This is a genomic window from Mycoplana sp. BE70 (genome assembly GCF_031455855.1).
GTDB lineage: Bacteria > Pseudomonadota > Alphaproteobacteria > Rhizobiales > Rhizobiaceae > Mycoplana.
In genome coordinates, this window is the sequence record NZ_JAVDTM010000015.1 from 1 (window position 1) to 112,334 (window position 112,334).

Annotated in this window: 109 protein-coding genes, 7 pseudogenes and 1 riboswitch (1 of these 117 running past the window's edge); of the genes and pseudogenes, 67 read left to right on the forward strand and 49 right to left on the reverse strand. The window is 60.3% G+C overall.

Going from position 1 to position 112,334, the window contains the following annotated elements; all coding sequences use genetic code 11:
- Together J2Y48_RS22285 and J2Y48_RS22290 are read right to left on the reverse strand one after the other, a co-directional pair.
- Window positions 1-184: hypothetical protein (locus J2Y48_RS22285; protein ID WP_310422780.1), on the reverse strand; the 184-nt coding region annotated here is incomplete at its 3' end.
- A gap of 218 nt (window positions 185-402) precedes the next feature.
- Window positions 403-798, reverse strand: a complete 396-nt coding sequence (locus tag J2Y48_RS22290) for a PRC-barrel domain-containing protein (RefSeq protein WP_310422783.1) — start codon at window positions 796-798, stop codon at window positions 403-405.
- 481 nt (window positions 799-1,279) lie between these two features.
- On the opposite strand from J2Y48_RS22290, the pseudogene J2Y48_RS22295 reads away from it, so the two are divergent.
- From J2Y48_RS22295 to J2Y48_RS25425, 3 genes and pseudogenes are all read left to right on the forward strand, one after another.
- A pseudogene (locus tag J2Y48_RS22295) lies at window positions 1,280-1,414 on the forward strand (DUF2934 domain-containing protein); the annotation flags it as partial.
- A gap of 1,583 nt (window positions 1,415-2,997) precedes the next feature.
- Window positions 2,998-3,264, forward strand: a complete 267-nt coding sequence (locus J2Y48_RS22305) for a DUF982 domain-containing protein (RefSeq protein WP_310422786.1) — start codon at window positions 2,998-3,000, stop codon at window positions 3,262-3,264.
- Between the two features lie 125 nt (window positions 3,265-3,389).
- A complete protein-coding gene (locus J2Y48_RS25425; protein ID WP_405030280.1) occupies window positions 3,390-3,536 on the forward strand; it encodes a DUF982 domain-containing protein in 147 nt (48 codons plus the stop codon).
- 188 nt (window positions 3,537-3,724) lie between these two features.
- Here J2Y48_RS25425 and J2Y48_RS22310 read toward each other — a convergent pair whose 3' ends face one another.
- From J2Y48_RS22310 to J2Y48_RS25435, 3 genes are all read right to left on the reverse strand, one after another.
- The gene (locus J2Y48_RS22310; RefSeq protein WP_405030281.1) at window positions 3,725-5,191 is read right to left on the reverse strand and encodes a sensor histidine kinase; all 1,467 of its coding nucleotides are present in this window, start codon (window positions 5,189-5,191) and stop codon (window positions 3,725-3,727) included.
- 141 nt (window positions 5,192-5,332) lie between these two features.
- Window positions 5,333-5,596, reverse strand: coding sequence for a DUF982 domain-containing protein (locus J2Y48_RS25430; RefSeq protein ID WP_405030283.1), 264 nt, complete (start codon window positions 5,594-5,596; stop codon window positions 5,333-5,335).
- A 539-nt stretch (window positions 5,597-6,135) separates the two neighbouring features.
- Entirely contained in the window at window positions 6,136-6,603 is a 468-nt protein-coding gene (locus tag J2Y48_RS25435; protein WP_405030284.1) for a DUF982 domain-containing protein, read from the reverse strand.
- 425 nt (window positions 6,604-7,028) lie between these two features.
- Between J2Y48_RS25435 and J2Y48_RS25440 the strand changes: the two genes are divergently transcribed.
- Entirely contained in the window at window positions 7,029-7,493 is a 465-nt protein-coding gene (locus tag J2Y48_RS25440) for a DUF1515 family protein (protein ID WP_405030285.1), read from the forward strand.
- Window positions 7,494-7,670: 177 nt separating this feature from the next.
- On the opposite strand, the gene J2Y48_RS22315 is transcribed toward J2Y48_RS25440, so the two are convergent.
- From J2Y48_RS22315 to J2Y48_RS22325, 3 genes are all read right to left on the reverse strand, one after another.
- Window positions 7,671-10,238, reverse strand: coding sequence for an FG-GAP-like repeat-containing protein (locus J2Y48_RS22315; RefSeq protein ID WP_310422792.1), 2,568 nt, complete (start codon window positions 10,236-10,238; stop codon window positions 7,671-7,673).
- Between the two features lie 217 nt (window positions 10,239-10,455).
- Window positions 10,456-11,523 (reverse strand): TIGR03032 family protein, encoded by a 1,068-nt coding sequence (locus J2Y48_RS22320; RefSeq protein ID WP_310422795.1) that lies wholly within the window; start codon window positions 11,521-11,523, stop codon window positions 10,456-10,458.
- A gap of 38 nt (window positions 11,524-11,561) precedes the next feature.
- The gene (locus tag J2Y48_RS22325; protein WP_310422798.1) at window positions 11,562-12,299 is read right to left on the reverse strand and encodes an outer membrane beta-barrel protein; all 738 of its coding nucleotides are present in this window, start codon (window positions 12,297-12,299) and stop codon (window positions 11,562-11,564) included.
- A 299-nt stretch (window positions 12,300-12,598) separates the two neighbouring features.
- On the opposite strand from J2Y48_RS22325, the gene J2Y48_RS22330 reads away from it, so the two are divergent.
- Entirely contained in the window at window positions 12,599-12,757 is a 159-nt protein-coding gene (locus tag J2Y48_RS22330; protein WP_310422801.1) for a hypothetical protein, read from the forward strand.
- Window positions 12,758-13,367: 610 nt separating this feature from the next.
- Complete coding sequence (locus J2Y48_RS22335) at window positions 13,368-13,577, forward strand: hypothetical protein (protein ID WP_310422805.1); 210 nt, start codon at window positions 13,368-13,370, stop codon at window positions 13,575-13,577.
- Here J2Y48_RS22335 and J2Y48_RS22340 read toward each other — a convergent pair.
- A complete protein-coding gene (locus J2Y48_RS22340; RefSeq protein WP_310422808.1) occupies window positions 13,571-13,783 on the reverse strand; it encodes a hypothetical protein in 213 nt (70 codons plus the stop codon). The genes J2Y48_RS22335 and J2Y48_RS22340 overlap by 7 nt on opposite strands.
- 163 nt (window positions 13,784-13,946) lie before the next feature.
- Between J2Y48_RS22340 and J2Y48_RS22345 the strand changes: the two genes are divergently transcribed.
- Together J2Y48_RS22345 and J2Y48_RS22350 are read left to right on the forward strand one after the other, a co-directional pair.
- Window positions 13,947-14,588, forward strand: a complete 642-nt coding sequence (locus J2Y48_RS22345) for a thermonuclease family protein (protein WP_310422812.1) — start codon at window positions 13,947-13,949, stop codon at window positions 14,586-14,588.
- 31 nt (window positions 14,589-14,619) lie between these two features.
- Window positions 14,620-14,979, forward strand: a complete 360-nt coding sequence (locus J2Y48_RS22350; RefSeq protein WP_310422815.1) for a hypothetical protein — start codon at window positions 14,620-14,622, stop codon at window positions 14,977-14,979.
- Window positions 14,980-15,077: 98 nt separating this feature from the next.
- Here the strand turns inward: J2Y48_RS22350 and J2Y48_RS22355 are convergent, their stop codons facing one another.
- The gene (locus J2Y48_RS22355) at window positions 15,078-15,887 is read right to left on the reverse strand and encodes a M10 family metallopeptidase C-terminal domain-containing protein (protein ID WP_310422818.1); all 810 of its coding nucleotides are present in this window, start codon (window positions 15,885-15,887) and stop codon (window positions 15,078-15,080) included.
- 961 nt (window positions 15,888-16,848) lie between these two features.
- Complete coding sequence (locus J2Y48_RS22360; protein WP_310422821.1) at window positions 16,849-17,154, reverse strand: hypothetical protein; 306 nt, start codon at window positions 17,152-17,154, stop codon at window positions 16,849-16,851.
- Window positions 17,155-17,370: 216 nt separating this feature from the next.
- On the opposite strand from J2Y48_RS22360, the gene J2Y48_RS22365 reads away from it, so the two are divergent.
- The gene (locus tag J2Y48_RS22365) at window positions 17,371-17,817 is read left to right on the forward strand and encodes a hypothetical protein (RefSeq protein WP_310422824.1); all 447 of its coding nucleotides are present in this window, start codon (window positions 17,371-17,373) and stop codon (window positions 17,815-17,817) included.
- 457 nt (window positions 17,818-18,274) lie between these two features.
- On the opposite strand, the gene J2Y48_RS22370 is transcribed toward J2Y48_RS22365, so the two are convergent.
- Window positions 18,275-18,490: a hypothetical protein gene (locus J2Y48_RS22370; RefSeq protein ID WP_310422828.1), complete on the reverse strand. Its 216-nt coding sequence runs from the start codon at window positions 18,488-18,490 to the stop codon at window positions 18,275-18,277.
- Window positions 18,487-18,657 (reverse strand): hypothetical protein, encoded by a 171-nt coding sequence (locus J2Y48_RS22375; protein WP_310422831.1) that lies wholly within the window; start codon window positions 18,655-18,657, stop codon window positions 18,487-18,489. Before J2Y48_RS22375 ends, J2Y48_RS22370 begins: the two co-directional genes overlap by 4 nt.
- Window positions 18,658-18,810: 153 nt before the next feature.
- On the opposite strand from J2Y48_RS22375, the gene J2Y48_RS22380 reads away from it, so the two are divergent.
- Entirely contained in the window at window positions 18,811-20,112 is a 1,302-nt protein-coding gene (locus J2Y48_RS22380; RefSeq protein ID WP_310422834.1) for an alpha/beta fold hydrolase, read from the forward strand.
- 38 nt (window positions 20,113-20,150) lie between these two features.
- On the opposite strand, the gene J2Y48_RS22385 is transcribed toward J2Y48_RS22380, so the two are convergent.
- The 3 genes from J2Y48_RS22385 to J2Y48_RS22395 form a co-directional block, all read right to left on the reverse strand.
- Window positions 20,151-20,381 carry a hypothetical protein gene (locus J2Y48_RS22385; protein ID WP_310422837.1) on the reverse strand — a complete coding sequence of 77 codons (231 nt, stop codon included), beginning with the start codon at window positions 20,379-20,381 and terminating at the stop codon, window positions 20,151-20,153.
- An 80-nt stretch (window positions 20,382-20,461) separates the two neighbouring features.
- Complete coding sequence (locus J2Y48_RS22390; protein ID WP_310422841.1) at window positions 20,462-20,725, reverse strand: hypothetical protein; 264 nt, start codon at window positions 20,723-20,725, stop codon at window positions 20,462-20,464.
- Between the two features lie 328 nt (window positions 20,726-21,053).
- Window positions 21,054-21,377, reverse strand: coding sequence for a hypothetical protein (locus J2Y48_RS22395; RefSeq protein ID WP_310423172.1), 324 nt, complete (start codon window positions 21,375-21,377; stop codon window positions 21,054-21,056).
- 239 nt (window positions 21,378-21,616) lie between these two features.
- Here J2Y48_RS22395 and J2Y48_RS22405 point away from each other — a divergent pair, with 239 nt between their 5' ends.
- Window positions 21,617-21,787, forward strand: a complete 171-nt coding sequence (locus J2Y48_RS22405; RefSeq protein WP_310423175.1) for a hypothetical protein — start codon at window positions 21,617-21,619, stop codon at window positions 21,785-21,787.
- 401 nt (window positions 21,788-22,188) lie between these two features.
- On the opposite strand, the gene J2Y48_RS22410 is transcribed toward J2Y48_RS22405, so the two are convergent.
- From J2Y48_RS22410 to J2Y48_RS22420, 3 genes are read right to left on the reverse strand one after another with little or no spacing between them, the layout of a single operon-like run.
- Window positions 22,189-22,335, reverse strand: a complete 147-nt coding sequence (locus J2Y48_RS22410) for a hypothetical protein (protein ID WP_310422844.1) — start codon at window positions 22,333-22,335, stop codon at window positions 22,189-22,191.
- 14 nt (window positions 22,336-22,349) lie between these two features.
- Window positions 22,350-22,529, reverse strand: a complete 180-nt coding sequence (locus tag J2Y48_RS22415; RefSeq protein ID WP_310422847.1) for a hypothetical protein — start codon at window positions 22,527-22,529, stop codon at window positions 22,350-22,352.
- A complete protein-coding gene (locus J2Y48_RS22420; RefSeq protein ID WP_310422849.1) occupies window positions 22,526-22,762 on the reverse strand; it encodes a hypothetical protein in 237 nt (78 codons plus the stop codon). The genes J2Y48_RS22415 and J2Y48_RS22420 overlap by 4 nt, the downstream gene beginning before the upstream one ends.
- Before the next feature lie 269 nt (window positions 22,763-23,031).
- Here J2Y48_RS22420 and J2Y48_RS22425 point away from each other — a divergent pair, with 269 nt between their 5' ends.
- Together J2Y48_RS22425 and J2Y48_RS22430 are read left to right on the forward strand one after the other, a co-directional pair.
- Window positions 23,032-23,157 carry a hypothetical protein gene (locus J2Y48_RS22425; protein ID WP_310422852.1) on the forward strand — a complete coding sequence of 42 codons (126 nt, stop codon included), beginning with the start codon at window positions 23,032-23,034 and terminating at the stop codon, window positions 23,155-23,157.
- A pseudogene (locus J2Y48_RS22430) lies at window positions 23,135-23,302 on the forward strand (30S ribosomal protein S21); the annotation flags it as partial. The gene J2Y48_RS22425 and the pseudogene J2Y48_RS22430, both read left to right, overlap by 23 nt.
- A gap of 121 nt (window positions 23,303-23,423) precedes the next feature.
- On the opposite strand, the gene J2Y48_RS22435 reads toward J2Y48_RS22430, so the two are convergent.
- The gene (locus tag J2Y48_RS22435) at window positions 23,424-23,684 is read right to left on the reverse strand and encodes a hypothetical protein (RefSeq protein ID WP_310423152.1); all 261 of its coding nucleotides are present in this window, start codon (window positions 23,682-23,684) and stop codon (window positions 23,424-23,426) included.
- Window positions 23,685-25,044: 1,360 nt separating this feature from the next.
- On the opposite strand from J2Y48_RS22435, the gene J2Y48_RS22440 reads away from it, so the two are divergent.
- Together J2Y48_RS22440 and J2Y48_RS22445 are read left to right on the forward strand one after the other, a co-directional pair.
- The gene (locus J2Y48_RS22440) at window positions 25,045-25,845 is read left to right on the forward strand and encodes an EAL domain-containing protein (RefSeq protein WP_310422855.1); all 801 of its coding nucleotides are present in this window, start codon (window positions 25,045-25,047) and stop codon (window positions 25,843-25,845) included.
- Between the two features lie 48 nt (window positions 25,846-25,893).
- Window positions 25,894-26,073: pseudogene (locus J2Y48_RS22445) on the forward strand (type I methionyl aminopeptidase); the annotation flags it as partial.
- Between the two features lie 125 nt (window positions 26,074-26,198).
- On the opposite strand, the gene J2Y48_RS22450 reads toward J2Y48_RS22445, so the two are convergent.
- From J2Y48_RS22450 to J2Y48_RS22465, 4 genes are all read right to left on the reverse strand, one after another.
- Window positions 26,199-27,821 carry a calcium-binding protein gene (locus J2Y48_RS22450; RefSeq protein ID WP_310422859.1) on the reverse strand — a complete coding sequence of 541 codons (1,623 nt, stop codon included), beginning with the start codon at window positions 27,819-27,821 and terminating at the stop codon, window positions 26,199-26,201.
- A 371-nt stretch (window positions 27,822-28,192) separates the two neighbouring features.
- Window positions 28,193-29,272 (reverse strand): response regulator, encoded by a 1,080-nt coding sequence (locus J2Y48_RS22455; protein ID WP_310422862.1) that lies wholly within the window; start codon window positions 29,270-29,272, stop codon window positions 28,193-28,195.
- Window positions 29,269-31,050, reverse strand: a complete 1,782-nt coding sequence (locus tag J2Y48_RS22460; protein ID WP_310422865.1) for an ATP-binding protein — start codon at window positions 31,048-31,050, stop codon at window positions 29,269-29,271. Before J2Y48_RS22460 ends, J2Y48_RS22455 begins: the two co-directional genes overlap by 4 nt.
- On the reverse strand, window positions 31,047-31,580 hold the full coding sequence (locus J2Y48_RS22465; protein WP_310422868.1) for a molybdopterin-dependent oxidoreductase: 534 nt from the start codon (window positions 31,578-31,580) through the stop codon (window positions 31,047-31,049). Before J2Y48_RS22465 ends, J2Y48_RS22460 begins: the two co-directional genes overlap by 4 nt.
- A gap of 137 nt (window positions 31,581-31,717) precedes the next feature.
- Here J2Y48_RS22465 and J2Y48_RS22470 point away from each other — a divergent pair, with 137 nt between their 5' ends.
- The 7 genes and pseudogenes from J2Y48_RS22470 to J2Y48_RS22500 all read left to right on the forward strand — a co-directional run bounded on the left by J2Y48_RS22470 (window position 31,718) and on the right by J2Y48_RS22500 (window position 40,656).
- The gene (locus J2Y48_RS22470; RefSeq protein ID WP_310422871.1) at window positions 31,718-32,113 is read left to right on the forward strand and encodes a hypothetical protein; all 396 of its coding nucleotides are present in this window, start codon (window positions 31,718-31,720) and stop codon (window positions 32,111-32,113) included.
- Window positions 32,104-32,649 (forward strand): hypothetical protein, encoded by a 546-nt coding sequence (locus tag J2Y48_RS22475; protein WP_310422874.1) that lies wholly within the window; start codon window positions 32,104-32,106, stop codon window positions 32,647-32,649. The genes J2Y48_RS22470 and J2Y48_RS22475 overlap by 10 nt, the downstream gene beginning before the upstream one ends.
- 407 nt (window positions 32,650-33,056) lie before the next feature.
- Window positions 33,057-37,448: an autotransporter domain-containing protein gene (locus tag J2Y48_RS22480; protein ID WP_310422878.1), complete on the forward strand. Its 4,392-nt coding sequence runs from the start codon at window positions 33,057-33,059 to the stop codon at window positions 37,446-37,448.
- A gap of 233 nt (window positions 37,449-37,681) precedes the next feature.
- Complete coding sequence (locus J2Y48_RS22485) at window positions 37,682-38,476, forward strand: SapC family protein (RefSeq protein ID WP_310422881.1); 795 nt, start codon at window positions 37,682-37,684, stop codon at window positions 38,474-38,476.
- Window positions 38,476-39,108 (forward strand): invasion associated locus B family protein, encoded by a 633-nt coding sequence (locus tag J2Y48_RS22490; protein WP_310422884.1) that lies wholly within the window; start codon window positions 38,476-38,478, stop codon window positions 39,106-39,108. The genes J2Y48_RS22485 and J2Y48_RS22490 overlap by 1 nt, the downstream gene beginning before the upstream one ends.
- Before the next feature lie 34 nt (window positions 39,109-39,142).
- A pseudogene (locus tag J2Y48_RS25445) lies at window positions 39,143-39,267 on the forward strand (ATP-binding cassette domain-containing protein); the annotation flags it as partial.
- Between the two features lie 252 nt (window positions 39,268-39,519).
- Window positions 39,520-40,656: a DSD1 family PLP-dependent enzyme gene (locus tag J2Y48_RS22500; protein WP_310422887.1), complete on the forward strand. Its 1,137-nt coding sequence runs from the start codon at window positions 39,520-39,522 to the stop codon at window positions 40,654-40,656.
- A gap of 81 nt (window positions 40,657-40,737) precedes the next feature.
- Here the strand turns inward: J2Y48_RS22500 and J2Y48_RS22505 are convergent, their stop codons facing one another.
- The 3 genes and pseudogenes from J2Y48_RS22505 to J2Y48_RS22515 form a co-directional block, all read right to left on the reverse strand.
- Window positions 40,738-41,544: a YggS family pyridoxal phosphate-dependent enzyme gene (locus tag J2Y48_RS22505; protein ID WP_405030288.1), complete on the reverse strand. Its 807-nt coding sequence runs from the start codon at window positions 41,542-41,544 to the stop codon at window positions 40,738-40,740.
- Window positions 41,545-41,559: 15 nt separating this feature from the next.
- Window positions 41,560-41,751, reverse strand: a pseudogene (glyA, locus tag J2Y48_RS22510) (serine hydroxymethyltransferase); the annotation flags it as partial.
- 234 nt (window positions 41,752-41,985) lie between these two features.
- Window positions 41,986-43,476 (reverse strand): PLP-dependent aminotransferase family protein, encoded by a 1,491-nt coding sequence (locus J2Y48_RS22515; protein WP_310422890.1) that lies wholly within the window; start codon window positions 43,474-43,476, stop codon window positions 41,986-41,988.
- A gap of 108 nt (window positions 43,477-43,584) precedes the next feature.
- Here J2Y48_RS22515 and J2Y48_RS22520 point away from each other — a divergent pair, with 108 nt between their 5' ends.
- Window positions 43,585-44,817, forward strand: coding sequence for a benzoate/H(+) symporter BenE family transporter (locus tag J2Y48_RS22520; protein WP_310422893.1), 1,233 nt, complete (start codon window positions 43,585-43,587; stop codon window positions 44,815-44,817).
- Between the two features lie 319 nt (window positions 44,818-45,136).
- On the opposite strand, the gene J2Y48_RS22530 is transcribed toward J2Y48_RS22520, so the two are convergent.
- Window positions 45,137-45,892 (reverse strand): IclR family transcriptional regulator, encoded by a 756-nt coding sequence (locus J2Y48_RS22530; RefSeq protein ID WP_310422896.1) that lies wholly within the window; start codon window positions 45,890-45,892, stop codon window positions 45,137-45,139.
- Between the two features lie 159 nt (window positions 45,893-46,051).
- Here J2Y48_RS22530 and J2Y48_RS22535 point away from each other — a divergent pair, with 159 nt between their 5' ends.
- Genes J2Y48_RS22535 through pcaF form a run of 3 tightly spaced genes read left to right on the forward strand, consistent with a single transcriptional unit; the run spans window position 46,052 to window position 48,658 of the window.
- Complete coding sequence (locus J2Y48_RS22535) at window positions 46,052-46,756, forward strand: 3-oxoacid CoA-transferase subunit A (protein WP_310422899.1); 705 nt, start codon at window positions 46,052-46,054, stop codon at window positions 46,754-46,756.
- Window positions 46,753-47,442 (forward strand): 3-oxoacid CoA-transferase subunit B, encoded by a 690-nt coding sequence (locus J2Y48_RS22540; RefSeq protein ID WP_310422901.1) that lies wholly within the window; start codon window positions 46,753-46,755, stop codon window positions 47,440-47,442. Before J2Y48_RS22535 ends, J2Y48_RS22540 begins: the two co-directional genes overlap by 4 nt.
- A 10-nt stretch (window positions 47,443-47,452) precedes the next feature.
- Window positions 47,453-48,658 (forward strand): 3-oxoadipyl-CoA thiolase, encoded by a 1,206-nt coding sequence (gene pcaF, locus J2Y48_RS22545; protein WP_310422905.1) that lies wholly within the window; start codon window positions 47,453-47,455, stop codon window positions 48,656-48,658.
- 115 nt (window positions 48,659-48,773) lie between these two features.
- Here pcaF and J2Y48_RS22550 read toward each other — a convergent pair whose 3' ends face one another.
- Both J2Y48_RS22550 and J2Y48_RS22555 read right to left on the reverse strand, forming a co-directional pair.
- Window positions 48,774-49,643, reverse strand: coding sequence for a MurR/RpiR family transcriptional regulator (locus J2Y48_RS22550; RefSeq protein ID WP_310422908.1), 870 nt, complete (start codon window positions 49,641-49,643; stop codon window positions 48,774-48,776).
- 40 nt (window positions 49,644-49,683) lie between these two features.
- On the reverse strand, window positions 49,684-51,012 hold the full coding sequence (locus tag J2Y48_RS22555) for an aspartate aminotransferase family protein (protein ID WP_310422910.1): 1,329 nt from the start codon (window positions 51,010-51,012) through the stop codon (window positions 49,684-49,686).
- Window positions 51,013-51,178: 166 nt separating this feature from the next.
- On the opposite strand from J2Y48_RS22555, the gene J2Y48_RS22560 reads away from it, so the two are divergent.
- The 8 genes from J2Y48_RS22560 to J2Y48_RS22595 all read left to right on the forward strand — a co-directional run bounded on the left by J2Y48_RS22560 (window position 51,179) and on the right by J2Y48_RS22595 (window position 60,235).
- Window positions 51,179-52,660 (forward strand): M81 family metallopeptidase, encoded by a 1,482-nt coding sequence (locus J2Y48_RS22560; protein WP_310422913.1) that lies wholly within the window; start codon window positions 51,179-51,181, stop codon window positions 52,658-52,660.
- Window positions 52,661-52,777: 117 nt separating this feature from the next.
- A complete protein-coding gene (locus tag J2Y48_RS22565) occupies window positions 52,778-53,539 on the forward strand; it encodes an ATP-binding cassette domain-containing protein (RefSeq protein WP_310422916.1) in 762 nt (253 codons plus the stop codon).
- A gap of 23 nt (window positions 53,540-53,562) precedes the next feature.
- Window positions 53,563-54,339: a transporter substrate-binding domain-containing protein gene (locus tag J2Y48_RS22570; protein WP_310422919.1), complete on the forward strand. Its 777-nt coding sequence runs from the start codon at window positions 53,563-53,565 to the stop codon at window positions 54,337-54,339.
- 85 nt (window positions 54,340-54,424) lie between these two features.
- Window positions 54,425-55,126, forward strand: coding sequence for an ABC transporter permease subunit (locus J2Y48_RS22575; RefSeq protein WP_310422922.1), 702 nt, complete (start codon window positions 54,425-54,427; stop codon window positions 55,124-55,126).
- The gene (locus J2Y48_RS22580) at window positions 55,123-55,830 is read left to right on the forward strand and encodes an ABC transporter permease (protein ID WP_310422925.1); all 708 of its coding nucleotides are present in this window, start codon (window positions 55,123-55,125) and stop codon (window positions 55,828-55,830) included. Before J2Y48_RS22575 ends, J2Y48_RS22580 begins: the two co-directional genes overlap by 4 nt.
- A gap of 1 nt (window position 55,831) precedes the next feature.
- A complete protein-coding gene (locus J2Y48_RS22585; protein ID WP_310422929.1) occupies window positions 55,832-57,319 on the forward strand; it encodes an aldehyde dehydrogenase in 1,488 nt (495 codons plus the stop codon).
- A gap of 2 nt (window positions 57,320-57,321) precedes the next feature.
- Window positions 57,322-58,866: a M81 family metallopeptidase gene (locus tag J2Y48_RS22590; protein WP_310422932.1), complete on the forward strand. Its 1,545-nt coding sequence runs from the start codon at window positions 57,322-57,324 to the stop codon at window positions 58,864-58,866.
- 34 nt (window positions 58,867-58,900) lie between these two features.
- Window positions 58,901-60,235 (forward strand): aminotransferase, encoded by a 1,335-nt coding sequence (locus J2Y48_RS22595; protein WP_310422935.1) that lies wholly within the window; start codon window positions 58,901-58,903, stop codon window positions 60,233-60,235.
- 217 nt (window positions 60,236-60,452) lie between these two features.
- On the opposite strand, the gene J2Y48_RS22600 is transcribed toward J2Y48_RS22595, so the two are convergent.
- The 6 genes from J2Y48_RS22600 to J2Y48_RS22625 form a co-directional block, all read right to left on the reverse strand.
- Window positions 60,453-60,977: a GNAT family N-acetyltransferase gene (locus tag J2Y48_RS22600; RefSeq protein ID WP_310422938.1), complete on the reverse strand. Its 525-nt coding sequence runs from the start codon at window positions 60,975-60,977 to the stop codon at window positions 60,453-60,455.
- Window positions 60,978-61,157: 180 nt separating this feature from the next.
- Window positions 61,158-61,532 (reverse strand): hypothetical protein, encoded by a 375-nt coding sequence (locus tag J2Y48_RS22605; RefSeq protein WP_310422941.1) that lies wholly within the window; start codon window positions 61,530-61,532, stop codon window positions 61,158-61,160.
- Between the two features lie 348 nt (window positions 61,533-61,880).
- Window positions 61,881-62,720 (reverse strand): phosphatase PAP2 family protein, encoded by an 840-nt coding sequence (locus tag J2Y48_RS22610; protein WP_310422944.1) that lies wholly within the window; start codon window positions 62,718-62,720, stop codon window positions 61,881-61,883.
- A gap of 38 nt (window positions 62,721-62,758) precedes the next feature.
- Entirely contained in the window at window positions 62,759-63,895 is a 1,137-nt protein-coding gene (locus tag J2Y48_RS22615; RefSeq protein ID WP_310422947.1) for a VTT domain-containing protein, read from the reverse strand.
- A 283-nt stretch (window positions 63,896-64,178) separates the two neighbouring features.
- Entirely contained in the window at window positions 64,179-64,649 is a 471-nt protein-coding gene (locus J2Y48_RS22620) for a MucR family transcriptional regulator (RefSeq protein WP_405030289.1), read from the reverse strand.
- 275 nt (window positions 64,650-64,924) lie between these two features.
- Entirely contained in the window at window positions 64,925-65,884 is a 960-nt protein-coding gene (locus J2Y48_RS22625; RefSeq protein WP_310423157.1) for a helix-turn-helix domain-containing protein, read from the reverse strand.
- Window positions 65,885-66,169: 285 nt separating this feature from the next.
- On the opposite strand from J2Y48_RS22625, the gene J2Y48_RS22630 reads away from it, so the two are divergent.
- Genes J2Y48_RS22630 through J2Y48_RS22660 form a run of 7 tightly spaced genes read left to right on the forward strand, consistent with a single transcriptional unit; the run spans window position 66,170 to window position 74,690 of the window.
- The gene (locus J2Y48_RS22630; RefSeq protein WP_310422953.1) at window positions 66,170-67,918 is read left to right on the forward strand and encodes a hydantoinase B/oxoprolinase family protein; all 1,749 of its coding nucleotides are present in this window, start codon (window positions 66,170-66,172) and stop codon (window positions 67,916-67,918) included.
- A gap of 23 nt (window positions 67,919-67,941) precedes the next feature.
- A complete protein-coding gene (locus J2Y48_RS22635; protein WP_310422956.1) occupies window positions 67,942-70,026 on the forward strand; it encodes a hydantoinase/oxoprolinase family protein in 2,085 nt (694 codons plus the stop codon).
- Between the two features lie 4 nt (window positions 70,027-70,030).
- Window positions 70,031-70,762: an ABC transporter ATP-binding protein gene (locus J2Y48_RS22640; RefSeq protein ID WP_310422958.1), complete on the forward strand. Its 732-nt coding sequence runs from the start codon at window positions 70,031-70,033 to the stop codon at window positions 70,760-70,762.
- Complete coding sequence (locus J2Y48_RS22645; RefSeq protein WP_310422961.1) at window positions 70,762-71,487, forward strand: ABC transporter ATP-binding protein; 726 nt, start codon at window positions 70,762-70,764, stop codon at window positions 71,485-71,487. Before J2Y48_RS22640 ends, J2Y48_RS22645 begins: the two co-directional genes overlap by 1 nt.
- The gene (locus J2Y48_RS22650; RefSeq protein WP_310422964.1) at window positions 71,484-72,392 is read left to right on the forward strand and encodes a branched-chain amino acid ABC transporter permease; all 909 of its coding nucleotides are present in this window, start codon (window positions 71,484-71,486) and stop codon (window positions 72,390-72,392) included. Before J2Y48_RS22645 ends, J2Y48_RS22650 begins: the two co-directional genes overlap by 4 nt.
- Before the next feature lie 15 nt (window positions 72,393-72,407).
- Complete coding sequence (locus J2Y48_RS22655) at window positions 72,408-73,478, forward strand: branched-chain amino acid ABC transporter permease (protein WP_310422967.1); 1,071 nt, start codon at window positions 72,408-72,410, stop codon at window positions 73,476-73,478.
- Between the two features lie 27 nt (window positions 73,479-73,505).
- Complete coding sequence (locus J2Y48_RS22660; RefSeq protein ID WP_310422970.1) at window positions 73,506-74,690, forward strand: ABC transporter substrate-binding protein; 1,185 nt, start codon at window positions 73,506-73,508, stop codon at window positions 74,688-74,690.
- A gap of 193 nt (window positions 74,691-74,883) precedes the next feature.
- Here J2Y48_RS22660 and J2Y48_RS22665 read toward each other — a convergent pair.
- Window positions 74,884-74,991 (reverse strand): annotated as a pseudogene (locus J2Y48_RS22665) (amino acid ABC transporter); the annotation flags it as partial.
- A gap of 71 nt (window positions 74,992-75,062) precedes the next feature.
- Here J2Y48_RS22665 and J2Y48_RS22670 point away from each other — a divergent pair.
- Window positions 75,063-75,398: a (2Fe-2S)-binding protein gene (locus tag J2Y48_RS22670; protein WP_310422973.1), complete on the forward strand. Its 336-nt coding sequence runs from the start codon at window positions 75,063-75,065 to the stop codon at window positions 75,396-75,398.
- A gap of 357 nt (window positions 75,399-75,755) precedes the next feature.
- Here J2Y48_RS22670 and J2Y48_RS22675 read toward each other — a convergent pair whose 3' ends face one another.
- Genes J2Y48_RS22675 through J2Y48_RS22710 form a run of 8 tightly spaced genes read right to left on the reverse strand, consistent with a single transcriptional unit; the run spans window position 75,756 to window position 84,877 of the window.
- Complete coding sequence (locus tag J2Y48_RS22675) at window positions 75,756-76,994, reverse strand: FAD-dependent oxidoreductase (RefSeq protein ID WP_310423161.1); 1,239 nt, start codon at window positions 76,992-76,994, stop codon at window positions 75,756-75,758.
- Between the two features lie 58 nt (window positions 76,995-77,052).
- On the reverse strand, window positions 77,053-78,561 hold the full coding sequence (locus J2Y48_RS22680) for a M81 family metallopeptidase (RefSeq protein ID WP_310422976.1): 1,509 nt from the start codon (window positions 78,559-78,561) through the stop codon (window positions 77,053-77,055).
- A gap of 9 nt (window positions 78,562-78,570) precedes the next feature.
- Entirely contained in the window at window positions 78,571-79,599 is a 1,029-nt protein-coding gene (locus J2Y48_RS22685) for an ABC transporter ATP-binding protein (protein ID WP_310422980.1), read from the reverse strand.
- Window positions 79,596-80,558, reverse strand: coding sequence for an ABC transporter ATP-binding protein (locus J2Y48_RS22690; RefSeq protein ID WP_310422983.1), 963 nt, complete (start codon window positions 80,556-80,558; stop codon window positions 79,596-79,598). Before J2Y48_RS22690 ends, J2Y48_RS22685 begins: the two co-directional genes overlap by 4 nt.
- Before the next feature lies 1 nt (window position 80,559).
- Window positions 80,560-81,411, reverse strand: coding sequence for an ABC transporter permease (locus J2Y48_RS22695; RefSeq protein WP_310422986.1), 852 nt, complete (start codon window positions 81,409-81,411; stop codon window positions 80,560-80,562).
- Window positions 81,408-82,337, reverse strand: coding sequence for an ABC transporter permease (locus J2Y48_RS22700; RefSeq protein ID WP_310422989.1), 930 nt, complete (start codon window positions 82,335-82,337; stop codon window positions 81,408-81,410). Before J2Y48_RS22700 ends, J2Y48_RS22695 begins: the two co-directional genes overlap by 4 nt.
- 33 nt (window positions 82,338-82,370) lie before the next feature.
- Entirely contained in the window at window positions 82,371-83,957 is a 1,587-nt protein-coding gene (locus tag J2Y48_RS22705; RefSeq protein WP_310422992.1) for an ABC transporter substrate-binding protein, read from the reverse strand.
- Window positions 83,954-84,877: a MurR/RpiR family transcriptional regulator gene (locus J2Y48_RS22710; protein ID WP_310422995.1), complete on the reverse strand. Its 924-nt coding sequence runs from the start codon at window positions 84,875-84,877 to the stop codon at window positions 83,954-83,956. Before J2Y48_RS22710 ends, J2Y48_RS22705 begins: the two co-directional genes overlap by 4 nt.
- Window positions 84,878-85,018: 141 nt before the next feature.
- Here J2Y48_RS22710 and J2Y48_RS22715 point away from each other — a divergent pair, with 141 nt between their 5' ends.
- The 3 genes from J2Y48_RS22715 to J2Y48_RS22725 all read left to right on the forward strand — a co-directional run bounded on the left by J2Y48_RS22715 (window position 85,019) and on the right by J2Y48_RS22725 (window position 87,579).
- On the forward strand, window positions 85,019-86,443 hold the full coding sequence (locus tag J2Y48_RS22715; RefSeq protein ID WP_310422998.1) for a D-aminoacylase: 1,425 nt from the start codon (window positions 85,019-85,021) through the stop codon (window positions 86,441-86,443).
- 456 nt (window positions 86,444-86,899) lie between these two features.
- Window positions 86,900-87,142, forward strand: coding sequence for a type II toxin-antitoxin system Phd/YefM family antitoxin (locus tag J2Y48_RS22720; RefSeq protein WP_310423001.1), 243 nt, complete (start codon window positions 86,900-86,902; stop codon window positions 87,140-87,142).
- Window positions 87,142-87,579, forward strand: a complete 438-nt coding sequence (locus tag J2Y48_RS22725) for a type II toxin-antitoxin system VapC family toxin (RefSeq protein WP_310423004.1) — start codon at window positions 87,142-87,144, stop codon at window positions 87,577-87,579. Before J2Y48_RS22720 ends, J2Y48_RS22725 begins: the two co-directional genes overlap by 1 nt.
- A gap of 13 nt (window positions 87,580-87,592) precedes the next feature.
- Here J2Y48_RS22725 and J2Y48_RS22730 read toward each other — a convergent pair.
- From J2Y48_RS22730 to J2Y48_RS22740, 3 genes and pseudogenes are all read right to left on the reverse strand, one after another.
- Window positions 87,593-87,699: pseudogene (locus J2Y48_RS22730) on the reverse strand (integrase); the annotation flags it as partial.
- Between the two features lie 123 nt (window positions 87,700-87,822).
- Window positions 87,823-88,242, reverse strand: coding sequence for a substrate-binding domain-containing protein (locus J2Y48_RS22735; protein WP_310423163.1), 420 nt, complete (start codon window positions 88,240-88,242; stop codon window positions 87,823-87,825).
- Window positions 88,243-88,802: 560 nt separating this feature from the next.
- The gene (locus tag J2Y48_RS22740) at window positions 88,803-89,825 is read right to left on the reverse strand and encodes a LacI family DNA-binding transcriptional regulator (protein ID WP_405030290.1); all 1,023 of its coding nucleotides are present in this window, start codon (window positions 89,823-89,825) and stop codon (window positions 88,803-88,805) included.
- Window positions 89,826-89,946: 121 nt separating this feature from the next.
- Between J2Y48_RS22740 and J2Y48_RS22745 the strand changes: the two genes are divergently transcribed.
- The 20 genes from J2Y48_RS22745 to J2Y48_RS22845 all read left to right on the forward strand — a co-directional run bounded on the left by J2Y48_RS22745 (window position 89,947) and on the right by J2Y48_RS22845 (window position 110,208).
- Window positions 89,947-90,492, forward strand: a complete 546-nt coding sequence (locus tag J2Y48_RS22745; RefSeq protein ID WP_310423007.1) for a gluconokinase — start codon at window positions 89,947-89,949, stop codon at window positions 90,490-90,492.
- Between the two features lie 36 nt (window positions 90,493-90,528).
- Window positions 90,529-91,959 (forward strand): amidase, encoded by a 1,431-nt coding sequence (locus tag J2Y48_RS22750; RefSeq protein WP_310423010.1) that lies wholly within the window; start codon window positions 90,529-90,531, stop codon window positions 91,957-91,959.
- A 118-nt stretch (window positions 91,960-92,077) separates the two neighbouring features.
- Complete coding sequence (locus J2Y48_RS22755; RefSeq protein WP_310423013.1) at window positions 92,078-93,400, forward strand: sugar ABC transporter substrate-binding protein; 1,323 nt, start codon at window positions 92,078-92,080, stop codon at window positions 93,398-93,400.
- 173 nt (window positions 93,401-93,573) lie between these two features.
- Window positions 93,574-94,446 carry a sugar ABC transporter permease gene (locus J2Y48_RS22760; protein ID WP_310423016.1) on the forward strand — a complete coding sequence of 291 codons (873 nt, stop codon included), beginning with the start codon at window positions 93,574-93,576 and terminating at the stop codon, window positions 94,444-94,446.
- A 10-nt stretch (window positions 94,447-94,456) separates the two neighbouring features.
- Window positions 94,457-95,287: a carbohydrate ABC transporter permease gene (locus J2Y48_RS22765; RefSeq protein ID WP_310423019.1), complete on the forward strand. Its 831-nt coding sequence runs from the start codon at window positions 94,457-94,459 to the stop codon at window positions 95,285-95,287.
- 11 nt (window positions 95,288-95,298) lie between these two features.
- Complete coding sequence (locus tag J2Y48_RS22770; protein ID WP_310423022.1) at window positions 95,299-96,333, forward strand: ABC transporter ATP-binding protein; 1,035 nt, start codon at window positions 95,299-95,301, stop codon at window positions 96,331-96,333.
- Between the two features lie 211 nt (window positions 96,334-96,544).
- Window positions 96,545-96,817 (forward strand): DUF1403 family protein, encoded by a 273-nt coding sequence (locus J2Y48_RS22775; protein WP_310423025.1) that lies wholly within the window; start codon window positions 96,545-96,547, stop codon window positions 96,815-96,817.
- 8 nt (window positions 96,818-96,825) lie between these two features.
- A complete protein-coding gene (locus J2Y48_RS22780; protein WP_310423028.1) occupies window positions 96,826-97,059 on the forward strand; it encodes a DUF1403 family protein in 234 nt (77 codons plus the stop codon).
- Window positions 97,060-97,417: 358 nt separating this feature from the next.
- Window positions 97,418-97,529, forward strand: a riboswitch (TPP riboswitch).
- Window positions 97,530-97,620: 91 nt separating this feature from the next.
- Window positions 97,621-99,432 carry a phosphomethylpyrimidine synthase ThiC gene (thiC, locus tag J2Y48_RS22790; protein ID WP_310423030.1) on the forward strand — a complete coding sequence of 604 codons (1,812 nt, stop codon included), beginning with the start codon at window positions 97,621-97,623 and terminating at the stop codon, window positions 99,430-99,432.
- A gap of 2 nt (window positions 99,433-99,434) precedes the next feature.
- On the forward strand, window positions 99,435-100,418 hold the full coding sequence (gene thiO, locus J2Y48_RS22795) for a glycine oxidase ThiO (protein WP_310423033.1): 984 nt from the start codon (window positions 99,435-99,437) through the stop codon (window positions 100,416-100,418).
- Complete coding sequence (gene thiS, locus J2Y48_RS22800; protein WP_310423036.1) at window positions 100,415-100,612, forward strand: sulfur carrier protein ThiS; 198 nt, start codon at window positions 100,415-100,417, stop codon at window positions 100,610-100,612. The genes thiO and thiS overlap by 4 nt, the downstream gene beginning before the upstream one ends.
- Before the next feature lies 1 nt (window position 100,613).
- A complete protein-coding gene (locus J2Y48_RS22805) occupies window positions 100,614-101,387 on the forward strand; it encodes a thiazole synthase (RefSeq protein WP_310423039.1) in 774 nt (257 codons plus the stop codon).
- On the forward strand, window positions 101,384-102,010 hold the full coding sequence (locus J2Y48_RS22810; protein ID WP_310423042.1) for a thiamine phosphate synthase: 627 nt from the start codon (window positions 101,384-101,386) through the stop codon (window positions 102,008-102,010). Before J2Y48_RS22805 ends, J2Y48_RS22810 begins: the two co-directional genes overlap by 4 nt.
- Entirely contained in the window at window positions 102,007-102,813 is an 807-nt protein-coding gene (gene thiD / locus J2Y48_RS22815; RefSeq protein ID WP_310423045.1) for a bifunctional hydroxymethylpyrimidine kinase/phosphomethylpyrimidine kinase, read from the forward strand. Before J2Y48_RS22810 ends, thiD begins: the two co-directional genes overlap by 4 nt.
- A 993-nt stretch (window positions 102,814-103,806) precedes the next feature.
- Complete coding sequence (pxpA, locus tag J2Y48_RS22820; RefSeq protein WP_310423047.1) at window positions 103,807-104,541, forward strand: 5-oxoprolinase subunit PxpA; 735 nt, start codon at window positions 103,807-103,809, stop codon at window positions 104,539-104,541.
- 4 nt (window positions 104,542-104,545) lie between these two features.
- Window positions 104,546-105,988: a TCP-1/cpn60 chaperonin family protein gene (locus J2Y48_RS22825; protein WP_310423050.1), complete on the forward strand. Its 1,443-nt coding sequence runs from the start codon at window positions 104,546-104,548 to the stop codon at window positions 105,986-105,988.
- Between the two features lie 35 nt (window positions 105,989-106,023).
- Window positions 106,024-107,103, forward strand: a complete 1,080-nt coding sequence (locus J2Y48_RS22830; protein ID WP_310423053.1) for an ABC transporter ATP-binding protein — start codon at window positions 106,024-106,026, stop codon at window positions 107,101-107,103.
- 40 nt (window positions 107,104-107,143) lie between these two features.
- Window positions 107,144-108,343, forward strand: a complete 1,200-nt coding sequence (locus J2Y48_RS22835; RefSeq protein WP_310423056.1) for a PotD/PotF family extracellular solute-binding protein — start codon at window positions 107,144-107,146, stop codon at window positions 108,341-108,343.
- A 79-nt stretch (window positions 108,344-108,422) separates the two neighbouring features.
- Entirely contained in the window at window positions 108,423-109,361 is a 939-nt protein-coding gene (locus J2Y48_RS22840) for an ABC transporter permease (RefSeq protein WP_310423059.1), read from the forward strand.
- A 4-nt stretch (window positions 109,362-109,365) separates the two neighbouring features.
- Window positions 109,366-110,208, forward strand: coding sequence for an ABC transporter permease subunit (locus J2Y48_RS22845; protein WP_310423062.1), 843 nt, complete (start codon window positions 109,366-109,368; stop codon window positions 110,206-110,208).
- Between the two features lie 32 nt (window positions 110,209-110,240).
- Here J2Y48_RS22845 and J2Y48_RS22850 read toward each other — a convergent pair whose 3' ends face one another.
- Window positions 110,241-110,903 carry a GntR family transcriptional regulator gene (locus J2Y48_RS22850; RefSeq protein ID WP_310423065.1) on the reverse strand — a complete coding sequence of 221 codons (663 nt, stop codon included), beginning with the start codon at window positions 110,901-110,903 and terminating at the stop codon, window positions 110,241-110,243.
- 166 nt (window positions 110,904-111,069) lie between these two features.
- On the opposite strand from J2Y48_RS22850, the gene J2Y48_RS22855 reads away from it, so the two are divergent.
- Window positions 111,070-111,933, forward strand: a complete 864-nt coding sequence (locus J2Y48_RS22855) for an allophanate hydrolase subunit 1 (protein WP_310423068.1) — start codon at window positions 111,070-111,072, stop codon at window positions 111,931-111,933.
- Window positions 111,930-112,334, forward strand: partial view of a biotin-dependent carboxyltransferase family protein gene (locus tag J2Y48_RS22860; RefSeq protein ID WP_310423071.1) — the 5' end (the start) only. 579 nt of this gene lie beyond the right edge of the window; only the first 405 of its 984 coding nucleotides appear in the window; the start codon lies at window positions 111,930-111,932; its stop codon lies beyond the right edge, outside the window. The genes J2Y48_RS22855 and J2Y48_RS22860 overlap by 4 nt, the downstream gene beginning before the upstream one ends.

Consider the following 112,334-nt stretch of genomic DNA (forward strand, 5'->3'; position numbering starts at 1 on the left):
TCTGATCGAAGAGCAGAATCGAGGCGCGCTCGCAGCGCAAGGCCGCGCCGATGGCGTCGAACGTCGCGTTATACACGTCCGCCAATGAATTTGCCTTGTAGAGGGCGTCGGTGAACTGAAAAAGGGCGCCCAGTTCGTCGGCCTTCCTGCTCCTCAGCCGAGAGTCACGGAGATATTCCGTCATGTCCACCTCCGCTGCGACACAGCCTTCAACTACGCGTGGGATTTCATGAGCCGGGTCGCCGCATGATATTGTCGGCGTGTTAAGATGCAGTCACTCCTGCTTCCAGACGACAGCTGGCCAAAACCACTGTGGCCGCGCCGCGGTGCGCTGCAAGGGGGTCGCTCGGTTAAGCCGAACGGCCCTCTCGCACAAGCGAGCCTGGAAACTCCGCTCGGTTTTCAGAGCATCGGCCTCCTCACGCCGTAATAGTCGTCGATACCGCGGCTGTATTCGGGGTTTGACCAGTCAGGATTGGTGCCATCGTCATAGGAAGGCGCACCCTCCAGATCGTCCTTATTGAGGTCGACGATATAGCCGCCTTGGCTTTCATCGTACTCCAGGATGCTCCAAGGCAGCGGATGGTAGCTTTCGCCCATCCCCAAAAAGCCGCCAAACGACATGACGGCATAAGCGACCTTGCCTGACCGCTTGTCGAGCATGACGTCGTAAACCGATCCAAGGGACTCCCCTTGACGGTTGTAGACATTGGTGCCCTCGACTTTGCTGGCCGCAATCAAGGCTCCGGTCTCGTTCGTTGCAACGCCGCCCGTGCCAGAGGCATCATAATCAGTCATGGAAGTCTCCTTTCGCTCCGTCGTCATTGTTCATGGATCGCTAATAAACGAGCGCCTGCGGAGGTGGTTCCATTGTCCTGCGACAGACATGAATTCGAGTTGCTGATATGATTGGTCGATAGGTCCCTGGGTTTCAAACTGCATGGGAGGAGGGGGCAAACCGAAGAACATCGACCACATTGCCACAATGCTCGCCGAGCTCATCATGCTTGCAAGAGTTCGCGGCCGCCATGCTGATATATCTCAGGCCATGTAGGCGAAACTGGACGAACTGATACTCGCCACGCCTGCGGAGAACGCTTTGTGGGCGTCGAGCGGCTACAGGAGAAGGGAACTCCGCAGCAGCGCGCTGTACGAACGGGCGGAGCAGATGGCGTACGCCGAGGACTAGAGGAGCTTCGGGAGAGAAAGCAGCGAACGAGATCAACGGCAACCGACGCGAGGGCCTTGGCCCGGCAATGCGTCCAGAACGGAGCGAATCATGACTGATGAACGTGAGGATGAAATACGCCGCAGAGCTTATTCGATCTGGGAAAGCGAGGGGCGCCCCGATGGTCAGCACGAGCGCCACTGGTTGCAAGCGACCAGAGAGGTAGACGCCGCCACCGAAGAGGGCGCAGGTGAGGCTCAGAAGCCCATCGACCCCGCACTCATGCCAACAGGGGATCCTGCTGGCGCAGCGTAAAACGACCCCTCCTCATGGGCGCTCGGAACCGCGTGCGTGACGGCTACAGTTCCCTGGGGGAGCCAGGTCAGTACGTGAGAGCGGCAATAACTATGTACAGAGGGACGCCGACTGACATGATTGTGGCCGCTACGATCGCGGCCGTCCTGAGAATGCGCGTGCGTTTTGCGCGCTGGGCGTTCCATTCGTATGCCATGGTTCCTCCCCGTCGTCGGCCACAGCGAACCATCCACGGGAAGGTGAGTCGAGTGCAACTCTGCAACACTCGGCGGATTAGCCGGTAGCGATTGCAGCCTGCCCAGGCATGCGAGAAGCGCGATGCGTTCACACCATGCCGACAGTGGGTAGAGAAATGCTAGTCCGCCCCGCAAACAACAAAGATCGAAGCGCCATCTGGAGGAGCATCGGTCCGACAATCCCTGCGCGCGGGACCGATCACCTCGACCGCGACCTTAGTGAAAGCGATGCGAGGGGTTACTCGCTGGGTCCCTATCGCGATACGTTTGTGGCGGACGAGGGTGGCTGATTCTAGGCACTTACCACATCCGCGCGAACTGCACGGGAGCATCCTCGGAGTGGCCGTACATGCCGGTCTCCCCGGCCTTCCTGATCACCCGCTGCCAGTGAATCCGTGGTCAACGTGTGAGGATTGTGCCTTGATAACGTGACCAATCGTCAGGGAAGGTGCTTGAACGTCATCCGGAGATGAGCGGCGGGACAGGGGTCGTTTGCCGCTCAGGTGACATTCAAGCGGACATTAAACACGCCTGCGTTGAAAACGTTCCTGTGCGAAGTTTTTTACGTAACTAGAAGGGCCTTCGTGAGGGGCAGCAACGATTTTTCACGAAGGCCCTTACGCGCAATCTGCTTGCCTGATGGGCGGGCGACGTGGGGGAAATCCGCCGCCCTTAGAGTGTGCAGTACAAGCAGCTCTTAAAACACGGTCGACGTCGAGATGTTCCGGACGACCAGGAATTTTTGTTGGGCTGTCAAAAGGGCCTCCATGAGCTCGGCTACTTCTCACGAAGGCCCTTTTGCTTGAGTGTCTGGAAGCGGGCGACGGGAACCAGGAAACCGCCGCCTGTCCAATGCAAGCAATCGCTAAAACCTAGTCGCGGTCCAGATGTTCCGCAACGATGAGAAATTTTGTGGCAATCGAAAGGGCCTCCATGAGATCACCTATTTTTCACGAAGGCCCCTTTCGCCATGTGCTTGTCTAGCTAAAAGAAGCCGCTGCGCTGACAAGCGATTGCAAAAACATGGCCACGCTCGGAAGGCGAGTGTCGCAAAAGCGCTGCAGATGAATCCACTGCGAGACATGGGCCGCTGTCGATGCTGCCATGGCTAGTCCAGTGAAAGATAGGTGGTTGCGACGGCATTTGAAGAAGTCAACCTGCGCCAAGAGGCGGACCCAAGCCAGTGCCCGTCGCGCAAGGGACATGTCGTTCATGCCGCACCTGTGACACAGGGAACTCGCTGCGCTGCTAGCTGTTTACGCAGCGGAGGAGATGCCGATGCGCGCACCGAAATCCCAGAAGTGGTCGAAAGCCGTTCTCGTGGAGATCGAGTTTGAAGAGGAGTTTGCGGTCCTCCAGATCGACAACACCCGCGAGGCCGCGGAATGCCTTATGGAGCTTTGGCCCACGTTGGATGGTGTTGCGTTCCACCGGGCCCTGGTTGTTTGCGCAACTTCCCTGGAAGGCGGTGCTGACGACCGCGGCGCTCGTGAAGCCTTCAGGGCAGCGGCGGAAGAGGCCGATATCCTCGTTCCAATCCATTGATCCTGCTGAGGAGCGAGGCGAATGGACCCGAGGTACTGGACCAAAAGTGTAGAGTTGGAGTTGGGAGGCCCGGCCCACGTTGAAATTGTGCGGAGCACGCACCAGGCGGCGACCGTCCTCTCGCATTGGCCGCCTGGCAACAGGGCGAGGCCTACAAAGAAGCTAAGCGAGTCTGCCGGGCTGTTCTGAAAGATGAAGCGCCTTCACAAATCGCCCGCGATGCGTTCATTCGCGCTGCTGAGGAAGCGGGAATCTTCATACGGAAGAAGTGAGGTGGAGATGAGTTTTGATCGCGCACGGGATCAGCCGCAGCTCCTGCCAGGAGGACAGTTCACCGGTGCGGCGCTGGCGCAGGCGAAGGCAACGATCCAATCGTTTGCTGAGAACGGTGCAGTTAGCTAACACCTGAGGAGGCAAAGCGCATTGAAAGCATGAACTTCTATGCCTGACTGCAGGTCAATCAAGCCTGTGCGCTCACAAGATAACCGTCGTCGACCCGATCCGACGCCATTGGGCCATGGATTTCGCAGCGAACTCCGGCAGGATCATAGTGTATTTCCACGCTTCCCTGGAGTTGGCCGGACGAAAGACCTTCAATCAGGCGCGATCCAAAGCCTTTGCGAAGCGGAGGCGCGACGGTCGGCCCTCCCGACTCTTTCCAGCAGAGGCGGAACTGAGTGGCGTCCGAGGCGTCAGTCATCCACGTGACACTTACGCGGCCGGATTGGACGGACAACGCACCATGCTTTGCCGCATTGGTCGCAAGCTCATGCAGAATGAGGGCGACGGCCACGACCGCCTGCGGGGGCAGGTTCAGATCAGGCCCATCGACGTCGAAGTGACTGCCGGAATAGGGCGACAAGGCTTCACGGACAACCTTGGCGAGGCTGGCGCTTTGCCAGTCTCCATGGGTAAGAACGTCATGGGCCCTTCCGAGGTTTTGGATGCGGGCATCGAAGGTCGCCTTCGCCAGTTCCAGCTCCGTCGCGGGGCCAAACGTCTGACGTGCGATCGCGAGGACGGTCGCCAGTACGTTTTTGACGCGGTGGTTCAGTTCGGCAACGAGGACGCCCTGGATTCGCTCGGCCTCCTTGCGTGCCGTGATATCCCGCGCGATCTTGGATGCTCCAACAATGCGGCCATCGCGCCCAACGATCGGAGATACCGAGAGCGACACGTCCACAAGGCGTCCGCTCTTATGCCGCCGGACCGTCTCATGGGGTTCCACTCGATCGCCGGCCCTGACACGCTCAATGATGCGCGTCTCTTCGTCAAGGCGGTCGCCTGGAATGAGAACCGTGACCGACCGCCCCATGACCTCTTCGGCCGTAAAGCCATAAAGGTGCTCGGCACCGTCGTTCCAGTCGGTGACCACCATGTCGAGGTCGATACCGAGGATCGCATCTTCCGACGAGGAGATGATTGACGCCAGGCGTTGCAAATCCGCTTCGTATCCGATCCGGTCCGTCGTTTCGTTGACCACGCAAAGCACGGCGACGATACGTGCGGCTTCGTCGGCAATGGGCGAGTATGAGATATCGAAGTAAACCGTCTCCGGCCCTTCGCCCCTTTCTATATAGAAGGGCCGGTCCTTGGCGACGACGGTTTCGCCGGTCTCCATCACCTGCCGCAGAAGAGGCTCGAGGTCGTCCCAGAGCTCACCCCAATGCTCTCTCGCGGGCCTGCCAAGCGCAGCCGGATGCTTCGTACCGATGGTCGGCGCGTAGGCATCATTGTAAATCGCGACAAACTCGGGGCCGCAAAAGATGACGATCTGGGCGAGCGAGGGAAGGGCAATGTCGACGGCGCACCGCAGATGGACAGGCCAAGCGGACATCGGTCCAAGACTGGTTCCAGCCCAATCATAACCGCGGATTAGCGCAGCCATTTCTCCCGACCGAACAGGCGCAGCAGCATAATCCAGCATAGAGCCTCCTGTGAGGCTCCTATCTTTGCGGGCGCTGGTCCGGCGAGTCAATTGCGATTACAGGCAAGCACGATTACCTCTGGGACCACCATCGCCGCGCGTGGGTGCCAGCTTGAGCGCTCCCAGCTGCAACCGCTCCACTTAATTCGCTCTTCTGCGGCGTCTCCGCTCCATGTAGATATCAGCTTCCTTAGCGGCGAGCACGAAAGCATCCCGTGCCACCCCCCTCGGCGCTCCATGGCGCAGGACTGCGTGGCACATCCTAACGGCATGGAGATGCGCTTCGCCTGGGGCGGCTGGCCACTCGCTCAAGCATTCGGCGGCTTGCAAGGTGCTGCGCACCTTACGCAATCGATTTGGGGGCACTCTGAGGTGAACGCAACTGCTCCAATAACGAGGGTCCATGGCAATCCTCCGCCCCAAAGAGCACGCCGGCGACGGGAGAGGTCGCCGACGTGCTCTGGTCCAAGTTTGAGAGGCCACACGAGTTTGGACCTAGCGAAAAACGCCTCATGAAACACGATGTTCCCAGAAATCAGCAGCATGCTGAACCTAGATGCACCCGCCAGTAACGGGTCGACACTAGCTTTTGACGCGTAGCACCTCCGGGGGTACTCTACTTGCGCCTGCCGGGGCGGGCCCGCTGATCGGTGTCGAGTTTGGGAGGCTGATCGCGCTCTGCTCCGACAGGCACGACAAGCAACGAATGACACACTCAGCAAGGAACTTGGTGGCGCGCCTATCGCAGCAGCGGGTCGCTTCCCCCCGCAACCTCCGACGGCCGTCAAAGTGTCACGGTCAGTAGCAGCACAAACAGCAGCGCGGCAGCAAAGACCGACAGCTCTACAAATCCGTCGTCAAACATCGCGGCATCCTCCAGCCAGGACGGCAGATAACGCGCAGTGGTCGCGCAAGTTCCCGCGGCGGCTACACGTGAACCAGATCTATCGGGAGGCGGGATCGGTCGGGCTGACAGAAGAGTCCGGCGCGAGGATGTTCGCATCTCGGCATGCGCCCATAAAGGCGTATCGAGCTTCTTCTAGCGTCTTGGGTCTACGAAGCGCATCAATGCATGCTCGCCTGGCTTGACTAAGGTGCTCATCGTCCCCCTTCGGCCATATCTTTGCGAACGCGGCAAGAGCGTCATCCGGCCCATGTATGGCAATTTTCGTGCCGCTGGGCGTTGTGATGCAAACCGGCGATTTCCAGTGGCCTGCGTTCATGACGCGGCGCCTCCTAAACGCGGGAAGGATGAAACCGAGCCCACTACTTGAGCGTGGGCGGTGTGCGAATGGGCTCATCCGGGTTTTCGTCTGGGTTGGGCAACGGCTCTTCATCCGGCAAGCGTTTGGGTGGTGGTTCCGATACCGGCGGCGGATCACTGAACGGCGGCACCGGTGGGTCTGGATCATGCCCAGGAGGCACGGGAATGCTCATGGCAGAAACTCCTTCTGCCGAAGTCAACTCCGACGGAGCGGCGTTGTTCCTGTGTCTTCTCTACTATGCGTAAGAGGGCGGGCGGGACGGATGTTTTAGGCTTGCCCCGCGGGATGGTCAGCTTTTCGACAGGAGACCCACTCTGCGGGATGCGTCGGTGGCACGGCTGAAACGTGCCCCGGCGGTTTGATGCGACCCTCCAGTACCCCCTCAAATTTCAGGGATTGTGGTACTATGCCGGGATGATGAAGGAGGATCACCTCGATCGGTTAGTCATCTGGCGCCGTGCTGCGATCACAGCAGGGATTCGGCAAACTTCTCGTTCTGATCCGTTCGGCTATATCGCAATCATGCGCAGCCTCGAGTTACTCGCGAGCACCGACGTGGAAGCATCCGCTGAGTGGCCGTACATGCCGGCGACAAAAAAGGCCGGGTTTCCCCGACCTTCTATTCTGGGTATTCCACCCACTCGCATTTTCTTCGCTCCTCCATCGTCCTGAGAGAGGCTAGTACTGCCGTCGTCCGTAAGCGGATGGATGAGCCGGTTTCTCACGTCGGGCGTCTCGACAGGTATGTCGGAGTTGAGGGAGGACGTGACGAAATGAAGCCGGTCACCGAGGGCGTCAAACGCTGGAAGCTGATGGTTATCGGTGCCCTCGGCGTCATCGGCATCGGCGGCATGGCGTGGGTGTCACTTTTGCCGATGCCATCTGCCGGATCGGTGTCGTGCTCGTTGGCAAGAGCTGATCCGGCTCGGACGAAAAAGCCCGGCGTGTGCGGTACGCCGGGCAAGCACACTTGGGGAAGTGGCGGAGGGGGCCGCCACCAGCCAATTGTACGTCTTCCTCGCTTACCGGAGCGATAGCCAAATGTCTCTACACACTTCTTGGGGGTGGACTCGGGCAAAAGCACCGAGTTGCTGAGTGGTGACGGGATTGCCTCGTCACCGCCAGTCGGTCAGCTGCACCGCTCTAACGACCATGCTCACCCGCAGTTGCGCCACCGGCCGCTTCAGCCGCGAATTTTTGGCGGTGTCCAGGGTCTACAGGATGAAATCGCCCTTGGTCAGATTGATGATCCCCGAAAGTTCGATCTGGAAATCGGCGCGGCCGTCTCGGTTGACGTCGCCATAGACAATCGTCCGGTCGTTGGCGGTACCCTTGACATCGAAGGTGCGGTAGATCAGTTCGCCCATTTTGCCGGACAGATCACCCTTGCCGCGCCAGACAAACGCCTGGTCGCCGGCAAGCTTGAGGTCCGCGTCGATCTTCGAGACGTCGAGCCTGTCCTCGCCGTGGACGAAATCGGTGACGATGTCGCGTTTTCCTCCGCCGGACAATGGGTTGAAGCCACCATTGTTGACCAAGCCGGCGTAGCCGGGCGCCGAATCCTTCACCGAGGCGAAGACGAAAACATCGCGGCCGGCGCCGCCGGTCAGGATATCGACGCCGGTGCCGCCAACAAGCGTGTCGTTGCCGGCGCCCCCCTTGATGACGTCGTTGCCGCCCTTGCCGTCGAGCACGTCGTTGCCGCTCGTGCCGGTCAGCTTGTCGCTGCCGGAAGTGCCGGAAACCGCCTCTTTCACATCCTTGACGATGATCTTGAACGCCTGCGACGCCTCATAGCTTTTACCGATCGACGGATCGTCGAGCCGCACTGTGACGTCGAGCGACGGGTCGGTCTCGAAATCGAGCTTCGCACCCTTCTTCAGCCACAGCGCGCCGTTCTTGATCTCGAACAGCTTGGAATCAGCGCCGGCAAGCGACAGCCGATTGTCGCCGCCGTCGGGATCGACGATCGAAAGGTCGGCGACCTTGCGGGCCGATGCCGTCGAGGCGTCCTCGGCAATCGCGGTTAGCACCTGCGTCGTCGACAGCGTCGGCGCGTCGTTGACCGGAGTGACGGCGAAGGTGAAGGTCTTGGCAACCGGTGTCGAGCCGTCCTCATTGCCGTCCTCGACAAAGACCTTGAACGAGGCCTTCGTCGTCTCTGAACCATCATGGACGAAGCTGACCTTGCCGGCGGCAAGCTCGGCGCCGGTGAAACTCGCCGCCGCCTTGCCACTTACAAGAATTTTGCCGGCCACCCGGCCGAATATGGAAAAGCGGACTCCGGAGGCGCTGTCGTCAGGATCCGTGAAGTTCAGGTCGGCGGTGGTCAGCTTGTACTTACCGCCTTCCGACACGTCCGCCTTCAGGTCGCCTGTGAGGATGGGCGCATGGTTGTCGTCATTTAGGATCGTGCCGGTTCCACTGGCGGCAGCTGGGTTGATGGAGCCGTTTCCGCTCACGCCTGTCAGCTTGACGATCACGCTCTCGTCGACCTCCCACTTGGAGTCAGGGGTGATTGGAATGCGGATCTCGGCAGTCTTTTGGCCGACGGCGAAGCTGACGGTGCCGCTCGGGGCCACGTAGTCGGTGCCGGATGTCGCCGTTCCGCCGAGCGTATAGGTAACGATTTCGGCTTCGGACGTGGCGGTGCGGGTGACGGCAAAGACGAGCTCACCGCCGGAGCCGGGCGCCGTACCTTCCAGCACAGGAACCGCGGAGGTCGTCACCGAATAGCGTGACATCGTGTTGATCAGAATGCTCGTGGTGTTCGAGCCGAAGTTCGTGCTGGCAATGTCGAGGTCGCCATCATTGTCGAAGTCGGCCAGTGTGACGCCACCAGGCGAAACGCCGACCGCCATAGGCGAAACGGTCACGGGCGCGAAGACGCCCGAGCCGTTGTTTAGGAAAACGCTCAGCGAACCAGATCCGGAATTGCTGACCACCATGTCGAGGTCGCCATCCCCATCGAGATCACCTAGCTTCACGTCATAAGGGTTATTTCCGGTTGCCAGAGTGGACGAGGCAGCGAAACCACCTTTGCCGTCGTTGAGCAGGATCGAGACTGTGTTGCTGCTGAAGTCCGCAACGACGAGATCGGAGTAGCCGTCGCCGTCCACGTCACCGGCGGTCAGGCCGCGGGGACCGCGCCCGGTGGCCACAAGCGCCGGCGCCGCAAAGGTACCGTCGCCGCTGTTGAGCAAGATCGCGACGTTGTTATCGTTGTTGTTGGTGACCGCGAGGTCAAGTTTGCCATCACCGTTTAAATCCGTCACAACTAATTGGACCGGACGGATTCCTCCGGTGCTTAGCGGCGAGCCCAGCAACGGCGCAAAGGAGCCGAAACCGTCATTGAGCATGACAGAGAGTGTGTTGGAGCCGTAGTTGACGGACACGAAGTCAAGATCACCGTCTCCGTCGAGGTCGCCCACACCGAGACCGCGAGGAATAGTTCCAACGGGAACTGACGCGCTCGTGAAAGTCCCATCGCCATTATTAAACGCTACTGTGACGTTGTTGCCGCTGTAATTGGTGGCAAGGAAGTCGATGTCGCCATCACCGTCGAGGTCGCCGACCATGATCTGACGCGGACCGTTGGTCACCGCTACCGCTGCACCCGCCGTAAAATTACCTTGGCCGTCGCCAAACAGCACCGAGACGTTGTCGCTAATGTAGTTGGTGAAGAGAAGGTCGAGGTAGCCGTCGCCGTTCAGATCGGCCGTGGCGTTGGACACGGGGTTTGCACCAGTCGAAATCGGCGTATTGACGCGAAACAGTGGCATGGTGGCTTCCTCCGTTCAAGGTCAGAGCACTCTCTCCATGTGAACGAAGTCTGCCCCCCACGTCGCTCGGATAACCAAATCATGGTGTACACGCAACTCAAATCTAGGTTGAAAATTCAACCCTGTCAGATTTTCAAGAAGACAGCCTAATTTTTCGGAAACACCTACCTGCTCGCAAAGACGCGGCCGACAGCTGGAGCCGGTATTTGCCGGTATGTTACCGCTGCTCCACCGTGATTTCCCGCTGGATATCGTTGGACTTGAATCCGATTGCTTCGGCAGACCGGACGCCCGGCAGGACGGCCACATCGTAGAGCTCGCCGATCGTGTGCTCGAACCGCAGCCATTCAAGTACGTTGCCGCTGTCGATGTCGACGATCACCAGCCCACAGCGAGCAACCGTGTCCTTTTCTGCGAGGCGCTCGTCAATCGCAAGCCCCGAGAAGGTTCCTCCGTGACGGGGGCGCGATAGGCCGATCACGGCATGCCGGCCTATGAAGGCGAGCCCGCGGGCATAGCCGGGGCAGAAACAGACCGGCGTGAACCTGCCGTCGGCCGTATCGAGAGTGCCGAACTCGCCGGTGCCGGAATTCAGCAGCCACAGCTTCCCGTCATAGAGTCGCGGCGAATGCGGCATCGAGAAGCCACTCGCCACGATCTCGCTGCTGGCCACGTCGATCACGACGCCGCCGTCATGCCGCCGGTCGCGCCAGCCGTCGGCAACGTCCGACCGGCTTACCGCGGTGACGTAGGCCGGTTGCGTGCCATCCATCGCCAGTCCGTTGAGATGGCACCGGTCTTCCGCCGCGAGTGCGCTGATGAATTTCGGCCGCCACAATGGGCGAAAGCTCGCGGTATCGCTGACCGTTGCGAGGCAGTTGAACAACGTGTTGACGAAGATCGGCCGCCGCGCGCCGTCGATTTCGCCGAGGCCGATGTCGTGTACATCGGTCCGTCCGACGACGCGGCCTTCGACCGGTACAAACTTGCGGTTCGCGCCGGCCGGTGTGGTCTCGCCCTTGCGCAACACGTTTTCGAAGCGCCACAGCATGTAGAGGCCGCTGGTCCAGAGCGACTGGCCGTCTGTCCAGAGGCCCTGGCACTGCTCGATCAGGCGCTCGTGCGCGCGTACCCCGCCGTCCGCCTTGCGGCCAATGAAGAACAGCCGACCAGCCTGGTAGGTCGTAAGTGAAATCGACGTATCAGCCGAGGCAAGCCAATCCGAGAAGCCCGCGGACAACAGCATCAAGGGCCCCTCGCCGCCGTTGGTTGGGGTCTCGCTCACGTCTTAGCCTTTATTTCCAAACCGTGCAGCACTGCTCGCTACATCCGCCACTTCAGGCCGATTCGGACGGTGTCGAACGTCACGTCGTTCTCGAAGCGCGGGAATGCGTCGGGCGGGAAGGTCGCAGCGCCGGTGGCGGTGAGGGTGCCGAAGTCGTAGTGCAGGTATTCGAGCCCGACCGACCAGTTCGGCTGGAAACGCCATTCGACGCCGCCGCCGGCCACCCAGCCGCCCTCGGTGCCGCCACCGGAAACGTCCATCTCACCGGAGGTCGGCGGGGTTGGGGTGGAGAAGGCTCGCACGTCGACATTGGCGAGCGCATAGCCGCCGGTGACGTAGAAGAGTACGTCCGAGGCAGCGACGCCAGCACGCAGGCGTGCGCTTGCCGCCCAGTCCATGTCGAATGTCGCACGCGTGTTGCTGCTGATCGCCGAGTTGCCGGTGGCCCCGAGATTCATCAGCGAGAAATCGAGGACGCCACCGAGCACCAAGGCAGTGCCGCCAAGGTCGAACTGTCGATCACAACCCGCCTCGACGCCGCCGGCCAGACCACCGTCATCGGTGGAGATCCTGTCATAGAAGCCGTCGTTCCAGAAAACGCCCATACCGGCGTATGGACCCTCGCGATAGGGCGTATCGGTCGCGTCCGCTTCGGCGCGACCATACCCGGCATTTGCCCCAAGGTAACAGCCCGACCAGGTGGGGGTGGTTGCCGTCGAGGCCGCTGCTGTGGCAATAGACGGTTCGGAGGCAAAGGCAGGTTGCAGGCTAAGCATCAGGCATGCAGCCGCCACGGTGCAAAATACTTCAGGCTTCAAAGCTTGCCCCCCAGAAAATGTTCTGAAAGAGGGGCATAGGCACCCGATCTGATTCGCGCCAGCGCATTATGTTCCTTTTGATTGAATCGTCGTAATGGTACTACCTCATGGCGGGCGATCCATAGTCGGCGGCCACCACCGCCACCTATACAGACAATGAGCGCTTTCGCCGCTCATTTCTCTCCTTCCTTGCAACGAATAGCCCACAATCGCAATATTGTGTCACGGAGAAGCGCTCGCCAAAGCGGGAGGCAGAAATGATTTTCCCCCACGATATCGAAGCGGCCATTGCGGAGTTCGCCGCAGAACGTCAGATCAGCCGAGAGGAAGCGATTGTCCTCGTCCTTCGTGACTGGTTTGAGGGAAATGGCTATATCGCGGTTGAGCCAACCGAGAACGGCACTGGATACGAGTGACCGGCAGGCGGAAGCGAGCTATCTCCAATGGTGGATTCGTGCGGCCGTCGCTGCGACGGCGTTCGATCTCGAAGCGTGAGTTGCTGCATCAAGCGCGATAGATGAAGGATCTGCCACGGCAGTCGACCCGACGAACATCGCGGAAGCCGCGATTGCGAGACCGTTCCCCCAGACTGCGGGTTACCACGTGACCTCGGCTGGCGTCGACGCCGTTGGAAAAGTTGATGGCAAAGCTCTGCTACATTTTTGCAGTTAAGAAGTCTGGCACGCCCAGAACGGTAGCGGTGCCTCTCCCCCGCCTCGGTTTGAGCGGCAGCGATCATCGGACCAGCCACCCCTCCAACTTCCCAATTGCCTGCCGCGCGAGTTCCGCCTGTCCGCCGAGGTAGTGCGCGCGCAGAATATTCGCGGCGTGAGGTGGGGCTGGCTGTAACAAAGTCCGAGACAAGCGGTATTGCCGTATGAGCATCGCCAGATCGTTAGACTCTGGATTTCCCGAGCGTTATGCGCGGCTGCAAAAGCGGAGAGAAGGCCAGGGTCGCCCGGCTGCAGTGGCAGGCTGTCAGCGCCCCTCAGGAGCGGCCCACCGCGCCTGCATTATGGCGATGAGGTGCGAGACGAGGACGAGTATTTCGACCGCATCACCGGTGACACGGACCCGCAGCTTCTCGAGGTCGCCCAGGAGGTGATCCATGGGCAGACAAAGCACTGGTCGCCGTCGTTCGTGAAGGACCCGATGCAGGAGAGCCTGCTGAAGATCATCGCCGCCAAGAAGAAGGGTCGCCAAGCCGATCGAGCTCCAGCGCGGCTGTCTTATTGAATCGTTGACACCATGATCTTTGACGCGTCTTCACCTTCGCCTTCGGCCAAGAACTCAAGCAGGGTTGCGATCAGAGACTCGGCACCGTCCTTGTTGACGGCAAGTTCGATTGATCCTTGGTCCGTCACGACTTCAAGCACCCCGATGAGTGGATTTGTTGAGAGCGTGTAGATCTCGCTGTCGAGCAGCGTGTTAAACTCATACATCTTTGCGTTCCCCCCAAGGCTTCCCCAAGCCTGTGCAATAACGTCGCCTAGGTGATCGCGAAAGGCAAGACCGTGACCGCTGCCAAGGAAGGCCGCTGAGCGCGGGGATCGGCTTGACCGTTGCTGGGGGCAAAAGAAAGCCCGCCGGAGCGGGCTAGTCACCTTGGTAGGAAGCGCGAATGCTATACTCGCCGCGCTTATCTCCACGGTGCGCCACCAGCATAAACATCCAGTAAAGGGAGCCCGTGCGCAGGCAACGAAGAGCGATCTCGACGCTGGGTTGTTTCTCTGGTTTACTCACGCCACGGAGGGGGCCGTGGGGGACGTCGTCAAGTTCAAGCGCAGTGTGAAGCGCGGCGGCAAGGCGCTGTCGCCGTGGCGGTTCGTTTTTCCTCTGATCGGAATCGCGGCCGGCATTGCCTATGGCTGGACAACCTTGCCGCGCAAGGATGATATCTCAACCACATTCTCGATCTGCAGCGGCGCGGTCCGCACAACCTGCGTCGTTGACGGCGACACCTTCTGGCTCGAGGGCATCAAGTACCGGATCTCCGATATCGATACGCCAGAGATCAGCAAGCCGAAATGCGCTTGGGAACGCGAGCTTGGAGAGCGCGCCAAGTATCGCTTGCAGATGCTTCTCAACGTTGGCCCGTTCGCCCTTTCGCGCGGTCTGCGGGACGAGGCCAAGTATGGCCGCAAGCTGCGCACGGTTCATCGCGGCGGCCGATCTCTGGGTGAGACGCTGGTGGATGAAGGGCTGGCTCACCGCTGGATTGGCTCAAAGCAGTCCTGGTGTTCATAATCTCGGCTTCAACGATCATCGGAGTAGTGCAATGGGATTTCTTGAAGACCACATCGCATACGCCGAGCCCCAAATTCGCAGGGTATTGTTAGGCATCAGGTGGCGAATACTGAACTTAGATAGAAGGGTGAAGGAGCGCGCTACACCCGCGCAACGCATCGGCTATCATTTCGGCCGGATCTTCGCAGAGGTGAAAGTCCAGAAAAAATGCGTGCTCGTCAGAGTGTTTGATTGCGGGGTTCCTGACCCGAAGCATTTGCTTCAACACATTGAGTACGCCAAGAAGAATGGCTGGCAGCATGATAAGCAAATTCGACTGCAGGAAATGCAGGAGATCGCGCCCGCGATGCCATTTGTGGAGGCCTCGTTGAAGAGAGCGATGAGGCTATAACGGCGAACGGATCCTTTCGCTTCGTGGGAAAGGGATTTTCAGACAACAAAGAAGGCCGGGTTTCCCCGACCTTCTGAATACAAGTCGCAACGCCACTGCTAGAGGAGGAAGTCACCCTTGGTCAGAGTGACCGCGTCATCGAGATGGATTGCAAAGTCGGCCTTCTTGTCCCCATTCACATCCCCATAGATGTATGTGTCCGAGGCTTTCTTGTCGTAGCGAAGCTGGCCAGCCTTTCCGCTGAATGCCTTGGTGCCAATGAAACTGAACTCCTGATTGCCCGATACCTTGGCGTTGGCGTCAATTGCTGACAGGTGGATGGTGTCCGCGCTCGTGAAGTCATAGATCGTATCACGACCTGTCGAAGACACGGTGCTCTCCTTCACCGACTTGTAGATGAAGGTATCGCTGCCGCTTTCCCCATACAGGCGATCACGTCCAAGGCCGCCTGTGATCTTGTCGTTGCCGCTGCCGCCAAAAAGGAAGTCATCGCCACCGTTTCCAAGTAGGGTGTCGTTACCGCCGTACAGTTTGACATAGTCGCGGCCGTTTCCGCCTTTGAAGCTATCGCTCCCCTTCAGCGCGCTTGCGATCACTGACAGGTCGTCGCTGGTAGAGTAAGTGTTGGCAGCCTTCACTATGTTCGTCGCGGATATGCTCGCTCCGTCAACCGTGAAAGCTCTGGTTCCTGCCACAAAGCCAGCATAGCTCGTTACTGTCCCTGCAGTCGGTTCCCCATAGGAGTTGTACCTAAAGCCGGAACCACGAAATTCATCGGCATAACCGCTTCCGTAATCCGCCCGAAAGAGCGAGCTGGAACGCGTGTATGTGTATCCGTAGTAGATGCTGCTGAAGTCAAGTTCTCTCACATCCAGCCCGTAGCTGGCGTGCACAGTAATCTTAGCCATGGAATGCTCCCCCAGTCCCCAATTGAATTGGACACATAGCGCGACGTATGCGCGCTTACAACTCACTCGGTCGCTCGGCAGCGTCCGCCATTGCCAGACACAGCCAGCGGCGCCTCACCCATTTGACGTAAGCAGGAACGAGTGTTCCTGAGTGTGCTCCAACAGTTCGCCGACTGTTCGCCGTGAAGTCGCAGATCCTAAGTTGGGACAGCCTTTCGCCGCGACTTGGCGCCGCCATATCACCACCGTGACGAATTCCGTCCAACCATGGTCTTTGGCGGCGGGAGGCAGCCGCATATCTATGGTTGCCCTACGCTTCAAGTCGCTTCACAGATGTGCGAGTACTGGCGTTGTGCGATGGCTAGAAACAGTCCCAGGTATCATAATGCGCCGGTCGCTGACGTCGCAACGGCGTGAGCGGTACTCCTGAAACCACATGCTTTGGGAGAGCACCATGAAACGTCTCCCCTCACTGATTAACGTTGGGACACACTACGCGGGCCAGCAGCCTCAGAATTCCAAGAATCCGAAAAGCGTGTCTCAGTACGACGTGGGTGGATTCCAGCAGTCGCACAAGAAGCACTGACGGAACTGGTGATCTTTGCTGCAAGATAGCGGTGCTCGACCGGCCAGACCGGAGCGGAAAACCAGCAGGCATTTCGAGCTGCCGTTGTTGGGGATCCTCCTTCAGAGCAGCATTGGGATGAGCGTGCTTTCACTTTCCGGACGATCCATATTAATCCCTCCAAGGTAGCGACGACTGTGACAGGATGCACGCTGGAGTAAAGCATCGGCTAAAACAGTGCTGGCTACTTGCCTGACTGCGATCCACTCGGCACCGCTCGATCAACCCCTCACACCATTGCGTGTGGCGAATTCGCGATTGGGATGCGAAATACTTTGAGATGCCGCAAGGCGGTAGCGTCCGCCGTTGCTAGACACAAGCCATCCATGCCGCCAGCTACTTGGTTGGCCTGACGAGTGTAATGACCCTCGGCTTGGACGGCGCATCTAGCCATTCGATCCATTTATCTCGTTCTTCGATCGTGTCGAAGAACCGCCAGAGCCGGTACTCCTCTTCGGTGGTCTCCAGCATCTCTCCGATGGATACGAGTTCCAGGGGTAGCGTCACCTCGTTACCGTCGAAGCGAACGAGATACACGCCATCGGTGGCGAGACGAATGATCTGGCCAGTGCCATAGGTGCCGTCCGCGGCGTCGAGCGTGAAGTACATGCCTGTCAGAGTGTCGAGGATTTTGTCGTTCATAGGTTTCGGTTTTCAGTACGAGATGCGACAGCGTGGAGTAAGCGCGCGCCGAAGGGGTGACGGGCAGATTTATCCGTAAGCCTTTAGGCAGGCAAGTATCCGACCTCCGTCAGCAATGGTGGGGCTTAGCTGCAGCCGCAAAACGGCTTCATTGACAACTGATTTTCCGAGTCGGATATTTTCTCCGAGGGGGTAACCAGCAAGGAGGATTATTCGATGTACCGCATCGTTTTACTATCTTCATTTGCGCTGTTGGCCGCAACTACCTTCGCTCCGCCCGCATCGGCATTGACGATGAAAGAGTGCAGCACCAAGTACCAGGCGGCCAAGACCGACGGTTCCGCCAAGAATATGAAATGGAATGACTATCGCGCCAAGTTCTGTGGCGCCGACGCGGCGGCAGAGGATGCCGCGGACGACAAGGCAGTCGCAGCGACCAGTGACAAAGAGCCTGCAAAAGCTACTATGAAGGCTCCCAAGGGCGTGGTTTTCCCAAAATCGATCGATATGAAGTACGCCAGTGAGCCCCCGTCGAAGGGCCGGCTGCATACCTGCGTCGACAGCTACCATAAAAACAAGGACGACGGCACTTTAGGCGACCTGAAGTGGATCCAAAAAGGTGGTGGCTTCTGGAGTCTCTGCAACACATCTCTTAAGGGGTGAGCCAGCGAGCCTTGTTCCTAACCAAGCATAGCCAACCCCGTCGCCAGTCTGTCACCCGGAGGCGGGGTTTCGTTCGTCCACCAGCCGAAAGGAACCGGCATGCGAATGGGTTGCTATTTCCTCCCGCCACTGCTGTCCCGACGGTCGAGGAGTGACGCAAACAGCGGCACAAGTATCTCGTGCATCGGCACACCGCGAGGTTCCCCAGATGGGGTGGAGGTGCGTTGTGATCGGCCTTCGCCTCCTAGTAGCTGAGAGCGACAATCACGATGGCCATCGGAATCCCGACTGAGACGAGGCTGGCCGTGATCATCGTGGCCAGCCGCCAGAGTGATCGCGATTCGCCCGCGTCTCATTCCACTGATACATGCCGTCCTCCCGATTGCTACCCATGGAAGCATTCGAGCGCCGATGCGTCGAGTCAGCGCCAGCGGTGGGAAAGTTGCCCCGATCGCGTTCACCCTTCGCCGACATATTTACCGGGCAATGTTGTGCGCCAACCCCTGGCGAAGCCGTGCCCCATCGCTATCGCGGCAATCTTCAACTTCTCCTCAATCGCGTCCCGTTCGGCGAGGAGCGTGCGGATTGCCTCGAGAGCGTCGCCATTATGCAGGGCAAGGATAGCGGCCGCCTCGTCCTGGGGCGGTTGTTCTTCTGCGAGGGCGGCGTTCATTGGAGGGGCAGCCGCAGTTGCGTGCCCTTGCGCAGAACGTAAACCGGCGGCGGAGCTTCGGTCTGCTTCTGCATTTCCTGCCGGCGAGCATGGATGCGTTCGCGCAATGCACGGGAGGCGGCGACTTCCGCGAGAGCTTTGGCGATGACTGTATCGGTGTTGCTCACAATAAGAACTCCGTTTTGTTCCCTATATGTTCTCACTCCGAGTGCAATGAGTCAAGGCTGCGAGATCGCCTCACGGCCGGCTCACACATGCAAAGGAAAATAAATCGAGCGCCTTCTTCGTTCTACTTTTACTGCATAGAGCGAGGAAAGTGCATGCTACGAGTAGTTGTCTTGATGGTGGCTTCGTTCCTGTCGTTCGTTTCGACGGCAGAAGCCAAGGAACTGGCGCGCCGCCCTTTTTTGGGCATTGCGATGAAGACCGAAACCGGGTCCAGTGGGCCTTCAGTTCGCGTGGATCGTGTGATCGAAAACTCCAGTGCGGCTGCCGCCGACTTGAGGCCTGACGATGTGGTAGTCTCGATCGACGGCAAGGAAATCAGCGCGCAGGAAGACGTGATTGCGGCGATAAAGCCCAAACGCGCTGGCTATGTTCTCAACATCGACCTGTTGCGTGACGGAAATCCGATTTCAAAAAAAGTCCCCTTGATTGGTCTGCCACAAGAGACGTCGAGCGACTTCGAGACGATATATGAGGCTGTGGCAGTAGACGGCACCATGCGGCGTACGATCACGACGCGTCCGCCAAAGACGGCAAAGCATCCTGCGATTTTGTTCGTTGGGGGCATCGGCTGTTACAGCATGGAGTCGCCGCTCGATGACCAGGAGGTCTACCGTCAGTTGCTTTCCTCGCTGACGCGACAGGGCTTTGTTACGATGCGGGTCGAGAAAAGCGGGATGGGCGACAGTGAGGGGCCGCCGTGTGCGACGGTCGATCTTGATGCAGAAACAGGTGGATACATCGCCGGCCTGAACGAATTGAAGCGCAAGCCATATGTCGACCCTGACGCGGTCTTTATCGTCGGGCACAGCATTGGAGGCATCGTTGGTCCTCTCGTAGCAAAACAAGTCCCAGTCAGAGGAATTGTCGCAATGGAGACCGTCGGGACGACATGGTTCGAATACGAGTTGATCAACCGTAGACGCCAATTGCGACTTGCGGGAACTGCACCCGAGGTGCTGGGACGTCAGATGCAACTCAAGCAATGGTGCATGCATCGGCTCTTGATCGAGCGGCAAGCGAGGGAGGAAATCCTCCGGTTGCGTCCCCAATGTGAAGAGGACATGCAAATCCCCACTGCTGATGCCTATCTACAGCAGATCGCCGCGCTGGACTTGCCAGCTCTATGGGCGAGCTTGAAGGTCGACACACTACTCGTCTACGGCAGTGCAGACTATCTCACCAGCGCGGATGAGCATGTTGCGATTGCCGAGGTGGTCAATGCGGCTAGGTCAATCTCCGCATCCTTCATCGAGATCCCGGACCTTGACCACTATATGACGCGCGTCGCAAGCCAGCGGGAGAGCTTTGACCGGAACCGCTCTGAACGTGCGGCAGCCTTTCATGACGGCTTAGGGCCGACGATCGGAGCCTGGCTGCGGGACCGTTTGGGGTGAGTTGTTGGACGATAACAAGGTCAGATGGCTAGGGCGGGCTACTCCTGCGACTCCAGAAGCCGCAATCCAGCATCGTTGATCCTTGTTCCTAGCGACTCTAGCTCCAGTTCGACCGCGATCTCTTCGGCCTTAGGTGGAACTTGGTCGGCAAGGCCAAGGGACTCCAGGCGCTCAGCCACCACCGTCGGGACGACATGAATGCGACCGTCCGCTATGCGCTTGAGCCATCGGACTTCTTCCAGGCTCAGCTCTTCGAGCGTGTCAGCCATTTGTGCCTCCCGTTGCTTGCAAGCAACAACGGGCGAGCGGTGTGACGGTTCCCGGCGCCGGCCGGATCGAGAGGGTGGCGTTATTCTTGGGAGGGAGACCGGCCGGCTCGTTGAACCGACCGGCTGATCTCCGCAAGCGTCCCGAAGGCAATGGCGAAAATGACCGTATAGAATCCACGATCGATAATCTTTCCGGAACCGGTTGCTCCCGGCGCATAGCGTTTGAGTGCCAAGTCATATGGGCCGAACGCCTCGGTGGCGATACCGTAACCGAGAAAGAGCTGAAGAGCGCCACCTATTAGCGCGAGCCAGGCAACCACGCTGGCAACTTTTGTGAAAAACATGGCCCTCCATGCGACATCCCATCGAGTTCCTGAGCCCATGCTCGTTAAAAGCTCATCGGTTGTCCAGTCGCGGTCTGTGCAGCTTCGCCGTTATCCCCACCAAGCCCGGAAGGCCGTCCCGTTGAGCAGCGACGCTGCGAACATCGAGAAGACGGTCTCCAGTGAAGACGCTTCAGGAGACTTGACTATGGCGGGTGCATTTGCCCCTATGCCCGGATTGCGAGTGGGGGAGAACGATGCATCTGGCAATTGCTTTGGTCGTTTGTTTGATGCCTTTTTCAGTTGATTTGCCGAGCGATGGGTATGTGATGACGGTTGGCAAGTGCAACTATTGTGGATGCCGGGGCGGGCCCGGCTGGCGCATTAAAAAGACAGGCCAGTGCGCCAGCAAAAAGAACCTCGCCAAACAGTGCGGCATGCCTCCGAGCGAACGTTTATGCACAAGGGAAAGTTGATCCTGGTCGGCGCGTCGCTGCTCGCATGCGTCGGCTCCGCTCTTGCTGTAGAGCCGATCATTGGTCGCGCCACGGTCATCGACGGCGACACGATCGAGATCGCTGGCGAGCGGATCAGATTCAATGGGATCGATGCCCCTGAGAGTTGGCAGGTGTGCGAGGACGCCGCCGGCAATCCGTATCGATGCGGTCAACATGCGGCCACAGCCCTTGAGAAATTCCTTGCAGCGTCACGTCCGACGTCGGTGCGAACACGTCGAGCGCGATCGATACCGCCGTTTTGTCGGCTATCGTGGCCGCACAGGACGCAAAGCCCGGAGTGTGGCAGGGTCGCTTTGATAAGCCGTGTGAGGCCAGAGCGAGGAAGGCAGGACGAAAGCCAAGGGTCCTTGGGATTTGGCACCGCAAAGTCACTGGGGCGGCAGGAGAGAGGGGCATGCAGCCGAAGAACATCGACCACATCGCAAGAACGCTTGCGGAACTGATTAAGCTTGCAGAAGAGGAAACGAAAGAGAGCTCGCGTTCGGCCATGCTGGTCTATCTGCTTTCGTTGGCGATGGCTGAAGCTGATGACCTTAAGCGCGCTTCCCCCGGAAGGTGCCTCTGAGTAGTGGCCTGGCGCCGACAAAAGGAAGCCCGCCGGAGCGGGCGAGTTAGCCTTGGGAGGACGCGCGTACTCTCTACGTCCCGCGCCTGAAGTTAGAGTGCGCTCATAGGATGAAAAACTTGTAAAAACGGGCGAGGTAAAAATGCCCCGCACGGTGGCGGGGCAAGGAGCGTCACGCTTGGCTCACGGTGACGCGGGGAAGCTGGGAGTAACCAGCTGCCTCATCTACGACTTTGGTCTAATGCCTGGGAAGGTCTGATTCCGCGATTTCGGTACGGTTGATCAGAAAAAGAAACCCGCCGAAGCGGGTGCTAGTTACCTTCTAGGAATCGCGTCCCTTTAGTTGTTGCGTCTGACGGATCCGGCGGAACAAACTAAGGCGGGCAGTGGCTGAAGTTACGTCAGCCGATCAGCGCCCAAAAGACCGTTCCGAACCCCACGATGAGGACTGCAATCACCGAGAGCATTCGGGCCATGCCTTCATTGGTGTTCGAATTCTCGCCCACGATCAGGTAGTAGAGCGATCCGCGCTCGTGGCCGTTTTCCAAGACATCTCTCCACTTCAGGCTTCGTTCTGGCTCAAGCCGTCCGGATCGGGGTCGCGGATCATTAAATAGCCGCTCTCCTCCAACCACTCCCTGATGATGAGCGCGATCGCGTACTCGCGCTTCCACTTGAAGTCACCGCACGCTTGAGCAAGCGCATCCTCTACGTCCTGATCGAGGAGGAGCCCAACGGTCATGGAATGACTGCTCTCAGCTGGGATTCGAGCAGTTCGCACGCGGCGTCAAAGACGCCACTACTATCATCGCCTTGGCCCTGTTCGAGCATCGTCAGCGCTTGCTTGTAGATTTGGCACTCAGATTGCTCGTCGATCGCATCAATGTGCCGCAGGTGAAGGATCAAAGATGAGACGGTTGCCGCAGCTGACAGGGCGACCGCGCCAGCGGAAAGGATGGCATCATCATCCGGCATCGTGCTTCCTCTTATGCAATCTGTGAAGCGCGCCCTGTTGAAGGGCACCCACGCGTCGCGTGCAAACTGTCACGTTGTTGCAGGGAGTCAAGTCGTGCTTTTCGGTAGATTCGGAGCGAAAGTCCGCTGCTCTAGTAGCGTGATCGTAGCTTTTCTTGCAGACGCGATTCTGCGATTTTGGTGTGGGATCTCACGCGTTCTGCGGAGTAAGCACTCAGTTTCTCGGCTTGCTTTCTCGAGGTCCGCAGATACGGCGGATTTTCCGTGCCGTGGCCTGGGATGCGAAATACTTCGAGATGGCCGCGCTCCGCCTCGGTCCGGCGGCTCTCTATGAAATAGCGCTCGCCGAAGTCACTGCCGGAACGATCCTCAATGCGGGCGCGGAGCGCCTATGAGAAACCCTCCGAAAAACGTGCACGCGAAAAGGCAGAGGCCATCCGTCGCTCTCGCAAGTTGGCCCGAAAGAAAATGGAGCGCGAAGGGCTATTGCCAGTGCCAAAGAAGAAGGTCGCCAGTCGCGGCCCCGGCAGAACACGCTAGCTGCCCGGATGTTCGCGCGCGCATGAAGCAAGCAGCGGCTGCTTATTGTCGAATGAGGCCGGTTAAGCCAGCAGGTAGACGACCGACTGTCTCGACGCCCTCTGGGAGCGTGGAGCGACCATCAATGTACAGACGGCTCATCGTCCTCCAAAAACGATCGGATCCCGTCTCGGGCAACAGTTGCCAAAAACTCGTCGAATGCCTCCCGGTCGGTCGCGAATGGCTCTTCCCACTCAATGACATCTTTGTCTTGGGTGATCACCTCCATCCGCCAATCGTGGTTCGTGCCGGCCGGACGAAAAATGTCGACCAACACGGTGATGCCGTCTTCGGTGAATTCGCCGGAGAGTTCCGAATGTTCGTGTTTGGTCTTCTTAGACATTAGCGTTTCCCGTAGTCCCAATCGATGCGCTTGATTCGGCGCGCCTTCGTCAGTTACGACCCATTGCCGCATACTGAGCGTTTTTGCTCGCTTCTTCGAGGGCGCCCTGCTTGGCGAGCTGTTCCGTCTGTTCCGTGTGATCGCCCGCATTGGGAACGACATCCGTGGTTGTGCAATCCGGGTGGTCCAGCATGAATCGAGATACGTTTTGCTGCTTACCAAGCAAATCCGAGCGCGGTTGGCTTTCCCGGTGACGCTTTCTTGGTCTCCACCAAACGCGCATATTCTCTTCGCCGTCTGGTCTGCAACGTTGAAGCCCGCCATGATATCAAAATACCCATCGTAGAGGCGTCGCACCAGCGGAACCGGCCTTCCATCGTGCAGCGGATCAATGCGCGGGAAACCCTTCTTCCCGAGCTTCATCCACATGGCAGCTCGATCCTTGCCACGATAGCGAGCGCGAGTTCTTTGTCAGTGGCGAGCAGGAGGAGATTGTCGACGAGACTAGGCAAATCGTCATCGCTCGCGCGCAACACTACTCCCGTGCCTGTGGCTACGGCGCCATTGTCGAGGAAAGTTATGGCGGCTTGCTCGAGGCGGCGCGGATGTCTCTACCTGATCTGAATGATATTCGACCGACACGACCGAAAGCGCACCTGTTACAGTTGGCTCGTTTTCGAGCAGCCTTCGCGACGGCTCCCCCTGCGTTTACAGAGGGTGCCGGCGGATTGACCATGCTAGCACCGCCCGGACAGTCAGCTGGGTGGGACCATGCGAACAAGACTATCCCGATTTCGAAACAGGCCACGCGACATTGCCGAAGGCAACCTTGCGTGCCTCATCGTGTTACGTGCGGTTGTGGGGATTATAAGCCTCACTGGGCTTGCAGCTTGTCAAAGCACTCCCTCGAGTTTCGACGATGCTGTCTTTTCCGACGAGACCCGTGCCCTGGAAAAGCAGCTCAATGCGGAAGCTGCCGCTGTCGGAACGGCGCAGGCGGTCATGAGCATGCCGGCGGCGTGGGACCCCACGGGAGCCGCCAGTCTGGTGACCACACCTGCGGGCCTTGCCATGCGAGAAGCTCAGCGCAGGCAGGCCGACGCCAGAATGGAAGCCCAACTCGCGAAGGATCAGGCAGCATTCTACCGTAAATATGGATTGGATCCCGACGGGAGACCCACGGGGCGCAAAGGTCCATTGTCAGTGGAATAGCGAGTGGCCTTGAAGCGCCGAGTGTTGATTTCATTCAGCACCATTCCTGAGGAGTGATCAGGCTCGACTGACGTGAGAATACACAGAAGCCGTTCGCCACGCACTGGCGATCCGAAAGAGCGAGCTTGGCGAGGCAGTTGGGATTAATATGCTCGAAGAACATCACCGAGAGTGCAAGTTTACCATAGCATTTCAACCGATTGTTGACCTCGCAGCCGGAACAAGACCTTATGCTTATGAAGCTCTGGTTCGCGGTCTGAATGGCGAAGCTGCCTCGACGATCTTGGCTGAGGTGCGCGCTTCGGATATCCAGGCATTCGACGCCGAGTGTCGTAAGCGAGCCGTGCAGCTGGCGCAGCGCCTCAATCTGTCTGCTTGCTTGAGCGTGAACATTTCATCAGAAACCGTCGGTCACGCCTGCCATGGACTACTCTCGACGCTAGATGATGCCCGCTGCAGCGGGTTTGCCGAGGAGAAGCTCGTCTTTGAGATTTCCGAGCGCAAGGCGATTGACAACATATGCGGTGCGAAAGAGCAAATCATTGCGTGCAAAAGGCGGGGTGCACGGATCGCTTATGACGACTTTGGTGTGGGCTACAGTTGCATTGCCGCACTTCTGGAGTTCATGCCGGATATCCTGAAGGTCGACATGAGCCTGATCCGAGGCATCGAGTCGGACAACCGGCGGCGGTCCATTATGTCAGCCATTCATGACGTCTGCAGCCGACTGCATACGGTGGTGATCGCCGAGGGTATTGAAACAAGGCAAGAAATGGACGCACTGAGAGACCTTGGTATAAATCTGATGCAAGGTTACTACTTTGCGCGCCCTACTATCGAATGTCTTCCCTTGTCAGTCGTCATTGCTGACGGACCCGGAGGAAATAGAACCACTGGTTTTGAGCGCCGCCGGCGCGGCATCGGAAGCTTAAGAAGCGATTTCGAATGAATACGAATGGATCGTTGCGAGTTCCCTGACTCCCAGCGGGCTGCCCTTGAGCCAGGGACGCGACCGGGGCCAGAACTCTGCTATTGCTTTCCAGACGCAACCTGCATCAGCGTTAACGAGGAAATCGCCCACGGGAATCGCGATAGTCGATGGATTGAATCAGGCGATCTGGTCGACATCAACTTATCGGTAGAAAAAGACGGGATCTTCGCCGTCACGGCCGATTCACAGACGAGATCATGCATGGCGTTCTCGCCCCTGGTCACTCGCCCGCCGCTGTTTCGGCCTTCGAAGATTTGGACCTGAGCTGCTGATCTCCATATCGGCCAGCGGCTTCGTTTGGGAGACCCAGGTCAAAGGATGAAGTCCGACTTACTCATCGCTAGGTTGAGGTCGAGCGTGATCGAGAAATCGGCCTTTCCATCGCCGTTCACATCGCCCTGGATGAACGTGTTGCCCGACTTGATCTCATAGCGCAGTTCACCGGCCTTCTTGTGGAAAGTCTCCTTGCCAATGAAGGTAAAGGCTTGGTCGCCGCCGGCCTTCGCGCTGGCGTCGATCGCCTTGAGGTCGATCTTGTCCTTCTGGGCGCGACTGAAATCGTAGATCGTATCGCGACCGGACGAGGCGACTGTGGAATCGGCTATCGATGTGAAGACGAAGGTATCGGCGCCCAGCCCGCCATAGAGCTTGTCTGCGCCGACGCCGCCATAAATCGTGTCGTTGCCGGCCTCGCCTTTCAGCGTGTTGTTGCCGCTAGACCCTTTCATGACATTGGCAAGGGTATTGCCAGTGCCGCTGAGGTTTCCCGTTCCCGTCAGCGTCAGATTTTCGATGTTCGCCCCAAGGGTGTAGCTGACCGAAGCCTTGATGAAATCGATGCCTTCATCCGCCTTCTCCACCACGGCGTCGCCGCGGTTGTCGACGACATAGGTGTCGTTGCCCTTCCCACCCTGCATCTTGTCCGCGCCAGCCTTGCCGTCGAGCACGTTGTCGGCGGTGTTGCCGATGAGAACGTTGGCCAAATTGTTGCCGGTACCGTTGATCTTTGTCGTGCCGGTCAACGTCAGTCTTTCGACATTTGCCGCGAGGGTAAAGCTGACCGAAGCCAGTACGAGGTCAGTGCCTTCGCTGGCGTTCTCGATCACCTTGTCGCCGGCATTGACGACGACGAACGTATCGTTGCCCGCTCCGCCATATAGGAAATCCCGGTCTGCCCCGCCATCAAGCATGTCGTTGCCGCTGCCGCCATAGAGCTTGTCGGCGCCAGCTTCACCGTAAAACCTGTCATTGTCGCTTCCGCCGCGGATCTCGTCGTTTCCTTCTCCGCCATAGACTTCGCCCGATAGCCTTCCATTCGTGCCATCGTAAACGTCCATTCCGCCGCCGAGATAGATGTTGCCGATCATGTGGCCGGTATTCGTGACCAGATCCTTCGCTATGGTCGGCAATCCGTCATAGGAGGCAACTTTTCCGGAAATGGTTCCACTGTTGACGAGTGAAATGATGCCATTGACACTGGCTTGATTGGGTCTGGTCACGCCAAAACTCTTGCCCGCGATCGTGCCGGAGTTTGTGATCGTTGATGTGGTATCTCCGTAGGAGTACATCATCACGCCTACGTTCGACGTCCACACATCGCCGGCGTTGATCAGTTGGTTTTCTCGTCCTTCCATCCAAATACCGGTTGAGGCGAATTCGTAGCCCCTCACAACGCCGCTTGCCGCGATGCTCACGATGTTCCCAAAATCTTCCTGCGCATCACCCAGCTTGATTACGATTCTCGGACCAAGCACGGTGCCGGCGACGTCGACCCTATGCTGGCTGCCCGTGCCGACGATCGTTAGGTCGAGTCCATTCGTGTCATCAGTTCGAGCGACCGTGATGTCACGGCCGATGTAAAGATCGTCCTCGTTTGCAAGAGTGATGCGAACACCTGTACCGATCGAATCGGAAGTGAGAACCTGGAATGCCATGTGTGCTATCCTTGTTTGTAGGGTCTAGAGTCTCTGACGTTTGGATGCTTGTAATCGGCGACTGACTACCTGTGGCAGAAGTGCCTCGATGGCGTAATTCTGTTACAAGCCATCGAGTGGTTCGGGCATTGCACCTGTGGGGCGAAATGGCTCAGCTCGCGCTCGCATGTCGAGCGTCATCGCTAGCCTCGCGGTTGCCGCGGGATCCCGCGTCGCGCGATAGCCGCGACCACTCGCAATCTTTCGGCAATTTTGCGTCGTCTGCTAAACCGGCCCATTCTGTTCGCATCGTCGCACCCAATTCACTTGTCCGAGGCGGTGCTACCATGGCTAATCTGCAGCCGCCCCCCTGTAATACAGGGGGCTGAACTCTAATTGCTGAGCGAAAGCGGAACCGTCGCCCTTATGAGCAAGGCGACGAGGTCGGTTTGTCGATGCGTGTGGGTCTTTTGAAACAGATTCTGCAGATGGAACGTTATAGTCGACGGCTTGACGCCGAACTCCTCTCCGATTTCCTCAAGTCGCTTTCCCGCCACCAGAGCGGCGGCCAGCTTTGCCTCCGCCGCAGTACATCCGAAAAGAGGCGCCAAGACTTCGGGGGAAATATAGGGTTGCTTGTCCGGATCCACCACAAAGACGATTGCATGTGGGGAATTGCAATCGGGAAGACGGATTGACGAGAGCTGCAGGACGAGAGGGTGGCCTTCCTCCCTCTCGACAGCTATCGTGTGGCTGTTTCCGGCCTCTTGTAGAACGGCAGCAAGAACCGATTTGAGCGGCTGCGAAGTTTTTGCGGCGCGGGCGTACAGGCGCGTTGCGGTCAAGGAAAGGCCATCGCCTTCACTGATCAAATGACGTCCCGCTTCATTGGTCATACGGACTTCGCCGGTTTCATCGAGAAGAAATATGCCGATCGAAACGTGGTCCAGAGCCGCAGCGAGGGCCGCCAGTGTGATCTCGCCCTCCCTGACGGCTTGCTCGATTAGCTGTTGCTGTTCGCGTTGCAGATCTGCCAGAAGCGACAGGCGAATCCGGTCCACGAGGCGAAGTCGTGACTTGATTGTGGCGAGCAAGTCGTCGAAGTCTACGGGCTTTACCAGATAATCATCAGCGCCAGCATTCTTGCCGTTCAAGACCTCGACCCTGTCGGCCAATGCCGTCAGAAATACGAAAGGCACCTCGGCAAGGTCGGGGCGATCGGCCCTCAGCCTCGCCATCAGCTCGTAACCGCCAAGCTCCGGCATGGTGATATCGCACAAAATCAGATCCGGGCGCGCCGCTTCGAGCTCGAGTAGTGCTTCCCGTCCGTTTCCGGCTTCGATCACGCGATAGCCCGCCGACACCAGCTCTTCGACAATGTCAGAGCGAAGATCGGTTTCGTCTTCGACGCAGAGGATAGTTTTCTGGCGACCGGATTCGAAATCCGACGTGGCAAATTGATCCGCATTCATGCCGCGAGTACTTCCTCTCTGGGTATGGTGAGAACAAAGGTTGAGCCGCCGCCCTCACGCGCGAAGGCGTCCACATCACCCCCATGCATGCGAGCGATGGAGCGCGCGACATGTAGGCCTATGCCCGTCCCCTCGACGCCCACGGCGGTTTGAGCCCGGAAAAATCGTTCGAATAACCTGTCGCGTTCCTCGTCGGGAATGCCGACGCCCCGGTCGCTGACCCGTACGCGAACTCGCAGGTGATCCACCTCCGCGACGATATCGATCGGATGGGGCGGTGATGAATATTTGACGGCGTTGGAAAGCAGGTTGGCAATCACCTGGTCGATCAAGAGCGCATCGCAAGGTGTCCATGCAGGCAATTGCTCCAGTTCGATGCGGAATGTTCGGTTGGGGGATGCTTCCTTCTGGCGCTCACAGGCTTCAACGATGAGCTTCGCAAGGTCGCAACGGCGAATGTCGACATCGATCTGTCCGGCATCGACTTTGGCGGCATTCAACGTGCTCGACACAAGGCGTGTAAGTCGCAGCACCGCTGCGCGGATTTTGCCCGCACGCTCGTGGATTTCCCCCTCTGTCATATGTTTGCCTCGACGGATTATTCTCTGGGCGCTGGCATCGATGATCGACAAAGGTGTTCGGAATTGATGCGACACCATCGATACGAAGCCTTTGTAGAGCTCCCGCAGACCAGTCTCTCTCGCCAGGGATTCTTCAAGATCGCGTGTGCGCTCTGCGACGAGGCTCTCGAGTTGGTCGCGGTGTTTGACAAGCTCAAGCTGGACGCCGTGCGCGTCCGTAACGTCACGAAAGAAGAGTATTCCGCCGACAATCACATCTCCCGACCTGATGGGGTACGTGAACTTCTCGATGTAGCGAGTGCCGCTGGGTATCGCATGCGCCGGCACGTGAAGGCTCTGGCCCGCAAGGGTCTGGCGCATCAGCTTCATGACCGTGTGGTCATCGGCAAATGAGTAAGCGCTTTGAATGTGTTGCCCGACGATGTTGCCCCCGCCGGGGATAGGGAACATCGCACTCATGGAGGTATTCCAGTGGGTGCAGCGGAGGTCTTGATCGAAGGCCGCAACACCGTCTCCACTTGACTCCAGCAGGAGGCGCGAAAAATCGCGGTCGCGCCTGAGCGCACGTTCGGCAAGGGCCACCGAGCGGAGGCTCGCCACCAGACGCATGACGATGAAAATCCCAAAACCGAAAATCAGAAGTACGGCGATACTCGCCTCAAACAGAACAGCCCTGTATCTGTCGCGCTCAGCTGCTCCGCTGTTGCGCTCCGCAATCATGATATCATTGGCCGCGTTGCTGAACATGGCAGCATCACTCAACAGGTTGTCGAGTACAGTTCGTGGAATAGGGGATTTGGACGTCGTTGCGGTTTTCAGAGCCTGTTCGAAACTTTTCAAGTGTGTAGTAGCGGTCTGCAGGGGCACGCTTCCCAAGTTGCGGGCGATCACTTCTCCCAGCATCCCCTCGGAGAGAAGGGCAAGCCGGCTGAGAGCCATGTCGAGCCGAAGCTGAAGTTGGTCGACGTCATCCTCGTTCCGATTGCCGCGGTTCCAGGCCTCACCGGCCAACGCGAGACGGTGATCCTCGTAGTGAACCTGAGAAATCAGCCAAAGGACGTTTTCGCCAACGGAATTTGCTAGGTCTTTTTCGGCCTGCATCAGCCGGTGGAGTGCCAAGCTCAATAGCACAGCGCAGGCGGCGATTACTGCTACGGTTAGCGCCGTTACTGTTCGCTTGCTGACCATGATGCTCATCGAACCTCTAATCTGTTGAGCTGCCATACCCATCTGGAGTCATATCGCTCGTCCCGGACTTCGGCGATACTGTCGCGCGGATAAACGATCCAGAGCGGACCCTTGTCGCGTCGGGATAATCGCTTTCCGTCCAGCCGCATGGCAAGCAGCACGCCGAATTCGTCTGCATCCGAGAGGGGAAACGCGATCCTGTAGCCGTTGATGGCTTCGGCGAAGAGCGTGTCGCCGCTCGCTCCGACTGCAGCCAGCAGGTCCCTCAGGAGAACCCCATCGAAACGGGCAATCCCATCGGTCCAGGGTGTACGGGTTTCTATTCTGTGTTGCGGCAACCTTAAGAGCATACCCTCATCGAGAAGGGCGGCTCCATCGCCGTTTTTCTTATCTATCAATCCCGTCACTGTAAGCACAACCGCCCCAGTTGGGCGCGGGAATTCTTTCGAGAATGCGGATTGTGCAGTGAACAGGACGAGCGTCGCTGCCAGCGCTGCTAAGGACTGCAAGCAGAATATGCGGCTAACCGCGCGTTTCATTCGAAATATCTTTCATAATCAAGGCACATTGAACCTCCTGTGATGTAGGCCCCCGCTTATTTCTGCGCCCCCTATGAACCAACGGGGCGAGCCTCGATTTCTTGCTCTACTTGGGAAGGGCAAGTTTCGTGCCGCGCTTGTCGAAGCGCATCTGTTGGGCACAGTTCAGTCAATTAGAAGTATCAGGAAAAATCATGAAGTTCGTAGTTATCGGGCTGCTTTGTCTTGCTGTTGGGGGATGCAGTCAAACCTCTTCAGGGTCGGGGACCGCGGTCCCGACACGCGAAAAATCTGCGGCGGTCACGGCTGGAATGCAGAAGCCGAAGCCAAAGAGGAAAACCTGCGAGGAGGCCATACAAGCGCAATCAAACGCGGCGATGCTGGGTGGTGCGCTCGGAATGGTCGGAAGCTTCGGTGGCTTCGGCGGGCGTGGCGGCATGGTCGCCAGCCAGGCTGCATCGACGGCGGGCACCATGGTCGCCACGAGCCAGTCGGCCAAGGTGCAATCGGGGGGCATGCAAGAATGCTACTGAGGAGCAAAGCTGGACGTGGGGCGGCGGTGACAGGCTCGGGTGTGCGTGGCTTTGGGAAGGTGATCTCGCTGCTGTTGATGGCAGGAATGGTATCGTACGCTTCGCCGGCCGCCGCGCTTGATAGTCAAGAGGCCGAGCGAGTCGTGACCATACTGGAAAATCTTGTCACGGAAACCGGTGGCAGCGTCTTTTACGACGAGGAGGCCGCGGAGGAGTGGTTTCAGATCGACGACGAGACATCGCGCTTGATCCCCGCCGCAGGCTTCACCCGTACCGCCTGGAAAACGGCATTCGACCAGACGATGACCGGCTTTATTGCATCCATCCCGCAGGCCGAGATGGAGCAGATGATGGAGGATTTCATGGACAAGATCGGGGAGGTTGCGAAGATGACCCCTCAGCAGAAGGAGGAAGCGATGGCGCTGCTGCGCGCCGAGAAGAGGAATTTCGACGGTATCCGCGCACGGGGCGCGGAGTATCGGGAGTTCGTTAGCTCGTATATTCCTCGCCTGAGAAATATTACGTTTCGGCGGTAGAAGTAGTTTCGATCCCGTCATTCGGCGGGTCAAAAGCCCGGCAGAAGAAACATTCTTTCCGGCAACAAGCTGTTCATCTCAACGAGCACAACACGAGAATTCGATAGGGCGGGAGATATGGTCTCCCGCCCTCTTTGTTTCTGCACACGATTCTAGCGCCTTGTGCGAAAGAATTTTTGCCACCCCTCTGACCATATGGGGTCGCCTGGATATCCGCCTGCTACGCCGTTCGAAATTCGAACGGAGTTTGCAGGCGATGCGGATCAGGAACACGCAATCGGAGGCGAGGCCCCCGACCAAAAGGGCCGTTGACGGGGCGGATTCGAAGCGCGGCAGGCAGCTTGGAGCACCGCCCGCGCCTCGATCAGCCCAAGCTTACTGAACATCAAGCACCTGAGAGTAGCACCATGGTTTTCACCAGTCCCACGACGAGTTCTATTGTACTCAACCGCAAAGGCCGTCTTCTCTGCGCCACCGCGCTCATGAGCGTCCTGCTTCCGCTTGCGGTCGCGAATGCGCAGGAGGCGAACTATCGTTACACGGACAGCGGCTCCTACACTGACGACATTGTGATCAATACGCGGGTTAATATGTCCAGTTCGGCGGGAACGATCGCGACCTATGCCGGTAATCTCAATTTTGCTGCGGCCAATGCGTTTCTGGATCTGGGGCAAGGCGCACCCAACTACGGCACGATCATTTTCAATCCGGCGAGCATTACGGGAATCCAGACGTCTCCGGGATCCTATAGTGGGATTTTGAGAATTTGGAACGGACGAGTGCAGTTTGGCGAAGTCTCGGCGGCGCGCGATTATTTCATGCGAGATGGAACGAGTGTTTCAGTGCTCGGCGAGGGTATTCTGGATCTGGCGGGTGTGGACCTGAACCTTAAAAGTATCGGCATCCACGGCAACACTGCTCGGGTTCAAAACGACGCGACGGGGACCATGGCCACCTTCAGCGTGGTAACGGGCTTGTCGCAAGGGGGGCTTCGCGACGGGGCTGGTACGTTGCGGCTCCGCAAGACAGGAAGTGGATCGCTCCTCCTTGGGGGGGTAAGCGACTATTCCGGCGGCACGGAGATCGCGTATGGGACTGTGGAGCTCAATACCGCTACTGGTATTGGTTCCGGGACCATCGAATTCAACTCAAGCGGCACCGCAGCTGCCGAATTGCGATTCGGGGCTGACGGGTTGAGATTAACCAACGACGTTCTCATCTCGGGTACGGCAGGCGCAATGCTTACCGTCAACACCGGACACTCCGTCGACCTGGGCGGGGCGATTGCCGGCTCCGGTCCGTTTATAAAATACGGTAACGGCACCCTTGCTCTGACGGGAAGGAATAGCTTTACCGGTGACACCGACGTCCAGTATGGCACATTGGTACTCGATAGCGGCGATGCTATCGCCGACACCAATCTGGTGCGGATCAGCCACAACGGCACGTTGCGTCTGGCTCAGAGTGAGACGATCAACCGCCTCGAGGGTACCGCTGGGTCTGTTGTTCTCGATGAGGGAACCATCCTTTCCGTCGGTGCCTTCAATGGTAATTCGCGCGTCGCCAGTATGATCAGTGGGGCTGGCGGGCTCCGCAAGCAGGGCAGTGGGACGCTCGAGCTGCTCGCCAACAACTCCTACGTTGGCGAAACCGTAGTCGAAGGCGGCCGGGTTCTGGCGGGTCGAGACCGTGCGTTCGGTCTTGGTGGACAGGTGACCTTCAGACGAGCTTCGGAAGACCGCAGCACCCTGCAATTGTCGAACAGTGTCACTATTGCCCAAAATATGCTGCTCGATGACAGCTTCAATCTCGACAATAACGATTTCAGCACCCTGTCCGGTATCATAGCCGGCCACAACCATCTCATCCACAAGGTCGGCCAGGGTACGGTGAGCCTCACCGGCGAAAGCCTCGATGCGCCGGGTGCCGTCGTCCGTGCAGGAGGACTGTCGTTCGATGGCCGCTACAGCGGCAATGTTGAGGCGGCCTTCGGCGGCACCGTCACCGGATCCGGCCGTATTGAAGGCGATGTCGTCATCGCGGATGGCGGGCGACTCTATGGACAGTTTGACCGCACGCTGACCATGGGAAGCCTTACGCTCGGCGAGAATTCCGATATCCATATCCTGGTCGATGCGCCGGGCACTTCGGCCTTCTTCGAGGTCGAAGGCGACCTTGTGCTCGATGGCCGGCTCACGATTGACGATGGTGTCGGCGTCAATTTCGGTCAGGGGATCTACCGGCTGTTCAACTACGGTGGCACGTTGACAAACAACGGGTTGGATGTCGTCGGGGTGCCGGACGACAGCCGATACGACATTGGCGATATCGAGATACAGACAGCCATCGACAAGCAGGTGAATATCCTAGTGGGAGGTGATCCCGGTCCCGGTCCCGATCCGCGTCCTGACATGCAGTTCTGGGACGGTGCCAACACCACGGCTGACGGATCGATTGCCGGTGGAAACGGCGTCTGGCGCAACGGATCAACCAATTGGACAACCGCGAACGGCGAGGCCAACCATGACTGGGGCAGCCGCTTCGCGATCTTCCAGGGGGGCCCGGGGACGATCACCGTCAGGGGCGCAGACGGCGCGGTTTCAGTCACTGGAATGCAGTTCGCCGTCGATGGCTACCATATCGAGGGCGATGCCATCACGCTCGCGGCGGCGGAAACCGTCATCCGTGTCGGCGACGGCTCGCAGGCCGGGGCGAATTACGTCGCAACGATTGCTTCCAAGTTGCGCGGCGACGGCGCACTGATCAAGGACGATCTCGGCACTCTGGTTCTCACCGGCAACAGCAGCTATCGCGGGGACACGATCGTGCGGGCTGGTACGCTCGTGGGCGACACCCGGAGTATTCGCAACAATATCGGGAACAACGGCCATGTGGTGTTCAATCAGGATGGTGACGCCGTCTTCGCGGGCAGCATATACGGTCGGGGAGCCATGGAAAAGTCAGGATTGGGGACACTTACCCTTGCCGGACGCAACGATCTCGACTGGACGATTAGTCAAGGTGGGCTGGCGTCTAGAACAGATCTGTTCGGCGGCGACGTCTCGATTGCTGCGAACAGCTTTATGCGGTTTCAGCACGATGAGAGCGGCACATATCGTGGCACGATCTCAGGTGAGGGTGAATTCCAAGTCGCTGTTGGCAACGGAAATTTGCTTCGTCTAACGGGAGACAGCTCGGCATTTGGTGGCGGGACGTCCGTGACCAGCGGCGGCCTGATGGTCGATGGCAGGCTCGGCGGCGACATTAATATGGACGATGGAACCGTACTTGCGGGTGTCGGGACGATGAGTGGCTCCGTCAACATCAATACTGGCGCAACCATTGCGCCGGGAAATTCGATCGGCACTCTCACTATCGCGGGCAATATTCACTTCCGAGAGGGATCGGCCTATGAGGTTGAGGTCAATCGAGAAGGCCAATCGGATCTAGTTGACGTCTCAGGCTCGGCATACCTCGATGGCGGGGCCGTTCGGGTAATTGCTGGCACAGGCAATTATACATCCGCAACCCGCTATACGATCCTGACGGCAGACGGCGGCGTCAACGGCACATACACGGACGGCGTTGCGTCGAATCTCGCCTTCCTCGATCCTTCGCTCAGCTACGACGACAACAACGTCTATCTGACGATGACCCGTAACAGCGTTGCTTTTGATAATGTCGGCGTCACCCGCAACCAGGTCGCTACTGGCGGCGGTGTCGAGAGCCTGGGCGAAGGCAACGCAGTCTACGATGCCGTCCTGAACCTGTCGGCCGAGCAAGCGCGCTATGCCTTCGATCAGCTTTCAGGAGAACTTCACGCCTCTGCGAAGACGGCCTTGATCGAGGACAGCCGCTTCGTCCGCAATGCCGTCAACGACCGTCTCCGCGCGGCCTACGACGGTGTGGGAGCGTCTGGCGCAGCGATCACGTATGAAAACGGTGTGCCTCAGCCGGTTGCAGCCAATACTGATCGCTTCGCGCTGTGGAGCCAGGGCTTCGGCTCCTGGGGCCATACGAATGGCGACGGCAATGCCGCGCCACTCAATCGCAAGACCGGCGGCTTCTTCCTCGGTGCAGACGCCCCGGTGTTCGATACCTGGCGCTTCGGCGCGGCCGCGGGCTACAGCCACACCAGCTTCGATGCGAAGGATCGGCATTCTTCCGGTTCGAGCGATAGCTACCATCTCGGCCTCTATAGCGGCACGGCCTGGGGCGATCTCGCCTTCCGCACTGGCGCGGCCTATACGTGGCATGACATCTCGACCTCACGGAATGTGGCTTTCCCCGGTTTCACAGATAGCCTCAAGGGCGACTACAACGCCGGCACCGCGCAGGTCTTCGGCGAACTGGCCTATGGCTTCAGTATGGGTGCAGCACGTTTCGAGCCGTTTGCCAATCTTGCCTATGTGAACCTGCATACGGACAGTTTCCGCGAGGCGGGCGGTGCAGCGGCGCTCACCAGCGCCTCTGCCAACACCGATACGACCTTCACGACCCTCGGCCTACGTGCCTCGACGAGCTTCGATCTGAGCGGTGCTTCGGTTACCGCCAGGGGCACGCTCGGTTGGCGTCATGCCTTTGACGATGTGATGCCAACCTCCACCATGCGCTTCGCTGGCGCCGACAATACCTTCGCCATCGCCGGCGTACCGGTCGCGCGTGACGCTGCCGTCGTGGAAGCCGGTTTCGACCTCGCGCTGACGGCGAACACCGCGCTCGGCGTCACCTATGGTGGCCAGTTCGGCTCGGAGGCTATCGATCAGTCCTTCAAGGCCAACTTCAACGCGAAGTTCTAACTGGCCTTCCGGTAACCAGGATATGCTGGGTGATGCCTGTCCAGGCGTTACCCAGCATTCGAACTGCCATGAAGGGAGTGTGTTCCATGGCAAGTTTATCCGGCTCTCATCAAGACGTCGCCGAAGCCCGTCTGACGCCGATGGTGCGCAAAGCCGAAAGCAACAACGGTTCGCCGCGCTCCGGCGGCGGCCGATAGTTCAACATCAATGGCGCAACGCACCGGGTGTTCATTTTGACAGAAGACAAGAACGTTCCTTCCGGAAAAGGCAGCACACGCCTTCCGCTTTTCTACAAGGACCCTGTGGTTCTCCGTTTCGAGGAGCATAGCGACGTCGGCATCGCGCCGGCCACGCATTTTAGCTTCGCCCGCGAAGCTGTCGCCATTCCGCTTTGCATAGGTGAATTCGCCGTCGCTCAGTGCCACTATCCGATCGTCTTCACCATGGAAGATAACGCCCTGCCGATCGCACTGGTCGGCATTCGCCGTAACGACAATCTCTTTATTGCGCATGACGGAGGCTGGCACCCGGGCGCTTATGTTCCAGCCTATATTCGCCGCTATCCCTTCATTGCCAGTGAAACGCAGGACAGGACGCGGCAATTTCTGAGCGTCGATCGGAACAGTGATCGCTTCGTCGCGTGTGCATCCACGTACCGCAGTGCCGAACGTTTGTTTGATGCCGATGGCGCAGCAACCGCGGCAGCCCAATCGGCCATGGCCTTTTGCCACGCCTATCACACCGACCACACCGCCACCGTGGCCTTCGGCCAGGCACTGATCGAAGCGAATCTGCTCGCGCCCTATCATGCGCAATTTCGGTTGCCCGACGGATCGCAGCATGAGGTCAACGGCTTCCAGTTCGTTGACGAGAAAGTGTTTCGTGCGCTTCCGGCCAAAACCGTTGCCGACTGGCATGCCAAAGGCTGGCTCGATCTGGTGACGCTGCACCTGGCGTCGCAGCGGAGGTTCCAGAAACTCCTCTATCTCAACGCGCAGCGCGCGAACGAACGAAAGGCGCTCGTATGATGAGAGAGAAAAGCGTTTTTGGTCTCTCCACGGTCGCAACGCTCCTGCTGAGTGCGGCGCTTTATGTCGTGCCGGGCGTTGCGGTCTCCAATCCGACGCAGACCGCATCTGCGAAGGACGATTTCAACGATCCCGCGCCACAGCGCTTCGAGGTTGCGCAGGCTCAAACCGGCGGCGAAGCTTCCCGCCTTCCCGGCGGGGCATCCTCGCTCAACGAGACCTTCAAGGACTGGCGCGTCACCTGCGTCGCGCAGGGCGCAGTCAAGCGTTGCGCCCTGTCGCAGATCCAGGCTCAACAGAACGGCCAGCGTGTGCTGGCGCTCGAGCTCAACGCCCCGAGTGACAATACCGTCTCCGGCACGCTCGTACTGCCGTTCGGCCTGGCGCTCGATTCCGGCGTCACCTTCCAGATTGACGAGAAGCCGGCCATGCAGCCGTTGCGCTTCCGCACCTGTCTGCCGGCGGGCTGCGTTGTCAACGTTACTTTCGATGCCTCGACGCTGGTCGCGCTGCGCGCCGGTGCAGCCCTCAAGGTCATGGCGACTGCCGATGGCGGCGCGGCCGCGCCGTTCTCAATTTCGCTGCAAGGTTTCGTAATTGCCCTCGATCGTTTGGAGGTGCTCTCGCGTTGAGGTTGGTCGGTTCCTTCAGGCGGGACAAGCAGCGCTGGTGGCACTCAAGGGTATAACGACCGACATTCCGCGAATGTCAGATCACCGCGATCATCGGTCCGAACGGTGCCGGCAAGAGTACCTTCTTCAACATACTCTCCGGTGCCCTGTCGGCGAGCTTTTGGAAAGCCAGAGCTCATCGTCTTCGATGTCTGGGCAGTCCTTCTTCGCGAAGCTTTCGCCAGGACTGATCAAACGAAGTATGTTGTCGTTGAGCCAACAAGCCACCAATCATCGACGTCCGCGTGTTCAATCGCTTTGCAAAGTGATACACGGCGCCCACTGACAGCAGGTTTACGTGACAAAACCGTTCGCATGTTAATATCATGGGCGGTCATTGGAGGTTTGGAGTCTCACGGAGTGGCAGGAGCAATGGACGATCTTGAAGTTGGTTACGACATCCCGGCCGCCATCGGGGATTCTCTCGATGATGTACAGACGCCGGCTCTGATCATCGATCTTGACGCTTTCGAGCGGAATTGCGCTGGCATGCGCGCTAAAGCCGAGGGTATGAATGTGCGTCTTCGTGCACATGCGAAGACGCACAAGTCTGCCGATATCGCTCTCTACCAGATGGCCAGAGGCGGCGCCTGTGGCATCTGCTGCCAGAAGGTATCGGAAGCGGAAGCTCTAGTAAGGGCAGGAATCACGGACGTTCTCATCACCAACCAGGTGTGTGGACCGAACAAGATCGCGCGTCTAGCACGGCTTGCGAAGCTCGCCCGCATCATTGTGTGCGTGGACGACGCGACTAACGTGTCGGACTTGTCCAGGGTCATGACCGAGCACGCTGTGACCCTCGAAGTGCTCGTCGAAATCGATTGCGGTTCCGGGCGATGCGGTGTCAGACCCGGCATGCCCGCGGTAAAGCTTGCGCAGCAGGTCGCAGCCTCGCCAAACCTGGTTTTTGCTGGCATCCAGGCTTACCATGGCTCCGCCCAGCACATCGTAGATGCAGTCGAGCGACGATCTGCGATTGTGAAATCGACGGCCGCAGCGGACAGGACGGTAGGCCTGATGCGGGAGGTCGGCCTAAAGTGCACGATCGTCGGTGGGGCAGGTACGGGAACGTTCGATCTCGAAGGCATGTCCGGCATCTACAACGAACTCCAATGTGGCTCCTACATCTTCATGGACGCGCATTACGGTATGATCCGCGCCGACGACGGTGGGCGCGTTGGTGGGTTCGAAAACGCACTTTTCGTGCTTACGTCGATCATAAGCCGAGCAGAGCCCAAAAGAGCGGTTTGCGATGCTGGTTTGAAGGCGCATTCCGTCGACAGTGGCCTGCCGACGGTCTTCGGCCGTCCGGATCTCACCTTCGTGGATGCTTCCGACGAGCACGGGACGATCGACGATCCGGGGGATACGCTGTCAATCAATACGAAGCTCAAGCTGGTTCCCGGACACTGCGACCCAACCTGCAATTTGCACGATTGGTATGTCTGTGTCCGCGGGACGAAAGTAGAAGCACTGTGGCCCGTGACCGCGCGTGGTAAGGTCTTCTAATCCCACTACATTCCCGGACGTCGGTGCGCAGCTTTCCGTTGGCTCGTGGACGACCGTTCACGCCCAGCTTGGCGAGGCAGCCTACGTGTTTGCGGCGGAATCGTTTGAGGTCATCGGACCGGGCCAGTAAAACGCATCGCTGGTCGGGCGTGCGCCAAAGATTGCCTGTCCAACCCGCACGACGTTCGAGCCTTCCTCGATGGCAACCTCGAAATCGCTCGACATGCCCATGGAAAGCTGCGTCAGACCGGGGTGAGTGGCGACGGCGCGATCTCGCAGCTCGCGCAGCAAGCGAAAGCAGGTTCGCACCCGCTCGGTATCGGTGCTGAAGATGGCCAGCGTCATCAGGCCGCGAGGCCTCAGCCGAGGAAATTCCGATAGGCGCTCGACGAAAGGCATCAAATCGCCGGGGTGCAGGCCGTACTTGCTTTCCTCACCTGAGGTATTGACCTGGACGAACACGTCAAGATCGCGCTCTTCGGCGTCAAGCCGGCGGTTCAGTTCCTGGGCAAGCCGGAGGCTGTCGAGCGCGTGAAACTCTGACGCCAGCCGGACGAGATACTTCACCTTGTTCTTCTGGAGGTGACCGATGATGCTCCACCGGATCGGTAGATCACTAAGTATGGCCCGCTTGTCGCGAGCCTCCTGAAGCTTGTTCTCCCCGAAATCGCAAAGGCCGGCCGCGTATGCCAGCCGCAGGACTTGGGCCGGGACCGTCTTGGTCACCGGCAGAAGGCGCACATCATCGGCGCTCCGCCCGCAGCGACGGCAGGCGGCTGCGATGCGTTCCTCAACGGTTCTCAGGTTTGCGGCAAAGGCCGTGACGGGATTGCGGCCGAAGCGGGCGATTTCGTCCGGCGAGAGTTCGACGGTGGGAGGCATCTTCATCGCGCCCGCCTCCGATCAATAAGGCAGCGGAAAACGCGCAACGAGCCGGCGCACGCGCGCGTTGATCTTTTGGGCCGCCCGCATCGAGAGTCCCGGCCCGGACGGCATGGAGCGTCTCCAGAATGAGCACGGCGATGTCACAATATTCGTCCTGCCGAATCCGCGGGATGTGCCAGCGGCCGTCCCGACGCGGATGCCCGACGCGACAGCACCATCGGCGATGGACAGGCCGGCAGCGTTGACGCCTGCATTTTCGGATTCCTGAATTGCGTGCGGCGTGGTCAATATGCCCATCGCTGATCTCCTTCAAGATGCTGACAGTTGCTCTGCCACCATTGCGGGGCGGTATGTTTCAGCACCTATCATGAGTATGGCCTGCTGTTCCCTTCCACTTTCAAAGAGTTGCGCAGACCATTTGGCCGGATGAAGGGCCAAGTCCTTCTACTGAATGGTCATCGCCCGGAACGCATTCGCCAGCTTCTTGACCGCAACTTCGATTTCGAGAGGTGTGTAGGCCGCAAATCCCATGAGGAACCCTGCTTTGCCGTCGCTGGCAGCGTGCAGCGCTGATAGGCCAAGAAGCTCGATCCCGGCACGTTGCGCCGCGTCGATGGCGGTGTGCTCCGGGATATCGCAGGTCAGAACACAGGGCATCTGCAGCCCGCCGATCGGAACGCGGGGCTCAACGAATTCCGATAGGTGTTTGCTGACGAGGCCAGACAGCACGGCGAGCCGTCCAGCATAGACACCGCGCATGGTGCGTACATGCGCGCCGAAATGTCCGCCCTCCATGAACCGGGCCAGTGTTAGTTGCGCCATGGGGGCCGTATGGCCATCCAGCAGCGTACGGGCGACCGTCATCGGCTTTACGAGTTGGGGCGGCAACACGACGTAGCCAATCCGCAAGCCCGGAAAGAGCGATTTGGTGAAGGTGCCGATGTAGATGGTCCGATCGTGCGGGTCGAGGCCTTGCACGCAGGCCGTAGGCTTGCCCGCATAGTGAAACTCGCTGTCATAGTCGTCTTCGATAATCCATGCCTGGTTCCGCACGGCCCATTCGATCAGTGCTAGGCGGCGATCCAATGTGAGGGTCGCACCGGTCGGGAACTGGTGGGAAGGCGTCAGAAAGACTGCATTGGCCCGGCGCGGCCCTGCCGTGATCTGATCCACGACGATACCCTGCCGATCCACTCGAATGGGGACGCATTCCAGCCCCGCCGCATCGAACGCCTTGCGCGCGCCGTAATAGGCAGGATCTTCGATGAAAATCCGATCACCGGGATCGAGCAGCATATTCGCGCAAAGCGAGACGGCCTGCTGCGAACTGGTCAGCACCACCACGCGGTCAGCTGTGGCGCGCGCACCCCGTTCAAGGTTCACATAGTCGGCGATGGCGCGGCGAAGCGGCTCGGTGCCCTGCGGATCGCCGTGAAGCAGAGTCTGCGCGCCGACTTCTTTACGCACCTGCCGCTCCAGGCGCTCCCAGAGCTGAAGCGGAAAGGCGCGCGTTTCCGGTACGCCATGTGCAAATGGCCGGGGAGAAAGCATTTCGCGCACACCGCCGCTGCGGAACATCGCAGCGCCGCGCTTGCTGAGGTTTGGGGTCTGGCTGCGCAAGAGCGCATCCCGCTGTGAGAGACGATGACCGGGCGTGAACTCCGTGATCTCCGCGACGAAGCTGCCGCTGCCCACGCGCCGGTCGATGAAACCTTCGGCGTGAAGCTGGGCATAGGACGCCTCGATCGTATCGCGCGAAACGCCGAGCGATTTGGCGAGCGCGCGGGAGGCCGGTAGCGGTTTACCCGGCCCAAGCGCACCGTCGACGATCAGTTGGCGGATCGCCCGCTGAATCCGTGCGTGAAGCGGCATCGCCGCATGGGCGGGGTGGGCGACCCACGCTTTTACCGATTCGAGTTGGGAATGCTTGAACAAATGGTCTGGGCCTCTCGGACGAAGTGGATGGGTATCTCAGGCCATTGATTGGCTATGTCAACGCATCTTGTCGGTCCCATACCGAACTTCAGGAGAGCTTTCAGAAATATGTCGTCGCGTTCCTCGCCTTCGCCCATCCGCCTCAATGACCTTGCCCATCCCATCGTCGCTGGTCTGATCTCCGTCATCGTCAACTACGGCGGCACCTTCATTCTGGTCTTTCAGGCGGCGAAGGTCGCGGGCCTCAGCCCTGACCTCACGGCCTCCTGGGTCTGGTCGGTGTCCATTGGTGTGGGGTTAACAGGCCTCTTCCTGAGCTGGCGCTATCGGGAGCCGATCATCACGGCCTGGTCGACGCCGGCTGCGGCGTTTCTCGTCACCGCACTTGCGACGACGCCCTATGCGGAGGCGGTCGGTGCCTACATGATCTCGGCGACGGCCTTCGTCGCGCTCGGCATGTCGGGCTATTTCGAGAGGATTATCCGTTTGATCCCGCCCGGCATCGCCTCGGGCCTGCTCGCGGGTATCCTGCTCCAGTTCGGCATCGGGGCATTCGGCGGCGCGAGCGTCGATCCGCTGCTGGTCGGCCTGCTGATCGTCGCCTATGTCGCCTTGAAGCGCCTCTCCGCACGCTACGCCGTGGTCGGCATTCTGGTTCTCGGGCTGGCCTTCCTGCTCGCGCAGGGTCGTGTCGATCTGTCCGGCCTGAAGCTGGAATTCGCAACACCGGTCTTCACCGCGCCGGAGTTCTCGTTGAGCGCGCTGCTTTCGGTCGCGCTGCCGCTGTTTCTGATTACACTGACCGGCCAATATATGCCGGGAATGCTGGTCTTGCGGAACGATGGGTTCAAGACGAGCGCGAATCCCATATTGACGGTGACGGGTTTTGGCTCGCTCATTATGGCTCCGTTCGGCTCCCATGCCTTCAACATCGCAGCTATCACCGCAGCAATCGCCACGGGCAAGGAAGCGCACGAACACCCGTCAAAACGCTGGACCGCTGGAATCGCGGCAGGCTGCTTCTATGTGCTGGTGGGCGTGTTCGGTGTGACACTGGCCGCCGTCTTCATGGCGTTTCCCGCGACCTTCATCACCACGCTCGCTGGTTTGGCGCTCCTTGGCACTATCGGTGGCAGCCTTGCAGCGGCGATGGCCGACCCGACGTCCCGTGAGGCGGCGTTGATCACCTTTCTTGCATCTGCCGCCAACATCAAGCTGCTCGGCATTGGTGGGGCATTCTGGGGACTAATGATCGGCCTCATTGCCTACATCGTTCTTCACGGTCGTTTGCCGCGTCGTAAGCATACCGACCTGTCCGTGAACAAGGGAGCCGCGAGGTGAGGGCGCAAGCTACTCGGTCCCTTCGGGCTCAGGAAAGTGACCCTCCTCATGGCAATCGCGGGGTTTGTCACTCCGGATTCAGTCCATCCTTCTGGATGGCCGTGCCATTACCGACTGGATGCCTGAAAATCGTGACTTTGGCGTTGTTTTCCAAGGCTATGCGTTGTTTTCACATATGACGGTGCGGGAAAACATCGCCTATCCGCTGAAATTGCGTGGCTTCGACAAGCAGCGCTGCCGGAAGGCACGCCGAAGGGGATTGTAACGTTAACCGGCGCTTGACATCTGCGAACCGTCTCTTTCTCTCACTTGCCCAAACTTAACGTAACAGGACGCGTAGAGCGGCCTGAGTTTCCCTCAGCAAAGGTAGGAAGCGGGTGACCATCTCTTCGGCGGATGCATGGGCCGCCGGTGCCCCGATGTTCACAGCACAGATGAGCTGACCTCGGTCGTTCTCGACTGGCACAGCAATCGAGCAGAGGCCCAACTCCAGCTCTTGATCGATGACTGCGTAACCTTGATCACGAACGCGCTCGAATTCGGCGAGGAGCTGGGCCTGATCAGTTATCGTTTGTGGTGTATTAGCTCTCAGTTCGGTGCGTGCGAGGATCGCACGAACTTCCGCCTTCGGCAGCGAGGCGAGAAGGACGCGCCCCATCGAGGTGCAATAGGCCGGAAGCTGGCTTCCGGGATTAAGGTTGATCGACATGACGCGCCGATTTGAAGCTCGGGCGATATAGAGAATCTCCGTGCCATCAAGAACGGAGGCCGACGCGCTCTGGTCTGCCTTTTCAGACAGAGTGTCGAGGTGAGGCTGCAATATCGCGGGCAACGGCGTCGCTGAGAGATAGGCGTGGCCGAGACGTAAGGTCTTTGGCGTTAGCGTGAAGAACTTGCCGTCGTAGGCGGCGTAGCCGAGCTCGGCGAGGGTCAGCAGGGATCGCCTTACAGTTGCTCGGTCAAGGCCGCTGAGCTTCGCAGCATCGGTTATGGACAGGCGTTGGTGCATCTCTCCAAAGGCCTCGATTACCTTCAAGCCCCTTGCAAAACCGCTGACGAAGTCTGCTTCGCGCATCTGTCTCGACCTTTCAAATCAAAGCGTGTTATGTGCGCTATACGAACAAATGTCAAATGACGCACATTCTTCTTGCCTCTCGGGCTCAAGAGACCCTATGCATCGCTGGCTTTGGCGAGGACACGGACCTCGCTCCATTCGGCAAGGAGAGGCACCGACATGGATAAGACAACGAGTGCGGCTGAGGCGGTCGCTCCGATCGGCGATGGCGCCACTGTGATGATAGGGGGGTTTGGAGGTTCTGGCGCACCAATCGAGCTCATTCACGCCCTAATCGACCTTGGCCCGAAAAATCTGACGATCATCAATAATAACGCCGGTAACGGTCGGATCGGCATCGCCGCGATGATCGACGCAGGCATGGTGCGCAAGATGATATGCTCGTTCCCGCGCTCCTCGGATCCGCGTGCTTTTACCGATAGATACCTGGCCGGTGAGATCGAGTTGGAGCTCGTGCCACAGGGCACGCTCGCAGAGCGTATTCGCGCTGGAGGCGCAGGCATCCCCGCCTTCTATACGCCGACCGGCTACGGCACTGATCTTGCCGACGGCAAGCAGATCGCCGAATTCGATGGCAGGCATTACGTGCAGGAGCGCTGGTTGAAGGCCGATTTCGCGATCATCAAGGGACATATTGGCGACACGCAGGGCAATCTGATCTACAGCAAGGCTGGTCGCAATTTTAATCCGCTGATGTGCATGGCCGCAGCACGAACGATCGCCCAGGTCACATCAATCGTCGCACCTGGCGCGATAGATCCGGAGCATATCGTAACACCGGGCATCTTTGTTGACTGCGTCGTCGAAGTCACCAATCCGCAACAGGAAGAAGCACTCATCCGAGCCGGAGTGGCCTACGTATGACCGTCAATACGCGCGAAGATATCAAGCTTTCCAACGCCCAGATCGCCTGGCGCGCTGCTCAGGACATCCCCGGCGGCGCCTATGTGAACCTCGGTATTGGCTTTCCGGAAATGGTGGCGAAGTTCCAGCCGCCCGGTCGCGAGGTGATCTTCCACACCGAGAACGGGATTCTCAATTTCGGCGAAGCGCCTGTGATCGGCGAAGAAGACTGGGATTTGATCAATGCAGGCAAGAAGGCGGTCACGCTGAAGGCGGGCGCCGCCTTCTTCCACCATGCCGACAGCTTCGCGATGGTCCGCGGCGGCCATCTGGACGTCGCCATCCTCGGAGCCTATCAGGTCGCCCAAAACGGCGACCTTGCCAACTGGCGCGTAGGCTCCAAGGGCGTTCCCGCCGTCGGCGGCGCAATGGATCTCGTCCACGGCGCCAAGCAGGTGGTCGTCATCACGGAACACGTTACCAAGGACGGAAAGCCGAAGCTTGTCGACAAGTGCACCTTCCCGCTGACCGGGGTCGGCTGCATCACCCGCGTCTACACGAGTCACGCCGTGATCGACATCGTCGATGGCTGCTTCGCCGTGCGTGAGAAGCTTGCCGAAATGACCATGGACGAGCTGCAAGCAATGACTGGTGCTCCGCTTCATACCGACGGGGCGATTGCCGACCTCGTGGTGCCGGTACTGTAAGGAAGCCGCTATGACGCAAGCATTCATCTGCGCCTATATCCGCACGCCCATCGGCCGCTTCGGCGGTTCGCTGTCTTCCGTCCGTTCGGACGATCTCGCCGCGATCCCGCTGAAGGCACTGATGGCGAAATATCCAACGGTTGATTTCGAAGCCGTTGACGAAGTGATCTTCGGCTGCGCCAACCAGGCGGGTGAAGACAACCGAAACGTCGCCCGCATGTCGGCACTACTCGCCGGCATTCCGCTAAGCGTCCCGGGCACAACGATGAACCGTCTTTGCGGTTCAGGCATGGATGCCACTATCACTGGCGCGCGCGCTATCATCGCTGGCGAAGCCGAACTCGTCATCACCGGCGGCGTTGAAAGCATGAGCCGAGCGCCCTTCGTGATGCCGAAGGCGGAAACCGCGTTTTCGCGCGCGACTGAAATATATGACACCACCATCGGCTGGCGCTTCGTTAATCCGTTGATGAAGGCTCAGTACGGCGTCGACACCATGCCGGAAACCGGGGACAACATCGCGGTCGACTATAAGATCGGCCGTGAGGATCAGGATGCCTTCGCTTTGCGCAGCCAGACCAAGGCCGCCGAAGCGCAGGCCAATGGTCGTCTGGCGCAGGAGATCACCCCAGTCACTGTTTCGCAGAAGAAGGGCGATCCGATCGTCGTCGATTGTGACGAGCATCCGCGTGCGACGAGCATCGACGCGCTTGCAAAGCTCAAGCCGGTCAACAAGCGCGAAGGTGCGACCGTAACGGCAGGCAATGCGTCGGGCGTCAACGATGGCGCAGCGGCGCTTATCGTTGCCTCGGAAGCCGCCGTGAAGAAATATGGTCTGACTCCGATCGCCCGCATCCTCGGCGGCGCGACTGCCGGCGTTCCGCCGCGCGTCATGGGACTCGGCCCGGCCCCGGCGTCCAAGAAGCTGATGGCCCGTCTCGGCATGCGCCAAGAACAGTTCGACGTCATCGAACTCAATGAAGCCTTTGCCTCCCAAGGCCTGGCGACTCTGCGCGAACTCGGGATCGCCGACGATGACCCGCGTGTGAACCCCAATGGTGGGGCAATCGCGTTGGGTCATCCGCTCGGCATGTCGGGTGCGCGGATTGCCGGAACAGCGGCACTCCAGCTCAATCTCAAGGGTGGTCGGTACGCTCTTGCGACGATGTGCATTGGCGTTGGTCAGGGTGTTGCCATCGCGCTTGAACGCGTCTGATATCGGACATGACGGAGGTGCCGCATTCACCTCCGCACTTCCCCGCACGTACGATGCGCGAAATCCAGTGCTATGCCGGCAATCGGATGACGACGACCGCTAAACCGGCCCGTGTCTAATTGTTGGTATAGGTCGACAGTGCTTTCAGGCGTGCTTCGGTTTGCCGGAGAGCCTCTTGCGCGCGCATTTCAGGTTTTCCTACCAGCATGCTGGCCAAGACTTCGCTCAAAGCAAACGCTGGTGTCATGGTGTGAAAGAAGCTCAGGCTGTCGGTCGGACAAAAGAGGACTGAGTCAGCCACGGCCCGAATCGGTGCGACTTCGCTGTCCGTAATCGCGACAATTTTGAGCCCTCTGGATTTCGCGTATTCGCAGATTTGCAACGTAATCGCAGCGTAGGGACTTATGGTCAAAACGAAAAGGACATCGTCCTCCCTGGCCCAGGTCAAGGCGTCAGATCCGGTACCCGCGGCACCATCGACGAGCACGGTCCGATCGCCTAGCAACGAAATCATGTAATTGAAGTGCCACATCACGGGATGGCAAGAGCGTTGCCCTAAGCAATAGATCCGCCTGGCGCCTGCCAGGGCATCAGCCACCGCTGCAAGCGAGGCTAGCATATCGGGGTGGCTCAGGCCGTCGATCTGATGCGAGAGGCGTGCGAACATCCGCGCCGCAAGGGCGGCATCGCCTTCCAGTGCCTGATCACGGATCTGCTGGCGGGCCCTTTCGGCGAAACCCGTGCTGCGGTCCCGAATTGCTTCGTGGTACATTGCGCGGACCTCGTCATAGCCGGAAAGACCCAGAAATTGCGCAAGCCTGGTCATAGTGGCGGGCTGTACGCCGGCGTTTCGTGCCTGATCCCGCATGGAGAGCAGCGCGACATCCTGCGGGTTTTCAAGAATATAGCGGCCCGCCATCTGGAGTTGGCGCGGCATCTGATTGAAACGTGCCACAATCTCGGGATGAAGCGGGTAGATTTCCATGCGATATTCTCTTTCGTGTCGGCTGGGACGAGGTCCCGCTTCAGCCTCCGGCCAGGACCTGATCGACAGTGTCGCCAAGTCGGCCGACAATTTCCCCGACCTCGGCGGCCGTTAGGATGTAGGGCGGCGCGAGCAGGATGTGATCTCCCGACTTCCCATCGATCGTACCGCTGCCGGGATATATCATCAGCCCATTGTCCATGGCCCTCGCTTTCAGGCGGCTGGCAAGTCCCATTTCCGGATCGAAAGGAACCTTGCTGTCGCGATCCTGCACCAGCTCCAGACCGATAAAAAGACCGCGGCCCCGTATATCCCCAATGTAGCGGGATCCGGCAAATCGCGACTGCAGGGCGGCCATCATCTCAGCACCGCGCAAGCGAACGTTTTCGAGGAGATTGTCTTCAGCGATCACCTCCTGCACCGCCAGCGCCGCGGCCGCGGCCATCGGGTGTCCCATATAGGTGTGGCCGTGGACAAAAGCGCCCGAACCATGCAGGAACGTGTCATGCACCTTCTGCGACACCAACACGGCGCTAACCGGCTGATAACCGGCGCCAAGGCCCTTCGCCATCACCTGGATGTCGCCCGCTACACCCTCCTGCTCGCAGGCGTGAAGCGTTCCGGTTCGACCCATTCCGCACATGATTTCGTCCATGATCAGAAGCACGCCGTAGCGGTCGCAGATCTCGCGGACGCGGCGGAAATAGTCGCCGACCGGAGGCACAACGCCCGCGGTGGCGCCGACGACGGTTTCTGCAGCGAAGGCCATGACACTGTCGGTGCCCAGTTCCAGGATCTTGTCCTCCAACTGCTGTGCCGCACGCGCTGCATAATCGGCATCGGATTCGTCGGCGCGCTGGTAACGGTAGGCGAAGCAGGGATCGATATGGTGGGTCTCGATCAGGATCGGCGTGTGCATCCGCCTGCGCCCCTCGTTTCCGCCGGTGGCGAGCGCACCAAGCGTATTGCCGTGATAGCTCTGGCGGCGGGCGATGATATGCCGCCGCTGTGGCTCGCCGCGCTCGACATGATATTGGCGCGCCATTTTCAGCGTCGCCTCGACCGCTTCCGAACCGCCGTTGAGCACCATGGCGTGGCTCATGCCCGACGGGGCATCCCCTATCAGTCGGCTGGCGAGGGCCTCCGCAGCCTCCGTCGTGAAGAAGCCGGTATGCATGTAGGCGATCGTATCGAGCTGGGCCAGCAACGCCTCGCGCAGCCGCGGGTGGCCGTGGCCCAGACAGGAGACCGCCGCTCCGCCGCAGGCATCGATATAGGTGTTGCCGCTGCTGTCGCGCACACGAATGCCCTCGGCCTCTACCGCCACAGGAAGGCGGGTGGTCAGGGAACGATGGAGAATCTGGCTCATGATTGCGCCGCAGCCGATGAAAGGCAGCCAAGTTTCCGCGACATCGCAGGTTCCTTTCGGATTGATGAATCAAATGTTTCATGCATAATGCATTTAATCCATATGAATCGCAATGACAAATTCCGGCCCCATGACGGGCTGTCGAACCACCGAAAAAGGGGAAGGAATGTCAGGCAAGCTGAGGATCGCAGTCGCGCGGCTGTGGCATGAAGCCCATAGTTTCACACCGGTTCAGACGCGTCTGGCGGATTTCCGGCGCAAGGAATGGCAGCAGGGGCCGGCCACCGCCGATTTCTACCGGGGGACCAATACGGAAATCGGCGCAGTAGTCGAGCTGATCGACAGCGATGGCGATCTCGACGTGCATTTCTCGCTGTGCACGGCCGCGCCGCCGGGCGGCCTTGTGCCGCAGGGCGAGATGGACCAGATTCATGAGGCGATTCTGGAGGGGCTGGAGAATGGTCCCTGGGACGGGATCTACCTCTCGCTTCACGGCGCCACGCTTTCCACCGGCTCCCTGTCTCCTGACGCCGATCTGATCAATAGGATCCGCACCCTTGCTGGACCGGACATCCCCATAGCCGTCAGCTTCGACATGCATGCCTGCATTAATCCGCAGTTGGCGGACCTGGTGCAGATCCTGTCGGGCTATCACACCTATCCCCATGTCGACATGAAAGAGACCGGCCATCGCGCCATGGCGATGCTGCTGGACTGCCTGCGCAATAAACGTCCGGTGCGGCTGCATCTGCGGCACGTGCCGATGCTGCCGCTCAGTCATATGATGCGCACGGCGTCCGGCCCGATGCGGGAGCTTGTCGATCTCGGCCGGGAAGCAATGCGGAAGCCGGGGATCTTGGACGCAACCTTCTTCGCTTCCTTCACCTATGCAGACAGTCCGCACGCCTCGGCCGTCGTCGCGGTGACAGCGGATGACGAGGCAGACACGGAAACGCTGCTGGACAGCCTGGCGTCAGCCTTCCTGGAGCGCGCGCCTCGGTTCAACGCACCCGTCATCCGCGCGCATGAGGGGCTCACCCGCGCCGAAGCGCTGCTGGAAAACGGGAGCGGCAGGGGGCCGGTCGCACTGATCGACACGGCCGACAACCCGCTGTCCGGCGGAATCGGCGATACGACCGGCCTACTGCGGGCATGGCTGGAACAATCCTCCCACCTCCGGACCGTGTTCAGTTTCTTCCACGACCCGGCGTTGGTCGCCAAATGCCACCGCTTGGGCGAGGGCGCCCGGATTTCTGTGGATCTTGGCGGACGGATAATGCCGGAACATGGCGCGCCCGTCCCATTGACGGTACGCGTCCTGCGCCTGACCGATGGCCGTTTCCACAATGTCGGGCCGATGGAGAACGGCATGGCCGTCGATATTGGTCGCACCGCGCTTCTGGAGGCCGGAAACTTGCGCCTCGTGGTGTCGGAGACCTGCCAGAGCGTCAACGATCCGGCGTGGTGCGATCTGCACGGCATAGAACTGGCCGGAGTGGACCTGTTTCTGGTGAAGGCTAAGAACCACTTTCGCGCCGCCTTCGAGCCGTTTTGCCGGGCGCTGATCGATATCGAATCGCCCGGACCTTCGCCCGCGGATCTGCATCTCGTGCCCTACAGGCACGTCCCTCGCAGCTTGCTTGACTGAAGTTCCAGCCGACGGCAGTCGGAATGGTGACGCCGATAAAACAAGTGTTTCATGGGTGTTGACTCTGAAACGAAAACATCAAAGAATGCCGCAACGACCGATTGGACAGGAAAATCGATGGACGACACCGTGCCTCTACACGTTCGCGATCTGCACAAGAGCTATGGGCAGATCGAGGTGCTCAAGGGCATCTCCATGCAAGCCGAGCGCGGAGACGTCATTTCGATCATCGGAGCCTCAGGCTCGGGCAAGAGCACTTTCCTGCGTTGTCTGAATGTGCTGGAGACCTACCAGAAGGGCGAGGTGCGCTTCTTCGGTGAAAGGATCGATCTCGGCCGGAGGGGGCTGGCGGGCCATCGTCAAATCGATCGCATCCGTTCACGCATGGGCATGGTGTTTCAAGGCTTCAACCTCTGGAGTCATCTGACGGTGCTGCAGAACGTCATGCTGGGCCAGGTCTCGGTGCTCGGCCGGGGCAAGGCTGAGGCGCGCGAGAAGGCCGAAGGCCTGCTGGGGCGAGTCGGGATTTACGAGCGGCGCGATTATTACCCGATGCAGCTTTCCGGTGGACAGCAGCAGCGCGCGGCCATCGCCCGGGCCCTGGCGATGGATCCGGAGGTTCTCCTGTTCGATGAACCGACCTCCGCGCTGGATCCCGAGTTGGTCGGCGAGGTGTTGCGGGTCATGCGCTCGCTCGCCGAGGAACAGCGCACCATGATCATCGTCACCCACGAAATGCGCTTCGCCCGGGAAGTCTCCTCGAAGGTCATGTATTTCCACCAGGGCCTCGTCGAGGAGGAGGGTTCCCCCGAACAGGTCTTCGATGCGCCGATCTCCGATCGCTGTCGCCACTTCGTCACGCAAAATTTCGATCAATGAAACATCCAAAGGGAGGATGAATGATGGGTACCCGTTTCAAGTTTTTGATCGTCGCGGCTGCTGCAGCGCTTGCGGCTAGTTCAGTCAGCGCGGAAACGCTTCGTCTGGCAACCGAGGGCACTTACCCGCCCTTCAACTTCGTTGCCGCCTCAGGTGAGCTTCAGGGCTTCGACATCGACATTGCCAAAGCGCTTTGCGCCGAGATGGCGGTCGAGTGCAAGATCGAGACCTTCTCCTGGGACGGTATGATCCCTGGCCTCAACGCGGGTAAGTTCGACGCCATCGTCGCCTCGATGTCGATTACCGAGAAGCGGAAGGAAGCCGTCAATTTCACACAGCCCTACTACCAGGCCGGCGCCGTCATCGTCGCCGCCAAGGGGCAGGAGATGGACACCAGCCCGAAGGGACTGGCGGGCAAGGTTATCGGCGTCCAGCGCGCCTCCAGCTACGGCCAGTTGCTGAAAGCCCAGTTCCCGGAAGCCGTGATCCGCGAATATGACAAGAACGAGGAACACAATCTCGATCTTGCCGCAGGTCGCATCGACGGGGTGATGGCGCAGCGTCTGTTCATGCAGCAGTGGCTCGACAGCGAAGAAGGTGCCAACTTCGAGCCCAAGGGCAAGCCCTTCTTTGACACCGAATACCTGGGACCGGGCGCCGGGATAGCGATCCGCAAGAGCGATCAGGCGCTTCAGGAACGTTTCGACGCTGCCCTGAAGACAATCATGGAAAACGGCGTCTATGACGAAATCAACAACCGCTATTTTCCCTTCAGCCTGAAGCCCGGCCAGGAAGGCTGAGGCAGGAACCCGGCAGCGACCCCGGCGGGCCGCTGCCGCCCATTTCCAGCGGCGGCGGGCACCGGCCTGCCGCAAGGGAGCACGGATGATCGATCTGCAAGGCTTTGGCGGCTTGCTGGCCGAAGGCACATGGATGACGATCCGCGTCACGATGATCGCCGCGACAGCAGGCGTATGCATCGGAATCGGCGTCGCGCTGATGAAGCTTTCGTCGTCGCGTCTCGCGCGGCTTCTGGCGGAGACCTATACAACGGTGCTGCGCGGGGTCCCGATCCTTCTGGTGATTCTGCTGTTCTATTTCGGCGCGATTGCTGCGGTGAATTCCGCTGCGCGCGCCTTCGGCTACATGGAATTCATCGATGTCAGCGCTTTCGCGGCCGGCTGCCTCGCACTTTCCCTGGCCTTCGGGGCCTATTCGGCGGAAGTCTTCCGCGGGGCGTTCCAATCGATCCCCAGGGGGCAGATCGAGGCGGCGCGCGCCATCGGCCTGCCATCCACCAAAACCTTCTTCAAAATCACCCTGCCGCAGGTTTGGCGCCTCGCGCTTCCCGGCCTGGGCAATATCTTTCTCGTGATCATGAAGGAGACCGCGCTCATTTCCGTCGTCGGCCTCGACGAACTGATGCGCAAGACGCAATTCGCAGTCGACTTTACAAAGAAGCCGTTCACCTTTTTCCTGGTGGCTGCCCTCATCTATCTCGGACTGACAGTTATCACGATGGGCGTGGCAGCCTGGCTCGAAGGCCGGGCGAACCGCGGATTTGTTGCCCAGAGGAGAGGCGGATGAACGTTCAGGTCATGATCGAAGCGATCCCCGCCCTTTTGGGCGGCGCGGTTCTGACGTTGCAGCTCGTCGCCGTGGCGTCGTTCATCGGCTTCCTGCTAGCGCTGGGGGTCACCGCCATGCGCCTGTCGGGCAGGATCTGGCTCGTCGCGCCCTCCTATGCCTATGTTTTCTTCCTGCGCGGCACGCCGCTGCTGGTCCAGATCTACCTAGTCTACTACGGGCTGTCACAGTTCCCCGAGATCCGCAACAGTGTGTTGTGGCCGTTTCTGCGCGAACCCTGGTGGTGCGCACTGGTCGCATTCTCGCTGAACACCTCCGCCTATGTGTCCGAAGTAATGCGCGGCGCGATCACTGCAGTTCCAGTCGGCCAGATCGAGGCCGCGAAGGCTGTCGGCATGTCCTCGTTGAAGCGCTTCACCAAGGTTATCGCTCCCCAGGCCATGCAGATCGGTCTGCCGGCCTATTCGAACGAGATCATCCTCATGGTGAAGGCCTCGTCGTTGGCATCGACTGTTACGTTGCTTGACCTGACTGGCGTGGCGCGCTCCCTTGCCTCGGAAACCTACCTGCCGGTCGAGGTGCTCGGCATGGCGGGCATCATCTATCTGATCTTGAATTTCACCCTGACCCGAATCCTGCGTGGCCTCGAATGGTTCGTCTCGCCGCGGCAGAAATCGGGACCGGGCACACTTGCGAAGGCCTGACATGACCCTGACCCGCGACGAATGGCACGCACGTGCGAAAGCAATCGCGCCGGAGACGCACGCGTTCTATGCCGGCCAGGCCCGGAAGGCGGCGACCGGTGAATCCTTCGTTTCGATCAATCCGGCGACGGGAGTCGCGATCGCCGAGTTGCCGGCCTGTGGTGCCGAGGATGTTGAGCGGGCCGTTGCGGCAGCCAAAGAGGCGTTCGATTCGGGCGTGTGGTCCGGTCAGCCGCCAGCCATACGCAAGGCGTCGCTGCTCGCCTGGGCCGATCTCGTCGAGCGCGACTGGCAGCATCTGGCCCTGCTCGAAAGCTTGGACACCGGCAAGCCTATCCGCGATACGTTGGCCATCGATGTCGGTTCCTCGCTGAAGTCGATGCGTTGGTTCGCCGAGGCGATCGACAAGGTCTATGACGAGATTGCACCTGTGCCGGCCTCCGCACTCGCCATGCTGCGACGCCGCCCGCTGGGAGTGGTCGGTGCCATCGTGCCATGGAACTTCCCGCTGAACATGGCGATCATCAAGATTATGCCGGCGCTGGCGGCGGGAAATTCCGTCATCCTGAAGCCCTCCGAGCTGACCTCGCTGTCGGCTCTCCACCTGGCGAAACTGGCGCATGAAGCTGGACTGCCCGGGGGCGTCTTCTCGGTTTTGACCGGGGTCGGACCCGAAACGGGCCGCGCGTTGGCGCTACACATGGATGTCGCCTGCCTAGCCTTCACCGGCTCGACGGCAGTCGGCAAGCTGCTGCTGGGCTATGCCGCCCAGTCGAACCTGAAGCGCGTCAATCTCGAATGCGGCGGCAAGTCCGCCAATATCGTCTTCGCCGATGTCGGCGATCCGGCGAAGGCCGCGATGGCAGCCGCCAACGGCATCTTTCAGAACATGGGACAGATCTGCAACGCCGGTTCGCGCCTCCTAGTCGAGGCCAGCATTTACGACGAATTCCTCGAGAGCGTCGCCGCTCAGGCGGCCGGCCGCGTGCCGGGCGATCCCCTCGACCCGCAGACGCGCTACGGCACGTTGATCTCCACCGCCCACGCTGAACGCGTCCGCGGCTTCATCCGTTCCGGACGAGGGGAGGGCGCGCGCCTCGTCGCCGGCGGTGAAGGGGAGGCGGGAACCGCGGTCGTGCCGCCGACGATCTTTGCCGACGTGCAGAACACGATGGAGATCGCGCGCGAAGAGATATTCGGGCCGGTGCTGTCGGTCATCCGTTTCGAGACCGACGACGAGGCGATTCATATTGCCAATGACAGTCCCTACGGTCTCGCCTCGGCGATCTGGACCGCGAGCCTCCCGCGGGCCCTTCGGCTGGAACCGCGGCTCCAGACCGGCGTCGTCTGGGTCAACACCTTGCGGGTCGGCGACATCACCGTGCCCTTTGGTGGCATGAAGCAGTCCGGGCTCGGGCGCGACAAGTCGATCCATTGTTTTGACGAGGTCACCGCAGTGAAGTCGGTCTGGGTCGACCTGGAGCAATGACCATGGCCGCACCACGGATCCTCCTTGCCTCACTTCTGCACGAAACCAACAGTTTCAACCGAACGCTGACCCCGATCGACAGCTTCTGTGGCCGCTACCTGTTGCTCGACCATGCTTCTGCCCACTCGACGCTAGCCGGATCGGGCACGGAGACGGGCGGGTTTCTGGCGGGGTGCGCAGAGCACGGCTGGCAGAGCCATATCGCCTTTGCCGCCGCCGCCGGCCCTTCCGGCCCGATGGTGGAAACAGCTTTTCGGAAGCTGAAGGACCGCCTGTTCGAGGCGGCGCGCGAAAAGCCGGACGGCGTGCTGCTGGCGCTCCACGGTGCAATGACGACAGAAGAAAGCCCGGATCCAGAAGGGGACATTGCAAGCGAACTGCGCCGAATCATCGGCCCGGACGTGCCGCTCGTCGTGACGCTCGACATGCATGCCAATCTTAGTCCGCGCCTTGTCGAGGCGGCCGATGGGATGTGCATCTACGAGACCTATCCGCATGTGGATCAGGCCGAAACCGCCCGGCGCGCGGTCGTGGCGTTAGCCCGACTGCTCGTCCGGCCGAAAGCGGGGCGACGGCTGACCCGCGCCCTCGTGATGCGACCACCGATGCTCGATGCCGCCGATCACGGCCGCACCTCACCGGCCGGCCCCATGAACCCGATCCTTGCGCGCCTCGATGCGTTGCGCAACACGCACGACTTGGTGACGGGCGGCCTCACGATCGGCTTTCCCTGGGCGGACACGCCGAATGCCGGCCCGGCCGTGGTACTCCATGCTGCGTGGGACTCGACGGTCGACCTGCCGGCAATCGCGCGGGAGTTGACGGACCTGCTGTGGCAGAGCCGGGGTGAGACGCAACTGGACTTTCCCGACACCGCGCAGGCCATCGCCGAGGCGCTCGCCGGCCGGTCCGATAAAAAGCCCCTGGTGCTGGCCGATATCGCCGACAACCCGGCTGGTGGCGCTTATGGCGATTCCCCAAATCTGCTGCGCGCGATGATTGCGGCTGACCTGGAAAACGCGGCCTTCGCCAGCATTTGCGACCCCGAAGCGGTCGCGCAGGCCATGCAGGCGGGCTTGGGCGGGCGGATCAACGTCGTGCTCGGCGGGCGCAAGGCGCCGGAAATCTCGCCCCCGCTGGCGCTTTCCGTCGAGGTCGTCGGCCTGCACGACGGGCGCATCGCCTTTGCCGGTCCGGTCCTGCGCGGCGTCACCGTCGATATGGGCCCGATCGCCGTTTTCCGCCATCGCACAATCGAGATCGTGGTGGCCAGCCGCGCGCTCGCCATCACCGATCTGCAGCAATTTCGGGCGCTTGGCATCGAGCCCGCCGAAAAATCGGTCCTCGCCTTGAAGAGCCGCAACCACCACCGCGCGGCCTTCGAACCGCTGGCCCGAAAGGTCATGCTCGTCGATGCCGGCGGCATAGCAAGCATGCAGCTTGCAAAGATTCCCTATCGAAACCTGCCGCGTCCGATCTGGCCGTTAGACCCGGATCGTGGCACCCCCTCATCCATACGTGTTCTGGAGTTCCGCCACGATGCCTGACAATCTCACCCTTTCGAATGCCTCGCCCGAAACGGTGCGCCTGAAGGCGCTCGACCTTGCGCACCACATGCACCCCTTCGCGGACCATCAGGAACTCGTGGCCGAGGGCGGCACCCGAGTGATCACCCGCGCCGAAGGGGTCTATCTGTACGACAGCGAAGGCGAGCGGCTGCTGGACGGGATGGGGGGCCTGTGGTGCGTGAACATAGGCTACGGCCGCAAAGAATTGGCCGAGGTCGCTGCTCGCCAGATGGCCGAGCTTCCCTATTACAACACCTTCTTCAAGACGACGATGCCCAGCACCGTCGAACTCGCCGCCGAGATCGCCACGGTCGCGCCGAACGGCCTCGACCGCGTGTTCTTTGCCAATTCGGGCTCTGAGGCCAACGACACCAATATCCGTCTGGCACGTCTGTACTGGATCCGCGCCGGCAAGCCTTCAAAAAAGGCGATCATCTCGCGCAAATATGCCTATCATGGCACCTCGATCGGCTCGGGCTCGCTGACCGGCCTTCCATCGATGCATGACATCCCGGGCCAACCGATGGCCGACGTCCATCATGCGCCTGCACCGTTCTGGTGGGCCGAAGGCCGCGGCCAGACGCCGGAAGAGCACTGTGCGGCGGCACTGGCAGGGCTAGAACAAACGATCGAAACGGTGGGCGCTGAGAATATCGCAGCCTTCATTGGTGAACCCGTACAGGGGGCCGGTGGCGTGATCACGCCGCCAGAGGGGTATTGGGCCGGAGTACAGGAGATCTGTCGCCGCCACGACATCCTCCTCATCGCCGACGAGGTCATTTGTGGCTTTGGCCGCACAGGCCAATGGTTCGGCTCGCAGACCTTCGACATCCAGCCCGACATCATCACAATCGCGAAGGGCATGTCCTCGGGCTATATGCCCATCTCCGCATCCGTCTTCGGTGATCGCATTGCCTCGGTCCTGATGGATCAGCCCGGCCGCATGAACCATGGATATACCTATTCGGGCCATCCCGTCGCCTCGGCGGTCGCGCTGGAGAATATTCGCATCCTCAAGCGGGAGCGAATCGTTGAGCGCGTAGGCGAGGATACTGGCCCCTATTTCATGAAGAAGCTGCGCGAGTTGCTGGACCACCCGCTGGTCGGCGAAGTTCGCGGCGTTGGCCTCATGGCCGCTGTTGAATTAACGCGGGACAGGCAGGGACGCACACCGGTCACACCGGTCTCGAGCCTCGCCACGCCAGTGCGCAACCTTTGCTTCCAGACCGGCCTGACCACGCGGGCCGTCCGTGACTGCCTGGTATTTTCTCCGCCGCTGGTGATCTCGCGGCAAGAGATTGACTGGCTGGTGGATCGTCTGCGCAAGAATCTGGATTGCTTTGTTTGAAACTCGAGTGATCAGGTGGGACGGCCTTCGAGCCGGCATCGTTGTGGCAACAAAGCGCCCGCATTCGGAGAGCCGTCGTTCGCTGTAATGGAAGAGTAGCAGCTCGGGCGCTGCATGAAGTAGCGCAAGGCGCGAGGTGGTTCTTGGCGCCCGAGAACCACCTGTAGGCAGGGGGAGTGTGCCTTGAAACGAAGTGGTAGACCCTCAAACCGAATATCTAGGGTGTTCCCCGCGTTTCGTCCGATTGAGCGTACTCATCCAGCCTGAACTCGATCCGGTTGGGCCGGGGACCAGTGCGCCCCGTGGCGTAGAAGCCGGTCTTGGTCAGCAGCCGGATTGAGGCAGCGTTGTCGGGTCGACATTCGGCAATAATTGTCCGAGGAGCCAGCAAAGGATCAGCGGCAATCTGCGCCAACGTCCCCAGAAGCGCTTCAGACGCATAGCCCTTGCCCTGGTAATCGACCCCGAACCAGTAGCCGACCTCGATAATGCCGTCAGGGTGGTCAATGACACCCATGGCCCCGATCAGCGTTACATCGGGAAGCCGTACCGCGAAGAAGTATTCTTTGGTCGCGTCCTGGCTGGCGATCAGGGCCTGTGCCTTCTCCAGCGGGAAGCCACCTTCCATGAAGGCCATCCACTCGCTCACAGCCGGGACATCGCTAATCCCGGCCAGTTCTGGGGCATCCTGGAGTTCCAGTTGACGGATTGCCAGGCGTTCGGTCGTGAACGGCTTCAACATATGCCACCCTCAAACCAATCACTTTTCTACCGTCAAATCTGGACACGAAGAGGGCTGCTTCTTGAGGGCGGAAGCTGCTCAGGTGCTATGATGCCGTGGCGCTAGACGCTGATGTCGCGCGGACGGTCTTGAGGCACGCTTGGTGATCCAAAGACCGTCCATCCGGCTGTTGAGGTCCCGCTATTTGGCCACATGCCAAACGCCACCAACGCCATCACCGTTCATTTCGCCGGCCTTCTTATCACCGGAGTATCTGTAAAGCGGCTTGCCGTCGTAGGCCCACATTTCCTTCCCGTCCGCAGCCTTGACCAGCGACCATTCACCTTCGGCCTTGGCCTTCTTACCGGCATGGAAGGCTGGCCACTTCTTCAGGCAATCCTTGTCGCAGTTCGATTTGCCATTGGTGTCCTTATCGAAGGTGTAGAGGATCATCCCCTTTTGATTGGCCAAGACCTTGCCCATGTTCGTATCGACCATCTTGGCGGGTTCAGCAGCAGCAACAGCTGCCATAGTTGTCGCGGACAACACTCCCAACGCGATCAAAATCGTTCTCATGATTTTCTCCGTTCGAGCAGAATGCCAACATTGCCCCGTAAAAAACGCCTCGATGGGAAACCTGTTCCACTGGTTGATGCCGAAAATCCCATGAAGGACACGAAGTGTACGTCACCATCCTATGCCGCTTGGCCAGCCGCGAAAGTAAACCTCGGCAGGCTTGCGTTGAGGCGGTTCACTGTCATCGATCGCAGTTGGAACAGGCATATCAAGTGCCCCCAACGTATGAGCAGTTCGTCGATGTCCGGCACTCGCCCAGGTTCCACTGCCAGTGCTGCAGTAAGATCGCGTTTCTCGGCGCTGCTGCCGCTACGACACAACGCGGGCATATCGCCTTCATTTCTCGAACTACAAACCGGAAAACAAGGAGACATGCCCGCTCCCGTCGCCTGCGGTGACTGCACGAACTTTCTCGGTCGCCTTCCTGGTATCGAGATCGTTGGCTACCAATTGTCGGATTGTTTCGTAGCCGCCAACATCTTCGGAAAAGCCCAATCCGAAAATAAAATCATGGCGCTTCTCTTCCACCGCGGAGACGAGCCAGATGGGCGAGATCGGCTTCGTGTCGAGATTCAACTCAGTTGGCCAAGCTCGAAGCACATAGCGTCCTAGATCAGGGACGCTAGTCTTCTTCAGCATGATGAGCGCAGGCAGATTGCCCCGGTTGAGAAGGGGGATCGTTGCTAGCTTCTCGATGTCGGGGTTGGGGTTGAGCCATTCCGCGAGACCAGAGGGATTCCAAACGCTACCCCGGCTCCAGCCGTTCGCCTCCAGCTGCTTGGCGAGACCGGACAGCGGACCCGCATATTGGATGATGAAGGGCTCCTCGTTTTCACCCCTGATATCAAGACGCCGTGCTGGCAGTGCTTCCCATTCCCGGTCCAGCCAGTCCTTCTTGGAAACGGTCCGAACCTCTGACCTTATCCCATAGCGGTCGATGTCAGCAGCGTGGTGGTGCCAAATGGTAAAACCGCCGCCAATGAGCAACGCCGCCCCCGCCACACCAAGCAGACCGACGGTGGTTTCCCTTGAGGATTGGTGGTTGAGGTATGCCACAATCAGGATTGTTAGCCAGACTGCCGCAAAGGCCAGACCTGCAACGACGTCCGAAAACCAATGTGCGCCGAGATAGACACGCGAGAAAGCTATCGCAATGATCAGCATCGTGGCCGGCAGTGCGACCCACATTCGTCCTGCAGCTGACAATCGGCGACACGCCAGGAAGGCTATGAACCCGTAAAGCGCAGCATTTCGGTGCTATGACCACTGGGAAAGGAGAAATTGCTCCACCCCGCATACAGATCAAGGCTTGGCCGCGCGCGATGGACTGCGACCTTGATCGCGGTGTTGAATATTGAGGCTCCGCCGACTGCGCCCAGAAAGTAGGCTGCCGTCCGCCAGGATCGTTGAGCTGCGAGGAGTACCAGGACGGCGGCCGATACCGCCAGTACGACGGTCGTGTCGCCAAGTTCGGTGACCCCGATCATGACGGCGTCGGCGGCTCTCGTCCGAAGGCCCTGCAGAAAGTCAAACACCGATTTGTCAAATACGATCAAAGGATCGCCAGTGATGACGTCTTCGGCGATCCCGAAGAACAACCACGCTGCTCCAATCAGGATCGCGATCAGCAAAGCGAGGATTGGCAGCTCACCTTCCGTCGGGCCCATCAGCCGAAGGACCAGTCTGCTGGCGAGATTGTCGGTTTGCTTGGCCCAGGCGCGAAGCATTTCGACCGCGTACATAATGAGAGGGACCGTGTGGAGAACTGCGTAACGCGTCAACCGGAGCATCAGCCAAGCGGCAGCGGCGAGGATGATCAACAGAACGATCAGGCGCGTTCCAGCTGCCCCTTGAGAGGCCGCGAAAGCGCCTGCGAACACACCAGGCAAGATATGTGCTGGTGCCCAGACAAGCGCTGACAGGATGTTGACGGCGTAGAACCGACCAGCTGACATCTGAGTGATGCCAGCGACCAGAGGGACGAAAGCCCGTACGCCCGGGGTGAAGCGAGCAAGGAAGACGCTCTTGCCGCCATGACGGTGAAAGAATGCTTCGCTCTTTTCAATGAGCGCCGGAAATCTGTTGAACGGCCAACGATCCGCAATTTCACGATGATATCGGTGACCGAGCCAGAATGCGAAACCGTCACCGATGATTGCCCCAGCCGTCGCGGACGCCAGCAAGGGATAAAGTTTCAAAACCCCGGATGGCACCAGGACTGAGAGGCCAACAATGATCGCTGTGCCGGGAATGGCCGCTCCAAGCACCGGCAAGGACTCCGAAAGAGCCAGAACCAGCACAATTCCATACGACACGTATGGATATGCACTGACCAGTGCAGTTATCGCTTCTATACCCTTCATGCGACAGCCCAGGAACCGAGGTTTCCGGTGATGAAGTGGTCGCTGCCAGCCTTTGGCCGGTAGAAGGCCTCGACCAGCATCGCGTCGAACACACCCGGAGGAGCGACATATTCCGGATCAGCTATCTTTCCGGTTCGATACGCGGCGGACGTTCAGAGGCGTTGGATGGTAGCCACGGGAAAACCCACCTTGGCTTGCCTCTCATGTCCCTGCGTCGAACTAAGCTGCGAAGCTATCAAAGGGGCATGCGACTGACAACGACGCTGCTCCTGGCTCCGTCGCTTTACTTTTTTGCGTTCGCTGCGCTCTTGGTATTCTGCGCGCGTCGCTGGCCAAGGCCCATCTGCTTCGCCAAGGATGAGCGAGCTTCCGCATAATTTGGAGCGACCATGGGGTAGTCCGGAGAGAGCTTCCACTTTGTGCGATAATCCTCAGGCGCGAGCCCGTGATGAGTGTGGAGGTGCCGCTTCAGCGATTTGAAGGCCTTACCACACTCGAGGCAGACAACGGCGTCCGGGGAAACCGACTTTTTGATAGACACCGCGGGCTTTTGAACTTCCTCCACGACGACGGTCGTTGGGGACTCAGGAGAGGCTTTGCCCAAGTCACTCAGGGCCGCATGAACATCAGATATCAAAGAGGCAATAGCGGATTGCGGGGTAACATTCTTCGCGACGTATGCGGAAACTACGTCTGCGGTGAGTTGCGCCAGTTCGTTCTTGCGTGGGTCGTTGGACAAATCTGCCTCCGTCAATCGAGCGGATGCGATTAACGCGTCTTGGCCAGTTTATACAAGCCCTCATCTGTCAGTGTACAGAAAAGCATCATGAAACCTGAGAGGATGAGCGGTTCGATGAGAAAAAGGTTGGTATGGTGGCGAATGCATTATAGCGGCCAAGGTGGGACGACGTCGATACCGGCTCGCGAACGTAGAAACCCGCTTCTCATCGCATACGGCGTGCTGCACCCCGCCCCAGCCGGTACTCAGTGAAAGTTTCTCGACGTCACCTTGTGTCGACGCAGTTCGACTCATCTGCCACGCGGATGAAGCTTTGCCACTCCTGCGCGAAATCCCGAGGGTGTCCTTCCGTACGTCGCCTTAAACAATCGCGAAAACTGCGCATGGTCCGAAAAACCGAACCGATAAGCTACATCGGCGATCGCCCCCGAGTTCGGCATGAGCAGCAAATCCCGCGCGGCGGCGAGGCGCATTTCGCGGATAAATTGGGAGACCGGACGGTTCGCATCCGAAAACAGCTCATGAAGATACCGTTTGGATATACCGCAGGCGTTAGCTACCATTTCGGGTGACAGGGCGGGATTCGAGAGATTGCGCTCGATGACTTCCTCGGCACGGCGTAAGTGCGCAGCGCGAACCGATGACTTGTGGTCGTCGCCAGCGGCCGATTGCCCGTCAATTGCAAGCGCCAGCAGTTCGATCAGGTGGCGCCCGAGAACTTGCGTGGCCTTCTGGTCCGCGATGTAGTCTGCTTGCAGCAGTCGCGCCATGTTGCTCAGCAGGCCGCCCACGCCATTGAAACCGTCAAAAGCCCGCGCGCAATACTGATCGGGATTGCGGAGCTTTTCCGCCAGCATCGGCTTGGCCACTTTCAGAACGCACAGATCGTTTGCGGCCGCATAGGAGAACCGATAGGGCTCGTCGCCCCGCTCGATGATGAATCCACCGGGGTCGCATCGCACGTCGCGCCCTAGCTGGTGGAATTCGACGGGGCTGATGCGCGGAATAGTGATCAGGTACTCCTCGCCGCTGGCATCGGCGATGTGCCGTCGCCGGCGCTCGTACTGCATCGGTTCCGTTTGTAGTCGCGACAGCGAAACGTCGCCGAACGATCGTTTCTCCAAGCGTCCCTGAAACGAAGCCGCGTCGCGGAATGTCAGTTGCAGCGGAAAATAAGTCTCAGCGATTACGGCCGACCAATGGTTGGCACGTTCGCGCGGCGGCAGATGCTCCGTCCTGTGCTCACTCACCTGCAAGACAATACCCTCCCAAGTATTGTTTGTCCTTTTTTGGGTAATGGCTGAGTTTCCCCGATGCAAGGGAATTCAACGCCGCCGGTTGGATGGTGCGCTCTGCGACAAACGATTGTGCGTCCTGATGCAAGACCCAGGCAAGTCGCGGTGACAGCCTGATGGCCAGAAATCAAGAAGCCGGAAAATCGGCACGCAAAGGGGGGATAAACCATCGTCTGTCCAAAGGGCGGACCCTTGACGCGTGCGTGGCATTCGCCGGCTGGTCACGGGAGGAAAAGGACGATGACAACCCGGAAGGTCGACCCCATCACTTTGTCCGTGGTGCGGGGCGTGCTGGAAACGACCCAGCGCGAGATGACGCTCACACTGGAGCAGACGGCGCGCTCGTCGGTGTTCAACCTGGCGCACGACTATTCGACGGCGCTGTTCAATCACACGCCGGAAATGATCCTGCAGGGGCAGGATATCCCGATCCACCTCGGGTCGCTGATCCCGGCGATGAAGTCGGTTGCGAAGTTCTTCGACGGTGACATCCACGAAGGCGACCTGATCCTCCACAACGACCCGGCCTATGGCGGCTCCCATATCATCGACACCTGTATGTACTACCCGGTGTTCTACGAGGGCGAGCTGGTGTTCTGGACGGTCTGCAAGGGCCATCTGACCGATATCGGTGGGCCGGTGCCTGCTGGCTACAACCCGGCTGCGACTGAGATCTTTGCCGAGGGCCTGCGCATTCCGCCCATCAAGCTGTGGGACAAGGGCAAGCCGCAGCATGACGTGATGAATCTGCTTCTGACGAACATGCGCGCACGGCGTGATCAAGAGGGCGACTTCAATGCGTTGATCGGCGCGTGCCAGGTGGGCGCCCGCGCGCTGATGGGCCTGATGGACAAGTACGGCAAGGAGACGGTGCAGGAGTGTATCGCCGAGTTGCTCTCAATGGCCGAAGCGCACATGCGCAAGCTAATCTCCGGAGTGCCGGACGGCACCTATTCGGGTACAGCGATCCTGGAGGACGCCGGTCACGGCTTCGGCGATTTCGAGATCACTGCGACCGTGACGATCACCGGCGACAGCTGCCACATCGCTGTCTCCTCGCCGCCGCAGGTGCCCTATTTCATCAACAGCTACGAGGGCAACAGCCACTCCGGGGTCTATCTCGGCCTGATGATGTTCGCCCAGCTGCCGCCGCCCTACAACGAGGGGCTCTACCGCTGCGTGACGACCGACATGGGGCCGAAGGGCACGCTCTGCAACGCCAAGTCGCCGGCACCGCACATGAACTGCACCACCACGCCGATGGAAACGCTGACCGACGCCGTGCGTCTCGCTTTCGAACAGGCCGCCCCGGACAAGGTGTCAGCCAGTTGGGGCCACGCCAACGGCTGCAACATTGCCGGCTGGGACAAACGCCACGACGAGGAATACGTCACCATGGTGCTTGCCTCGATCATCTCGGGCGCCGGAGCAACCGCGAGCCAGGACGGCTGGCATGCCTGCGGACCGGAATGCTGCTTCGGCGCGTTGACGTCCGGCGACATCGAGATGCTGGAGCACAGCTATCCGATCATCATCCATCGCTATTCGCTGATGGAAGATTCCGGCGGCGCCGGTAAGCATCGCGGCGGTTCAGGGACCTGCTGGGAGGTCGAGCCGCTCGACACGCCGATGACGCTTGTCACCTTCGGCGAGGGTCGCCGCATCCCGGCGATGGGTGCGGCCGGCGCGAAATCCGCAATGATCGCCCCGAAGGTCGGGCGGCTTGAGATTACCCGCAACGGCGCGACGCAGGTCATCACCGAGAACGTGATCGAGACCATCCAGCCCGGCGAGCGCGCCGCCAACCGCAACCCGGGGGGCGGCGGTTTCGGCAACCCGTTCGAGCGCGATGTCCAAAAGGTCGTCGATGACGTGCGTAACGGGCTCGTCAGTATCGAGGGTGCCAGGCTCGATTACGGCGTCGTGATCGCCGACGCTGAAACGCTCGACGTCGATCAAGCTGCAACAGCCGCGTTTCGCGCTGCCTGACACAATTCAAAGGATCAAGACCCATGCAGAACCAGTATCGCCTTGGCATCGATGCCGGCGGCACCTTCACCGATTTCATTCTGGCTGACCGCAAAGGCGACGTGCGCATCTTCAAGGCGCTCTCCACGCCGCAGGATCCGACGATGGCGATCCGCAACGGATTGAAGGTAATCGAAGAAGAGACCGGCATATCGCCTCGTGAAATCGTCTCGAACGCCGACCTTTGCATCAACGGCACGACCGTCGGCCTCAACGCGCTGATCACCCACACCGGTGCGAAAACCGGCCTAATCGCCACCACAGGGCATGAGGACTCCATCGAGATCCGCCTCGGCCACAAGGAAGACGGTTATCGCTACGATCCGGAGTACCCGCCTGCCACCATGCTCGTGCCACGTTATCTGCGCCGCGGCGTTCGCGAGCGTGTCATCTCAACTGGCGCCGTGCACACGCCGCTGAACGAGGAGGACGTACGCGAGGCCTGCCGCCATTTCCTGCGCGAAGGAGTCGATTCCGTGGCAATTTCCTTCGTCTGGTCTGTGCTCCACCCCGAGCATGAAATCCGCGCCGCCAGGATCGTGCGCGAGATGATGCCGGATGTCCGTCTGACCGTCGGCAGCCAGCTCTATCCGCAGGTGCGGGAGTACACCCGCACCTCGACAGCGATCGTCAACGCCTATCTCGCCCCAATCTTGCAACGCTACGTCAACGCGGTGGACCGCTATTTCCGGGAACTCGGCGCCCGTAATCCGGTACGCTACTTCCAGTCGAACGGCGGCCTTGCGCTTGGCACAGTCGTCTCCGACCAGTCTGTTTACGCAATCAATTCCGGGCCTGCATCGGCGCCGCAGGCCGCCCTCTATATCGGCGACCCGTGGGGCGAGAAGAACATCATCACCGTCGACATGGGCGGCACGTCATTCGACATCACGCTGACCCGTGACGGCCTTGCCAACGTTTCGAAGAACATCGACTTCCTGCGCTACCGCATCGGTATGCCGATGATCCAGGTGGAGACGCTTGGCGCCGGCGGCGGCTCGATCGGTTGGATCGACAGCATGGGCTTGCTGCAGATGGGACCGCAGTCTGCCGGATCCGAACCGGGCCCTGCCTGCTACGATCAGGGCGGCCAGCAACCGACGACGACCGACGCCAACCTGGTGCTCGGCTATCTCAATCCCGATGGCCTCGTCGGAGGGCGTCTGCCGCTCAACATCGTAAAGGCTCGCGAGGCGATCAAGACGCATCTCGCCGAACCGCTCGGCCTCACCGTCGAGCAAGCCGCCTTTGGCATGTTCACCATCGTCAACAACAACATGGTCAACGCCATTCGCCGCGTGTCCGTCGAGCGCGGTTATGATCCGCGCGATTTCGTGCTGAACTGCGCCGGCGGCGCGACCGGCGCGCATATCACAGCCCTCGCCCGTGAGATGGGCATCCGCAAGGTGCTCATCTCCAAGCTCGCCTCGGGCCTTTGCGCCTTCGGTCAGATCATTTCTGACGTGAAGTACAATTACATGGCCCCGGTCGCCGCCCGCCTCGAAGGCGCGGAGACCGCCCAGCGGCTCGACAGGGTGTTCAATGAACTGGAAGCCCGCGGCATCAAGGACCTGAAGGAAGACAGCTTCACGGAGGATCGCATCAGCATCCGCCGTTCGCTCGACATGCGCTATGTCGGACAGGTGCACGAATGCACCGTCTATGTCGATCCGTTCGATATCGACGAGGCGGCGCTCGAGCGGCTCAAGGCGGCGTTCCACACCCGCCACGAGGAGCTTTACACCTACTGCGAACCGCAGAGCGCAGTCGAGGTGGTCAACGTCGAAAGCGCCATCTCGGGGCGTGTGGACCGGCCAAACCGCATGACCATCGCAGCGGGAAACGGGACACACTCCGCTCTCAAGGGCACGCGCGAAATGATCTTTCTCGCCTCCGGGATCGCTCACGAAACGCCGGTCTATGAGGGGGCGATGCTGGGCGCGGGCGATGAGATCACGGGTCCCGCCGTGATTCAGGAAGTGACCACGACGCTGGTGATCGAGCCGGGCTGGGTTGCCCGACTGGACGCTTCCGGCACCTATGTCGTCACCTTGACGGACGAGGCCTGAGCCGATGGCGGGACTGGCGCTGGAAACGGTGGGGGTCGCCTTTGGCGGCTTCCAGGCCCTCAGTAGGGTTAGTCTTTCACTGGAGCCGGGGCAGGTGCTGGGGCTGATCGGCCCCAACGGCGCGGGCAAGACCACCTGCGTCAACGTCCTGACCGGATTTCAGCGTCCGAGCACGGGGCGGGTGGTGCTGTCCGGGCGCGATGTGTCCGGGCTCAGCGCCCATGCGCTTCGTCGCCTCGGCGTGGCCCGCACCTTTCAGGCCGGACGCCTGTTCACCGGGCTCGACGTTCTGGACAACCTGGCGGTGACCGGGGTCGGCCTCGGCCACTCCCGCCATGCCGCCGAAGAAGAGGCTGTGCGCCTCCTGCAATGGATGGGACTTGAGCCGCTCCAAAGCCGCTCCGCCGCCGGTCTGCCCTATACCGACGAGCGACGAGTTGCGATTGCCCGTGCGCTGATGTTTTGCCCCGATTTCCTCTTGCTCGACGAGCCAGCGGCTGGGATGTCGGAACCGGAAGCGACCGATCTCGCCCGTCTCATTCGCCGTATCGCGACCGAACTCGGCGTCGGCGTGCTGCTGATCGAGCACAATGTCGGGCTGGTGCTGTCGGTCTGTGCCCATGTCGTGGTTCTAGATGGCGGCCGGGTCATCGAAACGGGCGACCGTTCCCAAGTTCTAGCAAGTGCGGCCGTGCGCGAGGCTTATCTCGGAGCTGAACATAAGGAGGCGGCGTGATGTCAAAGCTCGGCGTGTTCGATCTGTCCGTCCGTTACGGCAAGCTGGTGGCCCTGAACGAGCTGTCGTTCCAGGTGGCCGAAGGAGAGCGTGTGTTCATATCCGGTCCGAACGGCGCTGGAAAATCCTCCCTGCTCGGCGCGATCTCAGGCGCAGTCCGGGCGGCGCACGGCCGGATCGAGATGGATGGCGACATCCTTTCCGGCCGTGCGCCGGAGGCGATCGCCAGGCGCGGACTGTCGATGGTTCCCGAGGGGCGACGCATCTTCCGAGCGCTGACCGTGCAGGAAAATCTGATGGTCGGTACTGGACTCAGGCGCGACCGAAACGCCGTGCCGAACGATCTTGCAGCGATCTATGACGCCTTTCCGATCCTCAGCGAACGGCGCCATGCCAATGCCGGCGCGCTTTCAGGCGGCCAGCAACAGATGCTGGCGATCGGCCGTGCGCTAATGACCAATCCGAAGCTGATGCTGGTGGACGAGCCATCGCTCGGGCTGGCGCCGAAGGTGGTCGATGAGGTCTACGAGCGCCTTGCCCAGCTCCAGGCGCAGCGCGGGTTGACGCTGGTGATCGTTGAGCAGAGCTCTACCCGTGCCGCGCGTGTTGGCGGCCGGATGATCCTGATGCGTGGCGGCCGCATCGTCGCCGATGGCGACGCAGGGGCCTTCGCCGCCGAGGATCTGCTGACGGAAGCCTATTTCGGCCAGGAGAGCGCCGCATGAGCCTGCAACTCATTTTCGACGCGCTGGCGCTTGGCGGCATCTACGCCGTCGCCGCCCTTGGTATCGCCATGATCTTCGGAGTGATGAAGCTCGTCAACTTCGCCCATGGCCAATTCATCGCCTTTGCCGTCTTCGCGCTGATCGTGCCCTCGACCGATGCTACGGCGGTGATGGGGCTGGGCCGTGCGCCGGCTCTGGTGCTTGTGCCGGCGATCCTCCTGGTAGGGGCGTCGCTGGCAGTCACCTCTGAGTTCGTCGTCTTCCGGCCCTTGCGCAATGCGAACCCCGTCGCCTTGATGGTCGCCAGCTTCGCGCTTGGCGTAGTGATCCAGAGCGGCCTCATGGCTGCCTATGGCGGGCGTCCGAAATCGGTCAGCCTGTGGCCGGAACTCGGCAGTCCGGTCAGCGTGCTCGGCGCGCAGGTTCCGCTGCTGCAAATCATTGTCATCGGCGCGGTGCTGATCGTGCTCGCCGCGCTCGCCTTGCTGCTGAAGAAAAGCCGCATCGGGCTGGAAATGCGCGCCGCTGCCGAGGATTTCGGCATGGCACGATTGCTCGGTGTACCGGCGAACGCTGTGATCGCCTGTGCGTTTGCGGTATCCGGCGCGCTCGCCGCGGCGGTGGCGCTGGTGCTGGTGGCACAGACGGGCGTAGCCGACGTGCGCATGGGCGGACAGATCATGCTCGTCGCCTTCATCGCAACCGTTGTGGGTGGCATGGGCAGCCTGCCGGGCGCCGTTGCGGCAGGCTTTGCGATTGGCGCAGCCTCGGTGCTGCTGCAGGCTGCGCTGCCGTTCGAAGCCAGACCGTTCCGCGATGCCTTCCTGTTCGGCCTCGTCATCCTTGTCCTGCTCGTCCGGCCGCAGGGGCTGTTCGCCTCTGCCGCCGCCAAACCGAGGGTCTGAACCATGAGCGCAACCATGACTGATCATCGCGCTCGCCGGATCGCAGCCCGCACCACTCCGGTATTGCTTTGTCTGCTGCTGCTCTTTTTCGTTCTTGTCGCGACCGGACTGAGCGACCGCGCCACGGGCCGTATGGCGGCGGAAACCCTGATTCGAGTGACGCTAGTGGTGGGCTTCTGGATCTTCGCCGGAAACTCCGGCGTCATCAGCTTCGGCCATGCGGCCTTTGCCTGTGTCGGCGCCTATGTGTCCGCCTGGCTGACGTTGAACCCGCAGATGAAGTCGCTGCTTCTGACCGGACTGCCGGACTGGCTGGCACAGGCTGATTGGCCGGTGCTGCTGGCGGCGCTGGCTGCGGGTGTGGTTGCAGCTCTGCTGGCCTGCGTCACGGGGGCAGCCATCCTGCGGCTGTCAGGCATCGCCGCGTCGATTGCGACCTTCGCCTTCCTGGCAATGATCAATACCATCTGGGCCAATTGGACGCCGGTGACCGGTGGTACGTCCTCCGTCGTCGGCCTTGCCCGTTACACGAACTCATGGGTGGCGCTCGGTTGGGCCTGCGGGGCGATTCTTGCTGCGGCCGTTTACGGCGCTTCGGCGTCGGGCCTTGCGCTCCGGGCAACCCGCGATGACGAGGTCGCGGCATCGGCAAGTGGCATCGATCGCTATCGGCATCGGTTGCTGGCGTTTACGATTTCAGCCTTCTTCTGCGGCATCGGCGGGGCTCTGCTCGGTCATTTCATCGGTGTTCTCAACCCCGACACCTTCTATTTGAGTCTGACGTTTCTGATGCTGGCGATGCTGGTGGTCGGCGGCATCGGCAGCCTGTCGGGCGCGGTCGTCGGTGTACTGGTCGTGTCGCTGGCCGTCGAGGCGCTGGTGCGGCTGGAAAAGGGCTTCACGATCGGCAGCGCCCAGTTCTCGCTTCCCGCGGGCTCGCAGGAAATCCTGATTGGCATTGCCATGATTGTCGTTCTGGTCTTTCGGCCGGCAGGCCTGATGGCGGGGCGCGAACTTGCGCTGCCGGCTCGGTGGATTCGGAGGGTGGCGAAGGGAGGCGCATCGCTGCGACCCGATAAATACTGAAATCAACATGTCCTGGAGGAGACAGTAATGATAGAGGGAACAATACTGAAGACGATTGCCACGCTGGCCAGTGTTCTGGCGGCATCCTCGGCGTTCGCAGAAGACATCCACGTGGGCTTTGCCGTTGCAAAATCCGGCTGGATGGAAGCCTACGACACGCCGGCGGCCACCGCTGCAAAGATCCGCATCGATGAGATCAACGCGGCCGGCGGCCTGCTCGGCAAGCAGATCAAGTGGACCGAGGCCGATACCCGCACCGACCGCGCGGAAGCGTCCAAGGCCGGTCTGCAGTTGCTGGACGAGGGCGCCCAGATGATGGTCGTCTCGTGCGACTACGATTTCGGAGCGCCGTCGGCTCTCGTTGCCGAGGGCGAAGGCATGAACTCCTTTTTCCTGTGTGCCGAGGATGTGAAGGCCGGCATTCAGGGCGTCGGTCCCAACAGCTTCTCGTCCTCCGTACTTGCTCCGGTGCAGGGCGCGACGATGGCGGAATGGGCCTACAATAAGCGCGAGGCCCGCGAGGCCTATGTGCTGCTCGACACCTTCATCGAATACAACAAGGGCATCTGCACCGGCTTCGACTGGATGTTCCCGCGTCTCGACGGTGCGAAGATTGTCGGCACCGATACGTTCAAAAACGATGATGCCTCGATTGCCAGTCAGATCACTCGCATCAAGGCTCTTCCCGAAGAGCCCGACATCATCATGCTGTGTTCGGTGATGCCGGGTGCGGCGGCGGCCGTCCGCCAGATCCGCGCGGCAGGGATCAACTCGCTCATCCTCAACGGTTCTGCGGTAGACGGCTCCTACTGGCTCGACGCGACCCCGAATCTCTCGGGCTTCGTCGTGCCGGTGCAGGGATCGATCTATGGGGACGACCCGCGCCCCGAGGTCGAGGCCTTCAACAAGGCCTATGAGAAAGTCACCGGCGCGCGGCCAGCCAGTTCCTATGCCTATCCCGGCTATGTGCTGATCGATCTTTGGGCCAAGGCCGTCGAGCGTGCCGGAACGGCTGACGGAGCGGCGGTTACGGCGGAGCTGGAAAAGATGGCTGACGAGCCCACCGCATTCGGCCCGCGGACCTTCACCGGCGAATTGCATCATCAGAACACCGCGCTGATGCAGATTATCGAGATCACCGGCGGTAAGCCGGCGCGGGTGGACGAGTGGCGGATCAGTGAGGCTGTACCGCTAGACAAGCTTTTGAAATAGCGCCACGTACCGTGCAGATTCGCAGTGCTGTAACCAGTATCCGCGAGGTTCGACGACGCTCGCTGTGGATCCACAGCGAGCTCATCTCGAAGACTTAGTTGGCGGAAATCTGATCCTGCGTAGCGGCTGTTGCCCCGCAGCGCTTGCGGCTTGCTCACCATGGTCATCAAGCCCGGCGCGCAAAACACCACTGTCAGCGCACCGGAGATTCGTTTGCTTCAGCACCATATATGTCGAAGTCGAAATACTTCTTCGAGAATGCGTCGTAGGCGCCGTTTTCGCGGATTGCATTGATCGCGGCTGCGCGGTCGGGCCTTCATCGATCTCCTCTACCAGCCGGCTCCATCATTCCGCGCCCCTTCGGAGAGCGAGGTGATCGCCTGCCCCTGCGAGGAGGTCTCCGTCGGGGCCATCCGCGAGGCGGCCGCACAGGGCGTCGCCGGCCCGAACCAGCTGAAAACCATGCTGCGCTGCGGAATGGGGCCGTGCCAGGGCCGTATGTGTGCCGCGACCGTCACCGAACTTCTGGCCGACGAACAGCAACGCCACCCGGCGGACGTCGGCACCTATCGCCTGCGGCCGCCGGTCAAGCCGGTGCCGTTGCATGAGATCGCCGCGCTCCCGCAGACACCGGAGGCGCTCTTCGCCGTGGCTGGCGCAGGCGGATGTTGGCCTGTTCGGCGGGGCTGCCGCCAACAGATTCCCTGATCGTGACCGGGCGTTCCCGCCGCCCGCGGTGCTTGGCTCGCCCTGACCTGGAGTTGCGTTTCACTTCAAGGGCCCTTGCCGAACACCTTCCCGGAAAACAGCGCGCGCTTCGCGACTGGTGGAACGCCATCGAGTATTACTATTCGGACAGGGTGCTGGCGTTTGACCTGCACTGGCGAATGTGGCTGGTAAGATCCTGGTGCTGGGCGGAATGATATTCGACCAGCATGACGAGCGCGGGATTGATGCTCCTTTCGAACCGTCTCGGAGTCGGCCGCAAAGTTCGGTGTCCCGTGGTCACTTTGCCGACAAATGGCACCTCGCTAATATGGTCGTGTCGAGGGCTCGATTCAAAAATCAAAATCGATCTGCGCGATATGGCGAAGGATCGGCAAAAGGCATTTCTCCGGTCATCCGTTCCGCTAACAAACGACCACTTACCGGGCCAAGGGTGAATCCGTGGTGTGCGTGACCAAAGTTGAACCAAAGTCCGGAATGCCTCCCGGCCTGTCCAATCACCGGTTTCATATCCGGCAGGCACGGTCGCACACCCATCCAGGCCTCTTGCTCCACGCGCTTGCCGAGCGGAAACAGCCTCCGGGCGATCGTTTCCGCCATGTCCAGCTGAATCGGTGTTGGCGCGGAATCACGTGGGGCCAGTTCGATGCCTGTTGTCAGACGAACGCCATCGAGCATTGGCGACAGGACGAAACCTCCATATTCGCTCAGGATCGGTCGTCTTAGCGAAACCCCATCGGCTGGGGAGAAATGCATATGGTATCCGCGCTTCACGGCAAGAGGGATGCGATAGCCCAGCGGCTCGATCACATCCGTCGACCACGCCCCAAGTGCGACAACGACTTCTTTCACCCGGATGTTGCCGGCCGCCGATGGCAGGCTCCAGTGCCCGTCGGCCTGCTTCAAGCCTCGGGCATCAGCATGAACAAATTTTCCGCCCCGCCGCAGGAACAACTTGGCGTAAGCCTTGGTCACCGCGCCGGGGCTGGACACAGTGACGGGATCGCGCCAATGGATCGCCCCGAAAGTGGACGCGTTGACCGAGGGCTCCAGTTCGAGCAGCTGCTGGGTTTCCAGCACGTCATAGCTTAACCTATATTTCAGCAGGCTTTCGGCCGTCTTTATCGAATACGCCAGATCCTTGGGAGTGCGGCAGATTTCCAGCCATCCATTCTGACGGGCAAGGTGGGTGGCGTCCGCATCCTGCAGCATGCGCATGTGCTCGCTGACACAAAGCTCGATGAGCGGGAGCATGTCGCGGGTTGCTTCGGCCAGACGTCCGGGCGAAGAGTGGCGCCAATATTGGAACAGCCACGGAGCGATGCGAGGCAGATGCCGCCAGTGGTAGCGGACATCCGCCGACTGGTTCAGGGCGAAACGTAGAACCGTCAGGGCATTGCGTGGGAAAGCATATGGCACGACGCTGGCGCGCTCGATAAGCCCTGCGTTGCCGTAACTGGTCTCCTCGCCGGGGCCGCGGCGGTCGACCAGAGCGACGGACCGTCCCTTGGCCTGCAGATGCAGGGCCGTGGACACGCCGACGATGCCCGCGCCGAGAACTGCGACGTCATTATCAATGGTCAAAATCGATTCCTAACAATTAGCCGAAAAGCCGGATGCGCCGAGGCAGCGCCGTTTATGACGCGCCTGCGACGTACTCCATGGCCTTGTCCAGGGGGAAGATCGGTCGAGGCACATTGCGATAGGGGAGCTTTTCCAGTTGCAACGTACACAACGCCCCGCTGTCGCAAACGATTACTTTGTCGGCGATCGGTTCGAAAGCAGCTCGGAAATGCTGCATGGATTTGAGGGCCACGACAGATTTTTTGGTCGGGTCGATGCCGAAAGCGGCAAACTGCTGCAAGTCCAGCATCTGGGTGACATGACTGACGATCAGGATATCAATACCCTCTACACGCAGCACCGCCGTCTTGCCGAAGCTGAGCTGAAGGCCTCCGATCATTGGGCCGTTGCCGGTGAAGACGCCGTCGTCGCTGGTCAACATCAACGTTCCTGTAAGCGCCAGCGGTCCGCCTCCGAAGCGTGCGTCCGTCTTGCCGCCAGCGTTGACAGTCACCGTCTCGCCAACGGCGACAGTGCTGAGCTCCTGGGCGACATTAGGGTCCAGCAGCGGGCCAAAGCAGGCGTTCTCCACCTTCGCATCAAGAAGCGCGCGCAGCAGTTCGGTCGAATCGCCATAGCCACCTCCGCCGGGATTGTCAGCATAGTCGGCGACAACGATAGGCTTCGATGCCGAATGTGCTTTGCACACGGTCGCGGCATCCTCCACTGAATAGTAGGTATTGTAGGACTTGTGGCGTCCTGCCCACATTTCTCCAGCGATGCGATTGGCAAAGGCGAAATGTTCAGTGTCATCGCCCTGGCAGGTAACGAGCACGGTGGGGCCGACATCGGCAATATCGGCGTTGCCGAAACCGGAGTTGATGCTGACGGCGAAGACGTTAGGGCGCGTTTCATATTCCTTCGCGCGTGCCACCCAATCGATCATCGGCCCGAGGTCGGTGCGTCCGGTGCTGGTCTCGTCGAGCATGGGGAGATGGACGCGAATGGTGCGAGGCTTGATCTCGCCCTGCATGGCCTGTTGCAGGATATCTCCTGCTTGCCCGCCGCGCTCGCGCATATCGATGTGCGGATAGGTTTTGTACGACACGATGACGTTTGCGAGATCGCACATCTTCGGTGTGACATTGGCGTGAAGATCGAGCGTTATCGCAATGGGGATCTCGTCGCCCACAGCCTCGCGCAACCTGGCAAGCAGTTCGCCTTCGCCGTCTTCGCAGAATTCGGTCACCATCGCGCCGTGCAGGCCGAGCAGAATTCCCGAAAGGCTATCCTTCCGCCGTCTTGCCGCTTCCACGATCGGACCGGCAAGGCGGTCGAAAGCGTCCCGCGTCACCATTCCCGATGGCTCGGCGGTGGTGCTCAGCACGTGCTCGACGTTCCATCCGTGCGTCTTCGCGGCATCAAGGAACCCGGCTAGCTCCGTGTTGGCTTGCGAGCGCCTGGCGACCGCCTCCTCGCCGAAGTAGAGGAATTTGCCACGGAACGCGTCATAGCCCGTCAGATTCCGGTTGAACGTATTCGACTCGTGTTTGAACTCGGCTGTCAGGACCTGGAAGGACATGTCTGTTCCTTAACTGGACGTTAGCGGCAAGGGGAAATGGCAAGCGACGGGATGAGCGTGGAGCGGGATGTTTCCAACCACATTTCTGAGGCTCCCCTCGGGGCGCGGCTCGAGCTCCGGCCGCTCGATCCGGCAACGATCCTGGGCGAACGGACAGCGCGAGGCATAGGCACATCCCTGGGGCAGGTCGAAGGCACTGGGAATTTCGCCAACGGCTGGCGTTACCGTACGTCTGAGCTTCGGGTCAGGTTCGAAGGTACTGTCCAGCAGGGCCTTCGTGTAGGGATGGCGAGGCAAGGCGGAGGGCTCGGGCAACAATTCGACCACGCGGCCGAGATACATCACCACGATCTTGTCGGAGAAGTAGCGGACGAGGCTAAGATCGTGCGAGATGAAGAGATAGGTCAGGCCCAGCTCGGCCTTTAGCCGCTCCAGAAGGCCGATGATCTGCGCCTGTATCGACACGTCGAGCGAGGCCGTCGGTTCGTCCAGGACAAGAAATTCGGGCTGAAGCGCAAGCGCACGGGCGATGCATGCGCGCTGCTTCTGGCCGCCGGAAAGCTGATGCGGAAAGCTGCGGGCAAGCTCGGGCCGAAGGCCGACCATGGGCAGCAGCTCCTCGACCTTGGCCTTGGCTTCGAGCTTGGTCAGCTTGATGCCCTGCAGTCGAAACGGCTCCAGCAAGGCATCCTGCAGCCGATAGCGCGGATCGATGGCCGAATAGGGGTCCTGGAAGACCATCTGCATGCGGCGGCGCATTTGCCGCATCGTCTTTGGCGATAGCGACCGGATATCGACGCCGTCGAAAACGACGCTGCCGGAGGTCGGTTCGATCAGCCGAAGCGCCAGACGCGCAAGGGTCGACTTTCCGCAACCGGATTCGCCGACCACGCCGGTGACGCTGCCGCGCTCGATCTGAAGCGTGACATCGCTGACCGCGTTCATCGTTCGCGGCTTCCCCAGCAGCCGCTTGCCGCCGGAGAAAGTGCGGTTGAGGGCAGTGAGGGATACTAACGGAGTAGGCAGAAGCTGCGTCATTCCTGAACTCCAGCGGTGAAGTGGCAGGCGACGTAGCCGCCGTCGGCGGTTGTTCTGATCTGCGGTGTTTCGGTGCGGCAGACATCGGTTGCGATCGGGCAACGTGGATGGAACCGGCACCCGGACTTATAGGCCGCAACGCTCGGAACACTACCGGGAATGCCCTTCAGGCTACCCGGTGCCATGCCTGCCCGCGGAATGCATCGGATCAGCGCTTCGGTATATGGATGGCTCTGATGGCGGAAGATCGCGCCGGTTTCATTGCTCTCGGCAACCCGACCAGCGTAGAGCACGACAACCTGGTCGCAGGCATGCGCAATGACACCCATATCGTGAGTGATCAGCATCAGTGCCATGTCGCGCTGCCGCACAAGCTGGACCAGAAGCTCGATGATCTGCGCCTGTACTGTCACGTCCAATGCCGTGGTCGGTTCGTCGGCGATGATCAGGTCGGGATCCGCGGCAAGCGCCATCGCGATGACGATCCGTTGCTTCATGCCACCAGACAATTGATGCGGGTACAGCTTGCAAACCTCGAAAGCCTCGGGGATGCGCAATTGCGACAGAAGTTCGATACTGCGCAGGCGGGCAGCCTTGCGTGTCATTTTCAGATGCAGGCGCAGAACCTGGTCGATCTGGTCGCCGACAGACATCACAGGATCGAGCGAGGTCATCGGATTCTGGGCTATGAAGGCGATCCGACTGCCCCGCAGCTTTCGGTACGCGCGCTCCGGCAGGGTGGTCAGTTCGACGCCGTCGAACACCATCGATCCACTGCGGATGCGGCCGCGGCTGAGCGGCAGCAACCCCATCACCGTGAGCGCCGTCAGGGACTTTCCCGACCCGGACTCGCCGACGATGCCCAGGACCTGGCCTTTGTCGACCGAGAAGGTGATCCCCTCCAGCAGGGTGATATTCCCGATCGAAATCGAAAGATCGTCAACGGCGAGAAGCGACATGTCAGGCCGTCCGTACTTGCGAGCGAATGTCAAGCGCGCGGATCAGGCTGTCTCCCAGCATGTTGATCGCGATGACCGACAGCGCCACCATCAGGCCGGGAAAGACAATGATCCACGGGGCGGTGAACATCTGTGCGGTGCCATTGCTCATCATGCCGCCCCAGCTTGGGATTGGAGGTTGCGCGCCAAGGCCGAAGAAGCCCAGCGTCGCTTCCAATATGATGCCGTCGCCGGTCGCGAGCATCGCGGCAACAATGATCGGCGGCAAAGCGTTCGGCAGCAGGTGTGCGAATACGATATGAAGCGGCCGTGCCCCGAGGCTCACAGTCGCCTCGACGTAGGTCTCGTTCTTCAGGCTCAGAATCTGCGCACGGGTAAGCCGGGTGAACTGGGCAAGATAGGCGATGCCGATCGCCATCATTGTGGAGTACATGCCGGCCCCGACGATCGCCACGAAGATGAGCGCGATCAGGATTTCCGGGAAGGACCAGGTTAGATCGACGACAGCGGTGACGATCCGGTCGAAGGTACCGCCCAGATAACCGCTCATCGCGCCAAGAAACATGCCGACGCAGACCGAAACCGAGATCGCCGCGACACTGACCTTCAGCGAGGTGCGCGCGCCGTGGATGATGCGGGACAGAACATCGCGGCCGAATTCGTCCGTCCCCAGCCAATGCTCCGCAGACGGAGGCGTGTTGGCCATCGGAAGATTCTGTATCTCAAACGAATAGGGTGCGAGCCAGTCGGCGAAAATCGCGACAAAGATGACCGTCACGAGAAACAGAGTGGAAAGTGCGCCGCCAGGCGACGACACGACGCGGTAAAAGGTACTGTCTTCGCTTAGCGTCATGACTTGAATGCATCCCTTGATCGTGGATCCATCGCGGCCTGGAGCAGGTCGCCAATCAGCGTGCCGAGCATGACTGCTATGGCAAGCATCAGGAGACAGCCCTGGACGAGAGGATAATCTCTCTGGTTCAATGCCTTAATAAGGAGCGTGCCGAGGCCGGGTCTGGCAAAGACGAACTCGACGGTGACCGCGCCGCCCAAGATCCAACCGATACGAAGCGCCAAAACCGTGATGACCGGGATCAACGCGTGGCGCAGGATATGGAATATCTGAATACGCCAATTCGGCAGGCCCTTTGCGTGCAGGAGCAGGATGAAATCCTTCTGCGAAATATCGATCATGGCCACGCGGGTGACGCGGGCGATCAGCGCCGTTCCGCCGAGGCCTATGGTCAGGACGGGCAAGACGAGGGAGTTCCAGCCGCGCGCTCCCGAAACGGGAAACCAGCCCAACTGAACTGCAAAAACAAGGATCAGAAGTAGGCCAATCCAGAACCCTGGAACGGTCGATCCGAGCAGAACCAACCCCATAATGCCGCGGTCGGCCAGGCGGTCGCGATGAACGGCCGCGGTTGCCCCGGCAACGATGCCGACCACGGTGGAAAACAGCAGCGCCAGGCTACCGAGTGTCAGGCTGTGGGGAAGGTTTTGGGCGATAAGGGTGGCGACGGGGCGCCTTATCACGATCGCGTCGCCAAGATCACCGTTGAAGAGATTGGCGATCCAGACGAAGTATTGTTCGAGCAGGGGCTTATCGAGACCGTATTTTGCAACGAGCTCCGCCCTCTGCTGCGGAGTGGCGCCGATGCGTATCAGATTGTCGATCGGATCTCCTGGAACCAGATGGACAACCAGAAAGATTATCGGCGAAACGGCAAAGAACACCGGGAGAAGAAGCAATAGGCGCTTCATGGCAAATCCGAGCATACGTTTCTTCCCCCCGGCGCTCTTTTCCTTACCTTACTCGACCACTTCCATGTCCAGGATCGTCTGCCCCCTCAGGCCGGGCCCGCGGATTTCGGCGGGCACGCGAAGCCGATCCTTGTTGTAGCTGATGTTTTGAACCGGCTGATAGATCGGTGCGAACAGCCATTGCGACAGAAGGTGCTCGTGATAGGTCTTGAAGTTGGCAACCCGCTCTTCCCAGGTGCGGGACTCGGTCATCGCCTTCTTGTTCAGTTCCTCCGACTTGGGGTCGTTCCACATCGAAATGTTGGGGTAACCCAGGCGGTTGCCGCTGAAGAACCAGTCGAGAATATCGGCGTTGGCCCAATCGTAGCTGCGTACCGCCAACTGGTGCTGGTTCTTTTTGTAGAGATCACGGATGGTGCTGGAGTCGTAGACGGTGATCTCCGCATTCATGCCGATGGCCTTGAGCTGCGCCTGAACCGCTTCTGACACCCGCTTGAACTCGGTGTCGCCCTGTGTCCAAAGCGTGACCGAGAGCGGCTTTCCATCCTTCTGGCGGACACCGTCTGACCCGAGCGTCCAACCTGCTTCATCGAGAAGGGCGTTGGCTTTGGCCGGGTCGTAGGAAACATTGTACTTCGGGTCGACATCAGCTTCCGCCAGCGAACTGATCAGGAAGTTGTGTGCTTCGGCGCCGACGCCATTGTAAATGTTGTCGAGAATTTCCTTTTGATTGACAGCGAGGGCCGTCGCTTCGCGCACGCGAACGTCGGTGAACGGTTCCACGCTGGTGTTGATCGGCATGTACATGACGACAAGACCGGGAAGGCTGAGCGTTTCAAGGCTGGCCGTTGCCTTGATCTGCGGCAGGAAATCGGTCGGGACGTCGTAAAGCAGATCGATGCCGCCGGTCTTCAATTCCAGGAACGCGGTGGATTGCTCGGGAATCTCCCGCATCGTCAACGTTTGGATCTTGGCCGGACCCTGGTTCTGCGACAGTTTCGATCCCCAGGTGTAGTCGTCATTGCGGGTCAGCACTGTCTCCTGGCCGACCGCGAAGCTTTCCAGCTTGTAAGGCCCCGTCCCGACGGCGGCGGTGATGCCGTACTCGTCTCCCAGTTCCTTCACCGCTTTCGGGCTAACAACGCTCATAAAGACGCTGGAGAAATTGAAAAGCAGGTTCGGGTCGGGCTGCTTCATAAGCAGCTTCACAGTGTGCTCATCCACCACCTCGATCTTGTCGATCGCATCGATCATGAACTGGTTGTCGGTGCCCTGGTACAAAGCAAGCCAGTCGACGATCGTTTGGGCGTTGAAAGGCTCGCCGTCATGGAATTTGACGCCCTGACGCAGCTTGAAGACCCAATTCATGCCGTCTGGGGACGATTCCCAGGATTCCGCCAGATGCGGGTGGAATTGCTGCTTTTCATCCTGTTCGATCAGCCGATCGTAGATCAGATAGTTCGAGACATTCAGCATCGTCGCTTTGATGGGGTAGTAACTTGGCGCGCCGACCGCCGAAGAAGCGATGACGAAGGTCGCCTCCTGGGCTAAGGCTGCGGGTGCAAGCCCAAAGGACAAGCCGCCCACAAGTGCCAGCGAAGCCGTGCCGCTCAATATCTTGCGTATGCAGTTCATTTGGTTCCCCTTTGTTTTCCTTGGAGTGGCCTGGATATTCTTGTTGGTCCTGACGGGTCTCCGACATAGCCAGTGAAGTTGCTATACAGCTCCGACGTGCGGTCCATACGGCGCTCAACCGAGGGGCCGAGGGCCGCGAAGACCCCGTTGACGATCAAGGTCGTGAGGGTGACCATCAAGGACGTCGAGTCCCAGAAAAAGTTGAACTGGGTAGGGACAACGAACATTTCGTCCACCAGCTCCCGGCCCCAATCGCAGAACTCGTCGGTGATCAGGATGATGGGAATTCCGGCGGCGCGAGCCTCTTGAACCAGCAATGGTGCAAGGCGCGAATAGCGCCGCGCTTCATAGATCACGAGACAGGACTGTTTTGCATCCGCCAACAGGAGTTCGGAAAAGTTCCCTCCCGCAAGGTCGAGAAGGCGTACACCGGGCCGTATGTACTCCATCTGGTTGACGAAGATCTGGGCGATGCCGCGCTCCGTCTGGAACCCGACCGCGTAGATCTGAGGTGTTTCGGATAGCAATTTCACCGCGCGCTGCCATGGCTGAGACCGGGCCAGCTCATACACGGCGACCAAGCCAGCCATCTCCAAATCCAGGCTGCGCGCAAGTTCGTCCGCGCCGTTTTTGCTCCGCTCCCGAAATTCCTGCAGACGATCCCCGATGAGCCATGGCCGATCACCGATGTCCGCCTGAAGCACGGCCTTGAAAGCCTTGAAATGCGGATAGCCCAGCGAACGGCAAAAGCGCCCGACCATGGGCTCGCTCACTCCGACCTTGGCCGCCAGAGACGCTGCGGTTTCAAAGGGTATGCCGGTCATATTCGCCAGCATGTAGCTGCCGATCGCCTTTTCCGTCTTACTGGCATCCGCCGAGGCCAGATATTCAACCAAACGTTTTCGCAATGAAACGGCCACCGAGGGTCCACAGGATGGGCGCAGGTTGTTAGTTTACGAAAAGGTTGTCAACTCGATTTATTTTTCTTACATTTTCGCCGACTAAAACGAAGGTGCTCGCCGATGCCTCTCACGACTTATGATTTCGTACTGCGGAACGCCTTGATCATCGACGGCACGGGGAAGCCGGGATTTGCCGGCGACATCGGCGTGAACGGTGACCGAATCGCGGCGATCGCCGAGCCGGGAACATTGCAAGGTCGCGAGAATTTGGACGTCAGCGGGCACGTGGTGAGCCCGGGGTTCATCGACGTGCATACGCATGATGACCGTCTGGTATTGATCGACCCGGCGATGGCGCCAAAAGTCAGTCAGGGAATCTCGACGGTCATCGTCGGCAACTGTGGGATCAGCCTTTCACCATTGTTGTTGAACGGCAAGCAGCCGCCTCAGCCCTTGGACTTGCTTGGTGGCGCCGATGACTACCGGTTTGGCCGAATGGCGGAATACATTGAGGCGGTCGAGGCGGCTTCGCCAGCGGTCAATGTTGCTGCTCTTGTCGGTCACTCGTCACTGCGCGTCGCTGCTATGGGCGATCTCAATCGTCCTGCAACAGACTGCGAAATCGAAGACATGCGGCTGATGCTTGCGGCGGCGCTTGACGACGGCGCCATCGGACTTTCGTCGGGGCTCTACTACCCACCGGCTCGCGCAGCGGTGATCGATGAAGTGGTACCGCTGGCGCGGGAAGTGGCATTGGCAGGCGGGGTATACACCACGCACATGCGCGACGAAGACGATTTTGTCATGGAATCCCTTGAAGAGACGTTCGAGACCGGCCGACGTGCCGATGTGCCGGTCGTCGTTTCACACCACAAATGTGCCGGCAGGCGAAATTGGGGGAGGAGCGTCCACACGCTGCAGGCGATCGAAGCTGCCGCTGCAAAACAAGAGGTCGGTGTCGACGCATATCCCTACGCTGCGTGCTCGACGATTCTGCTTCCGGAATGGGTCGATGAAAGCATTCGCGTCATGGTTACCTGGTCCACCCCCTATCCAGAGATGGCTGCGCGCGATCTTGCCGACATCGCGACCGAATGGGGCGTGAGCCAGAAAGAAGCAAGCGCCCGTCTTGCTCCGGCAGGTGCAGTTTATTTCGACATGCACGAGGATGACGTTCGGCGCATTCTCGCCAATCCATTGGTGATGATCGGCTCAGACGGGATTCCGCACGATCAGCATCCCCATCCCCGCCTTTGGGGAACCTTCCCAAGGGTGCTCGGACACTATTCCCGAGATATTGGATTGTTTTCTTTGGAAGAAGCTGTCCGTAAGATGACGAGCCTGCCGGCAACAAAATTCCGGCTAAAAGACCGGGGGCGGGTGACGGCTGGTTATTTCGCCGATCTCGTAGTGTTTGACCCGGCGACCGTCATGGATGCGGCAACATTTGAAAAACCCATTGCGCCCGCGACAGGCATCAAGACGTTGTTGGTAAACGGCAAGATAGCTTATTCAAACGCTGATGAGAGCGTTTCCGGCAGGAGCGGGCGCTTCATTCGCCGCCGCGCCATCGGTTCTAATTAGGAAAAGCCGAGGTCGAAAACGAGAATTACTCAGCATCCTAGCTGTATCACAATCGCCCCCACCGTCTACGGCGACTGCGGCAACCGAGCGGCCCCATCCCCGCTGACATCACCCGGCTCACCGGCATTACCGACGCGATGGTCGGACTGCAGCTGCCCCAAGGCCTGGTGGATCGAGGTGGCCGAAGATGGCCTCGAGGAGGAGCTTTGCTGGTTGCGCACCGAGCGCGGGTGGCAACAGGTTGCCGCCCTGGCGAGGGGCGCGGCCGTATGGCCCGTTGAGCGAAATCCGCGCGATTCGATGGTCGTCGTTTCCAAGACAAGATCCTTGAAAGCGATCCTCATGCTGAGGGCGCGCGATCCGTGTGATCTGCAATCGCCCTAGCGGTCGCCTGCGGGCTTGTTTTCGCCGCTGCAGCGGATATATTATGACCACTGTAGTCATAACAGGTGACATATGAAAGAAATCCAGCTGAAAGACGCCAAGGCGACGCTCTCGGCCGTGGTTGATCAAGCGATCCGTGGCAATCCGGCCGTGATCACCCGGCACGGGCGAAAGGAAGCCGTGGTGCTGTCCTATCGTGAATACGAGAAGCTGTCGCATGCGCCGAGCTTTGGGCGATTGCTCGGCGCTTTTCCGGGTGAAGAAACCGATCTTCCGACGCGGACCGGTAAGCCGCATCGCGCCATCGACTTGTGATGTTCCTGGTCGACACCAACGTCATCTCGGCCCTGGCGCCGTCGAAGCGGGGAGGGGAGGGCGCCCTGATCCAATGGCTGGATCGCGCCAGTCCCTACCTGTTTCTCTCCGTCGTGTCAGCGGCAGAGGTTGCAGCGGACATTGCCAAGGCGCAACGCGAAGGTGCAACGACAAAAGCGCGTGCCCTTCGCGACTGGTGGAGCGCCATCGAGTATCTCTATTCGGACCGGCTGCTGCCTTTTGACCTGAAATGCGCGAACGTGGCGGGCGATATCCTTGATCATGCCCGGGCGCACAAACCCGGTTTCGAAGACATCGCCATCGCGGCAACGGCTCGGGTGCACGGGCTTACCGTGCTGACCCGGAACACGCGCCATTTCGATCCGCTCGGCGTGCCGGTGATCGATCCCTTCGACAGGCTGCCGATGCTGCCGTGAGGCTCACAGCGAAGATGGCGCGATCGCGCGCGCCCCGACGCTGCCACGGTCGAGCGTCTCCAGCATGGCGATCAGCTCCTCCGGCAAGAGCGCCTCCTTCTTCCGCGGCGGCGCGGCGTGGAGTGCGGTGCATGCGACGACGGCGACTGTCTTGCCTACGTTCTTGAGCCTGTACGGCTGGGATCCGCTCCGCGGAGGCTCCTGTTACGTAGCGACACAGAACGGTTCTTCGCGGAGAATGTCTCAAGCCTCTCGGACGAGGGGCAAGTGCGAGCGTGCTTTCAGGCAAATGGCGTAGATCTCGCCATAGGTGCGGAAATCGGCGGCGCGAATGACGCTGACGGCAGCACTGGGCGGGATTTCCTCAAGTGACGTCGGCGCCAGCCCCAATCCCTGGCTTGCCGCGGTCAACGCGCCTTCGCGATTGCCGAATACGACGACACGGCCGGGTCGGTAGTTGTGGCGATCCATGGCCGCATCGATCACTGCACGGGTTTCAGAGCGCGTCTCGCGGTGCAAAAGAGCCAGGCTGGCGAATTCTTCCCGCGTCACCAGGCCACGGCCGGACAGGGGATGAGCCCGCGCTGCAATGAAGGCAATTTCGGGGCGCGAGACCTGGATCATGTGGCAGTCATCGTTGGGCGTGTGACTGCCAACGCCCACGGTCAAGGGGAAGGCCGCTCTACTTGGTGGCGCGCGTTGGACGTTCAACCGCGCGGACCCTGTCGACGCAGGCTTCGTCGTCGCATAGATCAATTCCCGGGGCGAGGGCTGAGGCCAACAGCGTCAGTGATGCTTGCAACTGGAGCATCACTGACGCAGCAGATGATAGTCGATCATTTCGTAACCCTGAACAGAAGTCAGTGTTGGAGTTACCGTCGACTCGTTTACCTGCTGGGACTATCGCCGACGCGGCATGGCTCTACTATCGATTTCCGCTGAGCCTTCGCGACGGTTCGCCCTGCGCTCGCAGGGGGGCGCGGCTTGACCATGCTAGCGCCACCCGGACAGGTCAGCTGGGTGCGACTATGAGAACAAAACGGCGATCCCGATTTTGAAAAAGGCCGCGCGACATTGCCGAGTGGCAACCTTGCATGCCTCTCCGTGTTGCGTGCGGTTGCGGGGATTAAAAGCCTCATGAGGCCCCGGATCAAGCTCGCCAGCTGCGTCGCAGGCAGCCGCATCCGCTGTAATCATTATCCAGATAACGTGCAGCGCCTTCTTCAGGATGCTTTGGATTGTTTTTGTGTGGATTGCCGGACTATCAGTTCAAATCCTAGATCCACGAGCCCCCTCTCAACCGGCCTCCCTTCAATTCGATCGATCAGCATTCGGACAGCGCACTCACCCATCTCCTGCCTATAGGTTCTGACGCTGGTGATGGGAGGATTGGCAACTGCCATCATCTCCAGATCGTTGAAGCCGCAGATGCCGAATTCATGCGGTACGTCGATCCGGCGTCGCTGGCATTCGAAGAGCACGCCCAAGGCGAGGTCGTCATTGTTGCAGAACACGGCGTCGGCACAGAGATCCTTGTCCAAAAGCTTTGTCAGGAGTTCGCAGCCGAGTGTCACGGTTGATGCGCGGGGCGTTGTCACGATCAGGCGCTCATCGAAAAGGCCTTGTGTCCGAAGAGCCTCGCAATATCCGTCCAGACGTCTCTGCGTGCGCTGGTCCATTCTGGCGCCCAGAAAGGCGATGCGGCGATATCCCTGACTGATCAGGTGCTGTGTCGCCTGATAGGCTCCCTGCCGGTGGGAAAAACCGACGATCATCTCGATCGGTTCGTCACCTGTTTCCATGATCTGTACAATTGGACAGTCCGCATTTTTAAGAAGCGCCCGCGAGGCCGCGGACTGATCGATACCTGTAACGATCAGTCCGGCCGGCTTCTGGCTGAGGAAAACGCGCAGCAGGTTTTCCTCTTCTAGGTTCGAATAGCGCGTGTTTGCGAGCTGCACTTCGTAGCGCCGTGTTTCTGCAACCGTGTAGATGCCTCGGAGTACGTCGGCAAAGACGTTGTTTGTCAAAGATGGAACGAGAATGCCGATGACGTCTGTTCGTGCCGATGCAAGCGCTCTTGCCGCTGGGTTGGCGACATATCCGAACTCTTCGATGACGTGCTGAATCCGTTCGCGAACGGCGGGGGAAACCAACTCCGGTTTTCTTAGCGCCCTTGAAACGGTGGCTGCGCTCACGCCGGCAGCCCTGGCAACATCGGAAAGCTTTGCGCGCTTGCCGCTCATGCGAATCCCTCTTCTCCACCCCATTGAAGACCGATCATAAATGCGAAAGATCAGGTTGACAATGAAAGCGCATACATTCATCAATGGCGCAAGATGATAGCTCTGAAGATTAGGGTGGGTAATGGCGGCTCCAATAGAGCGGCGCAAGGCAAGAAGTGCGGGTTTTGTCCTCGTGATGGGTGTCAGCGGCGCTGGAAAATCAACGATTGGCAGGGCATTGGCCGACAGTCTCGGTGCGGGTTTTGTTGAGGCTGACGACTATCACTCAGCCGGAAATATTGAGAAAATGGCTGCCGGCCAGTCACTCAGCGACGATGATCGTTGGCCGTGGATGAAAGCGATTGCAGAGGCTGCCGAAGGTGAGGTGGAAAAGCATGGCGGGCCTGTCGTGATTGCCTGCTCGGCTCTCAAGAAAAGCTACAGGGATTTCCTGCGCGCCCGACTTGGATCGATTTCCATCGTCCATCTTTCAGGGGCTAAGGAGTTAATTCATGAGCGGTTGCAGGCGCGGCAAGCACATTTCATGCCGGCTGAACTGCTCGCCAGTCAGCTTGCTACGCTTGAGGCGCTCGCGCCGGAGGAGGGCGGGATCGCCCTCTCTATTGGTGAAGCCGAGGACGCGATCGTGTCGCGTGCTCTGCAGTCTATCGGTGGTGCACGGAACTAGGCGTCGGAAACGATCAACGCAATGCCGGGGGATGGTATGAGTGAAGAGTTCTGGCGGTGGGGTGCCGCCGAGATCGCCTCGGCGATCCGAGAGAAGCGTACGTCCAGCGTGGACGTGCTGGAGGGTTGCCTGGCGAGGATTGCTTCCGTCAATCCGTCCGTGAATGCAATCGTCGATTTGATGGAAGAGGAAGCGCGAGCTGCGGCACAGGCGGCAGATGTTGCCGTGGCGCGGGGTGATGCCCTCGGCCCTCTGCATGGCGTTCCCGTTACGATTAAGGTCAACATCGATGTCGCGAACAGGCCGACGACGAATGGTGTTCCGGCATTTGCTGATCGTATTGCCGACCAGGATTCCCCGTTGGTGCGCAAGTGGCGGGAGGCCGGCGCCATCGTTCTTGGACGAACGAATACGCCAGCTTTGTCCTTCGGTCTTTTCACCAACAACAGACTGTATGGCCGCACTCTGAATCCCTGGGCCTCCGAGCTTTCTCCAGGTGGATCGAGCGGTGGTGCGGCAGCTTCGGTGGCAACCGGCATGGTGCCGCTTGCGCACGGCAATGATAGTGGCGGTTCTATCCGCTATCCGGCTTATTGCTGCGGCCTTTTCGGAATGCGGCCCACCTTCGGTCGCGTACCGCACTACAGTGGCACGTCTGCCGTTGATCTCCCGATCATGTCCCAACTTGCCGTTGTCAACGGACCGTTCGCGCGTTCCATCGACGATTTGAGAATTGCTCTTTGGGCGATGTCAGGCCATGACCCCCTCGACCCTTGGTCGGCTCACGCGCCCATTCCAGGACCACACCGATCTGGCCCGTGCAAAGTGGCCGTGCTCGCCCATCTTCCCGGCGTCGATAGGGACGAGGAAACGATCGAGGCCGTTCGGCAAGCTGCGCAGTGGCTCTTCGAGGCTGGCTACACGGTCGAAAACGTCGTGCCGCCACGCTATGCGGAAGCCTCTGCCTTGCGGGACAGGCTGCTGATCCACGAAATACGCGCGGGCATGCTCGATATGATCGAGGCGCACGCGCCGCCGGAAGAGATCAACGAAGCGCACGCCCTGCTCGATGCGACGCCGCACATGAGTTTCGATGAGTTCCGCGAGGGTCTCGCCCGCCGGACGTCGATCATCCGTGAGTGGCTCCTGTTCATGCGGGACTATCCTCTCGTCTTGACGCCGACCGCCTGGCGCAAGCCGCAGCCCGCTGATTTCTACGAAAAGCCCGTCGTTCTGACGGAAGAGATGGTTCTCGAGCTATCCCCGTTACACGTGCCGCCGTTGCTGGGGCTTCCATCCATGGCGGTTCCCACCGGGCTGGTGAACAACGTTCCGATGGGCGTGCAGCTCATGGCGTCGCAATTCGAGGAAGAGCAGCTTCTGGCCGCTGGAAAGGTCATCGAGGCCAAGGTCGCCCGGCTGACGCCCATCGATCCGACATTCGGTTTGTATCCGCGCGGCGACTGAGGGGCGCTGCCACAGTTACGGGCTTGTGGTCCGTAGTTACGTCGTCCGAACTTGATGTCGGCGGCACTTTTTGAAGAGAGGACCGGTCACCGTGACCGGCATTTGGAGGGAATGGGAAATGCGTAAACTTGTAGCTGCGCTGGGCGCTGCCCTGGCTCTTGGCGGTGCCGTTGCGTCCGCTTCGGCAGAGGAAATTGTGATTGCGACCGTCAACAACGGTGACATGATCATCATGCAGAAGCTGTCGAAGGAGTTCGAGGACAAGACAGGTATCAAGCTGCGCTGGGTGGTGCTGGAAGAGAACACGCTGCGCGAGCGTCTGGCGACCGATATTGCCACCAAGGCTGGCCAGTACGACGTGATTTCGGTCAACTCCTACCAGACCCAACTCTGGGCCAAGATGGGCTGGCTGACGAAGCTGGACGATTTCAGCGCCGACTATGACTATGACGACTTCATCACTGCGACGCGCGAAAGCCTCAGCGTTGACGGCACGATGTACGGTGCGCCCTTCTACGGCGAAAGCCTCATCACCTTCTACCGCAAGGATCTTTTCGAGAAGGCCGGCCTGACGATGCCGGAAAAGCCCACTTTCGATGATATTGCGATCTTTGCGGAAAAGCTCACGGACCGCGACAACGGAATCAACGGCATCTGCTTGCGCGGCAAGCCGGGCTGGGGTGAGAATTCTCCGCTGATTTCGACCTTCGTCGCAGCCTTTGGCGGCGCATGGTTTGATATGGAGTGGAAGCCGCTGTTGACGAGCGAGCCCTGGAACCAGGCGCTCAACTGGTACCTGGATGTCATGAAGACAGCCGGCCCGACCGGCGCGACGACGAACGGCTACAATGAAAACCGCGTTCTCTTCAGCAGTGGCAAGTGCGGTATGTGGATCGATGCCACGGTAACGGCAGGCTACCTGCTAGATCCGAAGGAATCGCAGGTTTCCGAAACGACCGGCTTTGCGCCGTTCCCCATTACCGACAAGAACCCTGAAGCCGCAGGCTGGAGCGGTGCATGGGCTCTGGCCGTGCCGGTTAGCGTGACGGACAACGCCGCTGCTGCCAAGAAGTTCATCGAATGGGCGACGTCGAAGGAATATGCGCGTCTCGTCGGTGAGCGCGAAGGCTGGCTGCTTGCGCCGTCGGGCACGCGCAAGTCGACCTATGCCTCTCCTGAATATCAGGACGTTGCAAAGCCCTTCGCAGACAAGGTGCTTGCTGCCATCTCCGCCGTGCAGCCGACCAAGCCTTCCGTCATGGAAACCCCTTACACGGGCGCCGGCTTCATCGATATCGCGGAATTCCAGGCCCTCGGAACAACCATTGGCCAGACGATTGCTGCTGCTGTCAGCGGCAGCAAGACGGCTGACCAGGTGCTCGAAGAGTCGCAGGCCTATGTCGAGCGCACGATGGAGCGCGCCGGTTACTACAAGAAGTAACGGCGGATATGGACCGGTGCGCCTGCATCCTCGATGTCGGCGCGCCGGTCGGCCATGCCGGCGTTGCATTAGTCCGCGCCTTTGAGGGGACCGTTCTGAATGTCATCGGCGGGACGTGACGGCAGGCGCCCGGATCTGCCTGAACCTCGAATTCGAAACGGGACGAGATAGATATGTCTGGCTATCAGATGAAGCGAGCGGCGCGGTTCGCCCTAACACCCTCCGTGGTGCTGCTTTTTATCGGCATGATTGTTCCACTGGCGATGACGTTGTGGTTGTCGTTCCAGTACTACAATCTGCTAAATCCAGCAGAGGCGGGATTTGCAGGGGTCAGCAATTACACCTATTTCCTGTCGGATCCCGCATTCTCGCAGGCGATCATTAATACCTTGCTGCTCGTAGGCGGCGTGCTGGCGATCACGGTGATCGGCGGTATCCTGCTCGCTTTGCTGTTTGATCAGCCGATGTGGGGTCGTGGCGTCGTCCGGCTTCTCGTCATCGCGCCGTTTTTCGTCATGCCCACGGTGTCGGCGCTGGTGTGGAAGAACATGCTTATGCATCCGGGCTACGGCATCTTCGCCTGGATCGCGCACAAGCTGGGCCTGCCGCCCGTGGAATGGCTAAGCAACTCTCCGCTTCTGTCCATCGTGATGATTGTCGCGTGGCAGTGGTTGCCCTTCGCTACCCTGATCTTCCTGACCGCGCTTCAGTCGCTTGACACCGAGCAGCAGGAAGCCGCGCGCATGGACGGTGCCGGACCGTTCGACCGGCTGATTTACATTATCCTGCCGCATCTGGGCCGGGCCGTCACGGTCGTCCTGCTGATGGAGACGATCTTCATCCTGGCGATCTTTGCTGAGATCTTCGTCACCACCAGTGGCGGGCCTGGCTATGCGTCCACCAACCTGCCGTTCCTGATTTATGTGCAAGCCCTGCTCCAGTTCGATGTGGGAGCCGCTTCCGCCGGCGCGATCATCGCCGTGGTCATTGCCAATGCCGTCGCCATTTTCGCCATTCGACTGGCCGGCAAGAACCTGACCGCCTGAGGAAACGAAAATGAAAAAGCCTCACACAATCTTTCTGAAGACCGGCATCTCCGTGCTGGGCTGGACAGTGGCGCTGCTGCTGTTCTTTCCGATCCTTTGGACTGTGCTCACCAGCTTCAAGACGGAAGTCGATGCCATTGCATTCCCGCCGAGCTTCCTGCCGACCCAATGGACGCTTGAAAACTACTTCGAGGTGCAGGAGCGCTCGGAATATTTCACCCATTTCCTGAACTCGGTGGCTATTTCCGTGGGTTCGACGGTTCTCGGCATGCTGCTGGCGATACCGGCGGCCTGGTCGATGGCGTTCCAGCCCACCCGCGCCACCCGACATGTCCTGATGTGGATGCTCTCCACCAAGATGATGCCCGCCGTCGGTGCGCTGGTGCCGATCTTCCTGATCTTCAAGACAGCCGGTCTTCTCGATACGCTTTTCGGCGTCACGTTCATTCTCGTCATCGCCAACCTGCCGATCATGGTGTGGATGCTTTACACCTATTTCAAGGAAGTCCCCGCGGATATCCTCGAAGCGGCCCGTATGGACGGGGCCACAACGCTGAAGGAACTCTTCTACGTTCTGCTTCCGATGAGCCTGCCGGGCGTTGCCTCGACAATGCTTCTCAACGTTATCCTGGCGTGGAACGAGGCGTTCTGGACTCTGAGCCTCACCGCCATCAAGGCAGCGCCCCTGTCGGCATTCATTGCTTCCTATTCCAGCCCGCAGGGTCTGTTCTGGGCAAAGCTGTCGGCGGCTTCGACGCTGGCAATCGCCCCCATCCTCGTCCTCGGCTGGATGAGTCAGAAGCAGCTCGTCCGCGGTCTGACGTTCGGCGCCGTTAAGTAGGAGAACTACCAATGGGTTCCATCACCCTCAAAAACATTCACAAGGCGTTTGGCGACCAGGTGGTCATTCCCGACGCCAATCTCGAGATTGTTGATGGCGAGTTCGTCGTCTTCGTCGGGCCTTCCGGCTGTGGCAAATCCACGCTGCTGCGGCTGATTGCCGGGTTGGAAGACCCGACCTCCGGTGAGGTTCATATCGATGGCAAAGATGTGACGCAGGCTTCGCCGGGCAAGCGCAAGCTCTCGATGGTGTTCCAGTCCTACGCCCTCTATCCGCATATGACGGTGGCGCAGAACATCGGGTTCCCGCTGAAAATGTCTGGCGAAAAGGCAGCGACGATTCGCGCGCGCGTGCAGGAGGTCGCCAAGAGCCTCGACCTGCTGCCTTATCTGGAACGACGTCCCCGCAATCTCTCGGGTGGCCAGCGGCAGCGCGTCGCAATCGGGCGGGCCATTATTCGCCAGCCGGCCGGCTTTCTGTTCGATGAACCTCTGTCAAACCTCGACGCGGCATTGCGCGTCAGTATGCGGTTGGAGATTTCCGAGTTACACCAGCGGCTCGGCAGCACGATGATCTATGTGACCCACGATCAGATCGAGGCGATGACGATGGCCGACCGCATCGCCGTGATGAACGCCGGACGTATCGAGCAATTCGCTACCCCGCTGGAATTGTATCGCCGGCCCGCAAACCGTTTCGTCGCTAGCTTTATAGGTTCACCGAAGATGAATTTCATCGACGGTGAAAGGGCTGCACAATACGGTGCCCACGCCATCGGCTTGCGGCCGGAAGCCATTTCCCTTTCCCGTAAGACGGGAATGTGGGGTGGCCATGTCGAAAGGGTGGAACATCTGGGCGCGGAAACCATCGTTCATGTCGCGCTCGATCAGGGCCAAAAGATCACGGTTCGCACGGGCATAGAAGACGCCGTGGCGTCCGGCCAAACCATATTCGCAAGCCCTGACGGATCGCAGGTCTACCGGTTCGACGAAAACGGTTTGACGCTCGGTTTTCCGGAAAATGTTCCACGCTCCGCGCTAATGTAACTGGCGAATGAGGAGTTTCCGCAGGCGAAACATGCACCACCCACGAATACTCGCGAGCGATCGTTCAAAGCATTGAAGGGATTTTCGAGGATTTTTCTTCGATTCTGGCCGCGGCGACACATGTTGGAGGGGACACTTTTTATCTGATGCGGCCGCGAGTCGGACAAGGTTTTTTCCGACTTTTCTGCCGGCATCGTCTTGGAATCGCTGGATGATCTTGTCCGATCCGCACCCGTCTGGGCCGGCTGCTGGCGCGCGCCAAGCCCTGAACTGTTCCGCCGTCGCGGTCTGGCTGATGGGCCGCACCGAGGATGAGACAGTGCTGCGCGACGCCGTTCTGCTGACCGCGGCCGGCGACGATCCCGGCCCAGCCGGCCGGGAGTTTCTGGCCTACAAAAGGGTTTCGACGCGAAAGCCCGGTTTCTCGTCAAAAGCGGCGCCGAGCTCGCCGATCTTTTCGGGCTCGCCTGGGACGATCGGCTGACCGGGGCGGTGGACCACGCCGACGACGCGCTGCAATCCGGTCGTTTCGCGCCGCCGCTGGCGGATGCCGAACCGCTCACCTGGGCGCTTGCCGATCTGTTGATCGCCGCGCTGCTAGAATGGGACCGGCCCGTGCCGCTGGCCGAGCGGTATGAGCCCGCTTTCAAGACCCTTGGAGGCATGGGTCGCGTTCGCCCGGGTGATCCCACCTTTGCCCGCGCTGTCTGCCTCGCCCTGGTCTGAGGGAACAGGCGCGCCCTTGCACGCCGCCGGCGAAATTGCGCGGCGCGCCGATACGCTGCGCACCGCCGCGCCAAAGGTCCGGACGAAAGGCGCTGACGCGGTCATCCAAGCCGTGGGGAAGCTCGGCTTACTATGTCCGCCGCCTGGCAAATGCTGGCCTATCGCTTGCCGCAGCGAACGGGGACGCGTGGATGGCCGCGACGGCCGGCAGCCCTCGTGTATATGGAACGAATCCGAAGGCGTTTGCATGCCCCACGGGCGTTGACGACCATTGCGACGGCTTGAACCGACCTTATCCCGATTTGGCAAACCCTTTTGGACACTGCTTGACCAATCGGCGCGGGTGACATAGCCTTTCTTCATTCACCAGGGGTGTCCCGGCAAGGGGCTGAGATTCTGCTATCGCGCGCAGTGACCCGTTGAACCTGATCCAGTTCATACTGGCGTAGGGACGGTGCAAGCGCTGTGGCGGGATATCCGCGACCCGGATTCCGCCTCCGCGTCCTTCCATCATTCCGGCTCTAGGACTGGGTCTCCAAACGCAAAATTGGAGCCTCACCGATGAATATTGCCGCCCAAGAACTCACTCCGACCGTCACGACCGGTGCCTTGCCTGCCTCGCGCAAGATCCACATTGCCGGCGAACAGCATCCCGATATCCGCGTGCCGATGCGCGAGATCTCGCTGCATCCGACCTCAGGCGAACCGCCCGTCATCGTCTATGACGCCTCCGGCCCCTATACTGACCCCAACCACGTGGTGGCCATCGAGGCCGGCCTGCCGCGGCTGCGCGAAAGTTGGATCGCCGCCCGCGGCGACACCGACGGCTACGAGGGCCGCCACATCCGCCCCGAGGACAACGGTTTTGCCACCGGCGAGCGCCTGACGCCGGAATTTCCCGTCCGCAACCATCCGCGCCGGGCGAAGGACGGCAAGGCGGTAACGCAGCTCGCCTATGCCCGCGCCGGCATCATCACCCCGGAAATGGAATTCATCGCCATCAGGGAAAATCTCGGCCGCAGGGCTGCGAAGGAAGCCCTTGTCCGCGACGGCGAAAGCTTTGGCGCGCAGATCCCCGATTTCGTGACGCCGGAATTCGTCCGTCAAGAGGTCGCGAATGGCCGGGCCATCATCCCCGCCAACATCAACCATCCCGAGGCAGAACCGATGATCATCGGCCGGAATTTCCTGGTCAAGATCAACGCCAATATTGGCAATTCGGCGGTCGCCTCCTCCATGGCCGAGGAGGTCGAGAAGATGGTCTGGGCGATCCGCTGGGGCGGCGATACCGTCATGGACCTCTCGACGGGCCGTAACATCCACAACATCCGCGAATGGATCATCCGCAATTCTCCCGTCCCGATCGGCACCGTGCCGCTCTACCAGGCGTTGGAGAAGGTGAACGGCATTGCCGAAGACCTAACCTGGGAGGTTTTCCGCGACACGCTGATCGAGCAGGCCGAGCAGGGCGTCGACTATTTCACCATCCACGCCGGCCTGCGGCTGCACTACATCCCTCTGACCGTTAACCGCGTCACCGGCATCGTCTCGCGCGGCGGCTCGATCATGGCCAAGTGGTGTCTTCATCACCATCGCGAGAGCTTCCTTTACGAGCGTTTCGAGGAAATTTGCGATATCTGCCGCGCCTATGACGTCTCCTTCTCGCTCGGCGATGGCCTGCGCCCCGGCTCGATCGCCGACGCCAACGATGCTGCGCAATTTGCCGAACTCGAAACGCTCGGTGAACTCACGCAGATCGCCTGGGCGAAAGACTGCCAGGTCATGATCGAAGGCCCGGGCCATGTGCCGATGCACAAGATCAAGGAGAACATGGACAAGCAGCTTAAAGTCTGTGGCGAAGCACCTTTTTACACGCTCGGGCCGCTGACCACGGATATTGCGCCGGGTTACGACCACATCACCTCCGGCATAGGAGCGGCGATGATCGGCTGGTTCGGAACAGCGATGCTTTGCTACGTGACGCCGAAGGAGCATCTCGGCCTACCGGATCGCAATGACGTGAAGGTGGGTGTCATCACCTACAAGATCGCCGCCCATGCAGCCGATCTCGCCAAGGGGCACCCGGCGGCGCAGGTGCGTGACGATGCGCTGTCGCGTGCGCGCTTCGAGTTTCGCTGGGAAGACCAATTCAACCTTTCACTCGATCCCGATACCGCACGTTGCTTCCACGATGAAACTCTGCCGAAAGAGGCGCACAAGGTCGCGCATTTCTGCTCGATGTGCGGTCCCAAATTCTGCTCGATGCGGATTTCGCACGACATCCGCGCCGAGGCGCAGAAGGAGGGACTGGAGGCCATGGCCCAAATATTCCGCGAGGGTGGTGACCTCTATGTGCCGCTGGCCGGAGAATGACGATGCGCATCCTCGTCAAGGGCGCCGGCGTCGCCGGGCTGACGGTCGCCTGGCAGCTCTATCGCCACCGCTTCGACGTCACCATTCAAGAACGGGCCGAAAAGGTTGGCCTCGGTTCCTCCGGCTTTGCAGGCGGCATGCTCGCCCCCTGGTGCGAACGGGAAAGCGCAGAAGAGCCCGTGCTGACGTTGGGCCGGCTAGCCGCCGACTGGTGGGAGGCGGCGCTGCCGGGCCATGTGCAGCGTCGCGGTACACTGGTCGTTGCCAGCGGACGCGATGCCGGCGAACTCGATCGCTTTGCACGACGAACGAGTGGTTGGGAATGGCTGGACGAACATGCAATCTCAGCGCTGGAGCCCGATCTCACCGGTCGCTTCCGCAAGGCTTTGTTCTTCCGCCAGGAGGCGCATCTCGATCCACGCAAGGCGCTCTCCGCCCTGACCGCAGGCCTTGAGAAGGCGCGCATGCGCTTCCTCTTTGGGTCAAGCGGTGATGCCGAAACCGTGCCCTTTGACCGGGTGATTGATTGCACCGGGGCTGAACAGATCGGGCGACTCGCCGATCTCCGCGGCGTGCGCGGCGAAATGCTGCGCCTTGAGACCGCAGATGTGCACCTCTCCCGGGCGGTCCGCCTTCTGCATCCGCGTCACCCGATCTACATCGTGCCTCGCGAGCGCAACCGTTTCATGGTCGGCGCCACCATGATCGAAAGCGATGATGCCGGCCCGATCACAGCCCGCTCCCTCATGGAACTGCTGAACGCGGCCTACGCCCTCCACCCCGCCTTCGGCGAAGCGCGGTTGATCGAAACGGGAGCCGGTATTCGTCCAGCCTATCCCGACAACCTGCCGCGCGTCACCGACCATGGCGACGTAATTCATGTGAACGGCTTTTATCGCCACGGTTTTCTTCTGGCGCCGGCCATGGCCGCAGAGGTTGCCCGCCTGATCCTCGCGCATGAAACAAAGGAAAGAACTGCATCATGACCTTTATCGTCAACGGCTATGAGCAGGATATTTCTGCCTCCACGCTCGCCGAGCTGCTGGTCGCGCTGGAATACGAGGGGGACTGGCTGGCCACTGCCGTAAACGGCGAACTGGTCCATCGCGAGGATCGCTCCGATTTTGCGATCAGTGAGCGAGACCGTATTGAAATCCTGACCCCCATGCAGGGAGGATGACATGCTGAAACTCTACGAATGCGAGTTCCGCTCGCGGCTGTTGCTTGGCACGGCCCGCTACCCGTCTCCAGCCGTGCTTGCGGACGCGGTGCGGCGCTCGAAGGCCGAAATCGTCACCGTGTCGCTGAGGCGGGAGACCGCCGGCGGCAAAAGCGGGGGCTCCTTCTTCGAGCTGATACGCGATCTCGGCGTCAAGATCCTGCCGAACACGGCCGGATGCCACAGCGTCAAGGAAGCTGTTTTGACAGCCATGATGGCGCGTGAGGTGTTTCGCACGAACTGGATCAAGCTCGAAGTGATCGGCCATCACGATACGTTGCAGCCCGATGTCTTCGGCCTCGTTGAAGCCGCCAGGATATTGAGCGAGGATGGTTTCGAGATTTTTCCGTATACGACCGACGATCTTGTCGTAGCCGAACGGTTGCTCGAAGCCGGATGCCGGGTGCTGATGCCATGGTGCGCGCCGATCGGCTCGGCCATGGGGCCGGTCAATCCGGCTGGGCTGAAAGCGTTTAGGGTAAACTTCCCGGAAATTCCACTGATCGTCGATGCCGGCATCGGCCGTCCGTCGCACGCGGCGACTGTCATGGAACTCGGCTTCGACGCGGTGCTGCTCAACACTGCTGTCGCGGGGGCGGGCGATCCGGCGGGGATGGCCGAGGCTTTTGCGCTGGCGATCGACGCGGGCCGTGTGGCGCATCATGCCCTACCGCTAGAGCCGCGCGACATGGCAGTCCCATCCACTCCGGTAATCGGCAAGGCGGTTTTTTCATGAAGCTCGATCCTTTTTACCTCATCGTTGACAGCGCTGATTGGATCGAACGACTGGTGCCGCTGGGCGTCAAACTGCTGCAACTACGCATCAAAGATAAGCCGGAAACGATGCTTCGGCAGGAAATTCGTCGGTCGAAGGCGGTGTGCCTTGCCTATGGCTGCCAACTGATCGTCAACGACTACTGGCAACTTGCGATCGACGAGCAATGCGATTTCATCCATCTCGGGCAGGAGGACCTTGCCGAGGCCGATCTCCCTGCCATTCGCAGAGCTGAGCTGAAGCTAGGCGTTTCCACCCATGACGTTTCCGAGCTGGAGACGGCCATCGCGGCGGAGCCGGATTATGTCGCGCTCGGTCCCGTCTGGCCGACAATCCTGAAAAAAATGAAATGGCAGCCACAGGGCGTCGAGCGCGTGGCGGATTGGAAACGGCGTATCGGCGCTATTCCGCTCGTGGCCATTGGCGGCGTCACCGCCGAACGGGCACCGGTGGTGCTTGAGCAGGGGGCGGCATGTGCGGCGGTCGTCACCGATGTCACCCTGCATCAAAACCCCGAAGCTCGAACCCGGCAATGGCTGGCGGCGACGGCACCTTGGCGACACCGCCTGAAGGTGACGACATGACGGCGATCGCACTCACGATCGCCGGGTCCGACAGTGGTGGCGGCGCCGGCATCCAGGCGGATCTCAAGACGTTTTCGGCGCTCGGCGTCTACGGAGCTAGTGTACTTACAGCGATAACCGCGCAAAACACGCTGGGCGTCTCCGCGGTCGAAGACGTTTCAGTGCCGATGATCGAAGCACAGATGCGGGCAGTGCTAAGTGACCTTCCCGTCAACGCCATCAAGATCGGCATGCTGTCGCGCGCTGAAACAATCCGCGCAGTTGGTGACAGCTTGCAGAAATATGACGGGCCGATCGTGCTTGATCCGGTCATGGTGGCAACCTCGGGTGACAGGCTGTTGCGGGATGACGCTGTAGCGGCGCTCAAGTCGATACTGATGCCTCGGGTCGACCTCATTACACCCAATCTCTTGGAGGCAGCCATGCTGACGGGGATGCCGATCGCGGAAACGCACGACGAGGTTGTCGCCCAGGGCCGCAGTTTGCAGAGCAACGGGGCGCCTGCTGTCCTGATCAAGGGCGGTCACGGTGTAGGTATTGAGTGCGTCGATGTCTTGCTAACTAAGGACGGGGATAGCCACCAGTTCTGCTCCCCCCGACTTCAGACTTTCAATGACCACGGAACAGGTTGCACACTGTCGTCCGCCATCGCGGCCCACTTCGCGACTGGATATGATATTTTGGCGGGAGTTACGGCCGCAAAAACTTATCTGCACGCGGCGCTGACGGGTGGGAGCGATCTCCGGATAGGGCAGGGCCGCGGACCGGTCCATCATTTCTTTTCGCAGTGGCGCGAACGATGATACGTCAGGTTTCATTTGACATATGGCGTGCCGGGGGACATCGCAAAATCTTGCTCGCAAGTTCAGGATTTCTCACTCTAAGCTGACGCCTTAGAGGAAAAGCTGCAATTCTTACTGGCGCGGCCACGATCTTGGAAAGATGCTCGTCCCGCGCAATGGCGCAATGGCGCAATGGCGCAATGGCGCAATGGCGCAGTGGAAAGTCGTGACCGGCGCAACTACCTGAGGACACAGACAAACGCCTTGTCCGGGCGTTGATGAAACAACGTGACATCGCCGGCCGCGATCATGGCCTTGATCTTGGCGATCTCACCACCGTACTCCTGTTCCATGATGCGGATGCCGGTCTGCGCGGTATAAGGCTCGAACCCCCTGACCCTCCGCGGCCTGATGGGCTCCGCCGAAGCTCATGATGGACAGGCTTTCCTCAGCCTGCATGTGCTCGGGAAAAGCAAAATCGCGAGCCCCGACGCCAAAATCTGGGAGCGCGTCGGTGAAGATTTCATGATGCTTTCTCCCTCCCAAAATCAGGCGCGGTCGCGATGTGAAATAATCAAAATAGCGCCAGCCCGCGGACCCTATTGGCTGGGTTTGGAGATGGAAAATTGAATTTCGTTATGACTTATCGGGGGCGGAGAGGTGGTCTGAACTCCGGCTAGCGGAAGCCAAAGTCGGGCCGGACCGGCGTTGCACTCGAGCATTTTGCCTTGCTGGCCGTGGAGATCTGGCGTGCAAACGTCAACAGCCGCGCCGCCTCTTCCAGGCTAGCCTCGCTGACGGTCGCGGCGGTTAGTCGGTCGCTTGGCGGCTATCAGGCCAGTCGCTTCCGTTCGGCCTCGCGGGGACAGGTCATGCCGATACGCGCCGCTTTGAGGCCGGGCCTCAAAAAACATGACGAGAGGACCCGCAAGAGCATTTTCTGGTCCGACTGCCTATTGACACCAAGAGCTGCTACGAGTGATATATTATATATCATACATGAGGAGGGATGGAATGGTCACGATCAACTGCGACATGGGCGAGGCTTTTGGTATCTATCGCTTCGGTGACGATGAAGCCTGCATGCCCTTCGTGACCCATGCCAACATCGCTTGCGGCTTCCACGCATCCGATCCAGTCGTCATGGCGAGGACCGTACGTCTCGCAAAGAAGGCGGGGATCAATATCGGCTCGCATCCGGGTCTCCCCGATCGCGAAGGGTTTGGGCGCCGGCCGATGCGGATGACCCGCGAGGAAGTCTCGGCGTTGACCATCTACCAGACGGGTGCTCTGCAGGGGTTTCTGCGAGCCGAGGGGGTAGAGCTGTCGCACATCAAGCCGCATGGTTCGCTGTTCGGCATGGCGCAGAACGAGCCCGCGGTCGCTGAGGGCATCGCCGATGCCGCCGAAGTTTTCGGCGTGCCGGTGATCGCCTTTTCGGACTGCTGCATGTCTGATGTCTTCACCCGGCGCGGCATCCCCTTCAGTTGCGAGTTCTACGTCGACATCGATTATGGCGACGATGGTCGGCAGATCATTTCCCGCGAGCACCCGCCGATTTCGGCGGGCCAAGTGGCCGAGAGGGTCCGGCGTGCCATCGACTACGGCCTGACCCGCTCGGTCAATGGAAACGATGTGCGGGTGGTTGCGGAATCGATCTGCGTCCATTCGGACACCCCCAACGCCATCGAGGTCGCCCGCGCGGTATTCGACGAGTTGTCCCGCAGCAACAAGCTGACCCGGGGCTAGGCCAATGCGCACGCTGGCCGGTCAAACATTGCAGCAGGACATGGCTGAGGCGATCGCGCCGGCGCTGAGAGCTATTGCGGCCTCGATCGGGCCAGATGGTCGTCATGTTATCTATGCGACCGGCAACCGCATCTCTTCGGCGCGCACCGGCAGCGAGATTGCACGCCACATCTGCTCGGATCATTTTGCCGAACGGCTGCTGAAAGAGGCGCTCGTCGACGCCGAGCGTCAGTTCGGCGATGGGACGGCCCGGCTGGCGGTGATGGCGGGCGCGGCTTTGGCCGAGAGGCGCCGGCCCGGTGCTCTGGAGGCTCGGAATGAACGCATCATCGAGGCGCTTGCGGACTTGCGGCCGGCGCTCGACGCCGCCTTTGCGGCGGAAACGCGGATCTGTGATGCGACGGCTGAGCTAGTCGCGGCGGCGGGTGTTGAGCCCGCACTCGCCTCCCTGATCCTCGAGGCGGACGAAGTGGCAGGCCCAGATGGACTGGTCGAGGTGAAGGAAGCGGCGGAAACCGCTGTCATCGCCGGCCTTGGTTTCAGCTTCGATGCGCGCCATGTGGGCGCGGGTACGCTGGCGGCGATGGATGATGTCCATCTGATCGTCGCAAACGAGGTCCTGTCGGACTTCAGGACGCTTGCGCCGGTGATCGAGGGATTTGCCGCTCGCGGCAAGGCCCTCGTCATTGCGGCCCGTGGCGTCGAAGGGCAGGCGCTGCAACTGATTGAACGGAACCGGCAGGCCTGCGTCCTGAAAATCGCGGCGCTTGTTCCTGCAGATGCGGGGCCGCGGGCGGCGGAAATTCTCGAGGATCTGGCCGCGGCAACCGGCGCGACGTTGGTCTGCGCCCTCGCGGGCACCCGTATCGACATGTTGAAGCCCGCCATGCTGGGCAAGGCTGCGCGTTTTCATATCGAACGCGGACGGGTCCATCTGGCGAGTGCTGACGGCTGTGCAGAGCGCATCGCTCTGCGGATCGCTGCCGCCGAGGCTGAGATTCGCGCGAAGCGCTATCTGCCGCTTGACCGTGAACATGCCGAACGCCGCCGTGCGCGGCTTTTCGGGCGATGGGCGGAGCTGACCGTGGCCAAGGGACCGGATTCGGCCGCGCAGGTGGAAACCGTGCGGCGCGCGATTGCGGCGCTTCGCGCTGCGCGTATCGACGGCGTGATCGTAGGAGGCGGGTGCGGCCTTGAAAGAATCGCCGACCGCCTGAAAGGGGCCGTGCAGAACGATCCCGCACGAAGGGCGGCAACCGCCATGGTCGATGCGGCCTTGCGGGCGCCGGGACAGTGCCTGCGCCGCAATTCGACGGGCCTGCGCCAGCGCGATGCGGTCTCCGCTCCGGTGGCAGATCCGGCTAGACTGTCGCGTGACCTGCTGGACGTCGCGCTTTCGCTTGCAACCCGACTCGCCGGCATCGACGGCGCGGTCCTGCGCCACTGAACCGAGAAATGCTGACAACAGTGAGACCGAAGCAGATGAGCAATGAAGTTGCGGAGCCGATGCTCGAGATCGAGGATATCGTCCACCGCTATGGCGCGGTGACGGCGCTTTCGAATGTGTCGCTTTCCGCGGCGAAGGGTGAATTCCTGACGATCCTCGGTTCCAGCGGTTCCGGGAAGACCACAATGCTGCGGGTGATCTCGGGGCTCGAGCTACCGACATCGGTCCGGCGGTTGCGCATCGGCGGACAGGATGTGGCCCGCCTTCCGGCGGCGAAGCGCAACTGCACCACCGTGTTCCAGAGCTATGCGCTTTTCCCGCACATGAACGTCGTCGAAAACGTCGCCTACGGGCTGCGCATCCGCAAGATGAATGCAGCCGATGCGCAGAACGAGGCGCGGCGGGCGCTTGCGATGGTGCAGCTCGAAGCAAAGGCCGACCGGCGGATCAGCCAGCTTTCGGGCGGTGAACGGCAGCGCGTGGCGCTGGCGCGGGCGGTGGTCACGCAGCCCGCGGTCCTGTTGCTGGACGAGCCCCTCGGTGCGCTGGACGAACGTCTCCGGCAGGACATGCAGATCGAATTGATGGAACTGCAACGCAGCCTAGGCATGACCTTCGTCTATATCACGCATAGCCAGGAGGAAGCCCTGACCATGAGCGACCGTGTCGTTCTGATGAGTCACGGCCAGATCGTTCAAAGCGGCAGTCCGCTGGATCTCTTCGACAGGCCGGAAAGCCGCTTTGCTGCGGGCTTCATGGGTTACGAGAACATTCTGGAGGCGAAGTTGATCGGTCGTGAGGGAACGATCGGCACCGTCGAATTCTCCGGAGGGCTTCGCATTCGGGGCGTGATCACCTCTCCAGGCCTGAAGACAGGCGAAAGCGTTGCCGTCGCGATCCGCGCCGAGCGTATCTCGCCTGTTGCGGCAGATGCGCCGGAGAGCGTCGAGGCGAAGATCACCAGCCGTGTCTATCGCGGCAAGTACACCGACATCACGGTCGTTACCGGAGCCGGGCCGCTGCGGCTGCGCAGTTGGCATGGAATGGCGAGCGAAACCGCGGAGATACAACGGGTTGGCTGGAACACGTCGGATGCCGTGATCTTCGCCGCGTAGTGACTGCATTTAACCAGAGAGACCGACAGGGGAGCATAAAATGAAGGACAGGTTCTCAACTTACAATCAGGCTCAGCTGACCCGCCGCGAGATGCTGGCGGGCATGAGCGCGCTCGCCGGGCTCGCGGCCGTTGGCGGCATCTCCGGCGTCGCCAAGGCGCAGGACGTGCCGCTGATCAGAATCTACGGCGTCCCCACGGCCGCCCTGAAGGACTGGGCACCGATGGAGAAGGCCCTTGGCGTGCGCGCCGAGCTCAACGGGTCCAGCAACGATGTCGGCGTCTTCATGCGCGACGTCATGGGCGCGAACATGGGCGATAGCGCCGATATTTTTGTCTTTGAATCCGGCACCGAGGATATCCTCGGTCCGCAGGGATTCTATGCGCCCCTGGACGAGGCCCATTCCGAGCTGACTCTCTGGGAACGCACCTCCGATGACTGGAAGCGCTCGGCCGTGGTGCAGGACCGCGAGGGCAAGCAGTGGGGCGTGCCGGTGATCGGCAATGCCGACAGTTTCGGTTACTTCCCCGAAAAGCTCGGCCTTTCGCCCGATAGCCAGGAGGAACTGTCCTGGTCGCTCATGTTCGAGGATGAGAAGACGCGTGGCCGTGTCGCCTACGGCAATGCCTATACCTACTCGATGGGCGTGGCGGCGCTCTATCTTCAGGCCAAGGGCGCTGCGACCTTCAGCGATATCGCCGATCTGACGCCGGAAGAGGCCAAGACCGTGGCCGACTTCCTGATCGAGCGCAAGAAGGCCGGTCAGTTCCGCACGCTCTACGGCGCTTTCGAGGAACAGATCCAGTTGCTGACCAACGGCGAAGTGGATGTCATCAACTGCTGGGAGCCGGCCGTCCGCGAGGCCAATCTTGCGCTTGGACCGGACGCCACCCGCTATGCCTATACCAAGGAAGGCTACTTCAAGTGGGGGCACGGCGCCTATATCGCCGCGCAGGCGGCCGACAGGGACAATCTCGGCGCGATCTACAAGGTGCTGAACTACTTCCTGAGCGGGGAGTATCGGGCACTCCAGGCCCGTGACCGTGGCTATGCGGGTCCGAACATGGATCTCGGCGTGGAATATGCCGAAGCCAATGGCTGGAACGCGGAAGAAGTCGCCGCGCTGAAGGCTACCGAGGCGAAGGTGAACAAGAAATTCTCCAAGCCCTATGTCTCGACCACCACGCCGGACAATGCCGGCGCGATGGAAGAGGAATGGCAGCGCTTCCTGAACGCCTGACCGAATCCAGGCTCCGGGCCCGCATATCAATGGCGGGCCCGGAGCTGGCAACGATCCAACACTTCTCTGGATGATTGAGATGCAACAGATAGCAGGTGCCCTGCAGCCAGCGACTGGTGGGCGCGAAGGATTTCTGCGCGCGCTCGGCGCCAGGCTCGCCGACATGAATCTTGCCGTGACGGCCATCCTGTTGACCTGGTTCACGCTGGTGATCGTGCCGATCGTCGTGCTGTTCGCCTTCAGCTTCTTTTCGACCGTACAGTTCCGCACTGTCTATGAGCCGACGCTCGATACCTGGATCGGATTGTTCTCCTCGGGCCGGTGGGAAGTGACCCTGCGCACCCTGCGCATCGCCCTGACGGTGACGGTGATCGAACTCCTGATCGCTTTTCCTTTCGCGCTCTGGCTGGCGAAAGGCTGCAGGTCTGGCACCGGTCGGGCTGTCTGCCTTGCCATGCTGACGATCCCGTTCTTTCTGGACATGTCTTCGCGCACCATCATCTGGCGCGCCATTCTCGGCCAGTCGGGCCTGATCAATACGATGCTGCTCGGCGCCGGCGTGGTCGACACGCCGGTGGAATGGCTGCTCTATTCCGAGGTGGCCGTGCATTTCGGCATGATCGTCAGCCTGTTCCCGCCCATGGTCATGCCGATCTATCTGGCGATTAACCTGATCGACGACACCCTGCTCGAAGCCAGCAACGATCTCGGCGCCTCACCCTGGCAAACATTGAGCCGCGTCATCATTCCGCTGTCGCTGCCAGGCGTCATCGCCGGCGTGGTGTTCTGCCTTGGTCCGGCGCTGGCGGCCTGGGTAGAGCCGGGGATGCTGGGAGGCGGTTTCGTCAACCTCATCTCGAATTCGATCGAAAGCGCGTATTCCGCACTGCGCTATCCGGTGGTCGCAGCCCTGTCGGCCTTTGTGATCGTGCTGCTCCTGGCGCTGCTGGGGGGCATGTTTCTGATCGCGCGCCGTTTTGGCGACCCGTCTTCGTCACTCAGCGCGATCCGAGGCTGAACGCATGAAAAGTCAACACTCCCCAAACCTGCGGCAGATTTCGTCGAAACTCGAGCCCAGCTATGCGCCGATCTGGAAACAGCTCGGAAAGTGGGGCGGATTCGCCATGCTGGCGCTGATCTATTTTCCGCTGGTCTGGCTCATTCTCCTGTCGATCAGCCAGAACCCGCTCGGCGGCATTCCTGGGGCCTTCTCGTTGGAACACTATCGCGCACTGTTCTCGAACAGCGCGTGGCACAAGCCGATGCTGGCCAGTCTCGTGATCGGCGTTGCGGTTGGGCTGATCTGCGCGGTCGCCGCGACGATCATCGGCCGCGCTCTGCCTAAGCTAAACAGCCCCGGCCGTGTGTTGTTCATGTTCGTCGTCCCGCTCTTCGTGCCCGGCATGTCGATGGGAGCAGCCCTGTTCATTATGGCCCGCGCCGTTCTCAACCTGAAACTCGGTTTCTGGTCGGTCGCGCTCGGCCATTTCGTCTGGGCGTTTCCCTTCGCTCTGCTGATCATCCTGGTGGTGACGATCCGCTTCGATCACAGACTGGTTGAGGCGGGGCGCGATCTGGGGGCCAGCAACTGGCGGGTCTTCTGGGATATCGAGTTCCCAATCCTCATGCCCGGCATCGTCAGCGCGGCGTTGTTCGGCTTCCTGATGTCATTCAACGAGGTGATGCGGTCGATCTTCCTGCGCGGCACCGTCGAGACCATGCCGGTCTGGAGCTGGATTCAGGCCGCCGCTCAGCAAAGCCAGGTGCCGATCATCTTCTCGCTGGCTTCGCTGGTTCTGCTCATCACCCTGCCGCTCCTGTGCGGCGTCTTCTGGCTGCTCTTCGCCCGGGTGGGTCGATCATGAGCCGTGGTCTCCAATCGGCGTGGGCCGGCGGCTCAGTCCGCCGGGTTGCGCAGAAGGCGCGGAAGCAGCGCCTGGGCCGCAAGCCTCAGATCCTGCGCCATCGCATCGCGCGCGGCAACCGCGTCCCGCCGTTTCATCGCGGCCATGATGTTGCGGTGTTCGTCGTTGGCGTGTTCCCGGTAGTGAGCGGTATCGAACAAGCCGGTGAATACGGGCCCGACCTTCAGCCAGAGGCCCTGGATGACCTGCAGAAGCTCGGGATTGCCCGATCTTTCGTAGATGCTGAAATGGAACTCCCGGTTCAGCTTGAGATAGGCGCGGGCATCGTAGTTCACCGTGGTCTCCGCGATCCGGTTCAGCAGGATGTCGATCCGCATGAAATCCCTGTCGGTGAGCAGGGGCGTTGCGAGTTCCGCGGCCATGCCCTCCAGTGCGACACGCATTGGCAGGAGATGATTGAAACGCTCGACCGTCATCTGCGGTACGACGATCGAGCGGTTTGGAAGCTGAACCAGCAGGCGCTCTGCGACGAGACGTTGCAGGGCCTCGCGGATCGGCGTGGCCGAGATGCCGAAACTGTCGGCAAGGTTGCGGATCACCATCGGCTGCATGGGCGCGAAGGTTCCGTCCGCCATGCCTTTGAGAATTTCGTCATAAGCCCGGTCGCTCAGGGATTCGCGCGCGATCTTCGTCATTTCATCCTTCTTCCCGACAGTCACGGAGCAGGTTCTCCGTCTTTTTTCCAATATACGAAGCCTCGCCCGTTTTCGGCAAGATATATCATATATCTATTTCGGATTATTGCCGGCTGTCCGGCCATCCGGTTACCGCGTCCGGGCGGGCGCAAACAGAGGCACTGCCATGCTGCATGAAACTTTGCATTTTTCTCCCGGTGGCGATCGCGCCGTCGAGGTGGAACTGGGTGACGGGATGGACTTCACCCTGAACTTTACCGTGCACCGCCTCGTAGCGGCCGTGCGAGAATCGGGTATCAAGGCAATCGAGGATATCATTCCCGAATTGGCCTCATTCCAGGTCAATTACGACCCCGACCGCATCTCTTATGAAGACCTTATCGGCTCGATTGCGGGCATTTACGAACGGATTGGCTCCGAGGTTTCGGGATCTCTGCCCAGCCGGCTCGTGACGCTGCCGATCTGCTATTTCGATGAGGAGACGACAGCCTGTATCGAGGATTACCGCAAGACCTATCCGGAGAAGCGGGCCGATCCCGATCTGTTGTGCGAACTGAACGGGCTTGAGGATCGCGCGGCGCTAGCGCGGCGCCATTCCGGAACGGAGTATTGGGTCGCTGCGCTCGGCTTCTGGCCGGGCCTGTGCTCGCTGCTGCCTTTGCGCCCCGGCTCGCGCATCACCGCCCCCAAGTACAATCCGCCCCGCACCTGGACCCCGAAAGGCGCAGTCGGCATTGGCGGCGCGCTCTGCTGTGTCTACCCGGATCGCACGCCCGGCGGTTACCAGTTGATCGGACGCTGCCCCGCCCCGATCTATGACGGCGCCCAGCGTCTGCCCGCGTTCCGTGACAGCCTCGCCCTGCTGCGTGCGGGTGACCGGGTGCGTTTTCGCCCGGTGAGTGTGGAGGAATGTGCCTGGATCGACGCCGAGGTTTCAGCCGGCCGCTATGAACATGACGTGGTCGAATATCAGATCTTCTCGGTCGATCAGTATCTTGGCTGGGCGAAGGCGCAGGGAGACAAGGCATGAATACGCACGGCATCACCGTCTTGAAACCCGGCCTTGAAACCACGGTCCAGGAGTTGCCGGGCCGGATCGGCTATCTGGAACAGGGCTTCCCGGTTTCGGGGCCCTTCGACAAGTGGTCGTTCAGGCAGGCCAATCTTCTGGCCGGCAATCCGCGCGACAGCGCGTCCCTCGAATGCCAGTTCCTTGGCCCGTCCCTGCGCTTCGACTGCGATGTGGTGATAGCTGTCACCGGTGCGGATATGCGCCCGAAGCTGGATGGCCAGCCGGTGCCGATGTGGCAAAGCCTGCCTGTTGCGGCCGGCCAGGTGCTTGAACTGGGGGCGGCCTATACCGGCGCGCGGGGCTATGTCGCGGTCTCTGGCGGCATCGCCACGCCTGCCGTGCTCGGTTCGCGCGCGGTG

Excerpts from the sequence above, each read along its gene's own strand:
- J2Y48_RS22290 (WP_310422783.1), bottom strand. The coding sequence starts at position 798 with ATGACTGATTATGATGCCTCTGGCACGGGCGGCGTTGCAACGAACGAG.
- J2Y48_RS22305 (WP_310422786.1), top strand. The coding sequence starts at position 2,998 with ATGCGCGCACCGAAATCCCAGAAGTGGTCGAAAGCCGTTCTCGTGGAG.
- J2Y48_RS22310 (WP_405030281.1), bottom strand. The coding sequence starts at position 5,191 with ATGCTGGATTATGCTGCTGCGCCTGTTCGGTCGGGAGAAATGGCTGCG.
- J2Y48_RS25430 (WP_405030283.1), bottom strand. The coding sequence starts at position 5,596 with ATGGACCCTCGTTATTGGAGCAGTTGCGTTCACCTCAGAGTGCCCCCA.
- J2Y48_RS25435 (WP_405030284.1), bottom strand. The coding sequence starts at position 6,603 with ATGATCCAGACCCACCGGTGCCGCCGTTCAGTGATCCGCCGCCGGTAT.
- J2Y48_RS22315 (WP_310422792.1), bottom strand. The coding sequence starts at position 10,238 with ATGCCACTGTTTCGCGTCAATACGCCGATTTCGACTGGTGCAAACCCC.
- J2Y48_RS22325 (WP_310422798.1), bottom strand. The coding sequence starts at position 12,299 with ATGCTTAGCCTGCAACCTGCCTTTGCCTCCGAACCGTCTATTGCCACA.
- J2Y48_RS22330 (WP_310422801.1), top strand. The coding sequence starts at position 12,599 with ATGATTTTCCCCCACGATATCGAAGCGGCCATTGCGGAGTTCGCCGCA.
- J2Y48_RS22340 (WP_310422808.1), bottom strand. The coding sequence starts at position 13,783 with ATGTATGAGTTTAACACGCTGCTCGACAGCGAGATCTACACGCTCTCA.
- J2Y48_RS22350 (WP_310422815.1), top strand. The coding sequence starts at position 14,620 with ATGGGATTTCTTGAAGACCACATCGCATACGCCGAGCCCCAAATTCGC.
- J2Y48_RS22355 (WP_310422818.1), bottom strand. The coding sequence starts at position 15,887 with ATGGCTAAGATTACTGTGCACGCCAGCTACGGGCTGGATGTGAGAGAA.
- J2Y48_RS22360 (WP_310422821.1), bottom strand. The coding sequence starts at position 17,154 with ATGAACGACAAAATCCTCGACACTCTGACAGGCATGTACTTCACGCTC.
- J2Y48_RS22365 (WP_310422824.1), top strand. The coding sequence starts at position 17,371 with ATGTACCGCATCGTTTTACTATCTTCATTTGCGCTGTTGGCCGCAACT.
- J2Y48_RS22370 (WP_310422828.1), bottom strand. The coding sequence starts at position 18,490 with ATGAACGCCGCCCTCGCAGAAGAACAACCGCCCCAGGACGAGGCGGCC.
- J2Y48_RS22380 (WP_310422834.1), top strand. The coding sequence starts at position 18,811 with ATGCTACGAGTAGTTGTCTTGATGGTGGCTTCGTTCCTGTCGTTCGTT.
- J2Y48_RS22385 (WP_310422837.1), bottom strand. The coding sequence starts at position 20,381 with ATGGCTGACACGCTCGAAGAGCTGAGCCTGGAAGAAGTCCGATGGCTC.
- J2Y48_RS22390 (WP_310422841.1), bottom strand. The coding sequence starts at position 20,725 with ATGTTTTTCACAAAAGTTGCCAGCGTGGTTGCCTGGCTCGCGCTAATA.
- J2Y48_RS22395 (WP_310423172.1), bottom strand. The coding sequence starts at position 21,377 with ATGTTGACCGCATCGATACGGATTGCCGGCGGCGTCCTCGCACACCTG.
- J2Y48_RS22405 (WP_310423175.1), top strand. The coding sequence starts at position 21,617 with ATGCAGCCGAAGAACATCGACCACATCGCAAGAACGCTTGCGGAACTG.
- J2Y48_RS22415 (WP_310422847.1), bottom strand. The coding sequence starts at position 22,529 with ATGACCGTTGGGCTCCTCCTCGATCAGGACGTAGAGGATGCGCTTGCT.
- J2Y48_RS22420 (WP_310422849.1), bottom strand. The coding sequence starts at position 22,762 with ATGCCGGATGATGATGCCATCCTTTCCGCTGGCGCGGTCGCCCTGTCA.
- J2Y48_RS22435 (WP_310423152.1), bottom strand. The coding sequence starts at position 23,684 with ATGTCTAAGAAGACCAAACACGAACATTCGGAACTCTCCGGCGAATTC.
- J2Y48_RS22440 (WP_310422855.1), top strand. The coding sequence starts at position 25,045 with ATGCTCGAAGAACATCACCGAGAGTGCAAGTTTACCATAGCATTTCAA.
- J2Y48_RS22450 (WP_310422859.1), bottom strand. The coding sequence starts at position 27,821 with ATGGCATTCCAGGTTCTCACTTCCGATTCGATCGGTACAGGTGTTCGC.
- J2Y48_RS22455 (WP_310422862.1), bottom strand. The coding sequence starts at position 29,272 with ATGAATGCGGATCAATTTGCCACGTCGGATTTCGAATCCGGTCGCCAG.
- J2Y48_RS22460 (WP_310422865.1), bottom strand. The coding sequence starts at position 31,050 with ATGAGCATCATGGTCAGCAAGCGAACAGTAACGGCGCTAACCGTAGCA.
- J2Y48_RS22465 (WP_310422868.1), bottom strand. The coding sequence starts at position 31,580 with ATGAAACGCGCGGTTAGCCGCATATTCTGCTTGCAGTCCTTAGCAGCG.
- J2Y48_RS22475 (WP_310422874.1), top strand. The coding sequence starts at position 32,104 with ATGCTACTGAGGAGCAAAGCTGGACGTGGGGCGGCGGTGACAGGCTCG.
- J2Y48_RS22480 (WP_310422878.1), top strand. The coding sequence starts at position 33,057 with ATGGTTTTCACCAGTCCCACGACGAGTTCTATTGTACTCAACCGCAAA.
- J2Y48_RS22490 (WP_310422884.1), top strand. The coding sequence starts at position 38,476 with ATGAGAGAGAAAAGCGTTTTTGGTCTCTCCACGGTCGCAACGCTCCTG.
- J2Y48_RS22500 (WP_310422887.1), top strand. The coding sequence starts at position 39,520 with ATGGACGATCTTGAAGTTGGTTACGACATCCCGGCCGCCATCGGGGAT.
- J2Y48_RS22505 (WP_405030288.1), bottom strand. The coding sequence starts at position 41,544 with ATGAAGATGCCTCCCACCGTCGAACTCTCGCCGGACGAAATCGCCCGC.
- J2Y48_RS22520 (WP_310422893.1), top strand. The coding sequence starts at position 43,585 with ATGTCGTCGCGTTCCTCGCCTTCGCCCATCCGCCTCAATGACCTTGCC.
- J2Y48_RS22530 (WP_310422896.1), bottom strand. The coding sequence starts at position 45,892 with ATGCGCGAAGCAGACTTCGTCAGCGGTTTTGCAAGGGGCTTGAAGGTA.
- J2Y48_RS22535 (WP_310422899.1), top strand. The coding sequence starts at position 46,052 with ATGGATAAGACAACGAGTGCGGCTGAGGCGGTCGCTCCGATCGGCGAT.
- J2Y48_RS22540 (WP_310422901.1), top strand. The coding sequence starts at position 46,753 with ATGACCGTCAATACGCGCGAAGATATCAAGCTTTCCAACGCCCAGATC.
- pcaF (WP_310422905.1), top strand. The coding sequence starts at position 47,453 with ATGACGCAAGCATTCATCTGCGCCTATATCCGCACGCCCATCGGCCGC.
- J2Y48_RS22550 (WP_310422908.1), bottom strand. The coding sequence starts at position 49,643 with ATGGAAATCTACCCGCTTCATCCCGAGATTGTGGCACGTTTCAATCAG.
- J2Y48_RS22555 (WP_310422910.1), bottom strand. The coding sequence starts at position 51,012 with ATGAGCCAGATTCTCCATCGTTCCCTGACCACCCGCCTTCCTGTGGCG.
- J2Y48_RS22560 (WP_310422913.1), top strand. The coding sequence starts at position 51,179 with ATGTCAGGCAAGCTGAGGATCGCAGTCGCGCGGCTGTGGCATGAAGCC.
- J2Y48_RS22565 (WP_310422916.1), top strand. The coding sequence starts at position 52,778 with ATGGACGACACCGTGCCTCTACACGTTCGCGATCTGCACAAGAGCTAT.
- J2Y48_RS22570 (WP_310422919.1), top strand. The coding sequence starts at position 53,563 with ATGGGTACCCGTTTCAAGTTTTTGATCGTCGCGGCTGCTGCAGCGCTT.
- J2Y48_RS22575 (WP_310422922.1), top strand. The coding sequence starts at position 54,425 with ATGATCGATCTGCAAGGCTTTGGCGGCTTGCTGGCCGAAGGCACATGG.
- J2Y48_RS22580 (WP_310422925.1), top strand. The coding sequence starts at position 55,123 with ATGAACGTTCAGGTCATGATCGAAGCGATCCCCGCCCTTTTGGGCGGC.
- J2Y48_RS22585 (WP_310422929.1), top strand. The coding sequence starts at position 55,832 with ATGACCCTGACCCGCGACGAATGGCACGCACGTGCGAAAGCAATCGCG.
- J2Y48_RS22590 (WP_310422932.1), top strand. The coding sequence starts at position 57,322 with ATGGCCGCACCACGGATCCTCCTTGCCTCACTTCTGCACGAAACCAAC.
- J2Y48_RS22600 (WP_310422938.1), bottom strand. The coding sequence starts at position 60,977 with ATGTTGAAGCCGTTCACGACCGAACGCCTGGCAATCCGTCAACTGGAA.
- J2Y48_RS22605 (WP_310422941.1), bottom strand. The coding sequence starts at position 61,532 with ATGAGAACGATTTTGATCGCGTTGGGAGTGTTGTCCGCGACAACTATG.
- J2Y48_RS22610 (WP_310422944.1), bottom strand. The coding sequence starts at position 62,720 with ATGTGGGTCGCACTGCCGGCCACGATGCTGATCATTGCGATAGCTTTC.
- J2Y48_RS22615 (WP_310422947.1), bottom strand. The coding sequence starts at position 63,895 with ATGAAGGGTATAGAAGCGATAACTGCACTGGTCAGTGCATATCCATAC.
- J2Y48_RS22630 (WP_310422953.1), top strand. The coding sequence starts at position 66,170 with ATGACAACCCGGAAGGTCGACCCCATCACTTTGTCCGTGGTGCGGGGC.
- J2Y48_RS22635 (WP_310422956.1), top strand. The coding sequence starts at position 67,942 with ATGCAGAACCAGTATCGCCTTGGCATCGATGCCGGCGGCACCTTCACC.
- J2Y48_RS22640 (WP_310422958.1), top strand. The coding sequence starts at position 70,031 with ATGGCGGGACTGGCGCTGGAAACGGTGGGGGTCGCCTTTGGCGGCTTC.
- J2Y48_RS22645 (WP_310422961.1), top strand. The coding sequence starts at position 70,762 with ATGTCAAAGCTCGGCGTGTTCGATCTGTCCGTCCGTTACGGCAAGCTG.
- J2Y48_RS22650 (WP_310422964.1), top strand. The coding sequence starts at position 71,484 with ATGAGCCTGCAACTCATTTTCGACGCGCTGGCGCTTGGCGGCATCTAC.
- J2Y48_RS22655 (WP_310422967.1), top strand. The coding sequence starts at position 72,408 with ATGACTGATCATCGCGCTCGCCGGATCGCAGCCCGCACCACTCCGGTA.
- J2Y48_RS22660 (WP_310422970.1), top strand. The coding sequence starts at position 73,506 with ATGATAGAGGGAACAATACTGAAGACGATTGCCACGCTGGCCAGTGTT.
- J2Y48_RS22680 (WP_310422976.1), bottom strand. The coding sequence starts at position 78,561 with ATGTCCTTCCAGGTCCTGACAGCCGAGTTCAAACACGAGTCGAATACG.
- J2Y48_RS22685 (WP_310422980.1), bottom strand. The coding sequence starts at position 79,599 with ATGACGCAGCTTCTGCCTACTCCGTTAGTATCCCTCACTGCCCTCAAC.
- J2Y48_RS22690 (WP_310422983.1), bottom strand. The coding sequence starts at position 80,558 with ATGTCGCTTCTCGCCGTTGACGATCTTTCGATTTCGATCGGGAATATC.
- J2Y48_RS22695 (WP_310422986.1), bottom strand. The coding sequence starts at position 81,411 with ATGACGCTAAGCGAAGACAGTACCTTTTACCGCGTCGTGTCGTCGCCT.
- J2Y48_RS22700 (WP_310422989.1), bottom strand. The coding sequence starts at position 82,337 with ATGCTCGGATTTGCCATGAAGCGCCTATTGCTTCTTCTCCCGGTGTTC.
- J2Y48_RS22705 (WP_310422992.1), bottom strand. The coding sequence starts at position 83,957 with ATGAACTGCATACGCAAGATATTGAGCGGCACGGCTTCGCTGGCACTT.
- J2Y48_RS22720 (WP_310423001.1), top strand. The coding sequence starts at position 86,900 with ATGAAAGAAATCCAGCTGAAAGACGCCAAGGCGACGCTCTCGGCCGTG.
- J2Y48_RS22725 (WP_310423004.1), top strand. The coding sequence starts at position 87,142 with ATGTTCCTGGTCGACACCAACGTCATCTCGGCCCTGGCGCCGTCGAAG.
- J2Y48_RS22740 (WP_405030290.1), bottom strand. The coding sequence starts at position 89,825 with ATGAGCGGCAAGCGCGCAAAGCTTTCCGATGTTGCCAGGGCTGCCGGC.
- J2Y48_RS22745 (WP_310423007.1), top strand. The coding sequence starts at position 89,947 with ATGGCGGCTCCAATAGAGCGGCGCAAGGCAAGAAGTGCGGGTTTTGTC.
- J2Y48_RS22750 (WP_310423010.1), top strand. The coding sequence starts at position 90,529 with ATGAGTGAAGAGTTCTGGCGGTGGGGTGCCGCCGAGATCGCCTCGGCG.
- J2Y48_RS22755 (WP_310423013.1), top strand. The coding sequence starts at position 92,078 with ATGCGTAAACTTGTAGCTGCGCTGGGCGCTGCCCTGGCTCTTGGCGGT.
- J2Y48_RS22760 (WP_310423016.1), top strand. The coding sequence starts at position 93,574 with ATGTCTGGCTATCAGATGAAGCGAGCGGCGCGGTTCGCCCTAACACCC.
- J2Y48_RS22765 (WP_310423019.1), top strand. The coding sequence starts at position 94,457 with ATGAAAAAGCCTCACACAATCTTTCTGAAGACCGGCATCTCCGTGCTG.
- J2Y48_RS22770 (WP_310423022.1), top strand. The coding sequence starts at position 95,299 with ATGGGTTCCATCACCCTCAAAAACATTCACAAGGCGTTTGGCGACCAG.
- J2Y48_RS22775 (WP_310423025.1), top strand. The coding sequence starts at position 96,545 with ATGATCTTGTCCGATCCGCACCCGTCTGGGCCGGCTGCTGGCGCGCGC.
- thiC (WP_310423030.1), top strand. The coding sequence starts at position 97,621 with ATGAATATTGCCGCCCAAGAACTCACTCCGACCGTCACGACCGGTGCC.
- thiO (WP_310423033.1), top strand. The coding sequence starts at position 99,435 with ATGCGCATCCTCGTCAAGGGCGCCGGCGTCGCCGGGCTGACGGTCGCC.
- thiS (WP_310423036.1), top strand. The coding sequence starts at position 100,415 with ATGACCTTTATCGTCAACGGCTATGAGCAGGATATTTCTGCCTCCACG.
- J2Y48_RS22805 (WP_310423039.1), top strand. The coding sequence starts at position 100,614 with ATGCTGAAACTCTACGAATGCGAGTTCCGCTCGCGGCTGTTGCTTGGC.
- J2Y48_RS22810 (WP_310423042.1), top strand. The coding sequence starts at position 101,384 with ATGAAGCTCGATCCTTTTTACCTCATCGTTGACAGCGCTGATTGGATC.
- thiD (WP_310423045.1), top strand. The coding sequence starts at position 102,007 with ATGACGGCGATCGCACTCACGATCGCCGGGTCCGACAGTGGTGGCGGC.
- pxpA (WP_310423047.1), top strand. The coding sequence starts at position 103,807 with ATGGTCACGATCAACTGCGACATGGGCGAGGCTTTTGGTATCTATCGC.
- J2Y48_RS22825 (WP_310423050.1), top strand. The coding sequence starts at position 104,546 with ATGCGCACGCTGGCCGGTCAAACATTGCAGCAGGACATGGCTGAGGCG.
- J2Y48_RS22830 (WP_310423053.1), top strand. The coding sequence starts at position 106,024 with ATGAGCAATGAAGTTGCGGAGCCGATGCTCGAGATCGAGGATATCGTC.
- J2Y48_RS22835 (WP_310423056.1), top strand. The coding sequence starts at position 107,144 with ATGAAGGACAGGTTCTCAACTTACAATCAGGCTCAGCTGACCCGCCGC.
- J2Y48_RS22840 (WP_310423059.1), top strand. The coding sequence starts at position 108,423 with ATGCAACAGATAGCAGGTGCCCTGCAGCCAGCGACTGGTGGGCGCGAA.
- J2Y48_RS22845 (WP_310423062.1), top strand. The coding sequence starts at position 109,366 with ATGAAAAGTCAACACTCCCCAAACCTGCGGCAGATTTCGTCGAAACTC.
- J2Y48_RS22850 (WP_310423065.1), bottom strand. The coding sequence starts at position 110,903 with ATGACGAAGATCGCGCGCGAATCCCTGAGCGACCGGGCTTATGACGAA.
- J2Y48_RS22855 (WP_310423068.1), top strand. The coding sequence starts at position 111,070 with ATGCTGCATGAAACTTTGCATTTTTCTCCCGGTGGCGATCGCGCCGTC.